The following is a 115343-nucleotide window of genomic DNA, read 5'->3' on the forward strand; positions in this document are numbered from 1 at the left end:
ACAACCAATCAACCAAACAAACCGGTTCATAAAAATCAACAAAACAATTCTCAACAAAACAATTCTCAGCAAAACAATAAAAACGCTAAGAATAGCCAAAATAGAGACAAAAACAACACCAATAGAAACAAAAGCAATAATAGATATAGAGACCCAGATTTTGAGTTTGATGGTATTATAGAAAGTGAAGGTGTATTAGAAATGATGCCAGATGGTTATGGTTTTTTACGTTCTTCAGATTACAATTACCTATCTTCTCCAGATGATATTTATGTTTCTCAATCTCAAATTAAATTATTTGGTTTAAAAACAGGAGATACTGTAAGAGGTAACGTAAGACCACCTAAAGAAGGTGAAAAATATTTCCCCTTAATTAGAGTTTCTAAAATTAATGGTTTAAACCCAAATATTGTAAGAGATAGAGTTTCTTTTGAACATTTAACACCGTTATTTCCTCAAGAAAAATTCAACTTAGCAGAAAAAGGAAGTTCTTTATCTACAAGAATAATCGATATATTTTCTCCTATAGGAAAAGGGCAACGTGGTATGATTGTAGCACAACCTAAAACAGGTAAAACCATGTTATTAAAAGATGTGGCCAAGGCCATAGCTTACAATCATCCAGAAGTTTACCAAATAGTACTTTTAATTGATGAAAGACCAGAAGAAGTTACAGACATGCAAAGAAGTGTGCGTGGAGAAGTTGTAGCCTCTACTTTTGATGAACCTGCAGACAAACATGTACGCGTTGCAAATATTGTTTTAGAAAAAGCAAAACGTTTGGTAGAGTGTGGGCATGATGTAGTAATACTTTTAGATTCTATTACACGTTTGGCTAGAGCTTACAATACAGTTGCACCAGCATCTGGTAAAATACTTTCTGGTGGTATAGATGCAAATGCATTACACAAACCAAAACGTTTCTTTGGTGCCGCAAGAAATATAGAAAATGGTGGTTCTTTAACCATTATTGCCACTGCACTTACAGAAACTGGCTCTAAAATGGACGAAGTAATTTTTGAAGAGTTTAAAGGAACTGGTAATATGGAACTTCAATTAGATAGAAACATTTCTAACAGAAGAATATACCCTGCTATAGATTTAATTAAATCTTCTACCAGAAGAGACGATTTATTGCTAGATGAAAAAACAGTACAAAGAATGTGGGTTTTACGCAAATATTTAGCAGACATGAACCCTATTGAAGCAATGGAATTTATTAATGAAAGAATTAAATTCTCTAAAAATAATGATGAATTTTTAATTTCTATGAACGGATAAAATTCTAATTATTTAAAACAATACACAAACCTTTTTGAGCAATCGAAAAGGTTTTTTATTTGGAGCTATTTCACGCTTTCCATTATATCTTTTTATACGGTTCCCTTAATTAAAATACTTCTTAAGAGAAACGCTAATTTAATTTTAAAAGAAGACAACGAAACAAATTTGGTATAAAAAGGATGCCATTGCAATCGTGGCTAAGCATATTTGCCATTTCTATTTTTTTACTAAGCACAAATTACACTTTTAAAAAAAATAAGCCAACAAAAAAACCGTTTAACAAAGTTAAACGGTTTTTTAATATTCTTAAACTTATAGTTTCTAATTAGAAACGTACATTATAGCTCTGTTATCTTCTATATCAGAAGCATTTTTAATAGCATCGTAAATCTTAAAAGTTTGACTTTTTCTAGATTGTGCTATCGTTTTTCTCTTGCTTTCATAATTTGGTAAAGCCGTTGGTAATTCTCTTTTATTTACTTTAAAAGAAAATACTCCTTTAGCACCTTCAACCTGTGTATATACCTTGTTTAAAGCTGCATTATACATAGCACCAACAATTTTTGGTTCTAAACCAACACCAGAAATAGAAGGACTTTTCAATTTAACTGCATTTGCACTTCTTACATTTGTATTGTTTGCCTTTGCAATTGTTGCCAAATCGCTACCTGCCAACTTATCTTTAATTAAAGCAGCCTTTTGTTTATTAACCAAAATAGGTCTCACCTTATTAATTGCTTTTTCTACTGGCATTAAACCTTTTTTCGTTTTATCTGTTACTACAGCAACTACATAACTTCCTTCTAAATCAAAACGTTTAAAGTCTCCTATTTCTATATCATTACCAAAAGCCCAAGAAACTATTTGTCTTTGGTTACCAACTCCTGGTACGTTTTCATCTAAAACCTTTAAACCTACTGCAGGTTGTAAATTATAATTATTCTCTTTTGCCACCGCTTTATAGTCTGATTCTTTAGATACTGCTAAAGCAAATTGTTCTGCTTTTTGAAAAACTGCATTTTCTGTAGCTTCAGATGGTGTAATTTTTCTTGCAAATGTTGCTAACTTTAAAACATTTTGCATGTTTTTTTGATCCTCTATTTTTATAATATGAAAACCAAACGGAGATTGTACAACATCTATATCTCCTTTTTTATTTGTAAAAGAATAATCTCTAAAAGCAGGCGTCATGGTTCTATAAGTAAACCAATCTAAATCGCCACCTTTTGCTCCTGAACCAGTATCTGAAGAAAATTCTTTTGCTAAATCTGCAAATTTACTTCGACTTCTTTTTACAACAGTTAACAAACTATCTGCTAGTTTTTTTGCTTCTGCTTCTGTTCTTGTAACTTCTGGAGCAACTCTCTGAGAACCTACAAACGGAATTAAGATATGGCTAGCTTTTACAGAATCTGGCATTTGCGTAATTGCTGTAATTTTAGATACCTTAAAAAATCCGTTATCTTTATAAGGTCCAAAAACATCACCTTCCTTTCCTGCAAAGATTTCTTTTGCCACAGTTTGGTTTATATCTGTACTAAATTTAAAATTTTCATCTAAATTTAAATCAGAACCATTACTGTTTAAAAATTCTTTATAATCTTGGGTATTTTTTAAACCTACAACCGTTTGTTTATTTCTATCTAAAGAATCTTCAATTAAGCTTGCAACTTCTTGCTTAATAGCAGCTTCATCTTCTTCAGTTGCTTTAATATCAAACTTTACGTAAGAAATATCTCTAGTTGCTTCTGTTTGAAACTCACTTGAATTCTCTTTAATATAAGCAGCAACATCAGATTTTTTAATTTTAACCAAACTATCTGCAACAGTAGAATAAGGTACATATACAAACTGGGCGTTTAACTTTGTATTTTCTACCATATACTCCATTTCGCCTTCTTTTAAAGAAGCGCCTAAACCAGCAGTAACCAATTTATTATATACATTAGTTTCTGTATTGTCTTTAATTTGGTTCATGTAATTGGTCCAAGCATCCCAAAGTTGCTTTTGGCTTTCATCTTCTTTAGTAGTTGCTAAAAAAGTTTTAAAGATCCCTTCATCAAATAAGCCTGCTTCATTTTGAAATTGAGGACTGTTTTGAACAGATGGTGCATTTACCAACTCGTTCCAAACATCATTTTCTCCAACAGAAATTCCAGCTTCATTTAATTGGTTTTGGTATATTTTTTTTCTAATTAAATTATCCCAAACTGTTTTAGCTGCTTGCATTTCAGAAACTCTACCACCTGTTTGTTGCTTATACGCCTCTAAAGCGTTTACAAACTCTTGTCTAGAAATAGATTCTCCATTTACCTCTCCCACTTCATTTACCTTACTAGAGTTAAAAAAATCTCCTAGTGTAGATGGGTCTAATACAAATGCAAAAAGTGCTAAACCAATTATTATAATTAAGAACAACGAGCGTTCTCTAATTTTTGATAAAATTGCCATACGTTTTATTTTTTATTCAGTGGGCGAATATACGATTTGGGTTTTAATATTGCAACCCATTTTTAGTAAATAATAAGAAGAATTCTAGCTTTTTAAACCAATTTGTTTTCATGCAAACAAGTTAGTCTTCTGACTGGGTAATTTTTAGACTTACATCATCTATTTTAGCTGTACTTGTTTTTAAAATTCTTATTTTAAAACCAGCTATATCTAGCAATTCATTCTCTTCAGGAATATTTTCTGTGTACTGTATTATAAAGCCTCCTAAAGTCTCATAAGCTTCAGATTTTGGTATATTTAAACCATATTCTTCGTTTAAATAATCTACTTCTAATCTTGCAGAAAAATGAAATGTAAATTCGTTTATTTTTTCTTCTAAAAATTCTTGAGAGTCGTGTTCGTCTTCAATTTCACCAAACAATTCCTCTACAATATCTTCTACAGTAATCATTCCAGAGGTTCCACCATACTCATCAACAACAATGGCAACACTTTTTCTTTTTTTCATAAGGATATTTAAAATATCATTAATCATCATAGATTCTGGCACAATTTCTATTGGCAAAAGTATAGATTTTATAGTTTTTGGTTTTTTAAACAACTCAAATGCGCTTACGTAACCCACAACATCATCTAAAGAAGTTTTGTATACCAACACTTTAGACAAACCAGTTTCTATAAAAATCTTTTTTAAAATGCTTACTTTTTCATGAATTTCAACAGCAATTATTTCTGTTCTAGGCACCATAACTTCCCTTGCTTTTACATTATGAAATTCTAATGCGTTTTGAAACATTTGAATTTCAGAATCTACTTCTTCATCTTCATTACCCGTTTCTAATTGCTCTGTAATGTAATTTCCCAATTCTTCTTTACTAAAAGCTACTTGTTGCTCATCTGAATTGGTTTTAAAAAAAACTCGTAGAAAAAAATCTGAAATTAACGTAATAAATTCTGAGAAAAAGTGAAATAATACATAAAAAACGTATGCTGGTAAAGCAAATATTTTTAAAACTTCATTTGCATAAATTCTAAAAATAGCTTTTGGTAAAAACTCTGCGGTTACTAAAATAAGCAGTGTAGAAATTAAAGTTTGCAGCAGCAATACAGAAAAGTCATTTAAATTTTCTAATGATAAAAAACGCAACAAAAATTTGCCCATATAGTAACTATAAACTACCAAAGCAATATTATTACCCACTAACATTGTGGTAATAAATTTTGAGGATTTTTGAGTGATTTTATTTAGAATTTTAGGAATAAAACCGTCTCTTTTTTTCTCTAATTCTATATGTAATTTATTAGAAGATACAAATGCAATTTCCATCCCTGAAAAAAAAGCAGAAAGGATAATTGAACCAATAATTATTGCAAATTCTAATTCCATGTTAAAAACATTGTTCTTATTGTTGTCTTTCTTGTATGCGTTTTCTAAAACGTCTTTTTACCAAAAACAAAATAATTACCAAAACAGCTGTACCTAACAAAATACTGCCGGTTACATAGTTTTTTTCTATCAATTTAATTACACCTTCTACGAGACATATAATGGCAATAATTAAATATCCGTATTGAAAAAATCTCCAAAGTTTGTTCATATTTTCTATTTTTTAACGTCTAGTTTTCCGGTTGTGTTTTTAGCAATATGCCTTGATAAATCTTCTTTACACTCAAAACCAACGCCTACTAAGGTGTCTTGTTGTTTAAATAATGTAAATGGTTTTTCTGATACAAAATATTTACTTTTCTGATCCCAAAAAAGTTGGGTTGTTTCTAATCTAGAGTTATTTACGTGATTAACCACAACTACATTTCCCTTAATTTCTGATATTTCTGTATTTGAATATGTAAGTGCATAATTACCTGTTATGGTAACTGAATCTCTTTGTTTATTGGAAAAATTAATAATTTTTATTCCCTCAGGAAATTCATTATAAGGGTGTTGTTTTCTGTTGGAAAAATCTAATAATACTGGCGTAATTAATTTAGATGTAATTCTACCAGAATCTTTATAAACGTGATAGGCATCTTTTGCTGTGCCAATTGGCAAGTTTTTTTCTTCTAGAAAATTACGCACTTCTTGAGAACTATTGGCACAAGAAAAAAGCATTACTGTAACACAAATTACAGTAATGCTTCTAATTAATATTTGTTTATGTTTTATCACAAATTATTTAGATGGTATGGTTACAGTTTCGCCTATCCAACATTTTATAGTATATCTACCTCCTGGTGTTGCACCAGCTGTAAAAATTACACTTTGGCTTGGAGCATTACCTTTGTAACTTCTAATGTATTTATTTGCTCTAGAAGAAATACTAGGATCTACTACTGCTGCTCTTCTTGCTTTATTTAAAGCAGCTACATACACCATTCTTTTCTCAAACTCATTAGTACCACAACTATTTACACTTGCTGCGTATAAACTCGCAATAAATAAGTAAGCTCTACCAGAGTTTGGGTTAAAGCTTAATGCTTCTCTTGCTAAACTTCTTGCTTTAGACAACTGCCCTCTATCTTTAGCGGCTTGTGCAAATTTTAATTTATACTTTGCTTTTTTAAGTGGATCTGTTTCCAAATCAAAAGATTTTTGTCTCATTTGATTTGCTCCTGCAGTGTCTCCATTATCTTCTAAAACATTTGCTAAGAAAGCATAAGCTTCTGGAGATGGTGATGCTTCTGCATAAGCTTTTGCTAATTTTGCATACAAAGGATCTGACTGACACCCTTTATTAAACATTCTAGAAACTGCTCTTTTTAACCAAACAGCATTAGAGTTATTTGCATCAAAATCTCTTGTGTATAAAGGTACAAGTCTTTCACATGTAGATAATTTTTCTACAATTCTATCTAAACCACCTTCTACTTGCCCTAAAGCTCTAGAATTTATAGAATAACTTTTAATTTTCTTTTTGTTGGCTACAGAATCTTTTTTAAGATCTACTAACCTTGCAGCATAACCTTCTAATTTTTTGTTTACATTTTCTAATACATCATCATAAGTATCAAAGACTTTTTGTGGGTTTGTATCTTTATTTCTATCGGTTACGCCCTGAAAGTATAAATACAAATTCTTTACGCCCATTCTTGTAGCATCTGTATTGTAACCTTTTTCTAAAATTAAAAAGATCTCATCTTCAGTAGCTAATTTATTTTTATACAAGTATGAAGCATAATCACTATGTGCTTTTGCAGGATCTACTTTTGGGAAATACTGTAATCTTTGCTCATAAACTCTTTTTGCTAAGGCAGGATCTTTTCTAACGTCTTCTGCAAGAGTAGCACCTAATTTATAAATATTTACAGATAAATCTTTACAATTATCCATTAAAAAGATCCAATTTGTGTAAGCATCATCGTACTTTTTAGATTGAAAATCTCCTTTAAATAAGTTGTACTTTATCGTACACTCTCTCTCCATATCCTGAGCATTTGTTTCTACCATTGTAAAAAACAACAATGCTGTAAATAAAAACGTAATTTTCTTCATTTTAAAAATTTTATGTGTTGTGTTAATCAATTTTTCTTTTTATAAACCATCTTTCACTTAAAGAGAGACTTAATCTAAAGTTGAAGTAATTTTCTTGAATTAGGTTGTTAGCTGTTGTACCTCTTTTACCATATTCTAAGCCCAAATTAACTGAAGAAAGACGTTTTAATGGTAATCCTAAACCAAAAGATATGCCAAAGTCTTCAATTGAAGTAAAATTTGTACCTAAACCTGTACCGTCTACAGCCAAACCTACGTTTTCATATTTTAAACCAGCTCTATAAGTTATTCTATTCCAATAACTTGAAATAGAATTTATTTTTGGTAAATAAAAACCTCCTAAAGATATTCTATTTGAACCTTCGTACCTGTATGCATTTATGCTATTGTTAATACCTATAGCTTCTATTGCATCTTGATTTTCATATTCTGCACCAACGTACCATTTATCATATTTTCCAATACCAATACCAAAAACAGACTTTATAGGAAATCTATATTTGCCGTTTAATGCAGTATTGCTTAATGTATCTCTAGATACTTCTCCCCCAGCATTTATGGTTAAAGAATATAGAAACTCATTTCCAGAGACATTTAGGTCGTTTCCTAGTTTTACACTTGCACCAGCATCTACGTGTAAATTATCTTTGATGTCCTTTTTATATTGCGCACCAAGTTTTATAGAATTACCTCTTAAATTATAATCTTCTTCATATCTAGTTGCTAAAGCCACATTGTCTCTTTGGTTGGTAATTAAGTTTTCTGAGTTACCAAAGCTAAAATCAGCCTCAAGACCTAAAGCAAATTCTTTAGTTAACTTTATACCAAAACTACCATATATTCTGCTAACGCCACCATTTCCATTATATGCAGTTACAGCTTCTAATTCTCCTGCGTTGTTAAAACTTTCGTTTAACAATACATAACCAATAGAAGAAATTGGTTGCAGACCAAAAGAAAAACCAGCGCTTTCACCTATTGGAAACCCCAATGCTAAATAATTTAAACTAGTAGATAAAGAACTTTGACTTGAATTTGCCGTTTTAACCGTTAAGTTTGTATTTAAAGCTCCTAAAGTGTAAGTGGTTTCTCTTAAAAAAGCATTTGCAGCAGGATTGGTAAAATTTAAATATTTATAATGATTGTAAGCTACACCAATACCTCCCATACTGTTTTGTTCTACTGTTCTAGGACTGTATCTTTCACCAATACCGAAAAAAGAATAGGGAGAAGAACTGTTTCTTTGCGCTACTAAAGCAGTAGAAGTTATTAATAAACAAACTACAAAAATCTTTCTTATCATTTGTGTGCGTTAAGTTTCAATATTTCATTTAATCCTTGCAGGACAAAATTTTGAGTGGCAAATATGCTACTTTTTAATTGTTTTGACAAGAAATTTGTGTCACCTCCTGTTAAAACAACTGTTAAATCCAAATATTTTTGTTTGTACCTAAAAATCAAACCATCTATCTCTGCAACAACTCCGTTTAAAACGCCAGAAACAATACTTTCATATGTGTTTTTACCTGTTAAATTTTCTAATTCTAAATTAGAAATTAATGGTAAATTGGCTGTAAATGCGTTTAATGATTTATACCTCAGTTTAATTCCTGGAGAAATTGCTCCACCTAAATATTCTTTTTTTGTATTTACAAAATCAAACGTAATACAAGTACCTGCATCTATAATTAAAACGTTTTTATTGGGATATTGTTTTACTGCAGCTGCTACTAATGCAATTCTATCAATTCCTAAAGTTTTTGGTGTTTTATATAAATTGATAAAAGGAATTTGAGATTCATGAGAAATCACATGAAAATTGATGATTTTTTTGAGTTGAATCATCTTTTTTTCTGAAACTGAAGCTACGTTAGAGATAATTCCGACTGAAATAATATATTTTTTTGCAATTTTTTTAATTTCTGAAATAATTATTTTTTTCTCAAAAACAACAAAATCAACTAACTTATCCTCCTTAAAAACAGCTACTTTAACTCTTGTATTCCCAATATCTACAGCTAGATTCATTTGTGTATTTTTTATAAAAAATAAAAATTAATTAGAATTTTTTTTAAATTTCTTTAGCAAATGTAAAAAAACATTTTATATTTGCATCCGCTAAGGCAATGGTACCTTAGCTCAGTTGGTAGAGCAAAGGACTGAAAATCCTTGTGTCCCTGGTTCGATTCCTGGAGGTACCACTTAAAAACCCGAGTTTTACTCGGGTTTTTTTTGCTTTAATCTAAAATAATCAGTTTACGATTAATTGAAATACCTGTTAACATACTTTTTTACATTTTTTCTTAATAAACGTATTACCCTTATTTTATTTCTTCCCTAAATCAGCTCTTAACAAAACTAAGGTAAACATTTATTTTCTTGTTTTATACTGATGATTTTTATAGATTCGAACTTTATATAAATTCAAAGAAAATGGAATTAGTAGTTGGTATAGATATTGGTGGCACAAAAACTAAGATAGGTTTAGTTAACAAGGATGGAGATAGTATTGTTCATGATTTTTTTAGAACCAAAGAATATCCAAATATTGATGACTTTATACTAAAAATAAAAGCTGTTGTAAATCAATTAATTGCCAAAACAACCACCAACGTTTCTTTACTTGGTGTTGGTATTGGAGCACCTAATGCCTCTAGTAAAAAAGGAACTATAGAAAATGCAGCCAATTTAGTATGGAAAGGAAGCACACCTATTGTTGCTAAATTAAAAGAGCATATGAACCTCCCAATAAAACTTATGAATGATGCCAGCGCTGCAACATTAGGAGAAATGCTTTTTGGACATGCAAAAGGTATGCAAGACTTTATATTAATTACACTAGGAACTGGTCTAGGAAGTGGAATTGTTGCAAACGGTAAGTTAATTGATGGTTTTAACGGATTTGCTGGAGAACTAGGTCATGTAGATATTGCTACAGATGGCATGCGTTTAACTGGTTTAGGTGTAAAAGGTGGTTTAGAAGCTTACGTTTCTGCTACAGGTCTTAAAAGAACAATAATGTACATGTTAAGCATATACATGGAAGATAGTATTTTTAGAAACATAGCCTATAATGATTTACATGGAGAGGATATTACAAAAGCTGCAGAAGAAGGAGATTTTATTGCCATAAAAGCATTTGATTATACTTGCAGAATTCTAGGAAAAGCATTGGCTAATTTTACTACTTTCTCTCAACCAGAAGCTTTTTTCTTGTTAGGTGGTTTAACCAGCAGCGATAAATGGATTTTTGAAGGAACAAAAAAATATATGGAAGAATATCTTCTAGAAATTTATAAAGGAGATGTAAAAATTTTACCTTCTGGTATGCATGGGAAAAACGCAGCTATATCTGGTGCAGCTGCATTAATTTGGCAAGATTTTAAAAATAAATAAAACCAAAAAAAACACCTTTAAACAAGAATTAAAGGTGTTTTTTTTTAAGACAAAAGCTATAATTTAAGACATTTTCTTCAAATTAGAAACCTCTAAATTAGTTAACTCTCTCCACCTACCTCTTGGTAAATTTTTCTTAGTTAATTCTGCAAAAATTACACGATCTAATTTATTTACTTTATAACCAACGTGTTCAAATATTTTACGAACAATTCTATTTCTACCAGAATGAATTTCGATACCAATTTCTGTTTTTGGTTCTCCATTTACATAAGAAACTGCATCTATAAAAACTTTTCTCCCTTCTATAATTACTTCACCACGCAGTTTTTCTAAATCTCTTAACTCTAACTTTCTATCTAAAGAAGCCTGATATAATTTACGTACATTATGCTTTGGATGAGTTAGCTTTTTTGCCAAATCTCCATCATTTGTAAACAACAACAAACCTGTTGTATTTCTATCTAAACGCCCAACAGGATATATTCTTTCTTTTGATGCATTTGCAATTAATTCCATTACCGTTTTTCTACCACGATCATCATCCATAGTAGTAATGTAATTTTTGGGTTTGTTTAAAAGCACATACTTTTTTTCCTCTGGCGTAATAGAAGTACCATCAAAACGAACAATATCATCTGGTTGCACTTTATAACCCATTTCTGTAACTAACTGCCCATTAACCTCTACACTACCATGCTCTATATACGTATCTGCTTCTCTTCTAGAGCAAATACCAGAATTGGCTATGTATTTGTTTAATCTTATACCAGATGAAGTATCTGCTTTTTTAGTTGCAGTTATTTTCGAAGTAGTTTTTTTAGATGTTTTTCTATCTAAAGGTTTTCTTTTTCTGCTTAGAGGTGTATTTTTTTTTCCTTCTTGTCGTCCTCTCGACGAGTTTCTATTTGAATTCATTATTAAAATTTTTGCAAAGGTAGCACTATTCTTTAAACTTAGTTTAATCTTAGAATTACTTTATCTAATAATAAAGAAGTATCTATAAAAATTAAACACAAAACACCTATTAAAAGTAGCAATTTAAGTACATTATGCAACATTCTATATTGATTTTTTGCAACCGACTTCCAAAGAAAGAAAGCAACAATTATTAATACAACAGCTGTAAAGTAAAAGTAGTAACACATATATCCTAAATCTGAATAAACTAACAATATATAAATAGGAAAAGCGGTAAATATCAATAAAAAAACTGCTAACTTTTTGGTTTTCTTTTCACCATAAACTACGGGGAATGTTTTGTAATTATTGGCAATTGCACCTTTTAAATTTTCTAAATCTTTAATTAATTCTCTTACCATAATTATTAAAAAAAGAAACCCTGCATGAACAAAAATAATTTTCGAAAAATTATCAAAGTAAATAAAAACTGCAAAAAAAGGTGTTATGGTTAATGATGTAGCCGTAAAAATACCTAAAAACGGATATTTCTTTAGCTTATGAGAATACAACCAGATAAAAAATATAAACGTAGCAAAAAATAAAGCTGCTCTCCAAGAAATAAGCATACCAAAACTAAAACCTATAAAATTCAACAAAAAATAGAGCCTTAGTTTTGTGGTTTGTCTAATGTAATTGTCTAAACCCGTTTTAACAGGTCTATTAATTCTATCTACTTTAATATCGTAAAAGTTATTAATAATGTAACCGCCTGCAATTACAAATACGCATGCCAGTACTAAAAATAATAAATGAACATCTAAAACAACGTCGTGCAAAGATTTGGTTGGAGAAAAAATAAAAATTGCTGCTAAATACTGTGCAACTACTAATACTAAAATGTTATAACCTCTAACGGCAGAAAATAAACTAAAAAATTTTAGAATTATTTGTTTCGCTTTTAAGGTTTTCATGTGGATTTTAGAATCTATAAACCAGTTCTAATTTATAATCTTTTAAGCTTTTTTGTGCTTTTTCATAATCTTCAGTAAAACCTAAAATGTAACCACCACCACCAGAGCCACAAAGTTTTAAGTAATAATCATTAGTAGCAATACCATTTTCCCAAATTTTATGAAAAGCGTTTGGTATCATTGGTTTAAAATTCTTTAAAACTATCTTAGATAAAGATTTTACATTTCCAAAAAGAGATTTTACATTTCCTTGTAAAAAATCTTCAATACAAGCATCTGTTGTAGTGGCAAATTCTTCACTAATCATTTTTCTGAAACCTTCATTTTTCATCTTATTCATAAAAAGGTTTACCATTGGTTCTGTTTCACCAATTTGTTCAGAATCTAATAGAAAAACGGCTCCTTTGCCTTCTTTTTGTGAAGGTATACCAGCAGGCTCTACATTGTCTTTAGAATTGATTAAAATTGGCAAGCTTAAATAACTATTTAGAGGATCTAAACCAGAGCTTTTTCCATGAAAAAAAGATTCCATTAAAGAGAATATCTGTTTTAATTTCAATAATTTATCTCTTGTTAAGTTTTCTAAAACGGTAATTTTTTCAGTTGCATACTTATCATAAATAGAAGCCACTAACGCACCAGAACTTCCTACGCCATAACCTTGTGGAATAGACGAATCAAAATACATTCCATTATCTAAATCCTTTTTAAAATCTACCAAATTAAATGTTACTAAATTCGTATTTAAACTTTTTAAGTAAACATATAATTTTTGCAGATGCCCGTTAGATTCTTTTGCTTTACCCATTAAATTTTCTTGAGATTTTAATGCGCCTCTATAAGCGTTAAATGGTATTGCTAAACCTTTAGAATCTTTAATAATTCCGTATTCTCCAAAAAGCAGAATTTTAGCATAAAATAAGGGTCCTTTCATTATTTCTTTATCTAGTAATACAAAAGTACAAAATTAATAACCAATGCATTAGAGTTTAACTAAACTTTATTCATTCTTATAAAAAATTTTCCAAACACCTACCTTTTCACCTTTACTATACTTTCCTTTTTGTTTAATTTTTCCGTTTTTATGATAGGTTTTAAAAACACCATCTTTTAAACCATCTTTATAAATACCAGCAACTTTAACTTCACCAGAAGGATAAAAGCTAAAAAAAAGACCCTCTTTTTTATTATTTCTAAAATGATAAGTTCTTGCTTTTTCACCAGAAATTAAATAATCTGTAGCCAACTGTTTTTTGTTATTTTTAATTACAAAAACACGATAAAAACTAGCATTTTCTTTAGCTACAATAGCTTCTTTTGCGTTTAACCAAATTTTTTCTTGTGCAGAAAAATTTAAGATTGAAAAACAACTAGCAACAAGAAATAGGAAAAATAATTTCATAATTTAAAATATTAAAGCTGTTTTGCACCTAAACCAACATTATCTAAAATGTATTGATTATTCTGGCAAAAAACAGCCAATTCTTTTGCTATAAATGCGTTAACGCTTTCTTTTTCATTTTCAGGATACAATACATGTACATTTGCGCCTGCATCTAAAGTAAAACAAATATTACTCTCATTTTCTACTCTATATTGCCAAATTTTATCAATAATCTTTAACGTATTTGGTTTCATTAAAATAAAATAAGGGTGGCTAGTCATCATCATTGCATGCAAGGTTAATGCTTCACTTTCTACTAAACTTACAAATGCTTTAACATCTCCGTTTTGAAGAATCATAGCCATGTTTTCCAAATTTTTATTGGCATCTTCAAAACGCACTTTAGCATATGCGTGGTTGTTCATTAAATTGTGTCCAACAGTGCTAGAAACTTGTTTTTCGCCTTTATCTACTAACAAAATTGCATCTTGATAATTGTTAAAAATAGCCGCTACTTTTTTATTGAATTTTACCCCAAATAAATCTGATGAATCTTCAACTGAACTATTTTTACCCCAAACTACTAATGGCCCTTCTATACTTCTACTTGCACTACCAGAGCCCAAACGTGCTAAAAAAGAAGCTTTTTTATTGATAAATTCGTTTTCTAAAGCTGGGTTTAGTTGTTTTTCTAAACTCATTAAACACATAGCAATTGCACTTAAACCACTCGCAGATGAAGCAATTCCGCTAGAATGTGGAAAAGAATTTTCTGAATTGATTGTCATTTTATAATCAAAAATATAAGGACAATATGCTTGCACACGTTTAAAAAATTCAGCAATTTTTGGTTTAAATTCCTCTTTCTTTTTTCCTTCAAAAAACAAATCAAAATCAATTTGAGTGTAAGATGTTGCATCAAGTTCCGATTTCGATTTTTTTTGAAAATCTACAGTAGTAATGGTATGGCAATTGTTTAACGTAAAACTTATAGATGCGTTTTTTGGTATTTGAGGGTTTGTTTTTCCCCAATATTTTACCAAAGCAATATTACTTGGTGTTTGCCATGTAAAACTTGTATTTTCTATTTCTTTTGTAATTTCCTGCGGAATAAATTCTGATATATTCAAACTTCTAATTTTAAATCAAAGATAAAACTAATTGTGTTAAAAATAGAGTTAAGATTTTTAAGTATTTTTGTTGCTATGCAAAACAAACTCGTTTTTTTATTATTGAATGGTGATGCACCTAAAAAAAAACCAAACACATCTAAATACGATTTAATTTGCGCAACAGATGGTGCTTATAATTACTTAAAAAAACACCATATTCAGCCTAATTTTATCAGTGGCGATTTTGATTCAATAATTAAAATACCTGCTAAAATTAATACTTTAGAAACACCAAACCAAGACTATACAGATTTTGATAAAATTTTAAAAATTCTTTTTGATAAAGGCTATTACAATATTGATGTTTTTGGCGCTAGTGGCAAAGAACAAGATCATTTTCTTGGAAATTTAAACACGGCCATTACTTGGAGAAAAAAATTAAAACTTACTTTTTTTGACGATTATGGCTCTTATTTTTTGGCAGACAAAACTACAAACATCTCAGATTGTATAGACAAAACGGTTTCCTTAATTCCGTTTCCTACAGCAAAAAACATTACTACAAAAGGTTTGCAATACGCTTTAAATGGAGAAGATTTAAAATTTGGAAAACGAATTGGCACAAGAAACAAAGCCGTAAAAAACCAGATAGAAATTACCTTTACAAAAGGGAATTTATTTATCTTCATTAACAAATAAAAACAACCAAATGCATAGAAAAATAAAACTTCTTTGGGATTTTAGAGGTCCTGATGCTAAAGAAACTGCCAAACACCACACCATACATTTAAAAGAATTTGCAGATTTAGAAAACCTCTCTTTTCATGAAATAGCTATTCAAGAAAAAAACGAAATGTTAGTTTCTGCTTTTATCACCGTAAATGAAACTGATTTAAAAATTTATAGAGATACTTTAAAACCACATCGTGGCACCGTTGCTTAACCTAAATAAGCAAGCACTTTGTTATAAAATTGTTTCGGATTTTCTGCATGTAGCCAATGGCCAGCTTTCTCAATGGTTACTATATTCGCTTTAGGAAAATGCGCTTCAATTATAGGTTTTTCATTTTCCGTAATATAATCAGACTTTTCTCCTTTTAAAAAGAGTGTTTCTTTCTCAAATACTGTAAAAGAAGGCAACGCCTCACCTACTTCAGGATTATTTTTTGTTAAAGAATCTAAATTAAAGCGGTAATCTAAAACACCTTTTTCTTTCCAATAAACATTCTTTAGTAAAAATTGCCTTACACCAAGCTCTGGTATTAAATCGCTTAATTTTTTATCTACCTTTCCTCTAGTATTTTCTATAGAAAAATCTACAGAATTTAGCGCTGCTAAAATTGCATTATGGTGTGGCGCATATTTTCTTGGAGAAATATCTGCAACAATTAATTTAGCTAATAATTCAGGATAAGTTACAGCAAATAACATGGCTGTTTTACCACCCATAGAATGCCCAATAATAAAAACATTCTCTAAATTATGAAACTGTATATAATTGTACAAATCTTCTACTAAAACTTCATAATTAAAAGTTGCTGCATGAAAACTTCTTCCATGATTTCTTTGATCTATTAAATGTACTTGATAGTTTTCTGAAAACTGATTTCCTAAAGTTTTCCAATTATCTGACATACCAAAATAACCGTGTAAAATTAACAATGGTTTTCCATTGCCTATAATTGTTGCGTTTAAAATAGGGTTTTTAGACATTTTAATTTTTTAGATGGTTAAATGGCGTTTTCAATAAATAAAATCACAAACAGATATACGTATAAACAAATTATAAACTTTAAAACTACTTTAGTTTATGCAAATACATATTTACTACATTTTCTAAACCTAAATACAAACTCTCTGCAATTAAAGCATGCCCAATAGAAACTTCTGCTAAATTGGGTATATTTTGCTTAAAAAACTGAATGTTATCTAAACTTAAATCGTGACCAGCGTTTATGCCCAAACCTAATTCATGCGCCAAAACAGCAGCATCTGTATAGGGTTTTACCGCCTGTTTATTTCCTTTTTCAAACTGCGATGCAAATTCTTCTGTATACAATTCAATTCTGTTTGTACCTGTTTTTGCTGCAGCTTCAATTAATTTTAAATCGGTATCTATAAATATTGATGTTCTAATGTGATTACTTTGAAATTCTTGAATTACTTCCTGTAAAAAAGATTGATGTTCAATAGTATTCCAACCTGCATTAGACGTTATTGCATCAACAGCATCTGGCACCAAAGTAACTTGCGTAGGTTTGGTTTCTAGTACTAAATCTATAAAAGATTGTATAGGATTACCTTCTACATTAAACTCTGTAGTAACCGTAGTTGCTAAATCTCTAGCGTCTTGGTATTTTATGTGTCTTTCATCTGGTCTTGGATGAATTGTAATGCCTTCTCCACCAAAACCCTCTATATCTTTGGCAACTTTTAATAAATTTGGTACATTTCCACCACGAGAATTCCTTAAAGTTGCTATTTTATTAATATTTACACTTAACTTTGTCATTGTATTTATTTAAAGCACAAAGATAATTCATTAAATCATTTTATCCTATCTTCGTAAGGCATGAACATTACAGATTATATTTTAAATGAAATTAAACCCTTAAACTTAAAAATTAAGGTAAATGATGCTAAAAAAATATTTGATAATTTTCCAATAACTCACTTCCCTGTTATAGAAAACGGAAAATTATTAGGTTCTTTTGCAGAAGATGATATTCATACAATTGAAAATAAAGGCACTGAGCTAGTTGCCTACAACCACCTTTTAAATACTTTTTTTGCAGACGAAAAAGCTACTATTTTAGAATTATTAAAAATTTTTGCAGACAACGACTCTAATATAATACCTGTTTTAGATAAAGAGAAAAATTATATGGGTTATTATGATTTGTGTGATGTTTTAGACGTCTTTTCTACAAGTCCTTTTATGATAGAGCATAGTGAAACTTTAATTATAGAAAAATATGAAAGTGATTATTCTATGAGCCAAATTTCGCAAATTGTAGAATCTAATGATGGCAAACTACTAGGGCTTTATCTTTCTCAACGAAAAGACAATAATGTACAAATTACCTTAAAAATAGTTGCAAAAGATATTAATGAAATTATGCACACGTTTAGAAGATATGATTATAAAATAATCTCTACGCATGAAAATGATATATATCTAGAAGATTTAAAAAACAGATCTGATTATTTGCAAAAGTATTTAGAAATGTAATAGTAATTGTTAGTAGTTTTAAAAACTAACCCTTTCTAAATAGTTAAAAGAAATTTATAAAATAAAACATTGTAAAAAATTGAAAAAAGTGGCAATTTACGGTCAGTCTTACTCCATTTCAGCAGAAAAAGAAATTAAAATTCTTTTAACTGTTTTAGAAGAAAACAACATTACATGTTACATAGAAACCGCTTTTTACAACCTACTGGTAAAAGGTGAAATTCTAGATAAAACATACCCTACATTTTCTCATTTTAACCAATTAGACAACTCGTTCGATTTTATGTTTACCCTTGGTGGAGATGGTACTATTTTAAGAGCTGTAACCTATATAAGAAGTTTAAATATTCCTATTTTAGGCATAAACACAGGTAGACTAGGTTTTTTAGCAACCATAAATAAGTATACAATTAAAGAAAGTATTGCCCTTATTTTAAAAGGAGATTATACCACACAAGAAAGAACATTACTATCTGTAAAAACTAGCCCAGAATCTAAAGATATAGGAGAGCTTAACTTTGCTTTAAACGAAATTACAATTGCCAGAAAAAACACCACTTCTATGATAGGTGTAACCACGAATTTAAACAACGAATATCTTACCAATTATTGGGCAGATGGCTTAATAATTGCAACACCCACAGGCTCTACAGGTTATTCATTAAGTTGCAATGGACCCGTAATTTCTCCAGATTCTAAAAATTTAGTAATTACACCCATTGCACCACATAATTTAAACGCAAGATCTATGGTAATTTCAGATGAAACCAGCATTCAGTTAGAGGTAGATTCTAGAGAAAAAGATTTTTTAATTTCTTTAGACTCTAGAATAGCAACTGTACCAGAAAATACAAAGGTTTTTTTAGAAAAAGCGCCATTTACCATTAAAAGTATCATTCCTAACAATCAATCTTTTTTACAAACCCTACGGAGTAAATTACTTTGGGGAGAAGATACCAGAAATGAAACCAACCTTTAACTTAAAAATTGCAATAAAACTCTAAAAAAGTAGTTATTCAAAAAAGTATAAATATTAACTTTACAAAGCAAATAGATTTTCCTATATTTGCTCGCTATTTTTTAAGATGAAAAACAGTATTTTATTTCTTGTATTAGTAAGTTTTTGCTCTATAGTTATGGGGCAAGTTTATGAAGTTGGGGTTACTCTAGGAGGCTCTAACTACATAGGAGATGTTGGTAGAACAAATTACATATACCCAAATCAAGTAGCAGGTAATGTGTTTTTTAAGTACAATTACAATCCTAGAGTTGCTCTAAAAGTAACCTATAGCCATTTACCAATTCAAGGAAATGATGCAGATGCAGATACTGATTTTAGACAAAATAGAAATTTTAATTTCAAAAATATAGTTAATGAATTAGCTGCAGGTATAGAGTTTAATTTTTATGAATATGATGTATATTCTCAAGATAAAAACTGGACTCCTTACATTAGCATAGAACTAGCTGCTTTTAATTATAACAAAGTACAAACAGAAGTGCAACCAGGAGAATATATTTTCGAAGATAAAACAGCATTTACTACACCTATTGGAGTTGGTTTTAAATCCCGATTATTTGGTAAGTTTGCGTTTTCTATAGAAACTAAATTTAGATACACTTTTCAAGACGATTTAGATTATTCTACAGAAAGAATAGCTTCCCTAAACTTTAGCGGCACAGGAAATGATTGGTATGTTTTTACTGGTTTTTCTTTAATTTATACTTTTGGAAGACAACCTTGCTACACAAAAGGCTTATAATATGGATAAAAAACTACACATTAACTTAGAAAGAGTACCCAAACACGTTGCCATTATTATGGATGGTAATGGGCGTTGGGCTAAAGGAAGAGGAATGAGTAGGATTTTTGGTCATAAAAATGCTTTAACTGCCGTTAGAGAATCTGTAAAAGCGGCTTCTAAAATTGGTGTAAACGCAATAACGTTATATGCTTTTTCTACTGAAAATTGGAAACGACCAAAACTAGAAGTAGATGCATTAATGAGTTTATTAATAAATTCTCTTAAAAAAGAATTGCCAGATTTTATGCAAAATGGCGTTAAAGTAAACTCCATTGGTTCTACAGATCAACTACCCAAAAACGCGCAAAAAGTTTTAAATGATGTTATTTCTGAAACTAAAAATAACACAGAAATTATACTAACTTTTGCTTTAAGCTATGGCGCTAGAGAAGAAATTGTTAATGCAATCAAAAACATATCTAAAAAAGTTGTTAATAAAGAACTTACTTTAGAAAAAATAGATGAAAACACTATTAATAACCATTTATATACGTTTAATTTGCCCGAAGTAGATTTAATGATAAGAACTAGTGGAGAACAGCGCATTAGTAACTTTTTACTTTGGCAAATGGCTTATGCCGAATTATATTTTACAGATGTACTTTGGCCAGATTTTAGAGAAGCACATTTTTACGACGCAATTATAGATTATCAGAATAGAGAACGAAGATTTGGAAAAACAAGCGAACAAATTACAGAATAGTTTTTTTATGAAATTATTATCTGCAACCCTAGTGTGTTTTACACTATTTTTTAGTTACAACACTAAAGCACAAGTTAAAAAAGATAGTTTAGCTGTTGTAACAAAAGACACCCTACAAACCAACACACCCATTACTTTTGAAAAAGGAAAAGAATACATATTAGGCGGTATTTCTGTTATTGGCTTACAAAAATTTAGTGAAGAAACCGTACGTGTTTTTACAGGTTTAAGATACGGGCAACCCTTAAAATTACCTGGGGACAAACTTACAAGTGCCATCAAAAAACTATATGAAAGTAAGCAATTTAGTGATGTAGATGTTTACTTGGCAAAAATAGATGGCAATACTATTTATTTACAGTTGGATGTACAAGAACTACCTCAACTAAATCAAGTAAAAATTACGGGTGTTAAAAAAGCAAAAATTAAAGAGCTTGTAAAAGAAACAGAATTAAGTCTGGGTAAAATGGTTACAGATAATTTATTGGTAACCACAAAAAACTACATTAAAAAGAAATACACAGACAAAGGTTTTTTAAAAACTAAAGTTTCTTTAGATACCCAAAAAGATACATCAGATATTAATATTGTAAACATGTCTATTTTTATTGATAAAGGCAAAAAAATAAAAATAAAAGACATTAATTTTGAAGGTAATGACGCTGTAAGTTCTAGTACTCTTAAAAAAGCCATGAAAAATACCAAAGAAAAGTTTTTTGGTCGTTTTTGGAAAGGTTCAAAATATATAGAAGAAGAATACCAAGAAGATTTAGAAAGTATTTTAGATAAATATAGCAGATTAGGTTATAGAGATGCACGTATTTTAGAAGAAAATATTTCTTGGAATAATGATAATACCATAGACGTAAATATAAAACTAGAGGAAGGAAGACAATACAGATTTGCAGAAATACTTTATGTTGGAAATAACGAATATACCGATGAGCAATTAGATAGAATTCTAAGAATAGAAAAAGGTGATGTTTACAACGGTGCTGTTTTAAAAGAGCGTGTAAATGGAGATGGCACACCAACCTCACAAGATTTATCTACACTATACCAAGATAATGGTTTCTTATTTTCTCAAGTAAACGCGGTAGAAACTAGAGTTAAAAACGATTCTATTACCGTAGAAATTAGAATAAGAGAAGACGAAAAAGCACGTATTAAAAGAGTAACTGTTTCTGGAAATGATAAAACCAACGATCATGTACTTTTTAGAGAAATTAGAGTAAAACCAGGAGATTTATTTAGCAGAAGTGCAATTATAAGGTCTATTAGAGAAATTGGGCAATTAGGGTTCTTTGATCAAAATGTAACACCAGATGTTATACCCAACTATGAAAATAAAACTACAGATATTAATTTTAATGTAGTAGAAAAAGGTGGTAGCCAAATAGAATTACAAGGTGGTTATGGTGGTGGTGCTTTTATAGGAACTTTAGGATTGTCTTTTAACAATTTTTCTATAAAAAACATACTCAATAAAGAAGCATATAAACCATTACCTATGGGAGATGGTCAAAGTTTATCTTTAAGATTACAAACAAGTAGAACGTTTAGTACCTACAGTTTTTCTTTTACAGAACCATGGTTTGGTGGTAGAAAACCAAAATCTTTATCATTCTCTGTATATCAATCTAACCAATTTCAAATAGACCCACAAACTTTTGATGTTGATAGAGGTAGAAGATTAGGCATTACAGGAGCATCTGTTGGTTTAGGGCAACGTTTAAATTGGCCAGATGACTTTTTTCAATTATCTCAAACCGTTTCTTACCAAAGCTTTCAGCTAAAAAACTATGGTTTTAGAGTAGGTGAAAACGTTTTAAATAGCGGTACTTTAAACAATTTATCGTACAATTTAAACTTATCAAGAAATTCAGCAGGACCTAGTTTAATTTTCCCAACATATGGATCAGAATTTTCTATTGGTGTTAAAGCTACTTTACCTTATTCTTTGTTTTCTGATAAAAATTTCGATCAACCAGCAGGTTTAAACGATGCAGAACAAAATGACTTTTTAGCAGATAAATTTAAATGGTTAGAATACTATAAATTAAACTTTAAAGGAAAATGGTATACTTCCTTTACAGACAAATTAGTATTAATGTCTAATGCAGAATTTGGTTACCTTGGCTTTTATAATAGCGATTTAGGACAAACACCTTTTGAACGTTTCTTTGTTGGTGGAGATGGTATTGCTGTTTTTCAATTAGATGGTAGAGAAGTTGTAGGTTTAAGAGGTTACGAAAACAATAGACTTTCTTCTATAGCAGGAGGTACAATTTATAATAAATTTCAATTAGAATTAAGATATTCTATTACAGATGCACCATCTGCATCTATTTATACCTTAGGATTTTTAGAAGCCGGTAATTCTTATGACAATTTTCAAGAATTTAATCCGTTTAATGTAAAAAGATCAGCTGGTGTTGGTGTAAGAATATTTATGCCTGCCTTTGGTTTATTAGGTATAGATTTTGCACATGGATTTGATCCTTTACCCGGACAAATAGAAAAATCTGGGTGGCAAACACATTTTATAATCGGAAGACAATTCTAGAAAAACTGCACATTTAAAAAGTCTTTAGTTTTTTTGGCACGGTTTTTTCTAAACATATAACAAATGAAAAATATTTATTTATCGCTAGTTCTTTTACTTACTGTTAGTAATACTTGGTCTCAAAGAGGACAAGTTATTGCATATATAGATATGGAATACATTCTAGAAAACGTTCCAGAATATCTAGAAGCACAAAACACCTTAGATGAAAAAGTAGTCAAGTGGAAAAAGCAATTAGATAAAGAAGCTAGGTTTATAGAAGTATTAAAAACAGACTTGGCAAATGAAAAGGCAATTTTAACAAAAGATTTAATTGAAGAAAAAGAAGAAGAAATTGCATTAAAACAAGACGAATTAAGAAGATTAGAGTCTTTATATTTTGGCCCTAGAGGAGATATGTTTAACCTAAGAAAGCAATTGGTTAAGCCAATACAAGACCAAGTATATAATGCAATTCAAAAAATTTCTGCTAGAAAAAAATATGATTTTGTTTTTGATAAATCTAGCGATTTAGTAATGCTATATTCCAATAAAAAATACGATATTAGCGAGCTCGTTTTATCTACCATAGACAGAACTAGATTGGTAGATGAAAAAAATGCTAAAAGGGACGCAAAAAAAGCACCCAAAGTATTAACAGAAAAGCAAAAAGAAATCATTGCTAAAAAAGAAGCTATCGTAGAAAAGAAGCTGTCTGAACAAGAAGCTAAGAAAAAAGCTTTGGCAGAAAGAAGAGCAGAACTTCTTAAAAAGAGAGAAGAAAAAAGAGAATTGCTTAGAAAGAAGAAAGAAGCATTAAAAAAACAAAAAGAAGAAGCTAAGCAAAAGAAAACTAAAAAAGAAGAGCAAAAATAAAATTAAGACAAGAATAATAATTAAATTAAAACAAGAATGAAAAATTTAAAAACTTTACTATTAATTGCTGTATTTACTTTAGGAGTGGCGGGTATTTCAAATGCACAAAAAATAGCACATATAAATTACCAAAGAGTAATAGATAATATGCCAGAAACAAGAGCACTTACTGCAACATTAGAAAAAATTGGTAAAACTTACCAAGGAGAAATAGAAGGTATGCAGAAAAAATTGCAAGCTAAGTTTCAAAAATATGGTGCAGAAGAAGCTACACAGACTCCAGAAAATAATAAAAAAAGAGCAGAAGAAATTCAACTAGAAAGAGTAAAATTAGAACAAGCTCAAAAAGCTGCTTACCAAGAAATGCAAGTAAAGCAAAATGAAGGTTTACAACCAATTGTAAAAAAAGCAGAAAAAGCTATACAAGATGTAGCTGCTGAAAAAGGTGTCTTATATGTCTTTGATGAAAAATCTTTAATTGTAAAGAAGGGCGAAGATTTATATAATGCCGTTAAAGCTAAATTAGGTTTACTTGCAGATAAGCCTTTACCACAACAAACTCGTTAGTAAATTCAAAAAATATTTTTTTTAAAACCTACTTTTTTAAAGTAGGTTTTTTTTATTTTTACAAGAATGGCTAATACAGAAAATGCAATAGGTTTTTTTGATTCAGGTGTTGGTGGTACTTCAATTTGGAAAGAGGTCTTGGCTTTGTTACCACAAGAAAACACCATTTATCTTGCAGATAGTAAAAATGCACCTTATGGCAATAAATCAACAAATAAAATTATAGATTTATGTGTTAAAAACACCAATTTCTTACTTCAAAAAAAATGTAAATTAATAGTAGTTGCCTGCAATACAGCCACTACAAATGCAATAGATTACCTTAGAGCAAATTACACAGTGCCATTTATAGGTATAGAACCTGCAATAAAACCGGCAGCATTACTAACCAAAACTAAAACCATTGGTATTTTAGCTACAAAAGGAACGTTAAATAGTAGTTTATTTGAAAAAACATCTAAAAGCCTTAAAAATGATATTACTATTATTGAAACGATAGGCAAAGGACTTGTAGAACTTATAGAGTCAGGAAAATTGAACTCTAAAGAAATGACTAATCTTTTAAACACTTATTTACAACCGATGTTAAAAAATAATATAGACTCTTTAGTTTTAGGTTGTACCCACTACCCTTATTTAATTCCTCAAATTAGAACTATTGTTGGCGATAAAATTAAAATAATAGATTCTGGTGAAGCTGTTGCCAAACAAACAAAAAATATTTTGACGGAAAATAATCTGTTAAATACTACCACAAAAATTGCAAAACATCAATTATATAGTAATATGAATACTGATGTACTTAAAGCTTTGGTAAACACTACCAAACTTAAAAATAGCAACATTATAGATCAAAATTTTTAAAAACTACCAAAAATAGAATTGATGTTAGGACAAGCAGCTGCTCTTGGCTTTTTTGTCCATAAATTAAATCCTAAAGTTAATTGATGAAAACCACTATCTGCAAATAAAATTTCATTTAACTGTTTTGTGTAGGTATAAGAAAACATAAAATTTTTGAGATTTAAACCTATAATTGGCGAAAAATAAGAAGCATTATCTATGGCATTCTCATCAAAATTTGCTCGGTAAGAAAGCGCTGCCCATACTTGTGCATTTTCTAAAGATTTGTAAACTTTTAAATTAAAATCTGCAAGCCTTTCTCTTGTTCCTTCTCTAAATTGCAGCATTATTGAAGGCTCTAACTGAACAAATTTATCTTCGCCAAAATAATAGCCCGCAGAAAAAATATAATTTCTAAGATCTAATGGTTCTAAAACATTAAGATTGTTTTTTGCCGTTAAAAACAAGTTTTTTACCGTAAAATAGGTAGACAAACCTCCTTTATGATATGCTAAACTAAAATCTGCATTATAATAACTTGTGCTTTCTATTATTTGACTAATTACACCTGGCCTATCTCCTGTAAAACTTCTTTGATCAGATTGGTTTTGTACAAAAGTAAATGCCAATCCAAAAGATAGTTGTTCAAAAAAATTACCATCTCTTAAAGGTAAATGATAAGTATATGCTGCCTGCAAACCTTGTTGAGAATGAAATCCGTTTTTATCATTGAACAAAACTAGGCCATAACCTGCTTTAGAATACTCACCAAACCTAGTATGAAAACTAAGCGTTTGTAAAGCAGGTGCATTAGGTACACCAATCCATTGTTGTCTTGCTGTTAACCTTAACTTACTAGAATTACCAATTCCTGCAGCAGAAGGATGCACTAAAAAAACATTATCCGACAGATAATCTTGATAAATTGGTAACGTTTCTTGTGCCTTATTATCTATAGAAAAGAAAATAATACACAAAAGACAAATTCTTAAATAAGCTAATTTCATTAACGCTAAAGTTTTATAAAGAAGTCAAATATATCATATTTTCAGCAATAATTTGTTTCTAACTGTATATTTAAATACTACTTAAAATAGTAAACGAAAAGGGTGATATTCTATTACATTTATTTCAAATTAATAAAAAAAATCACCTTTAAATACATATTTGTTAATATTTTTATTAACTTTAGTCAATATGATTTTATAATTACTGTAAATTTGCAGACTACATAAAATGAATACTTTTAATTAACCATATCTTAATCCCCCATAAGAAATGCAAAATTCCATAGAAAATACAAGTTAGTTCCAAAAGTTATTTGAAACCCTAAATCTCAGCATTACCTATCAAAATACAATTGGAGAAATCACTAAGATAAATACTGCCATCTTAAATTTATTCCGGTTAAAGCTAAACCAAGTATTAGGTAAAACATTATTTCGAAAAAACAAGAAAGTTATTTTTGAAAATAGGGTTGAGTATGCTGTAAATGACTACCCAAACATAATTACTATTAAAAGCGTTGAACAACTTTTAGGTGAAATAATAATCAAACTAAAAATATACTTGATTAACCCCTAATGCAATACCATTATAAAAAAAAGCATAAAATTAAAAATCTATATATCGTATCTTAAATGTTAAACTCTTCTAAAATAAAAGTTGTATTAATTGATGACCACGAACTAATTAGAGTTGGTTTAAAAAATATATTAGAACAAAAAACAAATATAAAGGTAATTGGTGAAGCTGCTAACGGAAGGGAAGGCGTAAAATTATGCAAAAAATTAGTGCCAGATATTGTACTTATAGCTATTGCAATGCCAGACTTAAATGGCATAGAAGCAACAAAGCAAATTTTAAAACAGAATAATAAAATTAAAATTATTTGTGTTTCTATACATTCTTGTGAACAGTTTGTGCTAAAAATGCTTAATGCAGGCGCTTATGCTTATCTGTTAAAAGATGGAGACTGCTCTGAATTAATTTTGGCCGTAAAAACAGTGCTGCAAAATAAAAAATATTTGGCAAAAGACTTAAATCAAAACTATTTAAAAACAATTAATAATGGTACCCCTATAATAACACATCCTTTAAGTTCTAGAGAAAGAGAGGTCTTACAATTAATTGCAGAAGGTAATTCATCTAAAGAAATAGCATCTGTATTATTTTTAAGTTCAAAAACAATAGATGTACATAGAACTCATATTATGAAAAAATTAGGTTTATTTAGTATTGCAGAATTAACAAAATATGCCATTAAAAACGGAATAACGAACTTGTAGTGTTTCTCTTAAATTTTTAAAAAATAAAGTACCAAAACTATTTGAAAGTATTAAAAACAAAAAGAGTAAATCTATTTATTAAATACTATATTTAAAACCCAAAAAACCACTTAGACGGTATGGATATTTCTTGGATTTATAAAATTTTCTTAAATCTGTTCTGCAAGTTAATTGTTGGGTGCAAACTAATTTAAGCCGTTTGCTTAGCTTATAATTTAACGCTGCACTTAAACCGTAACTTAAAAAACTTTGTCTTTTTCTATATATTTTACCAAAATCAGCATAAGCTGTTACAGAAAATTTACCAAAAAAATCTTCTAAACCATAGCCTATTCCTAGTGCATATCTTTGATAATTTTTAACAATTAAATCTGCATATTCTACTGATAGATAAGCTACCATTTTTTTTTAAAACAATATACAGGTACTTCTAATTTTGATAATAAATTTATTGTTAAAGGATTGTTCCCTTTATCATCTCCCAATACAAACAACTTAACATCTTGCTGCAAAGAAAACTCCACACTATTTTGTGCGGAAATTCTGCAAACAAAAAGAAAGAAAATAAGAGCTATTAGTCTCATAAAATGGGAAATGTTTTATTAAAACTTTTTAAAAAAGAAATATATAACCAATTTTTTTACTTAAAAATATCATTTTAAGTAAAATACATTTAACTTAAAATACAAATCTTATGATAGTAAACCTTTAAATAAAACCGTCTTAGTAGAAAGGTGTAAATATATTATTGGTGAAAAAAAAATAAGTAGCTCCAAACAAACAATAGAGCTACTTATTTTAACCTCCAACAGGGTATTTTATTCTGTTTTACCCATGGCAAACAATAAAGTTTACAATTGCTTCATTTTTCCTGTCCAGGTTCTTCCACCTAAAGTAGATTCGTAGTAGATTTTACCTTTTTTTATTTTTGTTATTTTAAACTTTAACTCTGTTCCTTCCTTAAAAGGAAAATTAGGTAAATTAGCATCTTTTAGCGTCATATAACACTCGTTATCTGAAACCCAGTCTATAGAAGATTTAATAAAATATTTTCCATCATTAAAATACTCTATGTGTTCATCTTCTGTAATAACCACTAAAACGTCTTTATCTTTATATTTGTAGGTGTACGTAGTTTCTTCTAATAAAGGGCTAATTTCACTTTTAAAACTTTTCTCTTTATTAAATTCAACGAGTTTAGTTGAGGTGTTCATTGCAACACTTTGTGCTTTTATTGAAATAGAACATAAAATAATTGCGAATAATAATTGTAATTTTTTCATTATAATAAATTTTTAAAAGTATACAAGTTAAAGAATTGTATACTGGGGGATTAATAAAAATATTAATATATATTAATTGTACAGCTGCAAGATATAGAATTTATAATTAAACTCTATAGGTAATTTTCTTATTTTTTTAAAAAAGGAGAAATAACTCCTTTTAAAATGACTATTTAAGAGTAAAAACACCTATTTTTAAGAATACCTTAAACGAAAGCTATAAGCTAAAATAACTAGACATTAATTACAAAAAGAATTTGCAGATACTAAATCTAAAACTGGAGCTGGAGAGATATAAGGTATACCTAAGCCTAAACCACGAAGAATAAACAACACTCCAATACAAACTACAAGAACTGGTATTGTTTTCTGTATTTTCTTTCGGAAAGCTCCTTTTGTAAAATTGCCTAAATAGACAACAGCGGTCATTAATGGGATGGTGCCTAAACCAAATAAAAACATATATAAGCTGCCAGAAAAAGCATTAGTAGTGGCTAAAGCTCCAAAAATTGCCATATAAACCAAACCACAAGGTAAAAACCCATTTAAAAAACCTATGGTAAAAAAAGTATCATTCCCTTTTTTCTTTAATTCTTTACCCAAAGTACTTTTAAGCTTACCTATTAGAAGGGTAATTTTTGAAGCAAAATTAATCTTTTTAAAAATTCTAGGAAAAAGTATAAAAGCAATCATTAAAACCCCAGCAATTATAGAAACTTGTTGTTGAAAGCCAAATAAGAAAAAACTTTTTCCTAAAAAACCAAATAGCAATCCTATAAGACTATAGGTTAATAATCTTCCTAAATGGTAACTTAATATTTGTAAAAAGCCCTTTTGTTTATTTTTTCTATCTATTGGCAACATAAAAGCAATAGGCCCGCACATTCCCACGCAGTGGAAACTGCCTAACAAACCAAATATGAGCGCTGATAAAAACATTAGTATACAATTTCTTTTTTTACAAGGTATTCCTTATTTTTATATTTGAAGCCTATATTAATGTTCCAACGACCATCTACTAAACGTTTCTCAGGCACGAGCAAATATGTATTAGCGTTTGAAATAGGTATTTCAAAATCTAATTGTTTATTAGATGGTCTATATAGGAACACTTTTCCTTTTATTTTGTTTGAAGTAAAATCTTTAGGGAATGCTATTTGCAAACCTTTTGTAGTTCTTTGAATTGTAATTTTTTCTTTTAAATTATTTGCATTTTTTTCTGCATTAATTTCGTTTTGAAAACCCAATTCTTTCTGGTAATATTTTTCTGTAACCAAATCATGACTATACGTATTGTCTGTACTCATTGTAATTACGAAATACATAATAAAGGCTATAAAACCTATAATGGCAATTACAATTCCTGTTCCCCAATTAAACTTCATAAGTTTTACTTTATTTATTGATTATAGTTGATTTTTTTCCTTTTATTAAGGTAAATTATTCACTTTTTTTACAACAGTTTACTTTCTAAAACTACTTATAACTTCTTGGTCCTAAAAAATTTGTAATGGTGGTTTCTATTAATTTATTGCCACTATATACACCTATTTCTACTTTATCTTTATCGGTTTTTAAAGCTGCATTGTTTAATTCTATAAAAAGAGTACCTTCTGCCAAACCTTGTTTTGGTACTATAAAATTCTTGTTTGAAACTAAATTTATTGTTCCTTTATGAGATAAAATTTTATAACTAACGTCTTTAATATCTTTAGATGTTTTATTAATTACTTTAAAAGTGTAAACATTGCTAATAATGTTGTTTTCTTTTTGTTGATACAATTGCCCTGGTAATCTTAAAATGGTAGCCTCTACATCATTTCTTAAGAATAACATTCCCACTAAAATACCCACTAAAATTAATAATACTGCAGAATATCCTTTCATTCTTGCCGTAAACTGAAAAGGTTTCTTTTTTGCAATATTGTCTTCGCTTGCATATCTAATTAAGCCTTTTGGCAAATTAATGCTTTCCATAATATGATCACATTCATCTATACAAGCCGTACAATTTACACACTCTAATTGTGTACCGTTTCTAATATCTATTCCTGTTGGGCAAACCACAACACATTGTTTACAATCTATACAATCTCCTTTTCCTAACGCTTCTCTATCTTCGTTTTTTCTAAATTTAGACCTACCTTCTTCTCTTTCTCCACGTTTGTAATCGTATGCAACATTTATAGTTTTGTTGTCTAACAAAACACCTTGCAATCTACCATAGGGACAAGCTATAATACAAACCTGCTCTCTAAACCAAGCAAATACAAAATAAAAAACACATGTAAAAATTGTTAAAGAAATTAAGGTACTAATATTGTCTAAAGGATTTCCTGTAATGTAGCTTATTAAGGTATCTCCACCAATTAAATAGGCCAAAAACACGTTTGCGATGATGAAAGAAATCACAAAGAAAATAGACCATTTTAAAAGTCGTTTTCTAATTTTTTCTGCATTCCAAGGTTGTTTATCTAATCTAATTTGTTTTCCTCTATCACCATCTATCCAATATTCTATTTTTCTGAAAACCATTTCTAAAAATATGGTTTGCGGACAAATCCATCCACAGAAAATACGCCCAAAAATAACCGTAAAAAGAATTACAAATACAACACCAACAATCATAGAAACCACTAACAAATAAAAATCTTGTGGCCAAAATGGAAAACTAAAAATAGTAAACTTACGCTCTAAAACATTAAATAATAAAAATTGATTCCCATTAATTTTAATAAAAGGAGCGGAAAGTAAAAATGCTAACAAAAAATAGCTAACTAAACTTCTGTACTTATAAAACTTTCCACTAGGCTTTTTAGGAAAAACCCAAGAACGATTTCCATCAGCAGTTATAGTACCAATAGTATCTCTAAATTGTTCGTTTTTGGGTGTTTCCATTTTTTAAAACTAAAAAATTATGTTTTCTTATTTTGCTATTTCTTCCCAGATTTCACCTTGTGGCGCTTTTGCTTTGGCAGGAGTTGTACCTTGTAAAGAAAGTACATAACTGGCTACTTTTGCCATATCAGCTGCTTTTAGTGTTTTATTCCAAGCAATCATACCTTTACCATCTCTACCGCCATTTGCAATGGTGTTAAAAACGTTTTTAATACCACCTCCTAATAACCAATATTTGTCTGTTAAGTTTGGTCCAATTTGTCCGCCACCATCTTTTAAGTGACAAGACGCACAATTTAAATTAAAAACAGCTTTACCTCTGCTTAAGTCTGAAGCTTCTGTTAATAAGGTTACATTTTCTGCGGTAATTAAATCTGTTGCAGTTGCTTTGTATTTACTTACTTCCCTTTTTGCTTGTGCAACAGCTTTGTCATATTCCATAATTTGATTGTCATCATTCAACACGTGAAATCTTACCAAATACACAACTGCAAAAACCATAGTTGCATAAAACATATACACCCACCAAGGTGGTAATGTATTGTCTAGCTCTCTAATACCATCGTAATTATGCTCTAAAATAATTTCTTCTTCTTGCTCAACTTCTTTAGCTTTAGTCCATTTTGCTAATAAATTTTTAATCCATAATTTTGGATCTTCAGCAACAATCCCATCTTTTTCATTTTGCAATTCAGTTGCTTTTTTTATAGCAATAACATTTACCATTTCTTTTAGTACAACTACTAAAATAAAACCAATTAAAGCTAACCAAACTAATGGATTCTCATAAATACTTAATGGGTTTTCGTACACCATAAACGATTTTGCAAGTGCTATAAACGTAACAATTACAAAAACTACATATATTGTAGATTGAAAAGATTTTTTCATTTTTTTAAAGCTTAATAATTAATCTAATGGCATTTGACTTACCTTATTGATGTATTCTTTTTTAGCGGTAAAAACCCACCAAAATAAGACTACAAAAAAGGTGAAAAATATAACTAATGATATTATTGGGTAAATTTCTATACCAGTAATACTCTCTAAATGTCCTTTTAAAAACTTAAACATAATTTTTATTTTTTACTGATTTGTTGCTCTTCCTTTACTTTAATATCTGTTCCTAAACGTTGTATGTATGCAATTAATGCTACAATTTCTCTATCTCGCATTTCTACAAAATCTTCCCCATTTGCTTTTGCGTACTTTTTATCTGCATCATAATTTTTTGCAAAATCTGGGTCTGCATATAAATTTGCTTCAATTTGCGCGCCTTGTGTTAACATATCTTTTTCTGCATTTGCAATTTCTTCTTCAGAATAAGGTACACCTAAAGAAACCATTACTTCCATTTTATCTGTTGTAGAAGATTTGTCTAGCTCGTTTGAAATTAACCATTTGTAGGATGGCATTATAGAACCTGGTGAGGTACTTTGCGGATCGTACATGTGGTTTAAGTGCCAACTATCATTGTATTTTGCACCTACTCTATGTAAGTCTGGCCCTGTACGTTTACTTCCCCATAAAAATGGATGATCGTATACAAATTCTCCTGCTTTAGAATATTCTCCATAACGCTCTACTTCACTTCTAAAAGGTCTTACCATTTGTGAGTGACACCCAACACAACCTTCTCTTATATATAAATCTCTTCCTTCTAACTCTAAAGGAGTGTAAGGTTTAACACTACTTATAGTTGGTATGTTAGATTTTACTAATAAAGTTGGTATAATTTGTACAGCACCACCAATTAAAATTGCTACAGTTGCATAAATGGTTAATTTTACTGGTTTTCTTTCTAACCAAGTGTGGTATGCTTCTCCTTTTGTTCTGTATTTTGGTACTTTTGATAAAGCTGCAGCTTCTGCCAATTCATCTGTAACTTTACTACCAGATCTTACAGTTCTTACAACGTTATATAACATTACTATTGCACCTAAAATATACATACTACCACCAATGGCACGCATCCAATACATTGGTATAATTTCGTTTACTGTTTCTAAAAAATTACCATAAGCTAAAGAACCATCTGGATTAAATTGTTTCCACATAGAGGCTTGTACGAAACCTGCTACATACATTGGCAAAGCGTATAATATAATACCTAAAGTACCTATCCAAAAATGTACGTTTGCTAACGCTTTAGAGTATAAAGTTGTTTTGAATAATCTTGGTATCATCCAGTATAACATACCAAATGCTAAGAAACCATTCCATGCTAAAGCACCAACATGCACGTGGGCAATAATCCAATCTGAAAAGTGGGCAATTGCGTTTACATTTTTAAGTGATAACATTGGCCCTTCAAAAGTTGCCATACCATAACCTGTAATGGCAACCACCATAAATTTTAAAACAGGATCTGTACGTACTTTATCCCAAGCACCTCTTAATGTTAACAAACCGTTTATCATACCACCCCAAGAAGGGGCAATTAACATTACAGAAAAAGCAACACCTAAGTTTTGCGCCCAATCTGGTAAAGCTGTGTATAATAAATGGTGAGGTCCTGCCCAAATATAAATGAAGATTAAAGACCAAAAGTGAACAATAGATAATTTATAAGAATATACAGGTCTATTTGCTGCTTTTGGCACAAAATAATACATTAACCCTAAAAATGGTGTTGTTAAGAAAAATGCAACTGCATTATGCCCATACCACCATTGTACTAATGCATCTTGCACACCCGCATAAACAGAATATGATTTTAGCATACCTACTGGTAAAGCTAAACTGTTAAAAATATGCAATACTGCCACTGTTACAAAAGTTCCTAAATAAAACCAAACTGCAACGTATAAGTGTCGCTGTCTTCTTTGTAAGATTGTCCAAATCATGTTTACACCAAAAGCCACCCAAACCAAAGCAATGGCAATATCTATTGGCCACTCTAACTCTGCGTATTCTTTAGATGATGTATATCCTAAAGGAAGTGTTATAGCTGCTGCAACAATAATTGCTTGCCAACCCCAAAAATTAAAGTTGCTTAAAAAGTTACTAGCCATTCTTGCTTTTAACAAACGTTGTAGCGAGTAATAAACACCTGCGTAAATTGCATTACCTACAAAGGCAAAAATTACTGCATTGGTGTGTAATGGTCTTAAACGACCAAAGCTTAACCAAGATATACCTTCTGTTAAGTTTGGGAATAAAAACATTAAAGCTAAAAGTAAACCTACAGACATACCAACTATTCCCCATAGTAAGGTTGCGTAAATAAACTTTTTTACGATTTTATTATCGTAATAAAATTGTTGCATTTCCATAATTTAAAATTTAATCTTTTGTTAGTTTTTTGGTTTTATTGATAACAAGTTCATCATCAAACAACATGCGGACAGAAGGTGTATACGAATCATCATATTGTCCTTTTTTTACTGAATAAATAAATGCAATAAAAAAAATTATTGCCACTAAAATACTTAGTGTTAGAAGTAGGTATATTACGCTCATATCTTGCCTGATAATTTGATACAACAAAGGTAGTTTTGATGTTTATTTTAAAATATGACAATTGTCATGTTACTTAAAATTGTCTTAAAAAAAAGAGTTTTAACTATTATTTAGATCAATGAAAAAAGTAATATCAAATGCATGAAAAGGCTCATGTAGAAAAGATAAAATTAGAATGTAGTGGATTTAAATGTTTAAAAAACTGGTAAACTGAAAACATTTGTTACTTTCATTTTAAAAGAAGTTTTATAAAGTAATCCATACAAATTTTACAATTTTAAAATGATAGCTAACTATTATAGAAACTAAATAAGAATTCTAAATCGTCATGGAAAAAAGTTGTGTTTTTGGCTTATTTTCTAATAAATGTATATCAAAAGCCATACAAATATTTCTTACGTAAGGTCTTGCTTTTTCTGGTATGGTTAACGTTTTTGCTTTTTTATCTATAAAAACCAAACCATCGTTTTGCATTTCTTCTAGTAATGTTAAATGTTTCTCTATATTATTAATTTCGGCCGATTTTTCATCCCACGTAGTGGAAAAATGACACATCATATTTAAAATGTGTTTTCTTATAATTCTATCTTCTTCAGATAACAAATGCCCTCTAAAAATTGGAATTTCACCTTGATTTACCAATTGCTGATATTCTTTTACCGTTTTTACATTTTGTGCAAATGCATACCAAGAATCGGAAATTGCAGACATGCCCAAACCAACCATTAATTGGGTTTTATTAGCTGTATAACCCATAAAATTTCTGTGTAAAGTTTTGTTGATGGTAGCTTTAAACAAACTATCGGTTTTTAAAGCAAAGTGATCCATACCAATTTCTTCATAGCCTAATGCTGCAAATAATTCTTTTCCAATTTCATACAACGCTCTTTTTTCTTCATCTTTTGGCAAATCTGCATCGTTGAAACCTCTTTGTCCAACGCCTTTTACCCAAGGCACGTGTGCGTAACTGTAAAATGAAATTCTATCGGGTTGTAATTCTTTGGTTTTATTGATGGTATAAATTACGTTTTCTTTGGTTTGGTGTGGTAAGCCAAAAATTAAATCGTGACTTACAGAAGTGTACCCAATTTCTCTAGACCATTTTGTTACTTGCTCCACAGCTTCAAAAGGTTGAATTCTATGAATTGCTGTTTGTACTTTTTCATTATAATCTTGTACACCAAAACTTACTCTTGTAAAACCACAATTATACAACGTTTGTAATTGCGATTTTGTGGTATTATTTGGATGCCCTTCAAAACTAAATTCTGAATTTGGATGTTTTTCTGCATTTTCAAAAATGCCATCCATTAAGTATTTTAGGTTTTCTTTAGAAAAAAAAGTAGGCGTGCCACCACCTAAATGTAACTCTTTAACAATAGGAGTTTCAGTAACCAAAGCAACATATAATTTCCATTCTTTTAAAACAGTTTCTATATACTCCTCTTCCACTTCGTGTCTTTTTGTAATGTGTTTATGACATGCACAAAACGTACACAAACTCTCACAAAATGGCAAATGAATGTATAAACTAATACCTTCTGTTGCATTACTTTCTTTAAAAGATTTTTGAAAGGATTGTATCCAATCTTGTTTCTCAATTCCGGCTTTGTTCCAATAAGGTACTGTTGGGTAACTGGTATATCTTGGTCCTGGAATGTTATATTTTTGTACGAGTGATTTTTGCATAATTATTTTATTTTTTTACCCAATAAATTAGTAGCAATTGTTGTAAAAACAACTACGCTAATAGAGCTTAAAGGCATTAAAATTGCAGCAATTACAGGCATTAACTGCCCTGAAACTGCAAAATATAAGCCCACAATATTGTAACATAAAGACAATACAAAACAGTATTTTATAATTTTGATTGCCTTTTTTGAAGCATTTAAATAAGTGGCTATTTGATGAAACTTTGTTGCATCTAAAATACCATCGCAAGCAGGAGAAAATACGTTTATGTTTTCTGACAAGGCAATACCAACATCACTTTGTGCTAAAGCACCAGCATCATTTAAACCATCGCCAATCATGGCAACCTTTTTACCTTGCTTTTGCAGTTTTGCTACTATATTTAATTTATCTTCTGGTTTTTGATTGAATAAAAACTGTGTTTCTTTGGGTAAAAACTCTTTTAAAAAAGTTTTTTCGCCTTCATTATCACCAGAAACTACCCATAAATTATTGGTGTTTTTTAATTGATTAAATATAGATTTTACTCCTTTTCTGTAAGAATTTTTAAAAGTATACTTTCCTTTATATTCATTATTAAAACTTACATGCACAGCAGTGTCTAAATTATTTTCTTCTGTAGTATTTTTTACAAAAGAAGCACTACCTAATTTTAAACTGTTGTGTTTGTAATTTGCTTGAATTCCTTGCCCAACAAGCTCTTTATAATCTGTAATTTCTAAAAAATCATATGCTTTAAAAGTATCATACAAAGTTCTACTTAATGGGTGATTAGATGCTCTTAACGCACTTTTTAAAAGTTTACATTCTTGCTTATTTAAGGCAATACCATTATAAGAAATACTGTTTTTTGCATTGGTGGTTAAGGTGCCAGTTTTATCAAAAATAAAGGTATCTATTTTTGCCAATTGTTCTATTACTGTCGCGTTTTTTAAATAGAATTTTTGTTTCCCTAGAATACGCAACATATTTCCTAAAGTAAAGGGAGCTGCTAGCGCAATTGCACAAGGACAAGCAATTATTAAAACTGCCGTAAATACGTTTAAGGCTTTACTTGTATCTTTAAATAACCAAAATGCAGTTGCTAAAAATGCAATTGTTAAAACCCCAACTGTAAAGTTTTTACTAATAGTATCTGTTATGGTTTTAAAAGGCGATTTGTTGTCTTTTTGAAAAACATCACTAGACCACAATTGGGTTAAGTAACTTTGAGAAACAGATGCTAAAACTTCTATTTCTAAAATTCCTGAAAGTTGTTTACCGCCAGCAAATAATTTATCTCCAGATTTTTTTGCTACGGGCTCTGCTTCACCGGTAACAAAACTATAATCTATTTGTGCATTTCCGTTTATTAAAATACCATCTACAGGTATTAATTCTTGATTTCTAATTAATAAACGGTCTCCTTTTTCTACATCATAAATTTGCACATTTTCTTCTGTATTATCTTTAATTCTGGTAACAGCAATGGGAAAATAAGATTTATAATCTCTTTCAAAAGACAAAAAATTGTAGGTTTTCTGCTGAAAGAATTTACCCAATAACAGAAAAAAAACCAAACCGGTTAAACTATCAAAAAAACCAGTACCTAAATCGAATATAATTTCTGTAACACTTCTAATAAATAATACAGAAATACCCAATGCAATAGGTACATCTATATTTAAAATTTTAGATTTTAAGCCTTTATAAGCAGATACAAAATAATGATTTCCCGCATAAAAAACTACAGGTAAAGAAAACGCAAACATTAACCATCTAAATACGTTTTTATATTTTTCTATCCAAAAACCATCTACCTCAAAATACTCTGGAAAAGACAAAAACATTACATTACCAAAGGCAAAACCTGCAACACCCAATTTATAGGTTAAACTTCTATCTACAGCTTTTTTTCCTCCTTCATAATCTTCTAAACTAATATAAGGTTCATAACCAATGCTACTTAATAACAACACAATTTCTTTTAAAGAAGTTGTTGCAGAATTGAAAGTAATGCGTACTTTTTTCTTTGGAAAATCTACCTGAGAACTAGATATTTGCGGTTGTAATTTGTGAAGATTTTCTAAAATCCAAATACAAGAACTACAATGTATATGTGGTATATATAATGTAGCTATTTGTGTATTACCATCAGAAAAATCTAATAATTTTTGTGCAATTTCTTCCTTTTCAAGAAAATCATATTTTCCTTGAATTTCAGTTGGAATTGCTCCTGGATTGTCTTGAAAATTGTAATAACTGGTTAAATCATTTTCAGAAAAAATCTCATAAACAGTCTTACAACCATTGCAACAGAAACTTTTTTCATCAAATTTAATGTGAATGTCATCACAAGAATCGCCACAGTGATAACATTGTGTCAATTTCATATTTACTCTTTTGCCTACTGCAAAACTCGAAAAAATAGTAATGTTAAAATATGATATATGTCAGCTTTTTTGATATATTTGAAGAAGATATTTTTATATTATGAGTAAGTGCGAGCAATGTATAATTAAACAGTTTAACTCTTTAAAACACCTTTCTAGAGAAGAGTTGGTTAGAGTATCTGCTTGTAAAACTTCTAAATTTATTAAAAAGGGAGAACCACTTTTTGAGGAAGGAGAAAGAATAAACGGTGTTTTTTGCATAAAAGATGGTGTTTGTAAAGTTTCTAAAATGAGCGAAAACGGTAGAAACCAAATTATAAGTCTTATTAAAAAAGGAGATCTTATTGGAGAAAGAAGTTTAATTTCTGACGAGCCTTCTAACTTAACAGCTGTTGCTTTAAATGATATGGAAGTTTGTTTTGTGCCCAAAGATGAAATTATGCGGGATTTAGAGAAAAACCCTAATTTTACCATGAGTGTTTTAAAAGACATGGCAAAAACTCTAAAAAAATCTGACAACGTTATTGTTGAAATGGCACAAAAAACCGTAAAACAACGTTTGGCAGAAACACTTATTCGCTTAAAAGAGAAGTTTGATGTTAATGATGATGGTATTATAAACTTACAACTTTCTAGAGAAGATTTTGCAAATATTGTAGGTACAGCAACAGAATCTGCCATTCGTTTACTGTCTGATTTTAAAAAGAAAGGTTTGGTAGAGTTTAAAGGAAAAGAAATTAAAATTTTAAACACCCAAGAATTAGAAAAAATTGCCCAAGGTTTTTAAGTATTAAAAACTTACTCTAAAATTTTAATAAAATCTTCAAAAGCCACATAATAAGGTTGGTTTTTAAATACAGGATTTTCTACACTTTCTGCATTTGCTATACCAACACCAGCAAACCATACTTTTGCATTTTGCTTTTTTGCATGGTTTTTAAAAGTCTCCATCCATAGAACATCGTAATCATTTGGGTTTTGCAAATTATTAGTTGCTTTTACCAAAACAAAAATAGTAGGTTCTCCTTTTTTGAATAATACATATTGTGGGTGTCTTTTCAATTGGCTGTTAATTGCCTGAAATTCATAACCCATTTTTTCTAATTTTTCTCCTACAATATTCATTGCCAAGTTGTGCAATTCTTGTTCGGTTAAAATCTGCATTTTTGTACTATTTATGAAAACTATTTAACTTTATTTTATTTCTACAATCAATTTTAAAAAACAAGCAATAAGAAGTTTAAAAATACGCTATTACTTTTTCTTATTTCTACGATTGTAATTTTTATCTCCTCTAGTTTTAGGCTTTTTATACTTTTTAGCAATTTCTCTCCGGTAAGAACCACCTAAATTTACTTTACTATTTTTCTCACTTTTTTCGTGAAAAGCGGGTCCAGGAACATATTCTAAACCAGTTCTGTTTCTAGATTGTTCCCTATCTTCTTTTGGGCGCTCATCTTCTGTAAGCATGGTAGCAATTTCTACCTCTTCTGGCAATGCTAAAACCGGAATTTCATAATCCATTAAACTCTCAATAGCTGCCTTTGGTTCTTGCTCTTTTGGTGTAGATAGTAAAATGGTTTTACCAGCTCTTTCTGCACGACCTGTTCTACCAATTCTGTGCATGTAATTTTCAGGAAAATCTGGTGTATCAAAATTAATTACATGAGAAACTCCATCAAAATCTAAACCACGTGCCATAACATCTGTAGCTAGTAAAATTCGGTTTTTACCTTCGTCAAACTGTTTTATAGAACGAATTCTATAATTTTGAGTTTTATTAGAATGAATTACGCACATTTCATCATTAAAAACATCTTGCAAATGTTTAAACAACAAATCTGCAGTTCTTTTAAACCCTACAAAAATTAATACTTTATGAAACGTTTGTTTCTCTTTTAAAAGATGATGCAACAAATTTACCTTGGTAAAAAAATTTGGAATATTGTAAGAAACCTGCTCTATATTGTCTAAGGGTGTACCAGATACAGCAATTGAAATTTTTTCTGGATTTTTAAAGAAATCGTAAATTAAATGGTCTACATCTTCTGTCATTGTTGCAGAAAATAATACGTTTTGCCTTCTTTCTGGTATAATTTCAAAAATATTCATCAGCTGAAAGCGAAAACCTAAATCTAGCATTACATCTACTTCATCAATTACCAATTTCTGAATAGATTTTAATTTTAAAGAATTACTTAAACCTAAATCATACAAACGCCCAGGAGTTGCCACAATAATATCTTGCCCTTGTAAAATAGCTTGTATTTGTGTATTAATGTTGGTGCCACCATAAACTCCTAAAACCCTAACATTTATATATTTTGCCAATTTCTCAATTTCGTCTACAACCTGAATTACCAATTCTCTGGTTGGTACCAAAACCAAAACTCTAGGATGCAACTGCTTCGAAAATTTTAAATCTCTAAGAATTGGCAACATGTATGCAAAGGTTTTACCTGTACCAGTTTGTGCAATTCCTACCACATCTTTACCAGACCTAACCACAGAAAATGCCTGCTCTTGTATAGGCGTGGGTGTTGTAAAACCCAAATCGTCTATGGCATATTGTAATTGGTTGGATAAGTCTAAATCTTCAAATGTCATTCCTTGTAATTTTATGCAAAGATACTATTATTGTTTTTGTGTTTCTAGTGTTCTTTGTGGCTTTCATAAAATAGGTTTTTTAATTATTTTCTTTTGATATTTCAGTATTTTTGTTGCGCTAAAAAAGCTTTAAAAATGATTACAGATACGCATACACATCTTTACGCAGAAGAATTTAAAGAAGACCAAGCAGCAATGATAAAACGTGCAAAAGACGCTGGTGTTTCTCGTTTTTTTGTACCTGCAATAGATAGTAGTTGTACAGCAAGTATGCTGCAATTAGAAAAAGATTTTCCAGAAAGTGTTTTTTTAATGATGGGCTTACACCCTACTTACGTAAAAGAAAACTATTTAGAAGAACTTGCACACGTAAAAGAATGGTTAGACAAAAAAGATTTTTATGCCGTTGGCGAAATTGGTATCGATTTGTATTGGGACAAAACCTTTTTAAAACAACAGCAAAAAGCGTTTAGAACACAAATTAAATGGGCTAAAGAAAAAAAACTACCTATTGTTATACATTGTAGAGATGCTTTTGATGAAATTTTTGAAATTTTAGAAGAAGAAAAAGGATCCGATTTATTTGGTATTTTTCACTGTTTTACGGGTACATTAGAACAAGCAAATCAAGCCATTTCTTACAATATGAAATTAGGAATTGGTGGTGTTGCTACCTTTAAAAATGGTAAAATTGATAAATTTTTAAACGAAATTGATCTAAAACATATTGTTTTAGAAACAGATGCACCGTATTTGGCTCCAAAACCTTTTCGTGGCAAAAGAAACGAAAGTGCCTATATTACCAATGTTGTTGATAAATTAGTTACCATTTATGGCGTTTCTTATGATGAAATTTCCAAAATAACCACAGCAAATTCTAAGGCCGTATTTGGCGTATGATTATTTTAGAGACTATAAAAACGCATAAAAAGTTTTTTAACTTTAAGCATCCTAAAATTTATATGTATTTGGGATTGTTTGCAGCTTTTATAGCGGTTATTGTAATTATAATTATAAGAGATGAAACTGACTTTGATGGTTTAATGAATACATTTTACACAATATCAACGGTTGCATTTATGTTTTTTAGTATTTCTGGCCTTTTAAATCGTTTTTTAAAAGATGATATTTTAATTACCAAAACGGGAACAATTAAAATAGGTACAACAGCATTTGTAATTGATGAATTAACCATACCTTTTAGTGAAGTAAACAAAATAGAACTTAACATTACAGATTACTCAGGAAAAACATCAAACCAAAATATTTTAACGAGTATGTATAGTGCAGGAACAGATAATTATTTTAGCATATCAACCTCTAAGACTATTATAAAAAAACAAGTTTTAATAAATTCAGAAAGAGAAATACCACTTCTATTTAATTTTTTGGCAAACCAAATTATTCAAGAAAAATTTACTGAAATAAATCCTAAACAAACAATCCATTTCTTTACTTCAGAATTTAGAAAAACTGACAAAGCAAGAGATTATATTGCAAAACAAATTAAAAACGGAACTTTAAAACCAACAGAAGGTTTGTTAATGATGAATTATACTTCTGATAAAGAGGTAAAAGAACTAAGAGAAAAATATACTTTATAATTTTGAAAACAGAAACTACTTATCAAAAAACACCAATTGGAATCGCAAAAATTATTGGCGATAAAAATGGAATTCAGTCTCTTTCCATTTTAGATGAAGAAGAAGTTTCTGTAGAAAATTTAAACCAATCTGTACCTTATTGCTTACAAGATTGCGTGGTGCAATTAGATGAATATTTCAACAAAAAAAGAGCGAGTTTCAATTTAACAGTAAACCCAAAAGGAACCCCATTCCAAATAAAAGCCTGGAGACAATTATTAAAAATTCCGTACGGAAAAACCACAACTTATTTAGCACAAAGTAAAGCCTTAGGAGACATAAAAGCTATAAGAGCTGTAGCAGCTGCAAATGGTAAAAACCCACTTTGTATAATTATTCCCTGCCATAGAGTTATGGGTTCAGATGGTTCTTTAACAGGTTACGTTGGTGGTATTTGGCGTAAAAAGTGGTTATTAGCTTTAGAAAACCCTGTAAAACAACAAACACTTTTTTAAAAACATACTCAGGTATATTAAAAATTCTATTTTTACGTTTTGTAGCTATAGTCTGTAGATGTTTAAAAATCAATTCCTTTTTTTGTACGTATTTCTTATTGCATTTTCTGTACAATCGCAAACAGGAAACTCAGATTTTAGAAGTACCAAATATCTAATTAAAAAAGACACATTACGTTTTGACTCTGTACCTATAAACCCAAATAAATTCAAAGTATTAAATGCGCTTTTAAAGCCAATAGACACCTCTGAATATAAAGTAGATTTTAATAAAGCCACTATTTTCATAGATGCTAAGCAACACTTAGAAATTACCATAAACTACTACAGGTTCCCAGACTTTTTAACCAAAACTTACACACCTTTTGATGAGCGCTTAATTGTACCCAACAACACCAATACAGGTAAATTATACAGTTTAACTACCAATAAAAAAGCATCAGAAATTAAATTATTTGATGGTTTAGAAACTAAAGGGTTTATCTCTAGAGGTGTAACTTCTGGTAACAACCAAAATGCAGTAACCAACGCCGCATTAGACTTACAAATTTCTGGTAAATTATCAGAAAAAGTTACCTTAAAAGCTAACATTTGGGACACCAATATTCCCATACAAGAAAACGGTTATTCACAAAACATTTCAGATTTTGATAGAATTTTTGTAGAAATGTTTCATGAGAATTGGCGGGTAAGAGCAGGAGATTTATCACTTAAAAATAACGAAAGTTTTTTTGCTCCTTTTGTAAAACAAGCTTCTGGTTTAGAAGTAGAAGCCAAAGTTACAGACCAATTAAATGTGAGTGCTTCTGGCGCTATTGTTAGAGGTAAATTTAGTAGATTTAATATTACTGGTGTAGAAGGCAATCAAGGACCTTACAAAATTGTGGGAGATAATAATGAACCCAATATTTTAATTATTGGCAATAGCGAAACCGTTTATATAAACGGCATAAAAATAGAAAAAGGAGCAGATAAAGATTATACCATAGATTATAATTTGGGCGAAATTAGATTTACTACAACCTACCCAATTACCAACGACATGCGTATTTGGGTAGAGTTTCAATATTCTGATAGAAATTACACGCGTTTTGTAACCTATGAATCTGCAAAATACAACTCAGAAAAGTTGAACATTAGTGGTTTCTTTTACAGCGAAAATGATGCTAAAAATCAACCTTTATTGCAAGTTTTAACAGATAACCAAAAAGAAATATTAGCAAATGCAGGTAATAATCCTGATTTAATGTTTGCAGAAAGTGCTTTTCTTGATACGTTTGATGAAAACAAAATTTTATACAAAAAAGTACAAAATGGCGCAGTAGAAATTTTTGAATATGCTACAACTAACACAGATGAACTCTTTTTTGTAAACTTTACCAATGTAGGCGCAAACAATGGCGATTATATTTTAGAAAGAAGTACAGCAATTGGCAATATTTACAGCTATGCAGGCGTAAATAGAGGAAACTTTGCACCACTAACCAGGTTGATTGCCCCAACAAAAAATCAGATTTTTATGGTGCAATCTAATTACGATTCACAAAACAAAACCAAACTTTCTACAGAAATCGCTGTAAGTAATAATGATGCCAATTTGTTTTCTACCATAGATGACCAAAACAACGCTGGTTTAGCAGGTAAAATTGGTTGGCAACAAATTTTAATAGACAAAAATTGGAAATTAAGTAGTGATATCAATCATGAATTTGCACACAAAAATTTTAGAACATTACAACGTTGGGAAACCGTAGAATTTAATAGAAATTGGAATTTACTAACCAATAACGCCACAAAAAACTATTTTCAATCTACTTTTAAATTAGAAAACAAACAACAAGATTTTATACTGTATAGCTACAATCATTTAAATTATGCAGATACCTATAATGGAAATAAACACGAATTAAATGCAAAAATTCAACTTAAAAATACGGCTATTTTTGCAGATGCTAGTTTCTTAACAAATACATCTACACTAGAAGACAATACATTTTTAGTTGCAAAAGCAACCGTAGAACATCAATTTAAAAAAAGTTGGTTGGGTGCTTTTACAAATTTAGAAACCAATAGCAGAAAAAATATAAGTACCAATAATTTTGTAAATACAAGTCATCGGTTTAAAGAGTTTGAAACCTATTTTGGTATGGGAGATACTACAAAAGTTTTTACTAAATTAGGTTTTAACTACAGAGATAATGATAGTATAAGAAATAATGCTTTTACAGAAATCAACAATAGAAAAACGTTGTATCTCAACAGCAAACTAATCCATACAAAAAAAACAAAACTAAGTGTTTTTGCAAATTATAGAGTTACCAAAAACAACTTTACAGCAAACGAACAATCTTTAAACTCTAAAATTACATTCAACAAACAGTTGTTAAACAATTTTGTTAATTTAAATACCTTTTACGAAACCTCTTCTGGCAACGTAGCAAGGCAAGAGTTTGTGTACATAAACACAGAACCCGGTTTAGGCTATTACACATGGTTAGATTATAATAATGATGGCGTGCAAGATTTTGATGAATTTGAAGTAGCAGAATTTCAAGACCAAGCCAATTACTTGCGTGTTCCTTTGCCAAATTTGCGCTTTTTAGCAACCCAAAGGGCAAAATTTAGACAAGCCATAAACTTAAATTTTACGGGTTGGAAAAACCGAAAAGGAATATTAAAAACCATTGCCTATTTTGCTAACGAAAGCTTCTTAAGCATTGAAAATGAACAGCATAGAATTGGAAACTCCTTTAATTTTAATCCATTTAAATTTAAAGAAGAAAATTTAGTTGGCTTAAACTTTAGCTTTAGAAACAGTTTGTATTTTAATAAAAATTTGCAAAAATTTAGTACTACCTATACCTACGGAAACCTAAGAAACAAGCAACAATTTTTAATTGGTGCACAAGAAAACAATGTTACCAGTCATCAAATAAATTTTGCGCATAAATTCGCCAACTTTTGGCTAGGAGAATTGCATACACAATTTTCTAAAAACAATTTACAAACTGAAAATTTTACGAATAGGAATTATTTAATTGAAACTAATGAGATACAGCCAAAAATTAGTTTTTTACATAGCGATAATAATAAACTATCTGTATTTTATCATTTTAAAAACAAAAAAAACACCTTACCAGATTTCGAAACCTTAAAACAGCAAAAAATTGGTTTAGAATACTTTTTCATTAAAGGAGCAAAAAACCAAATTACAGCAAATATAAATGCTTATTTAAATGATTTTAAGGGTGATGTTAATTCACCTGTTGGTTATCAAATGTTAGAAGGATTACAAAATGGACAAAATTACACTTGGAATTTGCTTTTTAACAGAAAACTAAATAGCTTCTTAAATCTTAATGTAAACTATTTGGGTAGAAAAAGTAAAAATTCAAAAACCATACATACAGGAAGTGTGCAATTAAGAGCTATATTTTAAAAAGTTTACCTCAAATTTTAATATGTTTGTGAAAACTTAAAAAAAATAAAAAATGAAGAAAATAGTATTATTATTCATGATGAGCTCTATTGGCTTTACTGCTGTGGCACAAGAAAAAGAAACTGTAAAATACCCACAAGACGCTAACAAAAACCACGAAATAAAATTAAATGCTTTTAGTTTAATTGCCTTTTCCTCTTTAGATGTTTCTTATGAAAAACTGTTAAACAAAGATTCTTCTTTTGGTATTAGTTTATTTTATAATTTCAATAATATTGACAATGATTTATATTTTCCAAAAAAATTCTCTTTAACACCATATTACAGATGGTTTTTTACAGAAACAAGATACGCAAGAGGTTTTTTTGTAGAAGGTTTTGGGATGCTAAATACATATCAAGATCGCGACTATTTTTTTGATAGTAATGAAGAGGTTTTTACTGAAACCGATTTTGCTTTAGGAATTTCTGTTGGTGGAAAATTTATTATAAAATCTGGCTTTACCGCAGAAATTTATTTAGGTGTTGGTAGAAATCTGTTTAATAACGATGATGATAGTTTTTTTGACAACTCTTTAATTACAAGAGGTGGTATCTCTTTAGGTTACAGGTTTTAAAATAAGTAATCTTATTTTAGTAAATTTGAAAAAACTTTAAAATGAAAAAATTAATAATTGTATTTGGTCTTTTAGTAAGTTCTTTAAGTTTTGCACAGCAAGAGCTTAAATTAGACATTGCAGATGCTTTAGCACTTAGAAGTTTAGAGTTCTCCTATGAAAATTATTTAAGTAATGAAAATTCTTTTGGTATTTCTGCACTTTTTAATTTAGCAGAGCAAGATGCATCTTTTAGATATAATGAAAACCTTTTAATTACTCCATATTTTAGACACTACTTTACCTATGAAGCAAAGTGGAATTTCTTTGCAGAAGGTTTTGTGGGTGTTAATAGTGGTAAAAAAGAATCTGTAAAAGACTCTAATAATTTCGATTTAAAATATACAGATGCTGCTTTAGGTATTGCCATAGGTACAAAATATGTTGCAACTGGTGGCTTATTAATAGACGCTTATCTTGGTGTTGGTAGAAATCTATTTGGTTCAGACTCTCCTATTTTAGTACCAAGAATAGGTTTAAATGTAGGTTGGAGGTTTTAAAAGCACTAGAAACTATAAAAATAAAAAAGCCAGCATTTGCTGGCTTTTTTTATGATACTATTTCCGCTTTTCTAACAGGAATATTTTGTATTAAATCAATGTATAAATTAATTTGTTTCTTTAAATTTTTACGCTCATAAATGGCATCTAAAAAACCATGTTCTAATAAAAATTCAGATTTTTGAAAACCTTCTGGCAATTCTTTACCTGTAGTATCTTTTACTACTCTTGGACCTGCAAACGCAATTAATGCATTTGGCTCTGCAATATTAATATCACCCAACATTGCATAAGAAGCTGTTGTACCACCCGTTGTTGGGTCTGTACAAAGAGAAATATAAGGTATTTTAGCTTCTGCTAACTGTGCTAATTTAGATGATGTTTTTACCAACTGCATTAAAGAGAGTGATGCTTCCATCATTCTTGCACCACCAGATTTAGAAACCATTAAAAACGGTGTATTGTTTTTAATAGCATAATCTATTGCTCTAGCAATTTTTTCACCAACTACAGAGCCCATAGAACCACCAATAAAAGCAAAATCCATAGCAGCAATTACCAAATCTTTACCAAAAGATTTACCAACAGCTGTTCTTACAGCATCATTTAATTTTGTTTTGTTTTGTGCTGCTTTTAAACGTTCTGGGTATTTCTTAGTATCTTCAAATTGTAACGGGTCTTTAGATGTTAACTTTTCATTTAACTCTGTAAACTCGTTATTATCAAAAAGTAATTCAAAATACTCTTTACTACCAATTCTTACATGATAACCATCTTCTGGACTTACATATAAGTTTCTCTTTAACTCTTCTGTATCTATAATTTTACCACTTGGGGTTTTATACCACAAGCCTTTAGGCGTGTCTTTTTTATCTTCTGTAGAAGTTTGTATACCTTTATCTGTTCTTTTAAACCAAGCCATGTAATGTGTTTGTTTTAATTATTTACTTTAAAACCCAAACTTTTTAAAGTAAATTATGAATTACAAATGTAACAGAAATTTTACAAAAACTACATCGTTATATTCGGATTCTGTCATAAAAATTTATGGAAACAAAAGATACACTTTCTTGTTTTAGAAGAGACACTAAAAAGTTATTTCATTTTATTGTTATAATTTATATACAAAAATGAAATGTTTCATCTATTTCAAATTAAATTTTTAGATGAAATTCAGCAAAAAAAAAGCATCTTGATTAAAATCAAAATGCTTTTTAAGTGTGATAATATTAATTTGTTACAAAGTATCTACATTATTTAAATCTGCAAATGCCTTTTTTAAACGTGTTGTAAAAGTAAGTTCTCCTTCACGCAACCATTTTCTTGGATCGTAATATTTTTTATTCGGTTGATCTGCACCATCAGGATTACCTATTTGAGTGGCTACATAATCTGCTTTTCCTTGCATATAATCTCTAATACCCTCAGTAAAAGCAAACTGTAAATCTGTATCTATATTCATTTTAATAACACCATACCCAATAGCTTCTTGAATTTCTTCCTCCGTTGAACCAGAACCACCATGAAATACAAAATCGATATGATTTTCTTCTACTCCGTACTTTTTTGTGATAAATTCTTGAGAATTTTTTAAGATTTTTGGTGTTAACTTTACATTTCCTGGTTTATAAACCCCATGTACATTACCAAATGCTGCTGCAATTGTAAATTGCGAAGATACTTTAGAAAGTTCTTCATAAGCATAAGCCACCTCTTCTGGCTGTGTGTATAGTTTAGATGCGTCTACATCAGAATTATCTACACCATCTTCTTCTCCACCTGTAATACCCAACTCTATTTCTAAAGTCATACCCATTTTGCTCATTCTAGCTAAATAGCTTTTACAAATTTCCATATTTTCTTCAATAGGTTCTTCAGATAAATCTATCATATGAGAACTATACAAAGGCTTGCCTGTTTCTGCAAAATGCTTTTCAGAGGCATCTAACAAACCGTCTATCCAAGGCAATAACTTTTTAGCACAATGATCTGTATGTAAAATTACAGGCACACCATATGCAATTGCCAATTCGTGCACATGCTTTGCTCCTGCAATACCACCTGCAATAGCTGCCTTTTGACCTTCATTAGACAAGCCTTTACCTGCCTGAAATTGTGCACCTCCATTAGAAAATTGAATTATTACAGGCGCATTTAAATCTCTAGCGGTTTCTAAAACACCGTTAATAGTATTAGAACCCACAACATTAACAGCTGGTAGTGCAAATCCTTTTTCTTTTGCAAGTTTAAAAATTTCTTGAACTTCTTTACCTGTTGCAACGCCAGGTTTAATATTGTAACTCATGTTGTTCTAATTTTATTGGTTGGTTTCGTTTTCTCAAAAATACAAAAAATAGAGGTTTATTAAAACTAAAGTAGTCACAAAATAACGAAAAAGTTATAAATTTAATTGTACTCTTAAAAAGGGTAATTGATACCTACATTATATACGGCATTAGAAAAATTGTAGTTTTTCAGCCATTTATTGCCCTGTAGATAGGGTTCATAGGTTTTAAAACCAACATCTAATCTAAGTACAAAAAAGCTTAAATCGTAACGAATACCAAAACCAGAACCCACAGCAATTTCTTGTAAGGAATTAATTCCAGAAAATTTAGAAGCTTCATCTATAAACTCAGACCCAGAAATATCCCAAATATTACCTGCATCTGCAAATAAAGCACCTTTTAGACTTCCAAAAAGCGGAAAACGATATTCTGCACTCGTTAAAAATTTTAAACTTCCTACATTAAACTCTAAACCACTACCTCTGCTTCCAGGACCTAACTCATAGGTTTGCCACGCTCTAATATCATTAGAACCACCGGCAAAATAACTTCTTGTAAAAGGAATATCTGAATTATCATAAGTAATAATACCACCTAAAAAAGTTCTAAAACCAAAAACTGAATTGTAGCCAACATCCCAAAAACGTTTATAATCTAAATCTATTTTAAAATATTGTGCTAGTGGTATTTTAAATAGTGTTTTCTTGTTATTTGCATTATAATTATCTGATAAAAAACCAAGTACATTACCTGAATTGGCAATTCTTGCTCTAAAATATGTAAAATTATTGTCTTTAAAATCTAATTGATTATTGTAAATGTAAGCGTAAGAAATTACAGGAACCAAAAAGTCTGACGTAACAATATTATATCTATTTTGAATGTTTAATACCGTATTAAACTCTTCTGGGTTTAAAGTTTGAAAACCATTGTTGTTTGCAATAACCTCTCTTATAAAACTTAAAGATTCTACTGTTTGTTCATTTAAATTAGATGATAATGGCTCAAAAGCGGTATTGTTAAAATCATCAAAAACTGCTTTTACTAAATTTAAGTTTGAAAATTCTGATCTGTAAATATCAAAAAAACGATTTACATTTAAATTTTGAATATATTGGGTATTAAAAATCTCTAACTGTATGGTTTTCTTTGGATTGTACTGCCATTTATAATCCGATAAAAGAGTAAAGGTTTGCCTGTCTAAACCTATATTTCTTTGAAAACTAGAACCTAAAGAAAATAAAGTTCTTGGATTCATACGTTTAGGTACTAGTTTACTTAAACCAAAAGGCGCTACAAACCTAGGTAATTCTATAGAAGCATCTGCACCAATCTCAAAACCAGGACCATTATTAGCAATAAAATAAGAACCTAAAAAAGATAGTTTTAACAATTCTGCACCTCTAAAAGCATTTCTATTAATGAAAGAAAATTTTGCTGAAGCCCCAATTTCTCTAATATTAGAGTGCGTTAATTCTGTTTCGAAACCAGAAGTATATTTTTCTATTGGCGCTAACAATAAATCTAAACGCAACTCGTCTTCTTTTCCGTTAATTTTATTGAAAGAAATATTGGTAGATTTAAAATTTTTTAAAGATTTTAAATGGGTTCTTGTTAAGTTTCTTAAAGTATCACTATACACATCACCTGGTTTAAAAAAAACAGATTGTGCTAAATACTTTGGGTTATATTTTAACTTTTTATGTGCTAAAAAATTAATACCATTATAGGTTACAGAGTCTTTATAAATTCCATTTTTTTGCGTGTAAGAATAATCTGTAACTACATTTATTTCACTTATTTTATGTACCTTAAAATCATCTTTTACATAGTCTCCATTTTCTTTTTCTATAAAACGATCTTTGGCTATTAAAAAATCTACATTTGTTTTATGGTCTGTTCTTGTAGAATCTACATAAAACCCTAATGCCGATTCAGAAAAATTATAAACACCGTTGTTTTTAAACAGTTTTACAACATTACTGGCTTCCCTCCTAAACGTTTTATCATTATATTGATCTCCGGTTTTTAATAGCGTTGTTATACCAGAATCTTTGTAAATAGAGTCTAAAGCAGGTGATGCTATTTTTATATGAATCGTATCTAAAAGCGTTGGTTTCCCTTTTGTTATAAAATAATCTACAGTTGCTTTTTTATCATCATATCTATTCACTTTACCCACAACTTTAGATTCAAAAAAACCTTGTGTTTTATAAAATGCAGATAAATTATCTACTGTTCTGTTTACCTTATTATTGCTAAGAATAACAGGTTCATCAAAATTTAAAAACCAATTATTGAGTTTTATAGCTGCTTTTGCATAGGCAATACTTTGTTTCTCTGAAAAAACATTTTTTAAAAATCTATATTTTTTAGGATTTTTAAGTCCCCATTTTGCTGGTGTTTTAGGTTTTTCGTGATTTCCTAAATTATGAAAGTATAAACCAAAAGGTAAGTTTAAAAATCTTGCATTGGGTTTCTGTAGAATATATTTCTCTAAATCTTCGCTTTTGTCTCGTATGCTATCTACGTAAATATAATTTTGTGTAAGCATGTGTTGATCTTCTACTACATGTTTGGTAGAATTACATGCAGAAAAAATTAAAATCAATAAAAAGTAAAAAGAAAGTTTTTTCATTACTTTAGCAACACAATCAGGTTCAAAAATAGTATTTTTAACCGGTTTATTTTCATTTATAAGCAATTAATGAGTATCTCAAAAAATCAGCTTAAACTTATTACAAGTTTATCGCAAAAAAAGTATCGGCAAAAACATCAATTATTTATTGCAGAAGGTGTAAAAGTAGTAGAAGAATTAATAGCTTCTTCCTTTACTGTTGAAACATTATTTTGCACAGAACCTATATTTAATGGTACTTCTGATGAAAAAATAATTTGGGTTTCTGAAATGGAATTAAAAAAAATAAGCACTTTAAAAACACCCAATAAAGTATTGGCTTTATTTAAAATTCCTAAACAAAAAGAAATTAAAAATACGGGGTTAACCATTGCTTTAGATGCTATAAATGATCCTGGGAATTTAGGTACTATTATTCGTTTATGTGATTGGTTTGGGGTTACACAATTAATTTGCTCTAAAGATACTGTAGATTGTTACAACCAAAAAGTAGTGCAAGCTTCTATGGGTTCTGTAACTAGAGTTTCTGTAATTTACACAGATTTAGAATCTTATTTAAAAAACGCTAAATTACCTACTTTTATTGCAGATATGGTTGGCGAAAATATATACACCGCAAATTTACCAGAAGAAGGAGTTTTAGTTATGGGTAATGAGGCGAATGGTGTTTCTGAAAACATAAAAAAAACAGTATCAAATAAGATTTCTATACCAAGGTTTGGCGCAATTCAAAAAACTGAAAGTTTAAATGTTGCCACTGCAACTGCTATTCTGTTGAGTGAGTTTAAACGCAGTTTTTCTTAATCAAGAAAAATGAAATATTTTTATTCCTTCTCGTAATCGTGTACAAATTTAATATGAGCACTACTTGCCATTAAATTTGGGTTTGTGCCCTTGATTCCTTCAGGTATGGGTATTTTTAATTTTTTATAATAAGTTACCCAATTGCTCATCGTTTTTCCACTGTTATCTTTAAACGTCATTAAATGAGTAAGAAATGGTATCTTTTCTTTAGGTAATTCTGGTTGAGACGCAAACATCTTGTAAACCAATTCAGAACAATAATAAGCGTCATCATTCCATAAAAAAACGGCATCGTAAGGTTGGTTTATTTTTTCTAATCCGTAAGCAATTGCTCTAGAAATATAAGGAATATAATAATCATCTAATCTGGCTACAGTAGTTTTAGACTTGTCTACTTCATTTTTATTTCTATTTAGAAAATCTAACAATGGTGTTTTACAAACTCCTTTTTTAGGAATTGCTTCCACAATATACCATTCTTTACCTTCTTGGGTTGCAATACCAACATGCGAATAGTTTTTAGCTAAATTGGTAGCCGTTACGTTTTTAATTGCGTTATCTATTTTTCCGTTTCCTGTATTTTGAAACAATAAATCTCCCTCTTTTAATTTAAAGGTAGTTTGCTGTTTGTTTGTGCAACTTAAAAAGAAAATACAAAATACAATAAAAACATTGGTTTGTTTTAACGTGTTAAACCTCATAGATTTTTAATTTATCAATTGTATTCCCAACTTTTAAGAAGGTGCATTAAGTTTAGTTAATTCTCGAAAGCAAAATTTAAAAACACACCTCTTGTTCCCATAAAATTAACAGGTGCTGTCCATCTGCTATTTGGGTCATCGTCATATTTTATTTCGTTATTTATGGCAAAAACTCCTCTTAAAGATGGCGAGAACTTAAAGAAATACAAATAAAAATCTACACCAATACCAACTTCATACATAAAATTATGGGTTTGCATTCTAAATTGTCCTGCAGAGTTATCATCTTGATTTTCTTCGTTACTAGAAAAATTATAATCGTAAGAAACACCGGCTAATAAATAAGGTCTAATGTTACTATACCTATCTGTACTAAACTTAAAAACTAGTGGTACATGTAAATAAGTAGAACCAATTTCTCTAATACTATCTTGTGGCGTGGGCGAATTGGTTAAATGATTGAAAATAATTCTCTTAGAATTACTTACCAAACCTGGTTCTAAACGCAAATTTAAATTTTTATGCAAACGCAAATCTGCTACTAAACCAACATTAAAACCTGCTGTTGGTTCTACAGTTATATTTGCATTTGGAATTACACTTTCTCTTAAGTTTAATTTAAAATCGTTTTGATTTATTCCTAAATAAAAACCATAATGTAGTTTTATATTATCTACAGTTGGCAAATATTCTACACGTTGTCTTTGAGAAAAAACACTACTACTTATCAAAAGGAAAAAACCAAAAATTATGTTACTTTTCATTCTTTTTAATTACGCTGTTTACTTGTGTGCTGTATAAATTGTAGCAACACCAAAAGTTACAGGATTGTCTTCTGTATGACTAAACCCGTTTTTTTGTAAAATATTGTTGAAAGCTTCACCAAAAGGAAAAGAGTTTGCAGATTCAGACAAATAAGAATAGGCTACTTTATCTTTAGAAAATAATTTACCCACCAAAGGTAAAAATAAATTGGTATATAATTTATAACCTTGTTTAAAAGGAAATTTAGTAGGGTTAGAGGTTTCTAAAATTACCAAAACACCTGTTGGCTTTAATACTCTAGCAATTTCTTTTATTCCTTTTGCTAAATTGGCAAAATTTCTAACACCAAAAGAGACCGTTATTGCGTCAAAAGTATTGTCTTCAAAAGGCATTGCTTCAGAGTCTCCAACAATCATTTCTATTTTTTTTGAAAGATTTGCCTTTGCAATTTTTTGTTTTCCCACTTCTAGCATGCCAGCAGAAATATCTAAACCTACAATTCTATCTGGATTTAAATTCGCCATCATTAGTGCTAAATCTCCAGTACCTGTTGCAATGTCTAAAATTTGCTTCGGATTGTTTTTACCAACAATTTCTACTACTTTCTTACGCCATTTCACATCAATTCCTAAAGAAATTACACGATTTAAACCGTCATAATTTCCAGAAATATTATCAAACATTTGTGCAACTTGTTCTTTTTTACCTAAAGTAGAATCTTTGTACGGATTTATTTTTTCTGCTGACATTTTTTTTAGCTTTTGGCGTTTTACTTTTTACAATTTGCCATGTTTATAATTTATTGCTCTTTTAAAAAAGTACAAAGAAACTATCCATTAATTGCAACTACTTCATTAATTTGATCTGGCAACATTTCTTTTAAAAGGTTTTCTATTCCGTTTTTTAAAGTTGCTGTAGAAGATGGGCAACCACTGCAAGCGCCTTGTAAAATTACGCTTACTACTTTATTTTGCTCATCATAAGATCTAAAGGCAATATTACCTCCATCTCCTGCAACTGCTGGCTTAATATATTCGTCTAAAATATCTACAATTTGTGCAGAGATACCTTCTAATTCTAATTTTTCTTGCACAGGCGCTTTTACTCCTTCTGCCACTAATTCTTCTTTAGGCAATTCTTTAATTATGGTTTTTCCTTCGGCTAAATATTCGCGAATAAATGTTCTTACTTCTCCGTAAACTTCATTCCATTCTACCATATCATATTTGGTTATAGACAAATAATTATCAGAAATAAAAACTTCTTTAACAAACGGAAAATTAAATAATGCTAAAGCTAATGGTGATGATTGACTTGCTTCATCTATGTTTTTAAACTCTACATCTGTTTGCGTTAATGCTTTATTTGTACCAAACTTCATTACCCCAGGGTTTGGTGTAACTTCTGCATACACTTCTATAGGCTCTTTTTTAGAAACTTTTTCTTCTTTTACAACAACATTACCATCATTTAAATAGGCTTCTATTTGCTCTTTTACTTCTTCTTGTACATCTTTCCATTCTACAATATCAAAACGTTGTATGGCAATAAAATTTGCGGTTACAAAGATTTTTTTTACAAATGGTAAATAAAATAATTGTTGAGCTAAAGGAGAGTTTTTAGCCTCATCTATATTATTAAACTCATAACTACCTCCATTAATTAAAATAGTATTGCTATTTAATTTTATAATAGTTTCGTTTGTAGTTTCTTGTATGGTAATTTTTGTATTTGACATCTTCTAAAAATTGAATTGCAAAATTAAGGGAAAAAAGGCAAAAAGCGGTGTTATTAATTTCATAAAAAAACTTCTTTAATTTTGATTAAAAAAACCAAAATTAAAGAAGTTAAATCTTGTTACTTATTGCTTTTACAAGCTTATGGAAACTGTTGCTGTAAAAACTCTATTGTCTATATTTAAATTTGCGGCATCTACATTAAAGCCAGCATAAAAATTATAAGGAGCAGTTCTATTGTTATTTGAGTACGCAAAATCTAATCTAAAATTACCAAAATTGTAACCACCTCCAAAAGAGTATTCGCTTAAATTATCAGACTCTAAAGCCAGCACATCTGGACTTTGCTCTGTTCTATAACCAGCTCTTACACTTAATCTATCAAAACGCCACTCGCCACCTACGTTAAAAGAATGGGTATTTCTTAGTTCATTTTGAAAAAAGTTATTTTCTTCTGAAAAATCTTGACCAGACAAACGTACGTTATTAAAATTTTTATACACATAATCTAAACTTAACAAACCATTTTTGCCAAACACAAAGGCTGTACTTGTTGTTAGTTTGCTAGGTGTTCTAAATCTATAAAATGCGTTATTAGAAAAAAAGTTTCCGCCTGATGTATTATCATAAACCAAATTACTTTCACTAACTGCTATTTCTACATCACCATTAAAACCATCATTATTTACGATATTAGATTCCTCTATAACTTCTGAATACCAAGTTGGTGTTTGATACGATAAACCAAATCTAAAAAATTGCGAAGCTTTATAAATAAAACCTGCGTTTAAAGAAACACCTGTTCCTGTTGTAAAATTTTCTTGATATAAACTTGCGTCTAATGTATTGCCATTACCATCATTATTAAACTCTGTTAAAGTGGCTTGTTGACTAAAGTTTAGATCATAAAAATTTAAACTAGCTCCTAAATGTAATTTATTATTATGAACTGCAGAAAATGCCAAATTAAATTCTGTAGTTTCTCCATTATAATCATTAAAAAAACGTTGTTCTTCAGCTACATTATAGTCTAAAGCAGGCACATTTCTATCTTCAGGAAAATCTCTAAATGTTGCTACATTACTATTTCCAGAAACTAAAAAGCTATCTCTAAAATCTTTTGAAAGTCTATAATTTACACCAAAGGCAAACTTGGTCCAATCTGATTTTTGGTTGCTACGAAACACTAATACTGCGCCAGCTTGAGAAAGATTAAAAAACTGATCTTGATTACTATTGGTTGTGCCAAAATAATTAGAATTAATAGCTGTATTTCTTACATTAAAAGAACCCGTAAAGCTACTGTTATTAAAAACCGCTAAACCAGCAGGATTTACGTTTATTGAAGAAATATCTCCGCCCAAGGCACCAAATGCGCCTCCCATTGCTTTAAATCTAGCCGTTCCATTTAAATCGTCTTGAGAGAAAAGTAACGCTAAATCTTGGTAACCTAAAGCTTGTGCATAAGATGTAAGGGTTACAACTAATAACAAAGCTAGAGTGATTATTTTTTTCATATTTTTTTATTTCTGATGAATATCTTTTTTAGTTTCTTCTTCTAGATGAAGAAGAACTTCTACCTGAACTTGATCTTGATGATCTAGAACTACTTCTTACAGACGAACTTCTTGATGATGAAGATCTAGAAGGCGTGTAAGAACTTCTTCTTGAAGAAGAGCTGCTTCTAGCAGAAGAATTACTTCTTCTAGATGTAGAACTTTGTCTTGCAGAAGAAGCACCTCTTCTAGATGATGAACCACTTCTTACAGACGTTCCTCTTCTTGTAGATGAACTCGTTCTGGCAGAAGAAGAATTTCTTCTTGTAGAATTCGTACTACGTGCACTTCTATTAGATGAATTATTCGTATTGCCTCTTCTAACGTTGCTAGAAGATCTTCCTAAAGGAGAAGTTCTTGTATTAAAACCTCTTCTAGTGGTATTAGAATTTCTAAGACCAGTTGATGCTCTTCTAGAAGTAACTGAATTGTTTCTGAAATTTACAGAATTTCTTCTGTTTGTATTATAAGCTAACCTTCTTCCAAAAGTTGTATTTCTATAATATCTATTGTTCCAACCAAAGTTATTAAAACCATTATTCCAACCCCAACCTTGGTTCCAACCCCATCTATTATTCCAGCCCCAACCGTTATTAAAGCCCCAATTATTCCAACCTAAACCTTGGTTCCAGCCCCATCCGTTATGAAATCCCCAGTTATTCCAACCCCAATTATTAAAGCCGTTATTCCAGCCCCAGCCATTGTTCCAGCCCCAGTTGTTAAAACCATTATTCCAAAACGGGTTTACAGGATTTATATTTATAACAACATCGTTATTAGAGTTATTACCCCAAGAAGGGTTTGTATTGTAGTTGATATCATCTTCTAGAAATAAAGAATCTGGTGAGTTGTATGCATCTACATCCGTAAAAATTTCATTAGCATTTAACGCCTCTAAACGCGCTAATTCTCTAGTAAAATAATTATTATCATAATCTCTGTTTTCACTTTGATTTACAACCACAACTCTAGTTTCTTGCTGTCTTGCAGGAGCATCACCGTAAATACCATCATCATTATATACACTTTGATAGGTACCGCAGGAAACTAACAACAAATTAGCGGCTATAAATAAAAATAGTCTGTTAAGGTTGGTGTTTTTTATTGATGCTTTCATACTGTTATATTTTAAATAAACATTTTTATTGATGAAATTTTGTAGAACAAAAATTTAAACTTTAGTTGGTCTCTAACCTTTTTATAGTAGTTTTGTAGCGTTTAGTAAAAATACAAATAAAGGTTCACAAAATTTACAATTTAAAGATAACAATATTTGTGCCAAACATTTAATTATGAGCAAACATTTAACAAAAAGAGCAGACGATTATTCTAAATGGTATAACGAACTAGTAGTAAAAGCAGATTTAGCAGAAAACTCTGCCGTAAGAGGTTGTATGGTAATTAAACCCTATGGGTTTGCCATTTGGGAAAAAATGCAAGCAGAATTAGATAAAATGTTTAAAGAAACTGGCCACGAAAACGCATATTTCCCATTATTTGTTCCTAAAAGTTTATTTGAAGCCGAAGAAAAAAATGCAGAAGGTTTTGCAAAAGAATGCGCGGTAGTTACGCATTATAGATTACAAAACGACCCTGATAATGAAGGAAAATTAAGAGTAGATCCAGAAGCTAAATTAGAAGAAGAGTTAGTAGTTAGACCAACATCTGAAGCTATTATTTGGAATACTTATAAAGGTTGGATACAATCATACAGAGATTTACCACTATTAATCAATCAATGGGCAAATGTAGTTCGTTGGGAAATGCGTACGCGTTTATTTTTAAGAACTGCAGAGTTTTTATGGCAAGAAGGCCACACTGCACATGCTACTAAAGCAGAAGCTATTACAGAAGCTAAACAAATGCAAGAAGTGTATGCAACTTTTGCCGAAAAATTTATGGCAATGCCAGTAATTAAAGGTTCTAAATCTGACAGCGAACGTTTTGCAGGTGCAGAAGACACATTAACTATAGAAGCTTTAATGCAAGATGGCAAAGCATTACAAGCAGGTACAAGTCATTTTTTAGGACAAAACTTCGCCAAAGCATTTGATGTTAAATTTACTTCTAAAGAAGGAAAAAAAGAGCATGTTTGGGCAACATCTTGGGGCGTTTCTACGCGTTTAATTGGCGGTTTAATAATGACACATTCTGATGACGCTGGCTTGGTATTGCCTCCAAAATTAGCACCCATACAAGTGGTAATTGTGCCAATTTATAAAAATGATGAGCAATTAGATGCTATTTCAGTTAAAGTAAATGAGATTGTAAAAGAATTACGCACTAAAGGAATTTCTGTTAAATTTGACACAAGAGACACATATAGACCTGGTGCTAAATTTGCAGAATATGAATTAAAAGGTGTACCTGTAAGAATTGCAATGGGTAATCGCGATTTAGAAAACGGTACCTTGGAAATTGCCAGAAGAGATACTTTTGAAAAACAAATAGTTGCACAAGATGATGCTGTAGCCTTTGTAAGTAATCTTCTAGAAGAAATACAAGAAAACCTATTTAAAAAAGCAATAGATTTTAGAACAGAACATACTACTGAAGTTAACGATTTTAAAGAATTTAAAAAAGTAATTAAAAACAAAGGTGGTTTTGTATCTGCTCATTGGGATGGCACAGAAGAAACTGAAGATAGAATTAAGGAATACACAAAAGCAACAATAAGATGTATTCCTAATAACGCAAAAGAAGAAGCTGGTGTTTGTGTTTTAACAGGAAAACCTTCTACCAAAAGGGTTTTATTTGCAAAAGCATACTAACTTATTACGGGTGTTAAAAACCGATTTTACATGCTATTTTATTTTTTTTGAAAAAAAAATGATTTTTTTTTCAAAAATTATTGCAGAAGTTAAAAAACGTTGTATATTTGCACCCGCAATTAGATAACAATAGTTGTTATGGTCCGTTCGTCTAGGGGTTAGGACGCATGGTTTTCATCCATGTAACACGGGTTCGATTCCCGTACGGACTACAAAAGTTTTAAATATAAAAACGAATTAAAGAATTATGGCAAATCATAAGTCAGCATTAAAGAGAATTAGAAGTAACGAATCTAAAAGATTACGTAACAAGTATCAGCACAAAACTACACGTAACGCTGTAAGAGATTTACGTGCTACAGAAGATAAAAAAGAAGCTGAAACTAATTTAACTAAAGTAATTTCTTTATTAGACAAATTAGCTAAGAATAATATTATTCATAAAAATAAAGCTGCCAATTTAAAGTCTAAGTTAACAAAGCATGTTGCTGCTTTGTAAGATTTTAATTTCTTATAAAATTTAAAACTCTGAATTTTTATTCAGAGTTTTTTTTTGCGCTATATTTTAATCTAATTTAAATTAGTTTATTTTTTAAAAATCGTAATTTTTATGAGCATCTAATCTTATAAAAATAAATAGTAAAATGGTAAATCCCCAAAGAGAAGAACCTCCATAACTAAAAAAAGGTAAAGGAATACCAACTGTAGGTAACAAACCAATTACCATTCCAATATTAATAACCACATGAAAAAACAAAATAGAAGCTACTCCATAGCCATATATTCTTCCAAATTTATTAGTATGTGTTTCTGCTAAGTAAATAATACGATACATTAAAGCCATAAACAAGATTATTACAAGAGAGCTCCCTATAAAACCCCATTCTTCTCCAATAACACTAAAAATATAATCTGTATGTTGCTCTGGCACAAAATCTCCTTGTGTTAAATCTCCTTTTAAAAAACCTTTTCCTGTAATGCTTCCAGAACTTATAGTTAATTCTGATTGATGCGAATTATAACCAATACCTTGATTATCTGTTTTAAGTCCTAATAAAACCTCAAAACGATCTCTATGATGTTGCTGTAATACATTATTGTACGCCACACCAATTCCTAAAACAAAAAGAGTAATAACTGCATAAACGCCTAATACTTTATACCAATTAAACCGTAAAAACCTTTTTCCTTCTTTATACATAAAATACAACGTAAACAAGGTAATTATGCCTAATAAGAAATATAAAATTGAATACGTATTAAATAATATGGTTAAAATAAATATAATCAAACTACCAATACCTAGCACCATATAGGCTTTTGTTAAACCTTCTCTTTGTAATACGAAAAAGAAAACAACATATGCCAATGCAGAACCAGCGTCTGGCTGTAACAGAATTAAACAGGCTGGTAAAAAAATAACAATAAATGCTTTAATCTGGTTTTTAACTAATTTAAGATTATACTGCCTATCACTTAACAATTTAGCCAAAGCTAAAGCTGTAAACGCCTTTACAAATTCTGAAGGCTGTAAACCCAAAGCACCAAAATTAAACCAAGACTTGGCACCATTTATTTCTTTACCAAAAGGCAATAATAAAAGTAGCCCAATTAAAGATAACACATAGAGTATACTTGCAAAACGCTCATAAAATTTAGTATTAAAAAATAGCACGAATACTATTAGTGGTATTGTTAGTACTATAAATATTAATTGTTTACCGTATTTGGTACCAAAACTTAAAAGAGCTAAATCTTCTTCTGCTTTAGAGGCCGAATAAATGTTTAACCAACCAAAACAAACCAGAATTGTAAATAGTATAACTAAAACCCAATCTATATTTGCAAAAATATTATTCTGTTCCTGACGCAATTTCTTCTGTTGGTTTAGGTATTAATTTATCATATTCAGTCTGCAAACTTAAATTCAACATTTTAGTTTCTCTGTATTTATTAGCCTTAGATATTTCTCCGTTTAAATATTTTTCAATCATTAAACTAGTAATTGGTGCTGCTATGGTAGAACCATATCCTCCATTCTCCACAAAAATAGCTAATGCAATTTTAGGATTTTTTTTGGGTGCAAACGCTACTAAAATAGAATGATCTGCTAACTGAACACGTTTTCCGTTAACGAAAGCAAAATTTTCTGAAGTTCCTGTTTTACCACAAATTTCAATGCCTTTTACTTGACTATATTTTCCTGTTCCTGTTTTAAAAACCTCATGCATTGCCTCTATCACAGGATTAAAATGTTCTTTAGCTATTGTTGTAATTTTCTTTTCGGTATAAATACTGTCTAAAATTGGTTTTTTATCCACTTTTTTTAAAATGTGTGGTGTGTAAAAGTATCCTCTATTTGCAATAGCTGCTGTAAAATTAGCTAACTGAATAGGCGTAGTTAAAATTTCTCCTTGACCAATGGCATTAGAAATAGTTGAAGAACCATTCCATCTATAATTTAAACGCGCATCATAATAATCTCCTGTTGGTATTAAACCAGGACTACCAGCAGGCAAATCGTACCCTAAATAATTACCCAAACCAAAACTTTTTACATGTTTTGCCCAGTTATTTAAACCTTGTGTTGGTTTATTATCTTTTTCTATGATTCTCTTATATGTGTTAGAAAAATAACTATTGCAAGATTTAGCTATGGCAGCATTTAAACGAACCTTTCTACCATAAATCTTACAATGACAACCCATATACTCCCTTTTTCTACTTCCATACCTAAATCCTCCACTACAAGAAAAACCCGTATTTACATTAATAACACCCTCTTGCAAACCAATAAGCCCATTCATCATCTTAAATGGAGATCCAGGAGCGTAAGCCGCCAAAAGTGCTCTATCATAAGAAGGCTTACTAATTTTATCATTAAATAAAATTGTAGAATTTTTAGATCTTTTTCTACCAACTAGCATATTAGGGTCATAAGATGGCGCAGTTACCAAAGCTAAAATTTCTCCTGTAGCCGGATCTAAAGCTACAATACCACCTCTTTTTCCTTTCATTAATTCCTGACCATATTGCTGTAAATGAATATCTAATGTTAAAGTTAAATCTTTTCCATTTTCAGCTAAAGTATCTTTTGCTCCATTTTGATATGAACCTGTTATTTTATTTAAATTATTTCTTTTAAATAATTTCTTACCTTTTCTGCCCCTCAAATATTCTTCATATTGTTTTTCTATGCCTTCTTTACCTATTAATTCTCCTGGTTGGTAATATTCATCTGTTTTTGCTAAAGCCTCATTTACTTCTCCTATATATCCTAAAACATTTGCTGCTGATTTTATGGGATATTCTCTAATAATTCTTTTCTGAATAAAAAAGCCCTGATATTTATGAAGTTTCTCTTGTAAAAACGCAAAATCTTCTTTGGCTAATTGTTTTAAAAAAACAGACGGCAACCAAGGTGCATAATTATCTGCTTTTTTAAACTTCTTTAGAAAATCTTGTTTTGTAATTTTAAGTAGTTTACAAAACTCTATAGTATCTAATGGTTTTACCTGATTAGGTTGCACCATAACATCATAAGATAATTGATTAGCAACCAAAAGGGTACCATTTCTATCATAAATATATCCTCTTTCAGGATAATCATACTTTACTTTTACAGCTGCGTTTCTAATAGGATCAAAATTTTCTCCACGTATTACTTGAAGTTGAAATAAACGCCCAATAAAAAAAATACCCATTAAAGCTATAAAGCTATTAAGTAATAGACCTTTTTGCATTATTGTTATTGCTTTTTAGTGAAAATAAAAATTGCCAAAAAATATAATATAACTGTAAAAACAGTAGCACAAATTGTATTCAAAAACACATGCCCTATATTTTGAAAACTAAAGTTAGCAAAAGAGAATAATATAAAATGATGAATTATTGTTAAAGTTACTACGTAATTAAAAACTTTACCAAAGGATTCTTTATGTAAGTTGAAAAAACCATAATCTGTTGCATATTTTTTAAAAAAAACTTTTACAAAAAACAGTCTGAAATACCCTATTGTTAATGTTGCAAAAGCATGTATACCACCAGAATCAGAAAAAAAATCGATACTTAAACCTAAAAGAAAACTTAAAATCAAAAAAAGAAATCGTTCTTTTCTTAAAGGATATAAAAATATAAAAGCAATATATAAATAAGGATTAATAAAGTCTAAAAACAAAATGTTATTAAATATAAAGCCTTGTAAAAGAACCAAACCTATAAAAAGAAATATAAAATAGACTGTTTTATTCATCTTTAGGAGTTTCTAAAGTTTCTATTTCAATTTTATGTAAATTTTTAACCACATAAACATAATTCAAATTGCTCATATCATTAAATAATTTTATGTCTATTGAATTATTTACAGTTTTAGACAGGTTCGTTTTAATTACTTTTCCAATTAAAATACCGCCAGGAAAAATGGCAGATTTACCACCAGTCTCTATAGTATCTCCGATTTTAATGGGCGCTTGCCTTGGTATATCAATTAGCTGAACCACATTATAGTCTTTTCCGTTCCATGATAAGGAACCAAAGTATTTACTATTTTTTAATCTAGCATTTAGCTTGCTATTTGTATTTAAAATAGACTGTACTCTTGTATAATTAGCACTTGTATTATCTGTTATACCAATAATACCTTTACCATTAACTACAGCCATATCTTTCTCTAATCCGTGATTTTCTCCTTTATTAAGCGTTAAAAAGTTAAACCGATTTGAGTAATTATTGTTGATGATTTTTGCACTAGTATAGGTGTATTTCTGTAAATATCTTGAAGAATCAACCACCAAAGAATCTACGTAAAGATTATGAAATTTATTTTGTAACAATTGTGTTCTTAGTAATCTATTCTCTTCTAAAAGTGCCTTATTTACACTCTTTAAATTAAAATAACCAGCAATATTAGCTCTTTGGTTATAAAAACCTCCTGTAACAGCATTTGCAGAATTTACAAACTTGCTCTTTTGAAAGTTTAAATTATTAAAAGTAAGCGCAAGCGCAATAAACTGCAACATCAAAAAAAATAAAAAATACTTAAACTTTTGAAAAAAGTATATGATTTGTTGCATTATAAAGAGGTTCTAAAAAAATTATTTCATTAACACATTCTTGTATTTATCTAATTCTTTTAAAGCAATTCCTGTACCTCTTACTACAGCTCTTAAAGGATCTTCTGCTACATAAACTGGTAAATCTGTTTTTCTAGAAAGACGTTTATCTAAACCTCTTAACATAGAACCTCCTCCTGCTAAATAAATACCTGTATTGTAGATATCTGCTGCTAATTCTGGTGGTGTTTTAGATAATGTTTCCATTACAGCATCTTCTATTCTTAAAATAGATTTATCTAAAGCTTTTGCAATTTCTCTATAAGAAATTTGCACCTGCTTAGGTTTACCACTTAGTAAGTCTCTACCTTGAACTCGCATATCTTCTGGCGGCGTTTCTAAATCTTCTGTAGCTGCACCAATTTGTATTTTAATTTTTTCAGCAGTAGTTTCTCCAACATGTAAATTGTGCTGTGTACGCATATAATACATAATATCATTGGTAAACAAATCTCCAGCAACTTTTACAGATTGATCGCAAACAATACCGGCTAAAGCAATTACTGCAATTTCTGTAGTTCCTCCACCAATATCAATTATCATATTACCTTTTGGCTCCATAATATCTATACCTACACCAATAGCTGCAGCCATAGGCTCATAAATTAGATAAATTTCTTTGGCGTTCATATGCTTTGCAGAATCACGCACCGCACGCTTTTCTACTTCTGTAATACCAGAAGGTATACAAATAACCATTCTAAGTGCTGGTGGAAATAATTTTTTCTTAATTGATGGAATTTGCTTTACAAACTCCTTAATCATTTCTTCAGAAGCCTGAAAATCTGCAATAACACCATCCTTTAAAGGACGAATTGTTTTAATATTTTCATGGGTTTTTCCTTGCATTAAATTGGCTTCTTTACCAATAGCAATAATTTTACCCGAAACTCTATTTCTTGCAACAATTGAAGGACTATCAATAACTACTTTACCATTGTGAATTATTAACGTGTTTGCGGTCCCTAAATCAATCGCAATGTCTTCGGTCATAAAATCAAAAAAACCCATAAAAATATATTTATTATACTGTAATAACGTGCTTATTACAAATTTACTATAAATTTAACAGAAAACACGTTACAAATTATTAATGTTTAAAATGTCTTGTACCTGTCATAACCATAGATAAACTGTTATCATTACAATAATCTATACTTAATTGGTCTTTTATAGAACCTCCTGGTTGAATAACACTTTTAATACCGGCTTTATCTGCAATTTCTACACAGTCTGGAAAAGGAAAAAATGCATCACTTGCCATAACGCTTCCCTTTAAATCAAATTTAAAAGAAGTTGCTTTTTCAATAGCTTGGTTTAAAGCATCTACCCTACTTGTTTGACCTGTACCACCTGCCAATAATTGTTTATTTTTAACTAGAATAATTGTATTTGATTTGGTGTTTTTGCATAATTTAGAAGCAAAAAGTAAATCTTCTATCTCTGCATCTGTAGGTTTTTTATTGGTAACATATTTTAAATCAGATAATTGATCTGTAATACTATCTTTATCTTGAACTAAATTACCATTTAAACAAGTTCTAATTGTTGTTGTTGGCAACGCTACAGGCTTCTGTACTAAAATAATTCTATTCTTTTTACCTTTTAAAATAGTTAGAGCTTCTTCAGAAAAACTTGGTGCAATTACCACCTCACAAAATAATTTATGAATTTCTTCTGCTGTTGGCGCATCAATTTCTGTATTCGCAATTAAAATACCTCCAAAAGCAGAAACAGGATCTCCTGCTAAAGCATCTATATAAGCTTGTTTAATAGTGCTTCTTTGTGCAAAACCGCATGCATTATTGTGTTTTAAAATAGCAAATGTTGGTGCTTCTCCTTTAAACTCTTCTATTAAATTTACAGCTGCATCTACATCTAATAAATTATTGTAACTTAATTCTTTACCGTGTAATTTATCAAAAATATCTTCTAAATCTCCAAAGAAATACCCTTTTTGATGTGGATTTTCTCCATAACGCAAGGTTTGCGCTTTTGTTTCGCTAACCTTTAAAACTGGCTCTTCATTATTATTAAAATAATTAAAAATAGCAGTATCATAATGAGAAGAAACATTAAAAGATTTTGCTGCAAATTGTTTTCTTTGTTCTATGGAAGTTTCTCCGTTGTTTTCTGACAATATCTCTAGAAACTCATTATATTGATCCATAGAAGAAACCGTAAAAGTATCTTTAAAGTTTTTAGCAGATGCTCTAATTAACGAAATACCACCAATATCTATTTTCTCTACAATATCTTGTTCTGGCGCACCAGAAGCTACTGTTTTTTCAAACGGATACAAATCTACAATTACCAAATCTATTTGCGGAATTTCATATTCTTTTAATTCTGCTATATCACCTTCGTGGTCTTGTCTATTTAATATTCCACCAAAAACTTTTGGATGCAAGGTTTTAACTCTACCTCCTAAAATAGAAGGATAAGAGGTTACCTCTTCTACAGGAATTACATTTATACCAAGTTCTTTGATAAACTTTTCTGTTCCTCCAGTTGAGTAAATAGTTACGTTTAGCTCATCTAATTTTTTTACAATTGGCGCTAAACCATCTTTGTGAAAGACTGAAATAAGTGCGGACTTTATTGTTTTTGAAGTGCTCATTTAATGTTGTGTTGTTAAGCACGCAAAAGTAATAAAATCAACTTATTGAGACAATAAAAGATAGTAACAAAAAATAGAAGTAATTAACAACTACTGCAATTGCACTTTTGTCTTAAAGTTTTCAACCAAATCTGCATAATTTCTTGCTTGTCTTTTGGTTTGCGATTTCTTGGAAAAGTTAAAAATCTTTGCTAAAAAATGTTGTTGTGTTTTTTTCATTTTAAGGGGTATTTAAATGTCTGGGGTAAAAACTTATTCTGCAGATTCTAAAAAATTATGAAACCAGGAAACAAAGAGTGCAGTCCATGATGGTTTTTTAATTGAAAAATCTGCCTCTTTGTTGCGCGTTGCAACTGTTGAAGTGTATTGTTCTTTTCTCATTGGTTAGGGGTAAATGATTATAGAAAAATTATAAATATTAAAAAAATTTTATCAAATATATATAAAAAACACGTATTTACAAAATAGTTGTCACTTTTGTGCAAATATACTCCAACAACTGCTCGTCTTTTTCTGTAAAAATGTTTGCAGTATGAGAATCAATATCTATTTGACCAATATTTTCTCCGTTTACAAAAATAGGAATTACAATTTCCGACTTCACCTTCCAACCGCATGAAATATAATTTTCTTGTTCACTAACATCTTGCACTACAAAATTCTTATTAGAAACAGCTACTTGCCCACAAATGCCTTTCCCAAAAGGGATAATAGTATGTTCTGTTTCCTCTCCTGTATATTGCGCTAGCTTTAATTCTTCTTTGTTACCATTTTTAAAATAAAAACCTACCCAATCATAATAAGAAATTTCACTTTCTAAATAATTACAAATTGCTTGTAATATTTGTTCTTTTGATTTCTCTGATGCAATTATTTTATCTATGTTTTTCTGTAATTTATCTATATTCATTTTTGTATATTCGTGTTAAATGTTTAGAATTGTAAATTTAAATGAATTTCTATTGTGAATAAACAAAAAAATGTAGTCATTTTTCTAGTAAAGTTTTTTGCAACTTATTTTGTAATATTCGCAATTTACGCAACCTACTTAAATAACTCTCAAGAAAAAACACCAAAATTTAAAACGGCATCAATTACCACTTTAGTTGCAGATCAAACTGTAAGTTTATTAGACTTTTTTGGTTACGATGCAGGTGCTTTTCAGCACAAAGAAGAACTTTCTGTAAAATTAATTATAGACAGTAGTTACACAGCTAGAGTAATTGAGGGCTGCAATGCAATAAGTATTATTATTTTATTTATTGCATTTATTGTTGCTTTTTCGGGCACTTTAAAAGCAACTTTAATTTATGTTATATTAGGTAGTATCTTTATTTATTTTATAAATATTGTACGTATTGCTTTTTTAGCTGTAATGATTTACAAACACCCTAATCAACAAGAGTTTTTGCATAATTTAGTTTTTCCGGCTATAATTTATGGTACTGTATTTTTACTTTGGGTATTTTGGGTTAACAAATTTTCGAATTATAAAAAATGAACAAATACCTAAAAATATTACTCATTTTAGCAGCTTTCTCTGCATTGGTTTTAGTTAGAGCTTTTGCAGCAGATTTATTTTATGACCCGTTAGTTACCTACTTTAAAAATGATTATTTATACAGCAATTTACCAACTATAGATATTTGGCGTTTAATAACAAATTTACTTTTTAGATATAGCATAAACGCTAGTATAACGCTGCTTCTCATTTGGTTATTCTTTGAAAAAAAAGATTTTTTAAAACTAACTGCTTTCTTTCTTATAACGGCATTTATAGTGTTAATTATACCTTTTATATTTTTATTAAAAAACGAATTTGAAACAGGTTATTTACTGCCGTTTTACATTCGTAGATTTATAATACATCCTTTATTTTTATTAATTTTATTACCTGCTTTTTATTTTCAAAAGTTAAATAAATAAGCAGACACTATTTCAAAAAACACACAAAAATTTTAAAATAGTAAAGAAATACATAAAATTGGTTTTCAATAATTTAACAAATACTTAAATTTAGTTATTGTAAATTTGCAACTAGCAATGAAAAAAAACCTCAACAAAATAACGAGTACTTTTTTAGCCTTTTTAGTGCTATGCTCTACCTTTTCTTTTACGGTAAAAAGCCATTATTGTGGTGCATTTTTAATGGATATTTCTTTTATTGGTGATGCAGATGGTTGTGGCATGGAAATGGAACAAAAAGCTACAGCTAAAAAGAAAAGTTGTTGCAAAGATGAAATACATACCATTGAAGGGCAAGATGAATTACAATCTGCTTCTGAACTAAAATTTGATTTTAAAAAGCAACAATTTTTAACTTCCTTTTTAATTTCTTACCAACTTTTACTTTCAAAACAAACTACACAACATACATACTACAAAGATTTTTCTCCTCCTGATACTCCCAAAGATTATCAAGTTTTATTTCAATCTTTTTTAATTTAATCTTTTTATCGAAAAGAGTTTATAGTGTTTTTAAGCTATAACTTCTTTTGAAATTGTTATTTCCATTCATAAGGGAAATGCTACACTACAATACTCAAAAATTTTTCAATAAAGATTAAACGCAATGAAAACATTTATAATAAGTAGTTTTTTACTACTATTATCCACATTTTTTTACGCACAAACTGAGCTAAAAGGAATGATTATGGACAAACAAAATCCTAAAGATAATTTAGGCGTACCAAGTGCAACTGTAAACTGGCTAAACACAAACATTGGCGCAATTACAAACAAAAAAGGCTGGTTTACAATTCCTTATAAAAAGGAATACAAGCAACTAATAATAAGTTATATTGGTTATAAAACAGATACGTTAACGATAACTAATTTAGAACCAATTCACCATTTTATTACTCCAGAAAGTAATTTCGATGAAATTACCATTAAAACAAAAAGAGATGCTGTGCAAAAATCTTTATTTGCAACTGCCAATACTTTTACCGTAAATAATGATGAACTTTTAAAGGCTGCTTGCTGTAATTTAGCAGAAAGTTTTGAAACAAACCCATCTATAGATGTTAGTTTTTCTGATGCATTAACAGGTACTCGCCAAATACAAATGTTAGGTTTAAAAAGCCCATATTTATTAATTACTCAAGAAAATGTACCTTCTATAAGAGGTGCTGCACAAGCTTTTGGATTAACTTTTACACCAGGCACTTGGGTAGAAAGTATACAAATCACAAAAGGTACTGGCTCTGTTGTAAATGGTTTTGAGAGTATTTCTGGACAAATAAATGCAGAATTGGTAAAACCTTTTTCGGACAATAAATTCTTTGTAAACGCCTATGGTTCTCAAATGGGACGGTTAGAATTAAATACCCATTTTAACGAGCGTATTTCAAATAAATGGCAAACGGGTTTATACTTACATGGCAATTATAGAGGTCAAAAATTTGATAATAATAATGATAATTTTTTGGATGCACCTTTAGCTAATCAAATTAACGTGATGAATCGCTGGCAATATACAGATGCCCAAAATGGTTGGATTGGTTTTATAAACGTTCGCTTTTTAAATGATGAAAAACAAACTGGAGAATTAAATTTCAATCCAGAAACAGATAGCGTTACTCCTACTTCAACATTAAACGGAAACGAAATCTGGGGAAGCGAAATTGATACCAAACGTTTTGAAACCTCTGCAAAAATTGGCTATGTTTTTCCAGAATTACCTTTTCAAAGTTTTGGATTACAAATTGCCTATAGCAACCACTTTCAAGATGCTTATTTTGGTGAAAATGTGTATGATATTCAGCATGAAAGTTTATATTCTAATCTCATATTTAACTCTATTATTGGAGACACTAGAAACAAATTTAAAACAGGTTTAAGTTTTACGTATGATAAGTATGATGAACTGGTAAATACCACTAACTTCAATAGAAAAGAAAACGCTTTAGGTGCTTTTTTTGAATATGCTTTTGATAATTTAGACAACTTTAGTTTAACTGCTGGTTTAAGAATAGATACACACAATTTATTAGGAACTTTTTTAACTCCAAGATTGCACCTTAGATATGCGCCTTGGCAAAAAGGTGTTTTTAGAGCATCTTTTGGTAGAGGAAAAAGAAGTGCCAATATTTTTGCAGAAAATCAACAATTATTTGCAAGTTCTAGACAAATAAATATTGATGATGTTGGTGGAAACATCTACGGACTTAACCCAGAAATTGCATTGAATTATGGAATTTCTTATATGCAAAAATTCAGTTTATTTCATAGAAAAGCAGATCTTACTTTTGATTTTTATAGAACAGATTTTACAAACCAAGTTGTAGTAGATTGGGAAAATCCGCAAGAAATTTCTTTTTATAATTTAGATGGAAAAAGCAATGCAGATAGTTTTCAAGTAGAGTTTAACTACAACATTGCAAAGGGTTTTAATTTAAGAACTGCTTATAAATATTTTAATGTTGTTACAGATTATAAAAGCGGACGTTTACAAAAACCTATACAGCCTAGAAATAGAATTTTTGCTAATTTTTCTTATGAAACGGAAGCCAAAGAAAATAATTCGCAATGGAAATTTGATGCCACCTACAACAATATTGGCGAACAACGTTTACCAAATACGAATACTAACCCTGTGCAATATCAATTAACAGAAACTACAGCAAGGTTTAGTTTGTTACATGCACAAATTACCAAGTTGTTTTCTCACAAATTTGAAGTATATTTAGGAGGAGAAAACTTAACAAACGTGCAACAAAACAATCCTGTTTTAGCAAGTGACAAGCCTTTTGGCGCAAATTTTGATACTACAATTGTGTTTCAGCCAATATTTGGACGTGCAATTTATGCAGGTTTACGATTTAAAATAAAATAAGCTACTTAGTAGCACAAAATAAGAACTAATTAAAAACAATAAAAATGAAGAAAATAATATTTGTACTTAGTCTATTTTTACTTGGATTTACCACACAAGCCCAAGAAGTTAAAAAAGAAAAAAAGAAAAAAAATGCTAAAATAACTATGGAAGTAGCTGGTATTTGTGGCATGTGTAAAACACGAATAGAAACCGCCGCTTTAAAAACAAAAGGTGTAAAATTTGCTGTTTGGGACGTAAAAAGCCATCAATTAAAACTTATTATGGACGAGCGCAAAACTGAAGTTGGCAAAGTTCAAAAAAATATTATGAATGTTGGCCATGACATTATTTTAGAAAAAGGTAAAAAACGTGTTGCAACAGAAGAAGCTTATAAAACAGTGCACCCTTGTTCTAAATATAGAGATAAAAAAATTGTTTTAGAACATGAAGGTGACCTGAAATAAGTAAAGAAAAGCTAGCATTAATTTTAATGTTAATCTCAAAAAAATCTATTATTTTTTAATGATAGATTTTTTTTGCTAATAATTAATATTTACGCTGATATATAAAGTTTGTTGCGTTGATTCAGCGTAAACTTGCTGCATATTTATTGAATTAAAAGTGTGCGAGAATTTTCAAAAACAAGCAATTAATAGCAATAAAATTTATACGGTGTTGCCAGCAGTACTTTTTTTAGTCGTAATGAAATTTACATTTCGCAATTAATATTTCTCCTTCTCTATATTGGTAAATCAATCTATGCTCGCTATCAATTCGTCTTGACCAAAATCCTGCATATTTATGTTTTAGCGGTTCAGGTTTACCAATTCCATCAAAAGGGTTTCGAGCGATGTCTTTTAGGAGTTCATTTATTTTTTTCAATTTTTTCTTGTCTGTTTTTTGCCAATACAAATAATCCTCCCAAGATTCGTCAACGAATGTATATTTCATTTTAATTTTCGATTAGATCTTTGTTGAAAGTTGTTCCGCTTTTTAACTTGTCAATTGCAGAATCTAATCTTAGTTCATTTTTTCGGGAAGAAAGTTCGTGATTTGTAGCTATTAAAGAATTGTATTCATCTAATGACATAACTACAATTCCAGATTTTTTTCCTCGGTTTATAATTAAAGTCTCAAAGTTGTTTGTTACTCTATCCAAGTACCTTTTAATATCCTTTCTAAAGTCAGAAACTGTCGTAATTTGCATAATATCACATTTTATAAAGTACAAATATATGTACAAAATTTGACATACATTTTTTTTCATGTATTACTGGCAACATCTGATAACTTCAAACATAATACTACACTAAAATATGTTTTATAATTTTTAAATGATGCGTTGTATGTATATTTAAAAAAGTTAGTACTCTTTGTTTATTTACATTACCAAATAAAGGATGTTTAAAAAAAGCGTTTTTATCTAATAGTTCTATTTGTTGCAGCTGCTTTTTAGCCAATGCTAATTGATGAATTAAATCTTCATTCAAAATAATTTCTGGCGGTTTTACATGTTTTGGAGCTTTAGCTTTTCCTCTTGGAAAAATTTGTAAAGCAAACAATAACTTACCTAAAAGCTTAAAATTATCTTCATACTCATCTGGATTAGATTTTTGCATAGTGCTTATAACTGCATTTATAACCTTTAGACTGTGGTCTATGTGCCAACCTACATTTACTTTAGAAATCTTTAAATTTATACTTTCTTTTTGTAGCAAATAAGTTTCTAACAGCACTATTTTAGCCTCTAAAGTTTCTGTTTTTAATTTACTCATTGCATTTTGTTTTGTCTTATAAAGTTTGGTAAACTATTAAAAACTCCAATTTTTATAAGCGTTAGATGCTTCTAGTTTGTTTTCAATTTGGTCATCTAATTCTGCAAAAAAATCTATACCAGTTAAAGCTTCTATTTTATCTACAGGCACTACAAATTTATACAATGGCAAATGAGATTCTTTGTGTGGCATTAAAAAAGCCAGTACTTTTATTTTCCCCTTTGTGTTGTCTAATATTATTTTGTAAAACTGATTTGGTACAGCAACGTTTTCGCTACCAATAGTTTTTAAATTATTTTCTAAAACGCCACCTGTAACTACAAAAACTCCGTTATTTTTCTTTGCCCAATACCGTACTTTTTGTTCTAAACGATTCCAAATACCTGCATTAAAACTGTGTTTTTGAGGACTGATGTTACTTGTTAAAAAAGTTTCGTCATGTGCAGTTTTTGTAAAACGCCTGTCTGCTGCAGGACATAAATGCCCTTTGTCGTAACCAGATTTTTTATAATTACGCCAATGTGCTGCCTTTGTTTTTACGGCATTATCAATCTCAAAATAAGGGCGTTTGTAATTTGTGCGGCTTAAATGATTTGCTTTTAACTCATAAGCTACCCATTCTGCTTGCTCGTGTTTTTCGCTATAAGAAAGCGAATAGTTTTGATGATGCACAACTTGATTGGTAGTACTTGTTGGTAAGAAATATTGGTTGGTAGTTTCTTTAACTAGCTTGCCATTTTCTATAGGTACCTTTTCTTCTTTTATTTCTAAAAAATGCTCATAACTGTACACTGCAATTAATAGAATAACTGCTAAAATGGACCAAAGTTGTTTCTTTTTCAAGATGATTTTTATTTTTAATAACTGCAAAGGTATGAAAGAAACAAACAGTAATTGATTAAAAGATTTTGATACAAATTTGATGAAAATTAAAGTGGATTTAGAAGTAAGTCTATTTTTTTTATTTGTTAGACAACTTCAAGTTCAGGATATTCATTCCATTCTTCTCCTTGTAACAACCTTCCATTTGCCTTTTTACTTCTCCTAACATTATCTGCACCCCAAGTCCCCCATTGTTTAAAGAAAAAAGCTACATTTTGTTTTTGACACTGGTTTTTTATATTTATGGCCCAAGTTGACTTCATTGGTCTTGCCTTGTTACCACTTTCTCCACCAACAATTGCCCAATGGATATTAGATAAATCTAATTCTCCTAAATCTTCTAGTAAAGGCTCTAATGAAAGGAAACGAATAGCTGCATCAATATTTCTTAAAACATCAATTCTATTTTTAGATTTTTGATTTTCTACAGTTACTCCTAACCAAACATTATTAGGAGATTTCTTATCTTTAAAATAATCTGCTAAAATATCTTCTCTTTTGGTAAGTATTTGATATTCGTGTCTTGGTGTTTGCTCCATAACCTTGAAAACTTTATCTAAATATTCGTAAGGCATTTCTTCGTGAAATAAATCACTCATAGAATTTACAAAAAAACGAGTTGGTTTTTTTATTTTATAAGGTTGATTTAATCTTTCTGGCATTAACGAAAATTCAAAACCATTATCATATCCAGGAGTTCCCATTGCTTTTAATCTAAAAGACATTGTTTCTGCATAACAATTTTTACATCCAGCAGAAACCTTTGTACAACCTGTGCTAGGATTCCAGGTTGCTTCTGTCCATTCTATTTTAGTTTTTTTCATAATTATTGATTTAATAAATAGAAAACTTTTTTCTTTGGTGGATTTTTATAATTTTCATATTTCAAATAATATCCATTTCCAGGTACTTTTTTACCATTTTCATTTAGAACTTGCAACCTACCAATATCTCTAAAAGGTTTTAAAACTTCTTTTGTATGTCTTGGCAAATATCCTTTTTTTAAACCAAACATATATATATCCCCATTAGTTTTGTTTCCTTCTTGGAGAAATTTATCCAAATCATAAGGGTATTTTGAAATCTCAACATTACTTTCAAAAAGCGACTTTTGACTTTCAATTCTTTTGCTAAAACCCCTTCCTTGTTCTGTATCTATTTTCCATTTAGCTTCTAACATTTTTTCAAAACCTAGTGCATTTGGAGTAAAGAAAAACAATCCGTAGTAATTACTCTTTTCTTTTTCCAATAAAAAAGTATCTACAAAGCATTTCGTTTTTATAATAAAAGCTTCTTTAAGTTTATTGGTAAAATCAAAAATAGAATTAAATTTTTTTTCTTTTCCATCAAAAGAATCATGTAAGAAAGAACGGAGTGCATTTCCTCCTTTAAACTCTTTATCATAACTCTTTCTTGCAAACCTATACATATCAAACAATGGTAGAAAAAGAATTACTTCTGCATTTCCTAAACTTAAAAGTGCTGTAATTTGATTAATACTAATTTCCTTATAACCATGTGGATCTATGAATATTAAATGTTTATGTCTTTTATAATTCTTTATATTTTTAAGAACTAATGGTCCAATATTTAAATAATTTTCATTTGAAAAGTGAATATTTACATTGTTTGGTGTAAATATTTCCTCTGATAAAGATTTAACTCTTTCAATTTTTAACTTATCAACTTCAATATCAGAATTGCCATTATCATTTAATATAACATCTATATCAGGACAAGAGTTTTTATTTGAAAAATAATGACTTTTTATTGTTCTCAAAATTACTAAAGGACTTCCCTCATTGTCATCATCGTACTTTCCTTCACCACAAAATAAATCATAAATATAAATACCCTCATAATAATCAACTCTTGATATTATATTGAGATAAGTTGATAAATAAGTTTTTAATAGTTCAACTTTTGCCCTTGAATGTTCTAATAAAACATCTTTCGTACTTGAAGATTTCTTTTTCATAAACTTTTTTTTGATTAAAAGTAAGAAAAAAAATTAAAACTATCTAACTCGCGTTAAGGATAGAAACGACATCCTTTTTTCTTTTTCAGAAAAAAGATATAGTGGATAGCCTGTTAAAACGCCCAAATAAAAAACCTTCCCAAATTAATGGAAAGGTTTTTAAGTTTTATGAGATTTCTCAATCGCCTAAAAAGGCTCATTTCGAAATGACATTTAGCTTTTAAATTTAAGTTGCTACTACTAACTAACAACAAAAACCAAAAGCTAAATTAATATCTATAATGTTCTGGCTTGTATGGGCCTTCTTGCGTTACACCAATGTATGCTGCTTGGTCTTGGCTTAATTCTGTTAATTCTACACCAATTTTTGCCAAGTGTAATTTTGCTACTTTTTCATCTAAATGTTTTGGTAACATATACACTTCATTTTTATAAGCATCTGCATTGTTCCAAAGTTCTATTTGTGCCAAAGTTTGGTTTGTAAATGAGTTAGACATCACAAAACTTGGGTGCCCTGTTGCACAACCTAAATTTACCAAACGGCCTTCTGCTAATAAAATAATATCTTTTCCGTTGATGTTATATTTATCTACTTGTGGCTTAATTTCTACTTTTTCGCTATTATTATTTAAGTAAGGTACATCTATTTCATTGTCAAAATGACCAATGTTTGCAACAATTACTTTGTCTTTCATTGCCTCAAAATGTTCTCCTCTAACAATACCTTTATTACCTGTTGTAGTAATTACAATATCTGCATTACCTACTACAGTTTCTAATTTCTTAACTTCAAAACCGTCCATTGCTGCTTGTAAGGCACAAATTGGGTCTATTTCTGTAACGGTTACAATAGAACCTGCTCCTTTAAAAGAAGCTGCTGTTCCTTTACCAACGTCTCCATAACCACAAACTACTACTCTTTTACCTGCTAACATAATATCTGTTGCTCTACGAATTGCATCTACTGCAGATTCTTTACAACCATATTTATTATCGAATTTAGATTTTGTAACAGAATCGTTAATGTTAATTGCTGGCATTGGTAATGTTCCGTTTTTTACTCTTTCGTATAATCTGTGAACACCTGTTGTAGTTTCTTCTGACAAACCATTGATTCCTGCTGCCAATTCTGGATATCTGTCTAAAACCATATTGGTTAAATCTCCACCATCATCTAAAATCATATTTAATGGTTTTTTGTCTTCACCAAAAAACAAGGTTTGCTCTATACACCAATCAAATTCTTCTTCGTTCATTCCTTTCCAAGCATAAACTGGTGTTCCTGTTGCAGCAATTGCAGCAGCAGCTTGGTCTTGTGTAGAAAAAATATTACAAGAACTCCAAGTAACCTCTGCACCTAAAGCTTGTAAAGTTTCTATTAAAACTGCTGTTTGAATAGTCATGTGCAAACAACCTGCAATTCTTGCACCTTTTAAAGGTTGGCTGTCTCCATACTCTTCTCTTAAACTCATTAATCCTGGCATTTCTGCTTCTGCCAATTCTATTTCTTTTCTACCCCAATCTGCTAAAGAAATATCTTTAACTTTAAACGGTACGTAAGCTGTTTTTGTGCTCATATTTTGTATATTTATCAACTATTTTTTGCGACTGCAAAGGTACAACATACATTTTAAATTCTATGGCTCTTTACAAAACATTAACGGTAAATAACACAACTAAAGTACTGATTTGGAAGATTGAAGAAACAATTATTGATTTACAGCAAGACACTGCTTTAACAGAAACGAGCACAGCACGTTTACAATCTATGAAATCTGAGTTACACCAGAAAGGTTTTTTAAGCATTAGACACTTGCTAAAAAAAATGGGTTATACAGATTCTGATTTGGTTTATGATGAGTTTGGTAAACCTCATTTAAAAGATGGTAAATTTATTTCCATTACCCACTCTTTTACATTTACTGCCATTATTATTTCTGACAATTTACCTGTTGGTATTGATATTGAAATGCAACGCGATAAAATTCTAAAAATAGCACACAAATTTACACCTATACAAGAGTACAACACTATTGCTAATGTAACTGCTAAAATTAGTAAATTAACTATTGTTTGGGGCGGAAAAGAGAGTTTGTATAAAATTTACGGCAAAAAGAAACTTCGTTTTTTAGAACATATTTTTATTGAAAATTTTAGGTTTGATGATGGTAAAACTACAGGCGAAATTCGTTTTGACGGAGAAACTTTTGCCTATAAAATTCAGTTTTTAGAGTTTGAAGGTTTTACTTGTGTTTTTGCTTATTAATATAAGTTGCAAAGTTTTGTCATTGCGAGGAACGAAGCAATCTCTTACTTTTTTTGATATTAAAAGAACAGATTACTTAGTAATTCTTCCTAGTAATAACCTAAAGCTTTTGTATTTTCGCAATTGTGAATATTTACCAAAACATTTTACAAGCAAAGCAAGAAGGCAAAAAACTATTAGCTGTTTTAATAGATCCAGAAAAAATAGATTTAAAAAATATTTCTTCTTTTTTTGATAAAGTACACAAATCTATTGCTACACATATTTTTGTTGGTGGCAGCACAGATAAAAATAACGCAACAGAAAATGTTGTAATTGCAATTAAAAAAGCTACAAAACTTCCTGTTATTTTATTTCCTGGTGATGTTTCTCAAATTACCCCAAAAGCAGATGGTATTTTATTTTTGAGTTTACTTTCTGGCAGAAATCCGGAATATTTAATTGAACAGCAAATAAAAAGTGTGCCTTTTTTAAAAAATACTGATTTAGAAATTATACCAACTGGTTATATTTTAGTTGATGGTAAAAAAGAAACTGCCACCCAAAAAGTTAGCAATACAAAACCAATTGCCCAAAATAATCTACAACTCATTTTAAACACTGCGTTAGCTGGCAAATTTTCTGGTAAAAAACTCATTTACTTAGAAGCTGGATCTGGAGCCACAGTGCCTGTGGAGGCAAGTATTATTACTCTTGTGCAAAAGGAATTATCAATTCCGTTGATTGTTGGTGGTGGAATTCGTTCTAAAAAACAATTAGAAAACGCATTTTCTGCTGGCGCAGATTTAGTAGTTATTGGCACTGCTTTTGAGAATGATGAGGATTTTTTTAATCAACTTAAAAAATAGAATTTATTTGTTCTGCGTAGGAAGGAATGACAGAACTGATCGAAAAAAAACGCTCTATAACTTTATAATCATTAATTTTAATTCTTAGTTTAGATTCTTGCTTTAGTAGGAATTACAGAAAAGACTACTTTTACAACTTTAAAATGAAACGTAATGTCAGCAATTTTTGATTTTCTATTTGCCCAATACAAAACCTACGAAACTTTAGATATTACACTAGAAATTATTGCTGTAATTTTTGGGTTTTTATCGGTTTGGTTTTCTAAACAAAATAAAATTTGGGTGTTTCCAACAGGCATGATTAGCACTTCTATTTTTGTGTATTTACTCTTAAAATGGGAACTTTTAGGAGATCTGATGATTAACGGATATTATTTTATAATGAGTGTTTATGGTTGGTATATTTGGACACGTAAAGTAAATGAAACACATGTTACGCCTATTTCTAAAACAACTTTAAAAGAGAAACAAACTGCTATATTTATATTTATTGCCACTTTAATTTTTGTTTATCTGGTGTATAATTATTTTAACAAATGGACTTCTTGGGTGGCGTATGTAGATACATTTACTACTGCAATTTTCTTTGTAGGTATGTGGTTAATGGCAAAAAGAAAAATAGAAAATTGGCTTTTTTGGATTGTTGGAGACCTAATTTCTGTACCTTTATATTTGTATAAAGGATTTACTTTTACAAGTTTTCAATATTTTGGATTTACATTTATTGCCGTTTTTGGCTACTTAGCATGGAAAAAACACTTACACAAGACCCAATTAACATCGTAAAAGTTGTTTTGTTTGGCCCAGAATCTACAGGAAAAACCACACTTTCTAGACATTTAGCACGTTATTACAATACGGTTTGGGCACCAGAATTTGCAAGAGAATATTTGCAAAACAAATGGAATAACGAACGTAAAACTTGCCAAAAAGAAGATTTATTACCTATTGCTATTGGACAAATGAAATTAGAAAATACGTTGGCTAAAAAAGCCGATAAAATTTTAATTTGCGATACAGATTTACTAGAAACCAAAGTATATTCAGAAGAATTTTACGGTGGTTTTGTTGATGAAAAATTAAACAAAGCTGCGCATACAAATGTGTACGATTTGTATTTACTTACTTATATAGACACACCTTGGGAAGAAGACGATTTACGTGACAGACCAGAGCAACGTTTAGAAATGTTTACAGCTTTTGAAAACGCATTAAAAGCACACAATAAAAATTATATTTTATTAAAAGGCGATAAAGAAACGCGTCTAAAAAACGCAACCAATGCTATTGATAAAATTATTGCCAAAAAAGAGAGGCTACATTCGTTTTCTGATACTTTAGAAGATTTAGACATGCATTTTATGCATCAAAATTCTGAGGGTTTTGGAAATTCTTATGAGTACTAAATAAAGTTTCTTCTCTTTAGGAAGGTTAGAATAGGAATATGAACACAGAAAACATCATAAAAGAACTACAATTTAAGGCCATAAGAAGCTCTGGTTCTGGCGGGCAACATGTAAACAAAACGTCTTCTAAAATAGAATTGACTTTTGATTTAGAAAACTCTTTTGCGCTTTCTGATGAAGAAAAACAGCGTTTAAAAACAAAGCTTTCTAGCAAATTAACCAAAGAAAATGTGCTGATTCTTTTTTGTGAAGAAACTAGAAGTCAGCATAAAAATAAAGAGTTGGCTATTAAACGTTTTTTGGGTTTATTAAAAACTAATTTAATACAACCAAAAAAACGCAGACCTACAAAACCGAGTAGAAGTGTTCTTAAAAAAAATGCAGAAAGTAAACTTAGAAATTCTGTAAAAAAAGCACTTAGAAAAAGACCAAGAATAGATGAATAGCTAAAAATTGGCAAACAGGTTTAGCCGTGGTTGAAACGGCATCCTTTTTTCTTTTTCAGAAAAAAGATATAGTGGAAAACACGAAATAGCTTCTAAAAAAAAATCACTTTTTTATTTCACAGTAAATTATAACCACTTAATTTTGCAGTGTTCTCATAAAGGGGTGCTAATTTTAGTTTTTGGTTTTTAGTTTTTAGTTTTTAGTCCTGTTAGACTTTTAAACTTTTAAACTTTTAACTTTTAAACTCTAAAAGGCTGAGATCATACCCAAGGAACCTAGAACAGGTAATGCTGTTTAGGGAAATTAGAACTTGACGAAATTAATAGTTGTTGTTTTAAGCGCAGTTAAGAGTTTGTATAAACTTTTAGTTGTACGTTTAAAGTATTAAAAACTAAAGGTTTTACAGTTCAAAAAACTAATTATTCAAATTATAATCACAAGAATAATTACCTCTTTTTATTCGTTTTAAAAATCATTTAAAATGAAGAAAATTACATTTCTTTTATTCTTGTTTGCAAACATTATTGCAAACGCCCAACAATTTACACTTTCTGGTAAAGTAGTAGATCAAAACAAAAAACCTTTGGCAGGAGCTACTATTGTAGTTAAAGAGCTAAAAAAAGGTACTTCTACAGACAAATCTGGTAATTTTAGTTTTAATTTAAAAAAAGGAACGTACACAGTAGAAGTTTCGTTTTTAGGATACAAAAAAGTATCTGAAAAAATTACAATTGCAAAAGATGAGTATTATTTAATTCAGCTTAATGCAACGTTTTCTGTTTTAGATGAAATTTTAGTTTCTGCGGTTCGTGTAAATGCAGATGTACCTGTAACGTTTTCTAATTTGTCTAAAAAGGAAATTGCAAAACGTAATTTAGGACAAGACATTCCTATTTTATTAAATTATTTACCAAACGTAGTTTCATCATCAGACGCTGGTGCAGGTGTTGGTTATACGTATTTAAATGTGCGTGGTTCTAACAGCGAAAGAATCAATGTTACCATTAATGGTATACCTTATAACGATGCTGAAAGTCAAGGTACTTTTTGGGTAAATTTAGGAGATTTTGCTTCTTCTACAGAAAACTTACAATTACAACGTGGTGTAGGAACATCAACCAACGGTTCTGGTGCTTTTGGTGCGAGTTTAAACATTTTAACAGATGCTATTTCTGAAGATGCTTTTGGAGAAATTTCTAATTCTTTTGGTTCTTTTAATACCAGAAAACATACGGTAAAGTTTAGTACAGGTAAAATTAACGATCATATAGAAATTGCAGGACGTTTGTCTAACATTTATTCTGATGGTTATGTAGACAGAGCTTTTGCAGATTTAAAATCTTACTTTTTACAGGGTAGTTATACAGATGAAAATACCTTAATTAAAGCAGTAACCTTTGGAGGAGAAGAGCAAACTTACCAAGCATGGTTTGGTTTAACTGCAGAACAATTGGCTGAAGATAGAAGACAAAACCCTTATACGTATGATAATGAAACAGATAATTATCAACAAGATCATTATCAATTGCATTGGAATGAAAAATGGAATGATGAATGGAGTACAAATTTAGGTTTAAACTACACCAAAGGTGCTGGTTTTTTTGAACAATTTAGAGATGATACAGATGAAATTGATTTATATAATGGAATTGTAGTTGCCACTGATATTAGAGTTGAAAATGATGGAACAGAAACTCCAATTACAGATGTTATTGTAAGACGTTGGTTAGATAATGATTTTTATGTTGCCAATTTTAATGCAAATTACAAGACAGACGAAATTAACTTTATAACAGGTGTTTCTTATTCTAATTATACAGGAGACCATTTTGGAGAAGTTATTTGGTCTAAAGAATTATCTGAAGATAGTTTTATTAGAGATCGTTATTATTTTTCTGATGCTACTAAAAATGATATTTCTGTATTTGCAAAAGCTACGTTTAGTATTTCAGAAAAACTGTCTGGTTATTTAGATTTACAAGGACGTTTTGTAAGTTACCAAACCAAAGGTTTAACTTCAGATAGAGTTCCTATTGATGTTGATACTAATTTTGATTTCTTTAACCCTAAGTTTGGTTTTACCTATAAAATTAACAGTCAGAATAATTTATATACTTCTTTTGCAGTTGCTAATAGAGAACCTAATAGAAACGATTTTGAAAACAGTATTATTACAAAAAAAGAAGTAGTCCCAGAAACACTTTATGATTATGAGCTAGGTTGGAGATTAAATTCTGAAAACATTAAATTAAACACTAATATTTATTATATGGTTTATGACAACCAATTAGTTTTAACAGGTGCTTTAAATGATGTTGGAGCTGCTATTAGAGAAAATTCTAAAGAAAGTTATAGATTAGGTTTAGAAATTGACGCAGATATTACACTTTCTGAAGAATTTTCTATTAAACCTAATATTGCAATAAGCTCAAATAAAAATTTAAACTTTACAAGAAACTTAAATGGTAGTGAGCAAAATCTTGGAACTACAAATCTTTCTTTTTCGCCAAATATAGTTGCTGGTAACATATTTACATATAAACCTAAAAAAAATATACAAATATCACTTTTATCTAAATATGTTGGTAAGCAATATTTAAGTAATTTAAATAGTGCTGTCTCTAATAACGATATTTTAGATGGCTTTTTTACTAGCGATTTAAATTTTATTTATCAAATAAATCCTAAAAATATTTTTAAATCGATTACCATTACTGCATTAGTAAATAACGTTTTTAGTAAAGAATATGTTGATAGAGGTTATTATGGAACTTTTGATTTTGAAGATAGGGCTGGAAACACAATTACTGGTGACTTTACAGGCTTTTATCCGCAAGCAACCAGAAACTTTTTAGTCGGTGCAACGTTACGTTTTTAATAAGTTACATTTTAATAATTTATAAAGATGAAAACACTAAAACTAGCCTTAGATTGGACGCCCAATATAAATCATATTGGTTTCTTTATTGCCAAAGAAAAAGGATTTTATGCTGCTGAAAATATTTCTTTAGACATAATAAATCCTTTAGAAGACAATTATACAGTTACACCAGGTAAAAAGCTAGAATTAGATATGGCAGATTTTGCCATTGCTCCTTTTGAAACTGTTATTAGCTTAAACAACAAGTCTAATAAGGTAGATGCTATTGCAATTTATGCCATTTTACAAGAAGATTTAAGTAGTATTGCTTCTTTAAAATCTAACAATTTAACAAATCCAAAAATGTTAGATGGTAAAATTTATGCTTCTTACAAAGCGCGTTATGAAGATAAAATAATTGAAGAACTTGTAAGAAACAATGGTGGTAAAGGTAAATTTGAAATTACCTATCCAGATAAATTAGGTATTTGGAATAGATTAATTGAAGGAAAAGCAGACGCCACTTGGATTTTTGATAATTGGGAAGGTGTAGAAGCTGCAGGAAAAAATATTGCTTTAAACACATGGTCTTTAAAAGATTCTGATATTCCTTATGGCTATTCTCCTATTGTAATTGCTAAAAATGCGAATTTAAAAAAGCATAAACAAGTGTATGAAAACTTTATTAAAGCAACTCAAAAAGGGTTTCTATTTGCAACAAATAATGCCTTAGAATCTATTGCTATTTTAGAGAAATATGTAACCAATTACGATAAGGAAAACATCAACCTAGAACAAACATTAGCAGTAACAAAACAGTATTTTGGTACAAACGCTACTTGTGGTTTTATGGATAAACAAAAAGTAGATTTATTTTTAAATTGGTTGGTAGAAAAAGGTTTGGAAACTAATAAGATTTTAGCGCAAGAATTATTTAAAAATCTACTTTAAAATAAGATCTAAAAAATCTTATTTTTATCAAAAAAAAGTAATTTTAATCCTAAAAAAGGTTAAAAAATACACAAAAAGAGTCGTTTTTAGTTAAAAACGGCTCTTTTTTCGTATATTACAAATTCATGAAAAACCAAACTATTTACCATCAAAAAAAAGCAACTATTTATCCCTTCATCTGTACTACAACTCTTGTAGCTTTAGATAAATTTATTCCTCCTGCTTTTTAAGTAAACTTCCTTTTTGTTTTTCATTTCTATAAAAAAGAACCTCGTTTCTTTTACATCCTAACTATTATCATTTTTTAAAATAACAAAACCCACATGAGACAACTTAAAATTGTAAAGCAAGTAACCAACAGAGATGCAAAATCTTTAGAAAAATATTTTCAAGAAATTAGTAAAATTGGTTTAATTACTGCTGATGAAGAAGTAGAATTGGCTTTAAAAATTAAAAAAGGAAATACCAAAGCTTTAAATACTTTGGTACGTGCAAATTTAAGATTTGTAGTTTCTGTGGCCAAACAGTATCAAGGCCAAGGTTTAAAACTGTCTGATTTGATAAATGAAGGAAATGTAGGTTTGGTAAAAGCCGCAAAACGTTTTGATGAAACTAGAGGTTTTAAGTTTATTTCTTACGCTGTTTGGTGGATTCGTCAGTCTATTATGCAAGCTTTAGCGGAACAATCTAGAATTGTACGTTTGCCCTTAAATAAAATTGGAAGTATTAGTAAAATAAAGAAAATTTATGCCAGTTTAGAGCAAAATGGAGAAAGAGAACCAACTCATAAAGAAATTGCGCAAAAATTAGATATGTCCGAGCATGAAGTAGCACAAGCCATGAAAAATTCTGGCAGACATATTTCTATGGATGCACCTTTTAAAGAAGGCGAAGACAGTAATCTTTACAACGTTTTACAGTCTGATGAATCTCCAAAACCAGATAAAAATTTAATGAAACAATCTTTAAATATAGAGATAGATAGGGCTTTAAATACACTTACTTTTAAGGAAGCCAAAGTAATTAAAATGTTCTACGGAATTGGCAACGAAACGGCTACAAGTTTAGCAGAAATTGGCGAAAAATTTGATTTATCTAGAGAACGAGTTAGACAGGTAAAGCAAAGAGCAATTAAACGTTTACAGTCTGCTTCTAAAACACAAATGTTAAGAACCTATTTAGGGTAAGAAATATAAATTTGAATAAAATTAGAAATAGAAATCTCCAGTTGAAAAACTTGAGGTTTTTTTGTTGTAAAACAAGGGTTTTCACTGTTTGCTTTTTGAATAAAAAACACGAACTTCGCTTTAAGTCTATGTAACATTAAAAAATGAAATAACCCTTTATTGCGCATTATACAAAAACTCATTAAAATTTAAAATTAAAAAGCCAACGCTCGAAACCAAAGAAATGAACACCTTCAATGACATAAAAGAATTAGTAACCGCTTTGAAAAGAGAGGAAAAACTCATATCTGAAATGTTCAGCAAAAGGAAATCCATTGACTACAAATTAAATGATGCTCTAGAACTTGTTGATTATGAAGAGAGTCGTATTGACTTATTAATTCAAAAAGCTGTAATTAGACAAAATGGAGATTTTTTGGAACTTGATGGCCAATTTCTGGAGTTTTTTGAGCAAGTTCTGTATGTGAGTGAAGAAATAAACCTTTCATATATTGATGAAAATATAAAAAACATAAAAGAAAACATTGTTTACTTTTTAAATGAGTCAAGCGAAAACAGAAGATACGCTTACTTACGATTTATTAAAAAAACTTTTCGAAATATGGGACTTATCACACTTAGAAGTGTGGTGGATTTGAGACGAAATATTGAGAACACTTTTAAGAATGAATCGAATTACAAAAACAAACAATTAAAACTAGAAAATCTTGATGAGAAAAGAACAGTAGTAACAAAATTGATACAACAAACACTTTCACTCATTAATGAGGAAGAACTTACCTTTTTTAATAGAGCTCTAGATGAAGAATTGGGTAGAATCATTATTGAACTAAAAAATCAGTTAGGAGAATGCTCACACAACCTAATTGAAATAGAAAAACAAATAATTGATTATCTAAACCAAATAAAACAACAAGGAAGGTTTTTAGAAAAGCTAAGAAAACTGAAATACTTAAAAGACAATTTTATTATAGAAGCAGAAACTAACATCAAACAGATAGTTTCAAACAAAAATGAAGTCATTTTTGAAACAAAACTTAATGAATCTATAAACTTATCTATTGACTTTCTTAGAGAAGACGAACGAGCTTTTAATGCAATTAAGAGAATTGCTAAAAATCATAGAGACAGACTACTTTTTAAACCAGAAATGGCAGAGCGTATTTCTAATGACTATCTTGACAATAATATTGAAGAAGAGATAATGGTAAATCTAGAAGAAGTAAGAAACCGTTTCATTGCAACAAGCGATAATTTATTCAATTTTATTTTAAACTATGACTTTTTGAAAGAGGTAGAATTTAATGAAAGAGTCACTATTTTTTGTCAAATTATTTCTCAGTATGAAGAAGAATTACAAATACAAGATAATTACCAAACCACCAATGGCGTTGAATATGCTATGGTATTTTCAAGATAACTTTTAATGATTACAAAATATACATCAGAAATTTTTAACATGCTTCGCAAGGGACAATTTATATGTTCAAATAGTCCTGATGATGACATTAAAAAACTTTACAAAGTTTTAGAAGATGAGGAAACTTTTGAAGACTTACACGAATTTTTTTATCAAATTAATTACATATTAGAGCAAGGTAACGAATATTATTATTTCAGTCGAAAAGAAAATAATGCAGACTTAGATAGAAAACTAGAAAAAGCCTTTAATTGGATTGATATTCTGGACTTTTTTAAAACTTTCGATACCTCTTTTGATGTCGGCTTAAGGTTTTCGCCATCAGACATTGTAAATCAATTAAAAAATAATGCTGATTTAAAAACGAAATTGGAAAAGCTTAAAAAAGTAAGTGGAGATAAAAAAACTAATTCTGAACGCATAAAAAAAATAATTGAAAAACTAGAAAAAGATAATTTCATATCCTTAGAAAATGAGATAACTGAAACTTACAAAGTGCTTACATCTTTTAATTATTTGAAAGACATTATAACTACTATTAATATTCCAGAAGAAATAGAAAATGAGATACCTGAATAAAATAGTTTTTATAAATAGTGCATCTGTAAAATATGCTGAAATCGAACTAGATGGAAATGTTCACTTAATTGGAACGCAAGGCGTAGGAAAAAGCACACTACTTCGTGCTATATTATTTTTTTACAATGCTAATAAAACCAAGCTTGGAATTCCGAAACAAAAGAAAGGATTTGATGATTATTACTTTCAGTATCAGAACTCTTACATCGTTTATCAAATACTAAAAGACAACATCCCTTTTTGTGTTTTAGCCTATAAAGTAAATGGTAAAGTTGCATTCCGATTTTTTAATTCTGCCTATAACAGAGAATTATTTATTGACAATAACAATAAAGCTTTTGAAAGTTGGGACAGTATCAGAAATGCATTTGGTAAAGAAATTTATTATACCAAACTCATAAAGAGTTACGACGAATATCGCAGAATCATTTATGGGGACAATAGCGCTTTAAAACCTGAATTTAAAAAGTATGCTCTAGCAGAAAGTAAGCAGTACCAAAATATACCAAGAACTATTCAAAATGTGCTTCTAAACACCAATCTTGAAGCAAAATTTATTAAAGATACCATCATAAATTCTTTAAATGACGAGGAGTTTATAATAGATATTGAGAATTATGCAAAAAATCATTTGCGTGACTTTGAAACTCAAATTAATGATATTAAAATTTGGTTTAAAGAAAACAGAAAAGGACTGATAGTTGTTAGAAAGCAAGCTGATAAAATAGTTGACCGATATAGAGCTTACAATTTTCTCAAAAGAGAAACAAAGGAATTAGCTTATCAGTTAGCTAATAGAATGAATTTTATAGAAAACGAAAAACCTATTTTAAATTCTAATTATTCCAAAGAAAATAATGAATTAAATGTTATAACAAAAAAAAGAGAAAACTTAGTAAAAACACATCGTAGAAGAGAACAAGATATTGTTTCTGATTTAAAACTAATTACAACAGAATTAGCAAAAGCTAAACGGAAACTAACAGAATACCAAAATCAAAACATTAAAGAAATTATTTCAAAAGTTTCAAAAAAAGAAACGCTAACTATTGAGCAAAGGACTTTAGAAGAGGAAAAAAATCTACTCACCTCAAAATTTGCAGAAATTAGTCAAAAATTTGAGGCTCTTATAAAACAAATTCAAAACCAACAGCAGGAGTTTACAAACAAACAGAACTCAGATATCATTAAAATAAAAAGTGATTATGGAGAACATAAATCCTTAGTATTTGAAAGGTATCAAAAAATGATAATTCAAATCAATGATGAAAACAAAGACGAAATAGATTCCGTAAATAAAGATTTAGAGAATATAAAAGAGAATGAAAATAGGGTAAAGAGACAAAAATCGGAATTAAAATATAAAACCTTTTTCTCGACTGAGATTGAAAAATGTAAAGCGAATAAAAAAACACTTGACGATAAAGTTTCAAGCTCAAAAAACAAGATTGTAAATGCACAGAACGAAACAAAAACAATTCGTAAAGAATGGGAATTAGAAACAAAAGAAGTAGAAAGAAACTTTAATTCTTCCGTTGAGAAAGAAAACGAAGCGAGTAAAAAACTAGCTTTAAAAATTGGGGAAATTGAAAACAAAATTCGGCAAAACAAATCTTCACTTTATGGCTGGTTAAACGATAACATTAACAATTGGCAAAATACAATAGGAAAAGTAATTGACGAAGAAAATGTACTTTTCAACACAGAGCTAAATCCAAAACTAATTGATAGTAATTCGGCTACTCTATTTGGTGTAGAGTTAAACTTAAACACTTTAAAAAACAGAATTAAATCAGTAAAAGAATACCAACGCGACATTGAAGAGCACAAATTTAAGATTAATGAAATCCAAAATAGTATTCAACAGCTAAATACTAATAAAGAAAATAGTTTACAAAAACTGAAGACAAAATTTGGTAAAAAACTAAAGGACTTTAAAGACCTTGTAGCAGAAAATGAATATACCATTTCTCAAAGCCAAGAGAAATTAAAAAGCAATAAAATTGATTTAGAAGAATGGATTCTAAAAGCTAAATCAGAAAAGGAAACTGTTCTACAAAAACTAAAGGATGATTTAAATAAAATTGCATCAAAGAAATTAAAAGCCGAAGAAGTTTTAGACAACATTAATAAAGGAATAAAGCGAAAAATAAGCCTAAAGGAAAAAGAGCGACTTACAGAAATTAAGGTTTTAGAAGAAACTAAGAATAAGAAAATTTCCGTAATAAATAATTCTATATCAAATAATAATTCAGCATCTGATAAACGAATTCACGAATTAAAGAAAGAGCAAAGTTCTGAATTAGAAAACAAAGGGGCTGATACAAAAAGGCTTAGCCATATAGAAAGTAGATTAAGCCAAATTAAGTCGAACCTAGAGTACATAAAAGAGAACGAAACACTTGTTATAGAATATAATAAAGACAAAAGAGAACTCTTTGACAATGTACCTCAATTAAAAGTTGATAAATCTAGTTTAGAGAAAAAACAAAGTACAATAATCAATGAACATAAAATTGAGCTGAATAAAGTCAACACAAAATGGACTAAACAAGAAGAATTTGTTAAATCAATACAAATCCAAATTAATGAATTTGATAATGACTTAAAGGATTTTGAAAGTTTTAAGCTCTCAGATGCATTTCTAAATATTAAAAGCTATTACGAAATTCCTGAACCTATTGCTGATTTTGATGAACAGAAGAAAGCCTCAACAATAATCAAAGAAATTATTGATAAGCATTCAAAAAGTCTAAGCACATATGAAGAACTAAGACAAGCTGTTAACTTATTTAATGGGAACTTTAATGAAACTAATCTTTTTAGCTTCAAAACAAAATTAATTACAAAAGACGATTTTCTAAACTTTGCATTCGAGCTAAAAGAGTTTATTGAAGAAGATAAAATTAAAGAATATGAAAAACGTGTAAATAATAGGTTTGCACACATTATTCATTTAATTGGCAGAGAAACAACAGAGCTGAACTCTAAACAAGGCGAAATTGAAAAAATAATCAAAAAAATAAATGATGATTTCCTAGGCAAAAACTTTATAGAAGCTATCAAGACAATGGAAATAAGAACGTTAGAAAGTTCAAATCCCATCGTAAAATTATTGATTAAGATAAAAGAGTTTAATGATGAAAATAGTTTAGTTTTAGGAGAATCAAATCTTTTTACCTCTTCAGAAAGTAACACAAAAAATCAAAAAGCAGTTGACCTACTGAAGCAACTTGTTAAAGAGTTAGAGAAATCAAAAAACACGAATTTAACGCTATCCGAATCTTTTGACCTACAATTTAGAATCATAGAAAACGATAACGACTCTGGTTGGGTGGAGAAGCTTTCTAATGTAGGAAGTAATGGTACAGATATTTTAGTTAAAGCAATGATTAATATTTCGTTATTGAATGTTTTTAAAATTGATGCTTCAAAGAAATTTAAAGATTTTAAGCTTCATTGTATGATGGACGAAATAGGAACACTTCATCCTACAAATCAAAAAGGAATTTTGAGATTTGCCAATGAAAGAAATATTTTACTCATCAATGGTTCGCCAACAAGTCAAAATGCAACAGATTATAAATACACTTATAAATTAGCCAAAGAACAGTCTAAAACTAATTCTAAAAAATACATTACTAAAATTAACAGATTGATTAAAAAAGTAAACACTAAAGTTCTTAATTAATGAAGTTAAGCTTAAAAATAGCAAAAGTTTTAGTACAGCTAATCAATGGCGAATCAATACCAAATAGTTTGGCTAAAAGTAGTCTAATAGATGCTTTAGTTGCTGAAAATATTATTCACCGAAAAGGAAAGCATAAAAAGTCTCTAGAGTTAATCAATGAAAAAGAACTGCATACATATCTTGCAAATCAATTACAGATTAAAGATATATATGGCTATATTTCATTAAAAGAGAATCCAAATGCTACGCGTGCAGAATCAACCAAAATAACAACAAATTCTAAGGTTTCAAAGGAGAGAGCTTTTAAAGGGTTTTTAGTAAATAGTTATAATTCTATAACGGCTGAGCTAAACAACAATGCTATAATCATTAATCCTCAAAAAGGAAGTTTTATTTTTATTTATGATTATGAATCTTTTAAAATCCCTAAAGAGGTAACAGTAGTTGGCGTTGAAAATACAAAAAATTTTAGTCAGATTCACAAACAGAAATACTTGTTTAAAAACATTAATCCATTATTTATATCACGTTATCCACAAAACCAAAGTAAAGACTTTATAAAATGGATGAAATCTATTCCAAATAATTATATACATTTTGGAGATTTCGATATTGCAGGAATTGGAATTTATATAAATGAATATAAGAAACATTTATCGGAAAAAGCGTCCTTGTTTATTCCTAAAAATATTAAAATTGATTTGAAAAAAGGAAATAGAGAACGATATGATAAACAAAGAATAAATTTTAAGATAGATGATATACAAGAGCTAAAAGTGTTAGATTTAATTGAATTAATTAGAAAAGAAAAAAAAGGTTTAGACCAAGAATATTATATTGAAACAAATAGCCAACGCTAAATGCCATAAACATTTATAGTGGCATCATGCAAGTATTAAAAAAATTGCAGGTAGCGTATGTTTTTTTTGCCAACGCTTTATCTAAAGTAAGTAACAAAATTTGGAAAAGAAACATTTAAAAATAAAAATTCGACTCATGTATATTCCAAAAAATCAGCACCTTTCTATACGCTTAATTTCATTTAGTAGACGTTATCAAATAAACCTATTTAAGACTCTACCCTACCTACAGCACAACTTACAAAAGATTTTGCTTTGTGTAAAACTGTATTTTCGTCGCCTTCTTCTGGGTAGCCTAATTTAGAAAGTTTTGTTTTTACCTTTACTAAATCTATATTTTCTGAAGTTACAGTAACCATAGATTTCTCAACATCAATATGTACTTCATGTATATTTTCTAAACCTAATAAGCCTTTTTTAATGGTAGCAGCACAACCACCACATTTTAAATTTTCTATTTGAATAGTTGTTGTCATAATTGCTAATTTTCTTTTTTCCATTGATTAAATCCTCCTAAAACATTGTAGACTTCAAAGCCTTTTTCTTTTAAAAGCTTACAGGCTTTTACACTTCTATTTCCGCTTCTACACACTAAATAGACTGGTTTTGTTTTATCTAATTTTTTAGTTACTTTTTCGGTAAAATCGGTGTCAAAATAATTAACAAAAAGTGCTGTTTTTATGGCTCCTTGTTTTATTTCTTTAGGTGTTCTAACATCCATAAGCTGAATAGTATCTTCATTTAAAAGTACTTTTAATTCTTTTGTAGTAATTGTTTTTATATTTTCTTGTGTACTGCAGCTCATAAAAAATAAACTACAAATAACTATTTTAAAAAAATATTTCATTTTTTTATTATTTTAAAGTGGAAGGACAAACAAACGCTGTTGTTTTAATTGCTGTTTTTTTTATTGCTGCATAACCACCAGCAACATCAATTACATTATGAAAACCTCTTGCTTTTAAAATAGAAGCAGCAATTACCGAGCGATAACCACCAGCACAATGCACATAAAAAGGAGCTTTTTGTGGAAATGCTGTAATGTGATTATTTAAGAAATCTAAAGGTGTATTGGTTACGTTTTCTATATGTTCACTTGAGTATTCACCAGGCTTTCTAACATCAAAAACTAAATCGTTTTCCTTTATTTTTTCTTCTAGCGCTAAAGCTGATACAGATTGTAAAACATCAATTTCCTTTTCGGCATTTTTCCAAGCATTAAAACTTCCTTCTAAATAACCCAAAACATTATCAAAACCAACACGAGATAATCTGGTAATTGTATCCTCTTCTTTGCCTATTGGAGCTACCAATAAAATAGGTTGTGCAATATCTTTAATTAAAGCCCCAACCCAAGGCGCAAAACCTCCATTAATTCCTATAAAAATAGATTGTGGTATAAAACCTTGTATAAAATCTTCTTGATGTCTTACGTCTAAAATTAAAGCATTTGTTGAATTTGCTATGTGTTCAAAATCTTTAACAGATAAAGGTTTTGCACTATTTTTAAGAACATCGTCTATAGATTTATAACCTTGTTTATTTAACTGTACATTTAAAGGAAAATAAGCGGGTGGTGGTAATAAACCGTCTGTAACTTCTTTTATAAATTCTTCTTTAGACATATCTGCTCTTAGAGCATAATTGGTCTTTTTCTGATTGCCAATTGTGCCTACAGTTTCTTTACTTAGGTTTTTACCACAAGCAGAACCAGCACCATGAGCAGGATATACAATTACATCATCTGCCAAAGGCATTATTTTATTTCTTAAACTGTCATATAAAAAACCGGCTAAATCTTTTTCTGTAACATCAGATTTTTGAGCTAAATCTGGTCTCCCAACATCACCTAAAAACAAAGTGTCTCCGCTAAAAAGTGCATGATTTTTTCCGTTTTTATCTTTTAATAAATAGCAAGAACTTTCTAAAGTGTGTCCTGGAGTGTGTAAAACTGTAATAGTAATATCTCCTACTTTAAAAACCTGATTATCTTCTGCAATTATTGCATCAAAATCTGTTTTTGCAGTAGGTCCAAATACTATTTTTGCTCCTGTTTTTTCAGCTAAAGTTACGTGTCCGCTTACAAAATCTGCATGAAAATGCGTTTCGAAAATATATTTAATAGTAGCTTTATCTTTAGCTGCTTTGTCTATATAATCTTGCACTTCTCTTAATGGATCTATAATGGCTACTTCTCCATTACTTTCTATATAATAAGCACCTTGTGCTAAACAACCTGTATAAATTTGTTCTATAGTCATAGATATTGTATTATTCTTAATTTATATTACAAATCTACAAACGATCTTTAATCTTTTCAGTGACCTTTGTTACCAAGTATTATTAATAGGATTGATGTATGTATTTTGAATATTTTTCTTGATTGCTCCTATCGCCAGTTTTATAAAACTTTACAGCTTGATTTGCACGCATAAAAAAATGATTGATATTTATGATATCTAAAATTCCACTTTTAAATAAATCATCTCTTACTGGACCTTTTACTCCGGCAAAATAGAACACAATATCTCTTTTTTGGAAGTATTTTATGCGTTCTTTTAACATTTCTACACCTGTACTATCTACTCTATTTATACTTTCTGCATCTAAAACAATTAATTTTAGTTTGTTTTCTTTCTTGTAGATCATTTCTTCTAACTTATCTCTAAAATAACTAGAATTTGCATAAAAAAGTTGTGCATCAAATCGAAATACCAAAATATCACTTTCTATTTCTACTTCGTTAAAACGTTCTTTATTTCTGTAAAAATTAGAATTGGGTACTTTACCTAATTCTGCCACATGTGGTCTAGAGGTTCTGTAAATTAGCACGATTAAAGATAAACCTACACCAACTATTATACCATATTTAATACCTAAAAATAAGGTTGCCAAAAGAGTAGCTAACATTAAATAAAAATCTAGTTTATTGGCTTTCCATAAAAAACGAGCTTCTTTTACATTTATCAACCCAAAAACGGCCACAATAATTATTGCCGCTAAAACTGTTTTTGGTAAATGATAAAATAAAGGAGTTAAAAATAGCAATGTAATTACTACCATAAGTACAGCAATTAAAGCAGCCATACCTGTTTTTGCACCACTTTCTTGATTAATGGCAGATCTAGAAAAACTAGATGTTGTTGGATATGCTTTAAACATAGATCCTATTAAATTTGCAAAACCTAGAGCTATTAACTCTTGATTTGGTCTTACTCTATACTCATCTTGTTTGGCTTCTAAAGATTTACCTATAGAAATTGTTTCTAAATAACCTACCATTACCAAGGTTAGGGCAATTGGCAACAGTTCTTTAACCTGAGAAAAATCTAAATCTGGCACACTAAATTTTGGTAATCCAGAAGGAATGTCTTTTACAATAGAAACCTCTATAAACGTTGTTTTAAAGAATTTCATTAGTACTATTCCTAAAACAACAACAATTAATGCATTGGGTATTTTTTTATGAATTTTTCTAAAAAACACGATAATTGCCATACTTGCAAAACCAATTGCGGTTGTGTGGTAATTAAAATCTGAAATTTGCAAATAAATATCTTTTAAGATGATATGGAATTGATCACTTTGAACAAAATCTACTCCAAAAAGATTTCTAAATTGATTGATACCAATGGTAAAAGCCACGGCAGATGTAAAACCTGTAATTACCGGTTTTGATAAAAAATTTACAATAAAACCTAAGCTAAAAAAGCCCATTATTAGTTGAATTGCACCAACCATAAATGCTAACAAAATAGCTATTGAAATATAACTTTCTGAACCCGCTAAAGCCAGTGTAGAAACACCTGTTGCAACTATAAGAGAATCCATAGCTACAGGACCAATAGCTACCTGACGAGAAGATCCAAAAATAGCATACATAACTTGCGGTACTAAAGCACAATACAAACCATAAATTGGTGGTAAACCTGCAATTAGTGCATAAGCAATGCCTTGTGGAATTAAAATAATACCAACAGTTATACCTGCAACCAAATCTCCTTTAAACAAGGCAGTGTTGTAATTAGGTAACCATTCTAAAATAGGTATAATTTTTTTGATATTCATAAGCCCATCCTAACCTTCCCTAGAGGAAGAGATTCTTACTCTTGTATTCTTGTTTTAACTTTACTTTTCGACTTTCAGACTTTAGACTTTAGACTTTAGACTTTAGACTTTAGACTAATCAAAACAACTCTCCTTGATTTCTTCCTTTAGTTTTTCCTAAATGTTTATACGCTAAATCTGTAACCTCTCTACCTCTAGGAGTTCGCATAATAAAACCTTGTTGTATTAAAAAAGGTTCGTAAACTTCTTCTATGGTCTCTGTATTTTCGCTTACGGCAGTTGCTATAGTAGAAATTCCTACAGGGCCTCCCTTAAATTTATCTATAATAGTTGCTAAAATCTTATTATCCATTTCATCTAAACCATGTGCATCTACATTTAAAGCTTTTAATGCATATTTAGCAATTTCTATGTTGATACTTCCATTCCCTTTAATTTGTGCAAAATCTCTTACTCTTCTTAATAAAGCATTGGCAATTCTAGGTGTTCCTCTACTTCTACCTGCAATTTCTATTGCGCCTTCCATAGAAATTGGTACCCCTAAAATATGTGCACTTCTCTGAATAATTGTGGTAAGTAATTCTGTTTTATAATAATGTAACCTGCTACTTATACCAAATCTTGCGCGCATTGGCGCTGTTAACAAACCAGATCTAGTTGTTGCACCAATTAAGGTAAAGGGTTCTAAATGTATTTGAACAGTTCTTGCATTTGGGCCAGACTCAATCATAATATCGATTTTATAGTCTTCCATAGCAGAATATAAATACTCTTCTACAATAGGGCTTAAACGATGTATCTCATCAATAAAAAGTACGTCTCGCTCATCTAAATTAGTTAATAAACCTGCTAAATCTCCTGGTTTATCTAAAACAGGGCCAGAAGTAACTTTTATACCAACTTGTAATTCATTTGCTAAAATATGGGCTAAAGTAGTTTTTCCCAATCCTGGAGGTCCGTGAAAAAGCGTATGATCTAAAGCTTCATTTCTTTGATTTGCTGCTTCAACAAAAATCTTTAAATTTTCTATTGCCTGATCTTGACCCGTAAAATCATCAAAGGAAAGTGGACGCAATTTTACTTCTACATCTAACTCTTCATTTGATAAGTTATCATTTTCAGGATTTAAGTTTTCGTTCATAAAAACAAAGATAATTTATTTTACCCTAAACTATTGTAACTTTTATTACTCAAAAAGAGCTCTTTTTAATTATAAATACCGGCTTCTATAAATGCTTTCTTAGAAGATTCTGTTACATCACCTTCAAATAATTTTTCATAACGCGCATCTAACACATATGCTTTTACTACCACTTTTGTTGCTGCATGATCATCAAAATGATCAAAAAATAAAATGGTAATAGGCCTATCTATGTTTAAATAACGAGAAGTAATTGCAGCTTCTTCTACAATTTTTCTAATTTCAGTAACATCAACATTAATTGGCAACCAAAGGTTAATAACCACCATACAATCTAATGCTCCTGAATTGGCATTTGAAATACTGTCAGAAATTATGGCCGAATTTGGTATTGTTACTGTATTATCATCTAAAGTATTTACAATTGTATTTCTTAAACCAATATTTACAACTTCACCATAATTGCCCTTTATATTGATACGATCTCCTATTTGAAATGGTCTATCTAAGATAATTAATAATCCTCCAAAAATATTTTTAACAATATCTTGCAAAGCAAAACCTAATGCTAAGGCAGACGACCCCATTAATGCGTAAATAGCTTCTGCAGAAGGATTAAAAAGTGTAATAATTAATGTATAAACCGCTAAAGTCCATACCAAGATCTTAACAATAGGTTGTAACCTTAATATTTTTAAACGATGCCTATTGAAGTTTTTAACTAGATTCTTAAAAAACCAGTCTAATAATTTCATTAATCCCCAAGTAAGAATAATAACTACCAAAATGGTTAATACTTTAGTGATGGAAATAACCTCAGTAGCTGTAGAAATTGTGTTACCTACATTATTTTTAACAGCACTAACCGTTTTTTCTTGAGCAAAACTAAAAAGAGAAAACGTATATAAAAGAATGGTGAAAGCAGTTTTCATATTATCTAAAATTTCTATTTAAACGTTCTCTTAACAACTCCTTTAAACTGTCTAAATACATTAAATTAATTCTATATTCTATTCTTTTATTTAAATTAGATGTAAGTCGAATTAATTGTTTTTCTAACAATTTTTCTATACTTAATCTGCTTTGCCTGTCAGAATTTCTTAAAACAATATTCAATTCTTTAATAGATAATGATCTATGTTGAAAAATAGCTTCTAAAATAAATAAGTCATTTAAAGATAAATCATCAAAAACTCTAATTTTAATAGGCTTAATAAAAACCGTTTTTTCTTTTACATTGTATGCAGAATTTCTAGCATATAAGATAGCTTTAGAAATATTTCCTTTTGAAAAGTTTGCTAATTTTTTAAAAAATATGTTTTCTAATATAACCTGTCGCTCTTCCTTTGTGGCCTTTTTTAATTGTTTCTCTAACTTTTTAGAAAGGTTGTTAGGTTTTAAAAATACTGTTTGATATCCATCATTTCTATTTACAATTTCAGCCTTTAGTTGTTCTTCTAAAATAGGTTTTAAATGAATAATAGATGAAAAGTGAGAAGAAAAATATTTGACTCTATTTAAGTAGTAAAAAGAATATTTGTTAATTGAAATAATCCAATAAATTTTAGATTTGGTTGCATGTAAAAAAAGTAAAAAATCTTCTAATAAATCAAAACCTCGAATTCTTCTTATAAAAAGTCGTTCAATATTTTCGAGAATAATTATATGGTTATCTTCTGAAGTATTTATGTATTTTTCTAGATCTTTTAAAGATTTAAATTCAATATCAATACGCAAAACAGTAGTTAATAAAACTAATAATTTTTTGTAAGAATCTACAGCATGATTTGTTTCTAAAATTTTAGCTGTTGGATAAATATATGTACTTGCATGCAGTAAAGATGTTCCTCCTTCACCAGGATCATTTACAACCAAAAGCGGAGCATTTGTAATTTTCCAATTTTCAAAAGCAAGCTCTAAACTTTTTAATTCTGACTCTCTATTTTTTAAGAAATCTTTATTTTGTAATGGATATAAAGTAAAACGCTCTAAATATTCTTCTGGTAACTGAACTTTCTCCTCAGCTTCTGCAATTACAGAAACCTCGTTTTTCTTGTCTATATCAAAAAGTTTATAAAGAAAACTAATACCGTTTTCTAATTTATCTAAAAAAATCATTTTTACAATTGTTAAGCTTAGCTAAGATACAGAAACTATCATAAAGTTATAAAAAACAAAAAACCTTTCCGTAAACGAAAAGGTTTCTATTAAAAAATTTACCATTAATTTAAGATGGCTCTTCGCCTTCTAATAAAGGTGTAGTTTGTAAAACATAATCTTGACCATGTAAGTAATCACTATCATCATCTTCAGCATCTACACGCTTACTGTAATCATACGCCCATCTATGAACCTCAGGTAATTTCCCAGGCCAATTACCATGCACATGTTCAACAGGTGTAGTCCATTCTAACGTATTAGACTTCCAAGGGTTTTGTGTTGCTTTTTCACCTCTATACATAGAAATAAAGAAATTTGCAATAAAGAAAATTTGTGCAACTCCTCCAACTAAAGCAAATATTGTAATTACAACATTGATATCTGCTAAATCATCAAACATAGGAAAGTTTGTATTTGTATAATATCTTCTTGGTAAACCTGCTAACCCTATGAAATGCATTGGCCAAAATACTCCATAAGCACAAATTATTGTTATCCAAAAATGCCAATATCCTAAAGTTTTATTCATCATTCTACCATACATTTTAGGAAACCAGTGATAAACACCAGCATACATTCCGAAAATTGCAGAAACACCCATTACCAAGTGAAAGTGAGCCACAACGAAATAAGTATCATGAATGTTAATATCTAATGCAGAATCTCCTAATACCAACCCTGTTAAACCTCCTGTAACGAAAGTAGAAACCAATCCGATTGAGAATAACATGGCTGGATTTAATTGCAGATTACCTTTCCATAATGTAGTAACATAATTGAATGCTTTTACTGCTGATGGTATTGCAATTAATAAAGTTGTAAATGTAAATACAGAACCTAAAAATGGATTCATACCCGAAATAAACATGTGGTGACCCCAAACAATTGTAGATAAAAATGCAATCGCCATAATAGAACCAATCATTGCTCTATATCCAAAAATTGGTTTTCTAGCATTTGTAGAAATAATTTCTGACGTAATACCTAAAGCTGGTAATAAAACAATATACACCTCAGGGTGCCCTAAGAACCAGAATAAATGTTCAAATAATACGGGTGAACCACCTTGATAATGAAGAACCTCTCCTGAAATAAAAATATCTGATAAATAAAATGATGTACCAAAACTTCTATCGAAAACTAGCAGTAATGCAGCTGACAATAATACTGGGAAAGAAACTACACCAATAATCGCAGTAATAAAGAAAGCCCAAATTGTTAATGGCAATCTTGTCATTTTCATTCCTTTTGTACGTAAATTCAAAACAGTAACAATATAATTAAGCGCTCCAATTAAAGAAGAAGCTATAAATATTGCCATAGATACCAACCAAAGCGTCATCCCTGTACCAGAACCTGGTATAGCTTGAGGTAGCGCACTTAAAGGAGGATAAATTGTCCAACCTGCCGCCGCTGGTCCTGCTTCGACAAATAACGAAATAACCATTACAACACTAGATAAAAAGAACAACCAATAAGACACCATATTAAGGAATCCTGAGGCCATATCTCTTGCACCAATTTGCAAAGGAATTAATAGATTACTAAACGTTCCACTTAAACCAGCAGTTAATACAAAAAATACCATAATAGTACCATGTATTGTTACCAGTGCTAAATAAATATCAGGATCCATGATTCCATCTGTTTGATGTGAACCTAAAAAAGCTTCTACAACAGAGAATGATGTGTCTGGCCACGCTAATTGCAAACGAAAAAGCATTGACATTAATACTGCAATGATTCCCATAAACATACCAGTTACCAAGAACTGCTTAGAAATCATTTTATGATCGTGACTAAAAATGTATTTTGTTACAAATGTTTCTTTATGATGATGATCTGACATAACCTTAATTTTATTTGTATTTTATTTTTTTTAAATTTATTGAATTACCTCTGATAAAGTTGGTTGTTCTGACAACCACTTATTATACTCATCTTCTTCTACAACAGTAATTTTCATTTGCATATTGTAGTGAGAAGCACCACAAATCTTATTACATAACAATAAATAATCAAAAATATAAGGATCCTCTCCTTTTGCTTTTCTTATTTTATTGATACCAATAGATTTCTCTATCACCTCTGGTTGATTTCTCATTTCTTCTGTAGTGTATTTTGGCGTAAATCCAAACTCTGTAACCATACCTGGCACACAATTCATTTGTGCTCTAAAGTGTGGCATATATGCAGAATGTAAAACGTCTTGAGATCTAAATTTAAAATGCACCTTTCTACCTTTAGGTAAATACAACTCTGTAACTTGTTTATCATCTATACTGTTTTTATCAGACATATCTACACCCATAGTGTTGATACCTTTGATAAAATTAACATTTCCAAGACCTAATGTATTGTCTGCACCTGCGTATCTCGCATCCCATCTAAATTGTTGAGAATAAACCTCTATAACAATAGCATCTTCTTCGCTAGACAGATCCATTACATTGTTCCATTGCCATAAACCATAACCAATTAATCCTACTAAAACAATAGCTGGTGTAACTGTCCATATGAATTCTAACTTATGACTATCTGCATAAAACTTTGCTTTTTTATCTTTACTCCCTCTATATTTAAAAGTGAAGTAAAAAATTAAAAACTGCATGATAAACTGCACAATACCAATCAGCCAAAAAGTAATGTCAAATAAATTATCATCATGTTCTCCTTCATAAGAAGCAGATTCTGGTAGCATAATAACATTCATAAAGATTAAGCAATAAATCATCATTGCATAAAAGAACGCCATAAAATACATGGCATATTTACCTTGAGCAGCATTGTCTTTATCTGTGGCAATAGATTCTCTAAGATTTAAAATCCTAGTGATTTGCCAAACACTTACACCAATTGCAACACCTATAAAAATATAAAATAGAGCTAGCATATATCTTTTCTTAATTTATTATTTAAATTCAATTATTTCTTAATGATGATCGTTTGATCCTTCTCCCGTATGTTCAATATTGTAGTAATGAAAATGTTCACTTTCCTTCAAAAATGGATTCGCAACTGGAATTGGATTTGCCTTCGAAAATGCATTTAATGTAGTGTAGATTATCAAACCAATAAAAAACAAAACAGCGCCTATTTCCGGTATTCCAAAGAACCATTGTCCACCAACTGTTCCAGGCATTACCATTACAAATACATCAATGTAATGACCTGCTAAAATTACTACACCTCCAATAAAAACAAACCATGGTCTACTTTTAAAATCGCTATTTAGTAATAACAAAACAGGGAAAACAAAATTCATTACAACCATTGCTAAAAAAGGTAATTTATATTCTGTAAATCTAGCTACAAAATATGTAGTTTCTTCAGGAATATCTGCATACCAAATCAACATAAATTGAGCGAACCATAAGTACGTCCAAAAAACAGAAAAACCGAACATAAATTTTGCCAAGTCATGTATATGACTATCATTTATTTCTGGCAATGCACCTTTAGATCTTAAATAGATTGTAAAAAATGCAATTACTGTTAACGCACTTACTAATAAAGTAGCCAAAACATACCAAGCAAATAAGGTAGAGAACCAGTGAGGATCAAATCCCATTATCCAATCCCAAGACATCAACGTTTCTGTAATCATAAATAAAAACAAAAATATAACTGATGCATTATAGTTCTTCTTATACGTTTTTAGTCCGTCGTTAGCCGTATCTTCTTTAATAGAACTTTTTCTGATGAAAAATCTGTATAAATTCCATACCACTAAATAAATAATACTTCTAACAATGAATCCAGTTGAATTAATCCACCAAGATTTTCCTGCCACAATAGCGTCATAATTTTCACTTGTAGGATCAAAAGTCCCCTCTTTCATCCAAGGAAATAAATGATTATAATGCATTACAGACAGAATCAAAACAATCGCCATCAAGATAGATACAGGTAAAAGATTTGCTGTAATTGCCTCCATAACCCTTAATAGAACTACGGACCAACCTACCTGTGCAACTCGCTGTATTGCGTAAAATACCAAAACTAAAAGTGTCAGACCTAGAGAGAAAAACAACGCAACATAAAATGCCGACCAAGGTCTATTTTTCATTTGATGCAAAACGTGCTCTTCATGTTTGGCGATTTCACTAGCAGAGTGTCCTTGTTTAGGAACAGAATCATCATGAGCCGTTTCAGCGTGACTGGTATCACCATGAGCTCCATGAGAAGATTCAATAGCATGTTTAGCATCATTTATAGTAATTTTAGAACCACTATAAAAACCTAATGCTATACCTATAGCACCTAAAATGATAAGTACTAATGAGAATGTTTTTAATTTACCTGAGAATTGATACATATCTTTAATATTCTACCTTTATTACTCTACTTTAACAAATCTGCACGCAATACTTCAACATATTGTGCTATTTGCCAACGTTCTTTATAAGTTAATTGTCCTGAATGAGATCCCATCAAGTTTTTTCCATGCATTAAAACATGATAAATACTACCCTCTGTTATATCTCTATCTTTATAATTTGGAATACCTGCAAACTTTTCTGAAGTTGCTAAATAACCTTGACCAGCTCCTTTTTTACCATGACAAGAAATACAGTAAATGGTATACATTTTCTTACCATTATCTAAATTCTTTTCATTTTTCTCTAAAGGAGATTTTAAAGTGGTTTTAGCCAATTCATAACCTTCAATTGTATCAGGAATATCGTAAGATGGCGTTCCTCCTCTTGGAATTGTACCTGCTACTGGTCTACTATTTACCGGATTTCCGCCTAAACCATTCTCTGCATCTACATCATAAGGTATAGACTCATACATATCTGGCATGTACTGGTATTGTCTTGTCTTTTTATCGTTACAAGCAATTAAACTTGTAAGAACTACTATAGCAATAATTAATTTAAAATTCTTCATCGTCTCTATATTAGTGCTTCTCTACTACGTTAATTTCAACAGCACCTGTTTTTGCTAACAAATCAGTTAATTCTTCCTCGTTATTGTTTACAGGAATTTCCATTAAAAAATGATCATCCGTTGTTCTTGGATCTGGATTTTCTGCTTCTTTAAAAGGCCATATTCTACTTCTCATGTAAAAAGTAATCACCATTAAGTGCGCCGCAAAAAAGACAGTCAATTCAAACATAATTGGCACGAATGCTGGCATGTTTTCCATCCATGAAAAACTTGGTTTACCTCCAATATCTTGAGGCCAATCTTCTATCATCATATAATTCGTCATCCAAATAGCTACAGATAAACCTGTAATACCATAAAAGAATGCCGTAATAGCTAATTTTGTAGGTGCTAAACCCATAGCTTTGTCTAGACCATGAACAGGAAAAGGACAAAACACTTCTTCTATATGATGATGCTCTGCTTTTACAGTATGAACTGCATCTAACAAAACTTCGTCATCATTATAAAACGCATGTATAACTTTTGATGATTCCATAATTATCCGTTTAATAAGTTTTTAGCTTGTTCTGCCCAATTGTCTCTTTCTGCTCTACCAGGAAAAGAACCCGTAATTGAATCTAACAAATCATATTCCTCTTTCGTCATTTTACTTACTTGTTCAAAAGTAAATAAGCCAATTCCATTTAATACACCTTCTAATTTAGGGCCTACTCCGCTGATTTTCTTTAAATCATCAGCAGTTTGCGTATTGGGATCAAATTTTCCTAATTTATCAAAAAGCACATTAATTTTGTCTTCATTATCGTTTACTGCAACAACAGGTTCTGTAACAACAGTATTGATTGCAGGTTTACTAGGAATACCTTGTTCTCTTCTCTTCTTATAAAATTCACCTGAAGACTTTAAAATTGTTTTAACTTCTGCTTGGGCAATTACTGGAAAAGTTCTTGCATAAAGTAAAAATAAAACAAAGAAGAAACCAATTGTACCAATAAATATACCTACATCAACAAAAGTTGGCTCAAATCTCCACCAAGTAGAAGGTAAATGACCTTTACTTAATACGATTGCGATAATATCAAAACGCTCAAACCACATACCTATGTTAATAAATATTGAGATGATAAAAGACCAAATAAAACTTCTTCTAATTTTCTTTATCCACAAGAACTGAGGTGTTAATATGTTAAAGAATAAAAGCGAATAAAATGCCCATGCATATGGTCCAGTTGCTGCACCTACAGATAAATAAGTGTAATTTTCATATGGTGAACCCGTGTACCATGCAATAAAAAATTCAGTTGCATACGCTACAGCCACAATACCTCCAGTTAAAATAATTACAATATTCATGTACTCTACATGTAAACGTGTAATGTAGTCTTCCATATTTGTAACCTTACGCATTATCCCTAATAAGGTTTGTACCATTGCAAATCCTGAGAAAATTGCACCAGCTACAAAGTAAGGAGGAAATATTGTTGAGTGCCATCCTGGGTTAATTGAAGTAGCAAAGTCCATAGATACAATAGTATGTACAGAAAGTACTAAAGGTGTAGCCAAACCTGCAAGTACCAAAGATACCTCTTCAAAACGTTGCCAATCTTTAGCTCTACCTGACCAACCAAAACTTAATAATGCATATATTTTCTTTTGAAAAGGCTTTACAGCTCTATCTCTAATCATTGCAAAATCTGGTAATAAACCTGTCCACCAGAAAACTAATGAAACCGATAAATAAGTAGAAATTGCAAATACATCCCACAATAAAGGTGAATTAAAGTTTACCCAAAGTGAACCAAATTGATTTGGAATAGGTAATACCCAAAATGCATTCCATGGACGTCCCATGTGTATAATTGGAAACAATCCTGCCTGAAATACGGCAAAAATTGTCATTGCTTCCGCTGAACGGTTTATGGCCATTCTCCATTTCTGGCGAAATAATAATAGTACTGCAGAAATTAATGTTCCTGCGTGACCAATACCTACCCACCATACAAAGTTTGTGATATCCCAAGCCCAACCAATGTTTTTGCTTAATCCCCAAACTCCAATACCTGTTCCTACTGTATAAAAAATACAGCCAAAACCCCATAGCATTGCTGCTAAAGATATTGCAAATGCGATGTACCAATGTTTATTTGCTTTACCTTCTATAGGTTTCGCAATATCTTCAGTAATATCATGGTAACTTTTATCACCTAAAACTAAAGGTTCCCTTATGGGTGCTTCGTAATGAGACATATTTTTATATCTTAAATTTAATTACGCTTCGTTTGTGTTTCTTACTTTTACTTGATATATTACATTAGGCTTCGTTTGAAGGTAATCTAATACATTGTATGCTCTCTTATCTACTGCTAACGCAGCAACTTTATCTTCTTTGTTATTTACGTCTCCAAAAACTAAAGAACCAGTAGTACAAGCAGATGAACACGCTGTTGAAAATTCATCTTTATTTACTTTTCTACCTTCTTTTTTAGCTTTCAAAATAGTAGCTTGCGTCATTTGAATACACATAGAACATTTCTCCATAACTCCTCTTCCACGAACAACTACGTCTGGATTTAAAACCATTTTACCGTATTCATTATTCATATTGAAATCAAACTCATTGTTGTTTGCATATTCAAACCAATTGAATCTACGTACTCTATAAGGACAGTTGTTTGCACAGTATCTTGTACCAACACATCTATTATATGTCATTTGATTTTGACCCTGACGACCATGAGTTGTTGCTGCCACTGGACAAACAGTTTCACAAGGAGCGTGATTACAGTGCTGACACATCATAGGCTGAAAGGTAACCTCTGGATTTTCTGCTTCTGTTTCTAGAGCTTCATAAGTAGCTCCTCTACTTAAACCTAACTCCTTTGCCTCCTCTCGAGTTTCCACAGTTGAAGAATAATATCTATCAATACGCAACCAATGCATATCTCTACCAACTCTAACTTCATTTTTACCAACAACTGGTACATTGTTTTCTGCATGACATGCAACTACACAAGCACCACAACCGGTACAAGAAGTTAAATCTATAGATAGATTGAAATGATGACCAACTTCTCTATTATGTTCGTCCCAAAGATCTATTGTATTCGCTTCTACTTCTTGATGATCATAAGACACATATGCTGGTTTATTCCAACCATGATGATGATCTTTAGGATCTACAGTTTTAAACTCTTTTAGTGAAGCTACCTTTAAGATGTCATGACGACCAGCAATTGTTTTCTGTACTTGTGTACAAGCAAACTTATGAGTGCCCGATACTTTCTCTATACTAACATTATACTGAATATTATTACCATCTTTATAAAAAGGGTAGGCATTTACACCTACTTTCATTTCCTCTTTTAAACCAAAAGTTTTACCAAAACCTAAAGATAAACCTACAGAACCTTTGGCCTGACCAGGTTGTATCATTACAGGAACTACAACTTCAGCTCCATTAACTTTAACTTTGGCATAATCTCCATTTATAGCACCATTATCTTTCACTGGATTAGAGAAACCTAAGACCTTAGCATCTGCTATAGACATTGTTAAGTAGTTATCCCAAGAAGTTCTTGTAATTGGATCCGGAAACTCTTGTAACCAAGGATTATTCGCTTGTCTGCCGTCTCCTAAACCGGTTTTAATATATAAATTCAACTCCATGCCTGAAGAAGAAATACTTTTCTTTAATTGATTAGCTACATCAGAAATAACAACTTCAGACACATAATCAGATGTATTTGACGTTACATTAGCTGAATAATAACCATTATGCAAAGCTTTATTCCAAGAAGCAGCATTCAATACTTCTGTAGTCCAATAATTTTTTAAAAAATCGTAATATGAAGTAGTACTACCCGACCATTTTAACAAAACATCTTGTACTTGTTTTGTTTGAAATAAAGGTTGTATTGTTGGTTGCATTAAACCATAATTACCTTCTGAAAAATTAGTATCGCCCCATGATTCAAGAAAATGCGATGTTGGCAATGCATAATCCATTGCATCTACAGTTGCATTATTTTCTGTTGACAAACCAACCTTTAAAGAAACTTTACCTAAAGCTTCAATAAATTCAGTTGCATTTGGCAGCGTATATGCTGGATCAATATTGTAGGTTAATAAACCACCAATCTTTCCAGATTTCATATCAGTTATAACACCTTGAACTTCTTCAAAATTTCCTTGACGAATGTTTAACGTATTTTGTGTATCTAAAATATCACTATTTAATGCTTGGTTTATTGCTAAAGATATAAGCTGCGCATTAACATCGTTAATACCAGTCATCACTACACCTTTAGAACCAGCCTTCTTAAGCACTTTAGCTAATTTCTTTATTTCTCCATCAATTGGCGTTGCTTTTGATGATACTCCATTACCAGTGATTTCCTTGTATAAGTTTAACAAAGCAAATACAACGTCAGATGGTTTTGCAACCACACGTTTATCAGCATTTGCGCCAGTTAAAGACATATTGCTTTCTACCTGCACATGAAAAGACATTGCGCCTGTTTCAGGTTTTCTACCAGCAACATAGGCTTTTTCAAATCCACCATGAAAATCTCCTAAAAAATCAGCTCCAAAAGAAACTATTGCTTTAGCGTTCTCTAATTTATAGTTAGGTAATATTCTTTTACCGTACATTGCCTTAAAAGCATCTACTGCAGCAGATTCTGAAATCGCATCATATACTACATGACGAATATTAGGATATGCTGTTATAAAATCTGATATTACTTTTGATGTTGAAGGACTAGCTAACGTACCAGTTAAAAGAATAACAGGCTTTTCTGCTTCTTTTAATTTCAACAATGCATCACCAATTTCTTTATCTGCACTTGCCCAAGTAATTGCTTTACCTCCTTTGGTTGGTTCTTTTAAACGCAAAGTTTCATCATACAATGACAAAACAGAAGCTTGAACTCTAGCACTAGTAGAACCATTCGCCTCTTTGTTTGGCATAATTTGAATTGGTCTACCTTCTCTAGTTTTCACTAAAACGTTTGCATAATCAAAACCATCTGCAATAGAAGTTGCATACCAATCTGCAACACCAGCAATAATATCGTCTGGTTTTACTACATAAGGAATAGATTTTACAACTGGTCCTTCACAAGCTGCCAATGAAGCCGCTGCCGTAGTAAAACCAACGTACTTTAAAAAATCTCTACGCGAAGTAGAAGAATTCTCTAACGTTTCTTTATCACCTAAAAAGTCATCTGTAGGAATATTTTCTACAAATTCATTTTTCGCCAACGTTTCAACAACAGAACTACCTTGCAGTTCCTCAACACTTTTCCAGTATTTTTTGTTTGAAGCCATTTATATCTAGTTATTAGTTTATAGTTACCTATTTAAATTAATTATTTAAACGCAACCATCTTTCTTCTTTAATTAATAATGACACTTACCACATTCCAATCCACCTAACTGAGAGATTGTAACTTTATCTACTCCGTATTTATCAGCAAGCTGCTCATGAATTTTCTCATAATACTCGTTGCCTTTCAAATCAACATTTGTTTCTCTGTGACAATTAATACACCAACCCATTGTTAAGGGTGAATATTGATACATCTCATCCATTTCCTCTACAGGTCCGTGACATTTCTGACATGCAATACCTGCCACTGTTACGTGCTGAGCATGATTGTAATAAGCAAAATCTGGTAAATTATGAATACGAATCCATTTTACAGGCTTTTCTTCACCCGTATAAACTAACTCATCTTTATCCCAACCAACAGCTTCATACAATTTATCAATTTCCAAATCTAACTGCTGCTTACCATATGTTTGACCGTTCCACTGAATCTCAGTAGTTTCAGCAACTTCTGCAATTGCTTTATGACAGTTCATACACACGTTTAGTGACGGAATACCTGAATGCTTACTATGTTTTGCAGAAGAGTGACAATATTGACAATCCACTTTATTTTCTCCTGCATGTATTTTATGCGAGAAAGCAATTGGCTGAATTGGCTGATAACCCTGATCTACACCAACTTTAAATAAAGTTCCAAAAGTTACATAAGCCCCAATCAACAACAAAAATATAGTAGATAGCACTTTTAAGAAAGTATTGTTTTTAGCACCAATCCAAAGTTCTTGTAAATCTCTTCTTAAATTAGACTCAACACCAGGCTTACTACCCCCTTTTAACTCACTCACCTGCTTTAACAAACTAGAAATCATTAAAAAAGCAACAACTATAGCAGCAGCCAATAAATAAATTAACCACTCTGGCGCGCCAGATTTTTGAAGAACTTGACCACCAACAGTAACATCACCTGAGTCAACGACTTTCTTAATTTCACCTACAGTTGTATAATACAAAATATCATCAATCTGAACATCTGTTAACTGAGGAAAAGCAGTCATTGCAGTAGCGCTATACTGAGCAGCTTGAGCAGCCTCTGTATTTACTTTCTGAAATTCTGCATTATTCTTAATCCATGATTTTAACCAAGCATTTTCTCTACGCTCTTCAACACCACCTAAAGCAGGCCCAACTAACTTTTTATCTAATTTATGACATGAAGCACACTGAGATTTAAAAAGCTTTTTTCCTGCTTTTTGACGAGCCTCATCTACATCTTGCGCATAAGTCGAAATACTGAATGCAAAAACCAAAAGTAATGCAAAACTCTTGTGAAGTACTGAAAACAATTTATTGTATAAACCCACGCTTTTCATATTTACAAACTATAATTTTAATGTCTTATAAATGATCTAAAAATTGTATTTTAGATAGTGAGGCAAAAGTACTACATATTGCTAAATTTTGGAAAAAGAATACCTTCTTAAATACCAATTTATAATAATTCTAAATAGTAAAATTCACCAATTTATTCTGAACTAAGTCGTTATTTTTGTGGTATATTTTATAACGATGAAAAACAAATTAATTTTAGGAATTTTCTTATCGACATGTGGTGTTTTAAGCGCTCAAAACTCAACAAAAATAAGTAAAGAAATAAAGACATTTTTAGAAAAAAAACGAGATTATAACAGAGCTATAGGATTTGGATATTCTATTCAAATCTATAATGGGAAAGAAGTTACTGCCAAAAGTAGGTTGGCTAAATTTAAAGTGCTATACCCTACAGTAAAAACTAAATTAGTCTATAACGCTCCTGAATGGAAAGTGCAAGTAGGTACTTATAAAACTAAACTTGATGCAGATAGAGCAATGCTAATTTTTAAGAAAGAATATACTGGCTTAATAGCTGTTCCTTTGGGGAAATAAAATATAGC

At 30.0% G+C, this 115343-nt stretch carries 109 protein-coding genes and 2 tRNA genes (1 of these 111 only partly in view); 43 read left to right on the top strand and 68 right to left on the bottom strand.

Annotated features, from left to right (window positions below; all coding sequences use genetic code 11):
* Nucleotides 1-1281: the 3' portion of a transcription termination factor Rho gene (gene rho / locus Q0762_RS02410; protein WP_298763240.1), read on the top strand. 414 nt of this gene lie to the left of the window's left edge; 1281 of the gene's 1695 nt are visible here — the last part of the coding sequence; the start codon falls outside the window, past its left edge; its stop codon occupies nt 1279-1281.
* A gap of 324 nt (nt 1282-1605) precedes the next feature.
* On the opposite strand, the gene Q0762_RS02415 is transcribed toward rho, so the two are convergent.
* The 7 genes from Q0762_RS02415 to Q0762_RS02445 all read right to left on the bottom strand — a co-directional run bounded on the left by Q0762_RS02415 (nt 1606) and on the right by Q0762_RS02445 (nt 9253).
* Nucleotides 1606-3735, bottom strand: coding sequence for a peptidylprolyl isomerase (locus Q0762_RS02415; RefSeq protein WP_298763241.1), 2130 nt, complete (start codon nt 3733-3735; stop codon nt 1606-1608).
* Between the two features lie 121 nt (nt 3736-3856).
* On the bottom strand, nt 3857-5122 hold the full coding sequence (locus Q0762_RS02420; RefSeq protein ID WP_298763243.1) for a hemolysin family protein: 1266 nt from the start codon (nt 5120-5122) through the stop codon (nt 3857-3859).
* A gap of 16 nt (nt 5123-5138) precedes the next feature.
* A complete protein-coding gene (locus tag Q0762_RS02425; protein WP_298763244.1) occupies nt 5139-5333 on the bottom strand; it encodes a hypothetical protein in 195 nt (64 codons plus the stop codon).
* A 5-nt stretch (nt 5334-5338) separates the two neighbouring features.
* Nucleotides 5339-5902: an LPS export ABC transporter periplasmic protein LptC gene (lptC, locus tag Q0762_RS02430; RefSeq protein ID WP_298763245.1), complete on the bottom strand. Its 564-nt coding sequence runs from the start codon at nt 5900-5902 to the stop codon at nt 5339-5341.
* A gap of 3 nt (nt 5903-5905) precedes the next feature.
* On the bottom strand, nt 5906-7225 hold the full coding sequence (locus Q0762_RS02435) for a hypothetical protein (protein WP_298763248.1): 1320 nt from the start codon (nt 7223-7225) through the stop codon (nt 5906-5908).
* 22 nt (nt 7226-7247) lie between these two features.
* Complete coding sequence (locus Q0762_RS02440; RefSeq protein ID WP_298763250.1) at nt 7248-8528, bottom strand: hypothetical protein; 1281 nt, start codon at nt 8526-8528, stop codon at nt 7248-7250.
* Nucleotides 8525-9253, bottom strand: a complete 729-nt coding sequence (locus Q0762_RS02445; protein WP_298763252.1) for a type III pantothenate kinase — start codon at nt 9251-9253, stop codon at nt 8525-8527. The genes Q0762_RS02440 and Q0762_RS02445 overlap by 4 nt, the downstream gene beginning before the upstream one ends.
* Nucleotides 9254-9353: 100 nt before the next feature.
* On the opposite strand from Q0762_RS02445, the gene Q0762_RS02450 reads away from it, so the two are divergent.
* Together Q0762_RS02450 and Q0762_RS02455 are read left to right on the top strand one after the other, a co-directional pair.
* Nucleotides 9354-9426, top strand: a tRNA-Phe gene (locus tag Q0762_RS02450).
* A 232-nt stretch (nt 9427-9658) separates the two neighbouring features.
* A complete protein-coding gene (locus tag Q0762_RS02455) occupies nt 9659-10621 on the top strand; it encodes an ROK family protein (protein ID WP_298763254.1) in 963 nt (320 codons plus the stop codon).
* A gap of 63 nt (nt 10622-10684) precedes the next feature.
* Here Q0762_RS02455 and Q0762_RS02460 read toward each other — a convergent pair whose 3' ends face one another.
* From Q0762_RS02460 to Q0762_RS02480, 5 genes are all read right to left on the bottom strand, one after another.
* Nucleotides 10685-11539 carry a pseudouridine synthase gene (locus tag Q0762_RS02460; RefSeq protein ID WP_298763256.1) on the bottom strand — a complete coding sequence of 285 codons (855 nt, stop codon included), beginning with the start codon at nt 11537-11539 and terminating at the stop codon, nt 10685-10687.
* Nucleotides 11540-11577: 38 nt separating this feature from the next.
* The gene (locus Q0762_RS02465; RefSeq protein ID WP_298763257.1) at nt 11578-12495 is read right to left on the bottom strand and encodes a geranylgeranylglycerol-phosphate geranylgeranyltransferase; all 918 of its coding nucleotides are present in this window, start codon (nt 12493-12495) and stop codon (nt 11578-11580) included.
* 7 nt (nt 12496-12502) lie between these two features.
* On the bottom strand, nt 12503-13429 hold the full coding sequence (locus tag Q0762_RS02470; protein ID WP_298763259.1) for a mevalonate kinase: 927 nt from the start codon (nt 13427-13429) through the stop codon (nt 12503-12505).
* Between the two features lie 66 nt (nt 13430-13495).
* On the bottom strand, nt 13496-13897 hold the full coding sequence (locus Q0762_RS02475) for a hypothetical protein (RefSeq protein WP_298763261.1): 402 nt from the start codon (nt 13895-13897) through the stop codon (nt 13496-13498).
* An 11-nt stretch (nt 13898-13908) separates the two neighbouring features.
* On the bottom strand, nt 13909-15009 hold the full coding sequence (locus Q0762_RS02480) for a diphosphomevalonate decarboxylase (protein ID WP_298763262.1): 1101 nt from the start codon (nt 15007-15009) through the stop codon (nt 13909-13911).
* A gap of 75 nt (nt 15010-15084) precedes the next feature.
* Between Q0762_RS02480 and Q0762_RS02485 the strand changes: the two genes are divergently transcribed.
* The gene (locus Q0762_RS02485) at nt 15085-15690 is read left to right on the top strand and encodes a thiamine diphosphokinase (protein ID WP_298763264.1); all 606 of its coding nucleotides are present in this window, start codon (nt 15085-15087) and stop codon (nt 15688-15690) included.
* A 10-nt stretch (nt 15691-15700) separates the two neighbouring features.
* Nucleotides 15701-15934, top strand: coding sequence for a hypothetical protein (locus Q0762_RS02490; protein ID WP_298763266.1), 234 nt, complete (start codon nt 15701-15703; stop codon nt 15932-15934).
* Here the strand turns inward: Q0762_RS02490 and Q0762_RS02495 are convergent.
* Nucleotides 15931-16704: an alpha/beta fold hydrolase gene (locus Q0762_RS02495; protein WP_298763267.1), complete on the bottom strand. Its 774-nt coding sequence runs from the start codon at nt 16702-16704 to the stop codon at nt 15931-15933. The two genes, Q0762_RS02490 and Q0762_RS02495, sit on opposite strands and share 4 nt — an antisense overlap.
* Nucleotides 16705-16789: 85 nt before the next feature.
* Entirely contained in the window at nt 16790-17503 is a 714-nt protein-coding gene (locus tag Q0762_RS02500) for a pyridoxine 5'-phosphate synthase (protein WP_298763268.1), read from the bottom strand.
* A 60-nt stretch (nt 17504-17563) separates the two neighbouring features.
* Between Q0762_RS02500 and Q0762_RS02505 the strand changes: the two genes are divergently transcribed.
* From Q0762_RS02505 to murI, 8 genes are all read left to right on the top strand, one after another.
* Nucleotides 17564-18223, top strand: a complete 660-nt coding sequence (locus Q0762_RS02505; RefSeq protein WP_298763269.1) for a CBS domain-containing protein — start codon at nt 17564-17566, stop codon at nt 18221-18223.
* Nucleotides 18224-18302: 79 nt separating this feature from the next.
* Nucleotides 18303-19202 (top strand): NAD kinase, encoded by a 900-nt coding sequence (locus Q0762_RS02510; protein ID WP_298763271.1) that lies wholly within the window; start codon nt 18303-18305, stop codon nt 19200-19202.
* A 106-nt stretch (nt 19203-19308) separates the two neighbouring features.
* Nucleotides 19309-19986, top strand: coding sequence for a DUF6089 family protein (locus Q0762_RS02515; RefSeq protein ID WP_298763272.1), 678 nt, complete (start codon nt 19309-19311; stop codon nt 19984-19986).
* Nucleotide 19987: 1 nt separating this feature from the next.
* On the top strand, nt 19988-20731 hold the full coding sequence (locus Q0762_RS02520; protein ID WP_298763273.1) for an isoprenyl transferase: 744 nt from the start codon (nt 19988-19990) through the stop codon (nt 20729-20731).
* A 7-nt stretch (nt 20732-20738) separates the two neighbouring features.
* Nucleotides 20739-23297, top strand: a complete 2559-nt coding sequence (gene bamA, locus Q0762_RS02525; RefSeq protein ID WP_298763274.1) for an outer membrane protein assembly factor BamA — start codon at nt 20739-20741, stop codon at nt 23295-23297.
* Nucleotides 23298-23360: 63 nt separating this feature from the next.
* Nucleotides 23361-24152 carry an OmpH family outer membrane protein gene (locus Q0762_RS02530; RefSeq protein ID WP_298763275.1) on the top strand — a complete coding sequence of 264 codons (792 nt, stop codon included), beginning with the start codon at nt 23361-23363 and terminating at the stop codon, nt 24150-24152.
* Between the two features lie 36 nt (nt 24153-24188).
* Entirely contained in the window at nt 24189-24719 is a 531-nt protein-coding gene (locus tag Q0762_RS02535; RefSeq protein WP_298763277.1) for an OmpH family outer membrane protein, read from the top strand.
* Between the two features lie 66 nt (nt 24720-24785).
* Nucleotides 24786-25583, top strand: coding sequence for a glutamate racemase (murI, locus tag Q0762_RS02540; RefSeq protein ID WP_298763279.1), 798 nt, complete (start codon nt 24786-24788; stop codon nt 25581-25583).
* On the opposite strand, the gene Q0762_RS02545 is transcribed toward murI, so the two are convergent.
* On the bottom strand, nt 25580-26569 hold the full coding sequence (locus tag Q0762_RS02545) for a type IX secretion system membrane protein PorP/SprF (protein ID WP_298763280.1): 990 nt from the start codon (nt 26567-26569) through the stop codon (nt 25580-25582). The genes murI and Q0762_RS02545 overlap by 4 nt on opposite strands.
* Before the next feature lie 633 nt (nt 26570-27202).
* On the opposite strand from Q0762_RS02545, the gene Q0762_RS02550 reads away from it, so the two are divergent.
* Complete coding sequence (locus Q0762_RS02550; RefSeq protein ID WP_298763281.1) at nt 27203-27850, top strand: response regulator transcription factor; 648 nt, start codon at nt 27203-27205, stop codon at nt 27848-27850.
* A 78-nt stretch (nt 27851-27928) separates the two neighbouring features.
* Here Q0762_RS02550 and Q0762_RS02555 read toward each other — a convergent pair whose 3' ends face one another.
* The 11 genes from Q0762_RS02555 to Q0762_RS02605 all read right to left on the bottom strand — a co-directional run bounded on the left by Q0762_RS02555 (nt 27929) and on the right by Q0762_RS02605 (nt 39557).
* A complete protein-coding gene (locus Q0762_RS02555; protein ID WP_298763282.1) occupies nt 27929-28252 on the bottom strand; it encodes a hypothetical protein in 324 nt (107 codons plus the stop codon).
* Nucleotides 28253-28701: 449 nt separating this feature from the next.
* A complete protein-coding gene (locus Q0762_RS02560) occupies nt 28702-29133 on the bottom strand; it encodes a hypothetical protein (protein WP_298763284.1) in 432 nt (143 codons plus the stop codon).
* Between the two features lie 240 nt (nt 29134-29373).
* Nucleotides 29374-30072: a sulfite exporter TauE/SafE family protein gene (locus tag Q0762_RS02565; RefSeq protein WP_298763286.1), complete on the bottom strand. Its 699-nt coding sequence runs from the start codon at nt 30070-30072 to the stop codon at nt 29374-29376.
* Nucleotides 30072-30518 (bottom strand): FixH family protein, encoded by a 447-nt coding sequence (locus Q0762_RS02570; RefSeq protein WP_298763287.1) that lies wholly within the window; start codon nt 30516-30518, stop codon nt 30072-30074. Before Q0762_RS02570 ends, Q0762_RS02565 begins: the two co-directional genes overlap by 1 nt.
* A gap of 91 nt (nt 30519-30609) precedes the next feature.
* A complete protein-coding gene (gene ccoG / locus Q0762_RS02575; RefSeq protein ID WP_298763289.1) occupies nt 30610-32031 on the bottom strand; it encodes a cytochrome c oxidase accessory protein CcoG in 1422 nt (473 codons plus the stop codon).
* Between the two features lie 27 nt (nt 32032-32058).
* Nucleotides 32059-32922: a cbb3-type cytochrome c oxidase N-terminal domain-containing protein gene (locus tag Q0762_RS02580; protein ID WP_298763291.1), complete on the bottom strand. Its 864-nt coding sequence runs from the start codon at nt 32920-32922 to the stop codon at nt 32059-32061.
* 18 nt (nt 32923-32940) lie between these two features.
* A complete protein-coding gene (locus tag Q0762_RS02585) occupies nt 32941-33105 on the bottom strand; it encodes a CcoQ/FixQ family Cbb3-type cytochrome c oxidase assembly chaperone (protein ID WP_298763292.1) in 165 nt (54 codons plus the stop codon).
* A gap of 5 nt (nt 33106-33110) precedes the next feature.
* On the bottom strand, nt 33111-35306 hold the full coding sequence (gene ccoN, locus Q0762_RS02590; RefSeq protein WP_298763294.1) for a cytochrome-c oxidase, cbb3-type subunit I: 2196 nt from the start codon (nt 35304-35306) through the stop codon (nt 33111-33113).
* A 10-nt stretch (nt 35307-35316) separates the two neighbouring features.
* Nucleotides 35317-35493 (bottom strand): cbb3-type cytochrome oxidase assembly protein CcoS, encoded by a 177-nt coding sequence (ccoS, locus tag Q0762_RS02595; RefSeq protein ID WP_298763295.1) that lies wholly within the window; start codon nt 35491-35493, stop codon nt 35317-35319.
* A gap of 318 nt (nt 35494-35811) precedes the next feature.
* Complete coding sequence (gene hemN, locus Q0762_RS02600) at nt 35812-37182, bottom strand: oxygen-independent coproporphyrinogen III oxidase (protein ID WP_298763297.1); 1371 nt, start codon at nt 37180-37182, stop codon at nt 35812-35814.
* A gap of 2 nt (nt 37183-37184) precedes the next feature.
* The gene (locus tag Q0762_RS02605; RefSeq protein WP_298763298.1) at nt 37185-39557 is read right to left on the bottom strand and encodes a heavy metal translocating P-type ATPase metal-binding domain-containing protein; all 2373 of its coding nucleotides are present in this window, start codon (nt 39555-39557) and stop codon (nt 37185-37187) included.
* A 100-nt stretch (nt 39558-39657) separates the two neighbouring features.
* Between Q0762_RS02605 and Q0762_RS02610 the strand changes: the two genes are divergently transcribed.
* A complete protein-coding gene (locus Q0762_RS02610) occupies nt 39658-40344 on the top strand; it encodes a Crp/Fnr family transcriptional regulator (RefSeq protein WP_298763299.1) in 687 nt (228 codons plus the stop codon).
* An 11-nt stretch (nt 40345-40355) separates the two neighbouring features.
* Here Q0762_RS02610 and Q0762_RS02615 read toward each other — a convergent pair whose 3' ends face one another.
* Both Q0762_RS02615 and Q0762_RS02620 read right to left on the bottom strand, forming a co-directional pair.
* Nucleotides 40356-40721, bottom strand: coding sequence for a Na(+)-translocating NADH-quinone reductase subunit F (locus Q0762_RS02615; RefSeq protein WP_298763301.1), 366 nt, complete (start codon nt 40719-40721; stop codon nt 40356-40358).
* Nucleotides 40722-40811: 90 nt separating this feature from the next.
* Complete coding sequence (locus Q0762_RS02620; protein ID WP_298763303.1) at nt 40812-42164, bottom strand: DEAD/DEAH box helicase; 1353 nt, start codon at nt 42162-42164, stop codon at nt 40812-40814.
* 135 nt (nt 42165-42299) lie between these two features.
* Here Q0762_RS02620 and Q0762_RS02625 point away from each other — a divergent pair, with 135 nt between their 5' ends.
* The 6 genes from Q0762_RS02625 (at nt 42300) to Q0762_RS02650 (ending at nt 48856) form a co-directional block, all read left to right on the top strand.
* Nucleotides 42300-43064: a TatD family hydrolase gene (locus Q0762_RS02625; RefSeq protein WP_298763305.1), complete on the top strand. Its 765-nt coding sequence runs from the start codon at nt 42300-42302 to the stop codon at nt 43062-43064.
* On the top strand, nt 43061-43768 hold the full coding sequence (locus Q0762_RS02630; protein WP_298763307.1) for a hypothetical protein: 708 nt from the start codon (nt 43061-43063) through the stop codon (nt 43766-43768). The genes Q0762_RS02625 and Q0762_RS02630 overlap by 4 nt, the downstream gene beginning before the upstream one ends.
* Nucleotides 43769-43770: 2 nt before the next feature.
* A complete protein-coding gene (locus Q0762_RS02635) occupies nt 43771-44262 on the top strand; it encodes a methylated-DNA--[protein]-cysteine S-methyltransferase (RefSeq protein WP_298763309.1) in 492 nt (163 codons plus the stop codon).
* A gap of 82 nt (nt 44263-44344) precedes the next feature.
* Nucleotides 44345-47701, top strand: a complete 3357-nt coding sequence (locus tag Q0762_RS02640; RefSeq protein ID WP_298763311.1) for a hypothetical protein — start codon at nt 44345-44347, stop codon at nt 47699-47701.
* A gap of 52 nt (nt 47702-47753) precedes the next feature.
* Nucleotides 47754-48317, top strand: coding sequence for a DUF3575 domain-containing protein (locus tag Q0762_RS02645; protein ID WP_298763313.1), 564 nt, complete (start codon nt 47754-47756; stop codon nt 48315-48317).
* Between the two features lie 41 nt (nt 48318-48358).
* On the top strand, nt 48359-48856 hold the full coding sequence (locus Q0762_RS02650) for a hypothetical protein (RefSeq protein WP_298763315.1): 498 nt from the start codon (nt 48359-48361) through the stop codon (nt 48854-48856).
* A 49-nt stretch (nt 48857-48905) separates the two neighbouring features.
* On the opposite strand, the gene accD is transcribed toward Q0762_RS02650, so the two are convergent.
* The 3 genes from accD to Q0762_RS02665 all read right to left on the bottom strand — a co-directional run bounded on the left by accD (nt 48906) and on the right by Q0762_RS02665 (nt 53782).
* Entirely contained in the window at nt 48906-49778 is an 873-nt protein-coding gene (accD, locus tag Q0762_RS02655; RefSeq protein WP_298763316.1) for an acetyl-CoA carboxylase, carboxyltransferase subunit beta, read from the bottom strand.
* Between the two features lie 315 nt (nt 49779-50093).
* On the bottom strand, nt 50094-51161 hold the full coding sequence (fbaA, locus tag Q0762_RS02660) for a class II fructose-bisphosphate aldolase (protein ID WP_298763317.1): 1068 nt from the start codon (nt 51159-51161) through the stop codon (nt 50094-50096).
* 113 nt (nt 51162-51274) lie between these two features.
* Nucleotides 51275-53782: a BamA/TamA family outer membrane protein gene (locus Q0762_RS02665; protein WP_298763318.1), complete on the bottom strand. Its 2508-nt coding sequence runs from the start codon at nt 53780-53782 to the stop codon at nt 51275-51277.
* Between the two features lie 69 nt (nt 53783-53851).
* On the opposite strand from Q0762_RS02665, the gene Q0762_RS02670 reads away from it, so the two are divergent.
* Nucleotides 53852-54586, top strand: coding sequence for an RNA methyltransferase (locus Q0762_RS02670; RefSeq protein ID WP_298763319.1), 735 nt, complete (start codon nt 53852-53854; stop codon nt 54584-54586).
* A gap of 20 nt (nt 54587-54606) precedes the next feature.
* Here Q0762_RS02670 and Q0762_RS02675 read toward each other — a convergent pair whose 3' ends face one another.
* The 6 genes from Q0762_RS02675 to Q0762_RS02700 form a co-directional block, all read right to left on the bottom strand.
* Nucleotides 54607-55287 (bottom strand): YiiX/YebB-like N1pC/P60 family cysteine hydrolase, encoded by a 681-nt coding sequence (locus tag Q0762_RS02675; protein ID WP_298763320.1) that lies wholly within the window; start codon nt 55285-55287, stop codon nt 54607-54609.
* A 56-nt stretch (nt 55288-55343) separates the two neighbouring features.
* Nucleotides 55344-56051: a porin family protein gene (locus tag Q0762_RS02680; RefSeq protein WP_298763321.1), complete on the bottom strand. Its 708-nt coding sequence runs from the start codon at nt 56049-56051 to the stop codon at nt 55344-55346.
* Between the two features lie 18 nt (nt 56052-56069).
* Entirely contained in the window at nt 56070-56801 is a 732-nt protein-coding gene (ubiE, locus tag Q0762_RS02685) for a bifunctional demethylmenaquinone methyltransferase/2-methoxy-6-polyprenyl-1,4-benzoquinol methylase UbiE (protein WP_298763322.1), read from the bottom strand.
* Between the two features lie 80 nt (nt 56802-56881).
* Nucleotides 56882-57790 carry a NifU family protein gene (locus tag Q0762_RS02690; RefSeq protein ID WP_298763323.1) on the bottom strand — a complete coding sequence of 303 codons (909 nt, stop codon included), beginning with the start codon at nt 57788-57790 and terminating at the stop codon, nt 56882-56884.
* A gap of 132 nt (nt 57791-57922) precedes the next feature.
* Entirely contained in the window at nt 57923-59305 is a 1383-nt protein-coding gene (locus tag Q0762_RS02695) for a hemin receptor (protein WP_298763324.1), read from the bottom strand.
* Between the two features lie 28 nt (nt 59306-59333).
* On the bottom strand, nt 59334-60461 hold the full coding sequence (locus tag Q0762_RS02700) for a hypothetical protein (RefSeq protein WP_298763325.1): 1128 nt from the start codon (nt 60459-60461) through the stop codon (nt 59334-59336).
* 175 nt (nt 60462-60636) lie between these two features.
* Between Q0762_RS02700 and proS the strand changes: the two genes are divergently transcribed.
* The 3 genes from proS to rpsT all read left to right on the top strand — a co-directional run bounded on the left by proS (nt 60637) and on the right by rpsT (nt 62614).
* Nucleotides 60637-62115: a proline--tRNA ligase gene (gene proS, locus Q0762_RS02705; protein ID WP_298763326.1), complete on the top strand. Its 1479-nt coding sequence runs from the start codon at nt 60637-60639 to the stop codon at nt 62113-62115.
* Between the two features lie 140 nt (nt 62116-62255).
* Nucleotides 62256-62327: transfer RNA gene (locus Q0762_RS02710), tRNA-Glu, on the top strand.
* Between the two features lie 35 nt (nt 62328-62362).
* Entirely contained in the window at nt 62363-62614 is a 252-nt protein-coding gene (gene rpsT, locus Q0762_RS02715; protein WP_298763328.1) for a 30S ribosomal protein S20, read from the top strand.
* 93 nt (nt 62615-62707) lie between these two features.
* On the opposite strand, the gene rodA is transcribed toward rpsT, so the two are convergent.
* The 9 genes from rodA to Q0762_RS02760 form a co-directional block, all read right to left on the bottom strand.
* Nucleotides 62708-63988, bottom strand: coding sequence for a rod shape-determining protein RodA (gene rodA / locus Q0762_RS02720; RefSeq protein ID WP_298763329.1), 1281 nt, complete (start codon nt 63986-63988; stop codon nt 62708-62710).
* A complete protein-coding gene (gene mrdA, locus Q0762_RS02725; protein ID WP_298763330.1) occupies nt 63969-65858 on the bottom strand; it encodes a penicillin-binding protein 2 in 1890 nt (629 codons plus the stop codon). Before mrdA ends, rodA begins: the two co-directional genes overlap by 20 nt.
* Before the next feature lie 5 nt (nt 65859-65863).
* Nucleotides 65864-66367, bottom strand: coding sequence for a hypothetical protein (locus tag Q0762_RS02730; protein ID WP_298763331.1), 504 nt, complete (start codon nt 66365-66367; stop codon nt 65864-65866).
* A complete protein-coding gene (gene mreC, locus Q0762_RS02735) occupies nt 66360-67187 on the bottom strand; it encodes a rod shape-determining protein MreC (RefSeq protein ID WP_298763332.1) in 828 nt (275 codons plus the stop codon). The genes Q0762_RS02730 and mreC overlap by 8 nt, the downstream gene beginning before the upstream one ends.
* 21 nt (nt 67188-67208) lie before the next feature.
* Nucleotides 67209-68237, bottom strand: coding sequence for a rod shape-determining protein (locus Q0762_RS02740; RefSeq protein ID WP_298763333.1), 1029 nt, complete (start codon nt 68235-68237; stop codon nt 67209-67211).
* Between the two features lie 79 nt (nt 68238-68316).
* Entirely contained in the window at nt 68317-69846 is a 1530-nt protein-coding gene (purH, locus tag Q0762_RS02745) for a bifunctional phosphoribosylaminoimidazolecarboxamide formyltransferase/IMP cyclohydrolase (RefSeq protein WP_298763334.1), read from the bottom strand.
* A gap of 90 nt (nt 69847-69936) precedes the next feature.
* Nucleotides 69937-70065, bottom strand: coding sequence for a hypothetical protein (locus Q0762_RS02750; protein ID WP_298763336.1), 129 nt, complete (start codon nt 70063-70065; stop codon nt 69937-69939).
* 33 nt (nt 70066-70098) lie between these two features.
* Complete coding sequence (locus tag Q0762_RS02755; protein WP_298763337.1) at nt 70099-70227, bottom strand: hypothetical protein; 129 nt, start codon at nt 70225-70227, stop codon at nt 70099-70101.
* Nucleotides 70228-70303: 76 nt separating this feature from the next.
* A complete protein-coding gene (locus Q0762_RS02760) occupies nt 70304-70756 on the bottom strand; it encodes a GAF domain-containing protein (protein WP_298763338.1) in 453 nt (150 codons plus the stop codon).
* 54 nt (nt 70757-70810) lie between these two features.
* On the opposite strand from Q0762_RS02760, the gene xrtF reads away from it, so the two are divergent.
* The 5 genes from xrtF to Q0762_RS02785 all read left to right on the top strand — a co-directional run bounded on the left by xrtF (nt 70811) and on the right by Q0762_RS02785 (nt 75129).
* A complete protein-coding gene (gene xrtF, locus Q0762_RS02765) occupies nt 70811-71347 on the top strand; it encodes an exosortase family protein XrtF (protein WP_298763339.1) in 537 nt (178 codons plus the stop codon).
* A complete protein-coding gene (locus Q0762_RS02770) occupies nt 71344-71772 on the top strand; it encodes an exosortase F system-associated protein (protein ID WP_298763341.1) in 429 nt (142 codons plus the stop codon). Before xrtF ends, Q0762_RS02770 begins: the two co-directional genes overlap by 4 nt.
* A gap of 117 nt (nt 71773-71889) precedes the next feature.
* Complete coding sequence (locus Q0762_RS02775) at nt 71890-72294, top strand: hypothetical protein (protein ID WP_298763342.1); 405 nt, start codon at nt 71890-71892, stop codon at nt 72292-72294.
* Nucleotides 72295-72418: 124 nt separating this feature from the next.
* Nucleotides 72419-74683 carry a carboxypeptidase-like regulatory domain-containing protein gene (locus Q0762_RS02780; protein ID WP_298763344.1) on the top strand — a complete coding sequence of 755 codons (2265 nt, stop codon included), beginning with the start codon at nt 72419-72421 and terminating at the stop codon, nt 74681-74683.
* Between the two features lie 44 nt (nt 74684-74727).
* The gene (locus tag Q0762_RS02785; RefSeq protein ID WP_298763345.1) at nt 74728-75129 is read left to right on the top strand and encodes a cation transporter; all 402 of its coding nucleotides are present in this window, start codon (nt 74728-74730) and stop codon (nt 75127-75129) included.
* Between the two features lie 229 nt (nt 75130-75358).
* On the opposite strand, the gene Q0762_RS02790 is transcribed toward Q0762_RS02785, so the two are convergent.
* From Q0762_RS02790 to ahcY, 7 genes are all read right to left on the bottom strand, one after another.
* Nucleotides 75359-75616, bottom strand: coding sequence for a Txe/YoeB family addiction module toxin (locus tag Q0762_RS02790; protein ID WP_298763347.1), 258 nt, complete (start codon nt 75614-75616; stop codon nt 75359-75361).
* A 1-nt stretch (nt 75617) separates the two neighbouring features.
* Nucleotides 75618-75872: a type II toxin-antitoxin system Phd/YefM family antitoxin gene (locus Q0762_RS02795; RefSeq protein ID WP_298763349.1), complete on the bottom strand. Its 255-nt coding sequence runs from the start codon at nt 75870-75872 to the stop codon at nt 75618-75620.
* Nucleotides 75873-75969: 97 nt separating this feature from the next.
* On the bottom strand, nt 75970-76440 hold the full coding sequence (locus tag Q0762_RS02800) for a DUF1569 domain-containing protein (RefSeq protein WP_298763350.1): 471 nt from the start codon (nt 76438-76440) through the stop codon (nt 75970-75972).
* Between the two features lie 36 nt (nt 76441-76476).
* Nucleotides 76477-77283: a DNA/RNA non-specific endonuclease gene (locus Q0762_RS02805; protein WP_298763352.1), complete on the bottom strand. Its 807-nt coding sequence runs from the start codon at nt 77281-77283 to the stop codon at nt 76477-76479.
* A 125-nt stretch (nt 77284-77408) separates the two neighbouring features.
* Nucleotides 77409-78146, bottom strand: a complete 738-nt coding sequence (locus tag Q0762_RS02810; protein WP_298763353.1) for a DUF5131 family protein — start codon at nt 78144-78146, stop codon at nt 77409-77411.
* A 2-nt stretch (nt 78147-78148) separates the two neighbouring features.
* Nucleotides 78149-79300, bottom strand: coding sequence for a three-Cys-motif partner protein TcmP (gene tcmP / locus Q0762_RS02815; RefSeq protein ID WP_298763355.1), 1152 nt, complete (start codon nt 79298-79300; stop codon nt 78149-78151).
* 269 nt (nt 79301-79569) lie between these two features.
* On the bottom strand, nt 79570-80877 hold the full coding sequence (gene ahcY / locus Q0762_RS02820; RefSeq protein WP_298763357.1) for an adenosylhomocysteinase: 1308 nt from the start codon (nt 80875-80877) through the stop codon (nt 79570-79572).
* 62 nt (nt 80878-80939) lie between these two features.
* Here ahcY and Q0762_RS02825 point away from each other — a divergent pair, with 62 nt between their 5' ends.
* The 12 genes from Q0762_RS02825 to Q0762_RS02880 all read left to right on the top strand — a co-directional run bounded on the left by Q0762_RS02825 (nt 80940) and on the right by Q0762_RS02880 (nt 95815).
* A complete protein-coding gene (locus Q0762_RS02825; protein ID WP_298763359.1) occupies nt 80940-81566 on the top strand; it encodes a 4'-phosphopantetheinyl transferase superfamily protein in 627 nt (208 codons plus the stop codon).
* A 122-nt stretch (nt 81567-81688) separates the two neighbouring features.
* On the top strand, nt 81689-82414 hold the full coding sequence (locus Q0762_RS02830; RefSeq protein WP_298763533.1) for a geranylgeranylglyceryl/heptaprenylglyceryl phosphate synthase: 726 nt from the start codon (nt 81689-81691) through the stop codon (nt 82412-82414).
* Between the two features lie 153 nt (nt 82415-82567).
* A complete protein-coding gene (gene pnuC / locus Q0762_RS02835; protein ID WP_298763361.1) occupies nt 82568-83200 on the top strand; it encodes a nicotinamide riboside transporter PnuC in 633 nt (210 codons plus the stop codon).
* Complete coding sequence (locus tag Q0762_RS02840) at nt 83161-83820, top strand: ATP-binding protein (RefSeq protein ID WP_298763362.1); 660 nt, start codon at nt 83161-83163, stop codon at nt 83818-83820. Before pnuC ends, Q0762_RS02840 begins: the two co-directional genes overlap by 40 nt.
* A gap of 38 nt (nt 83821-83858) precedes the next feature.
* Complete coding sequence (arfB, locus tag Q0762_RS02845; RefSeq protein WP_298763364.1) at nt 83859-84266, top strand: alternative ribosome rescue aminoacyl-tRNA hydrolase ArfB; 408 nt, start codon at nt 83859-83861, stop codon at nt 84264-84266.
* Between the two features lie 482 nt (nt 84267-84748).
* On the top strand, nt 84749-87145 hold the full coding sequence (locus Q0762_RS02850; RefSeq protein WP_298763365.1) for a TonB-dependent receptor: 2397 nt from the start codon (nt 84749-84751) through the stop codon (nt 87143-87145).
* Between the two features lie 27 nt (nt 87146-87172).
* Nucleotides 87173-88078, top strand: a complete 906-nt coding sequence (locus Q0762_RS02855; protein WP_298763367.1) for an ABC transporter substrate-binding protein — start codon at nt 87173-87175, stop codon at nt 88076-88078.
* Nucleotides 88079-88401: 323 nt separating this feature from the next.
* Nucleotides 88402-89265, top strand: coding sequence for an RNA polymerase sigma factor RpoD/SigA (locus Q0762_RS02860; RefSeq protein ID WP_298763369.1), 864 nt, complete (start codon nt 88402-88404; stop codon nt 89263-89265).
* Nucleotides 89266-89488: 223 nt separating this feature from the next.
* Entirely contained in the window at nt 89489-90685 is a 1197-nt protein-coding gene (locus tag Q0762_RS02865; RefSeq protein WP_298763371.1) for a hypothetical protein, read from the top strand.
* A 6-nt stretch (nt 90686-90691) separates the two neighbouring features.
* Nucleotides 90692-91264 carry a hypothetical protein gene (locus Q0762_RS02870; protein ID WP_298763373.1) on the top strand — a complete coding sequence of 191 codons (573 nt, stop codon included), beginning with the start codon at nt 90692-90694 and terminating at the stop codon, nt 91262-91264.
* On the top strand, nt 91248-94955 hold the full coding sequence (locus tag Q0762_RS02875; RefSeq protein WP_298763374.1) for an ATP-binding protein: 3708 nt from the start codon (nt 91248-91250) through the stop codon (nt 94953-94955). Before Q0762_RS02870 ends, Q0762_RS02875 begins: the two co-directional genes overlap by 17 nt.
* Nucleotides 94955-95815 carry a hypothetical protein gene (locus tag Q0762_RS02880; RefSeq protein WP_298763376.1) on the top strand — a complete coding sequence of 287 codons (861 nt, stop codon included), beginning with the start codon at nt 94955-94957 and terminating at the stop codon, nt 95813-95815. Before Q0762_RS02875 ends, Q0762_RS02880 begins: the two co-directional genes overlap by 1 nt.
* 209 nt (nt 95816-96024) lie before the next feature.
* On the opposite strand, the gene Q0762_RS02885 is transcribed toward Q0762_RS02880, so the two are convergent.
* From Q0762_RS02885 to Q0762_RS02955, 15 genes are all read right to left on the bottom strand, one after another.
* A complete protein-coding gene (locus Q0762_RS02885; RefSeq protein ID WP_298763377.1) occupies nt 96025-96315 on the bottom strand; it encodes a heavy-metal-associated domain-containing protein in 291 nt (96 codons plus the stop codon).
* Nucleotides 96297-96662: a rhodanese-like domain-containing protein gene (locus Q0762_RS02890; protein ID WP_298763379.1), complete on the bottom strand. Its 366-nt coding sequence runs from the start codon at nt 96660-96662 to the stop codon at nt 96297-96299. Before Q0762_RS02890 ends, Q0762_RS02885 begins: the two co-directional genes overlap by 19 nt.
* Nucleotides 96663-96669: 7 nt before the next feature.
* Nucleotides 96670-98076 (bottom strand): rhodanese-like domain-containing protein, encoded by a 1407-nt coding sequence (locus tag Q0762_RS02895; protein ID WP_298763381.1) that lies wholly within the window; start codon nt 98074-98076, stop codon nt 96670-96672.
* A gap of 82 nt (nt 98077-98158) precedes the next feature.
* The gene (locus tag Q0762_RS02900; RefSeq protein WP_298763382.1) at nt 98159-99883 is read right to left on the bottom strand and encodes a SulP family inorganic anion transporter; all 1725 of its coding nucleotides are present in this window, start codon (nt 99881-99883) and stop codon (nt 98159-98161) included.
* Nucleotides 99884-100001: 118 nt separating this feature from the next.
* Nucleotides 100002-101024, bottom strand: coding sequence for a Holliday junction branch migration DNA helicase RuvB (gene ruvB / locus Q0762_RS02905; RefSeq protein WP_298763384.1), 1023 nt, complete (start codon nt 101022-101024; stop codon nt 100002-100004).
* Between the two features lie 65 nt (nt 101025-101089).
* On the bottom strand, nt 101090-101956 hold the full coding sequence (locus Q0762_RS02910; RefSeq protein ID WP_298763386.1) for a mechanosensitive ion channel domain-containing protein: 867 nt from the start codon (nt 101954-101956) through the stop codon (nt 101090-101092).
* Between the two features lies 1 nt (nt 101957).
* Nucleotides 101958-103142, bottom strand: coding sequence for a hypothetical protein (locus tag Q0762_RS02915; protein ID WP_298763388.1), 1185 nt, complete (start codon nt 103140-103142; stop codon nt 101958-101960).
* A 109-nt stretch (nt 103143-103251) separates the two neighbouring features.
* Nucleotides 103252-105033, bottom strand: coding sequence for a cbb3-type cytochrome c oxidase subunit I (locus Q0762_RS02920; protein ID WP_298763390.1), 1782 nt, complete (start codon nt 105031-105033; stop codon nt 103252-103254).
* Nucleotides 105034-105069: 36 nt separating this feature from the next.
* Nucleotides 105070-106077, bottom strand: coding sequence for a cytochrome c oxidase subunit II (locus Q0762_RS02925; RefSeq protein WP_298763392.1), 1008 nt, complete (start codon nt 106075-106077; stop codon nt 105070-105072).
* Nucleotides 106078-106116: 39 nt separating this feature from the next.
* Complete coding sequence (locus Q0762_RS02930; protein WP_298763393.1) at nt 106117-107502, bottom strand: quinol:cytochrome C oxidoreductase; 1386 nt, start codon at nt 107500-107502, stop codon at nt 106117-106119.
* A 26-nt stretch (nt 107503-107528) separates the two neighbouring features.
* A complete protein-coding gene (locus tag Q0762_RS02935) occupies nt 107529-108077 on the bottom strand; it encodes a cytochrome c (protein ID WP_298763395.1) in 549 nt (182 codons plus the stop codon).
* A gap of 10 nt (nt 108078-108087) precedes the next feature.
* Nucleotides 108088-108615: a DUF3341 domain-containing protein gene (locus tag Q0762_RS02940; protein WP_298763397.1), complete on the bottom strand. Its 528-nt coding sequence runs from the start codon at nt 108613-108615 to the stop codon at nt 108088-108090.
* 2 nt (nt 108616-108617) lie between these two features.
* The gene (nrfD, locus tag Q0762_RS02945) at nt 108618-110327 is read right to left on the bottom strand and encodes an NrfD/PsrC family molybdoenzyme membrane anchor subunit (RefSeq protein WP_298763398.1); all 1710 of its coding nucleotides are present in this window, start codon (nt 110325-110327) and stop codon (nt 108618-108620) included.
* Between the two features lie 21 nt (nt 110328-110348).
* Nucleotides 110349-113408 (bottom strand): TAT-variant-translocated molybdopterin oxidoreductase, encoded by a 3060-nt coding sequence (locus Q0762_RS02950; protein WP_298763399.1) that lies wholly within the window; start codon nt 113406-113408, stop codon nt 110349-110351.
* 72 nt (nt 113409-113480) lie between these two features.
* Nucleotides 113481-114782: a c-type cytochrome gene (locus tag Q0762_RS02955; RefSeq protein WP_298763400.1), complete on the bottom strand. Its 1302-nt coding sequence runs from the start codon at nt 114780-114782 to the stop codon at nt 113481-113483.
* 196 nt (nt 114783-114978) lie between these two features.
* On the opposite strand from Q0762_RS02955, the gene Q0762_RS02960 reads away from it, so the two are divergent.
* Nucleotides 114979-115335, top strand: coding sequence for an SPOR domain-containing protein (locus Q0762_RS02960; RefSeq protein ID WP_298763402.1), 357 nt, complete (start codon nt 114979-114981; stop codon nt 115333-115335).
* The last annotated feature ends 8 nt before the right edge of the window (nt 115336-115343 follow it).

This window comes from uncultured Polaribacter sp. (assembly GCF_947495205.1).
Classification (GTDB): domain Bacteria; phylum Bacteroidota; class Bacteroidia; order Flavobacteriales; family Flavobacteriaceae; genus Polaribacter.

Excerpts from the sequence above, each read along its gene's own strand:
- Q0762_RS02625 (WP_298763305.1), top strand. The coding sequence starts at position 42,300 with ATGATTACAGATACGCATACACATCTTTACGCAGAAGAATTTAAAGAA.
- Q0762_RS02615 (WP_298763301.1), bottom strand. The coding sequence starts at position 40,721 with ATGCAGATTTTAACCGAACAAGAATTGCACAACTTGGCAATGAATATT.
- Q0762_RS02470 (WP_298763259.1), bottom strand. The coding sequence starts at position 13,429 with ATGAAAGGACCCTTATTTTATGCTAAAATTCTGCTTTTTGGAGAATAC.
- Q0762_RS02545 (WP_298763280.1), bottom strand. The coding sequence starts at position 26,569 with ATGAAATTAGCTTATTTAAGAATTTGTCTTTTGTGTATTATTTTCTTT.
- Q0762_RS02785 (WP_298763345.1), top strand. The coding sequence starts at position 74,728 with ATGAAGAAAATAATATTTGTACTTAGTCTATTTTTACTTGGATTTACC.
- Q0762_RS02515 (WP_298763272.1), top strand. The coding sequence starts at position 19,309 with ATGAAAAACAGTATTTTATTTCTTGTATTAGTAAGTTTTTGCTCTATA.
- Q0762_RS02670 (WP_298763319.1), top strand. The coding sequence starts at position 53,852 with ATGAGTATCTCAAAAAATCAGCTTAAACTTATTACAAGTTTATCGCAA.
- Q0762_RS02910 (WP_298763386.1), bottom strand. The coding sequence starts at position 101,956 with ATGAAAACTGCTTTCACCATTCTTTTATATACGTTTTCTCTTTTTAGT.
- murI (WP_298763279.1), top strand. The coding sequence starts at position 24,786 with ATGGCTAATACAGAAAATGCAATAGGTTTTTTTGATTCAGGTGTTGGT.
- mrdA (WP_298763330.1), bottom strand. The coding sequence starts at position 65,858 with ATGCAAAAAGGTCTATTACTTAATAGCTTTATAGCTTTAATGGGTATT.
- Q0762_RS02570 (WP_298763287.1), bottom strand. The coding sequence starts at position 30,518 with ATGAAGTTTAATTGGGGAACAGGAATTGTAATTGCCATTATAGGTTTT.
- Q0762_RS02925 (WP_298763392.1), bottom strand. The coding sequence starts at position 106,077 with ATGCTAGCTCTATTTTATATTTTTATAGGTGTTGCAATTGGTGTAAGT.
- proS (WP_298763326.1), top strand. The coding sequence starts at position 60,637 with ATGAGCAAACATTTAACAAAAAGAGCAGACGATTATTCTAAATGGTAT.
- Q0762_RS02445 (WP_298763252.1), bottom strand. The coding sequence starts at position 9,253 with ATGAATCTAGCTGTAGATATTGGGAATACAAGAGTTAAAGTAGCTGTT.
- rpsT (WP_298763328.1), top strand. The coding sequence starts at position 62,363 with ATGGCAAATCATAAGTCAGCATTAAAGAGAATTAGAAGTAACGAATCT.
- Q0762_RS02800 (WP_298763350.1), bottom strand. The coding sequence starts at position 76,440 with ATGAGTAAATTAAAAACAGAAACTTTAGAGGCTAAAATAGTGCTGTTA.
- Q0762_RS02425 (WP_298763244.1), bottom strand. The coding sequence starts at position 5,333 with ATGAACAAACTTTGGAGATTTTTTCAATACGGATATTTAATTATTGCC.
- nrfD (WP_298763398.1), bottom strand. The coding sequence starts at position 110,327 with ATGTCTCATTACGAAGCACCCATAAGGGAACCTTTAGTTTTAGGTGAT.
- Q0762_RS02560 (WP_298763284.1), bottom strand. The coding sequence starts at position 29,133 with ATGAAAAAATTACAATTATTATTCGCAATTATTTTATGTTCTATTTCA.
- ruvB (WP_298763384.1), bottom strand. The coding sequence starts at position 101,024 with ATGAACGAAAACTTAAATCCTGAAAATGATAACTTATCAAATGAAGAG.
- Q0762_RS02810 (WP_298763353.1), bottom strand. The coding sequence starts at position 78,146 with ATGAAAAAAACTAAAATAGAATGGACAGAAGCAACCTGGAATCCTAGC.
- purH (WP_298763334.1), bottom strand. The coding sequence starts at position 69,846 with ATGAGCACTTCAAAAACAATAAAGTCCGCACTTATTTCAGTCTTTCAC.
- Q0762_RS02940 (WP_298763397.1), bottom strand. The coding sequence starts at position 108,615 with ATGGAATCATCAAAAGTTATACATGCGTTTTATAATGATGACGAAGTT.
- Q0762_RS02565 (WP_298763286.1), bottom strand. The coding sequence starts at position 30,072 with ATGTTTTTATCAGCGCTCATATTTGGTTTGTTAGGCAGTTTCCACTGC.
- Q0762_RS02930 (WP_298763393.1), bottom strand. The coding sequence starts at position 107,502 with ATGTATCAATTCTCAGGTAAATTAAAAACATTCTCATTAGTACTTATC.
- Q0762_RS02535 (WP_298763277.1), top strand. The coding sequence starts at position 24,189 with ATGAAAAATTTAAAAACTTTACTATTAATTGCTGTATTTACTTTAGGA.
- Q0762_RS02860 (WP_298763369.1), top strand. The coding sequence starts at position 88,402 with ATGAGACAACTTAAAATTGTAAAGCAAGTAACCAACAGAGATGCAAAA.
- Q0762_RS02680 (WP_298763321.1), bottom strand. The coding sequence starts at position 56,051 with ATGAAAAGTAACATAATTTTTGGTTTTTTCCTTTTGATAAGTAGTAGT.
- ccoN (WP_298763294.1), bottom strand. The coding sequence starts at position 35,306 with ATGGAAATGCAACAATTTTATTACGATAATAAAATCGTAAAAAAGTTT.
- Q0762_RS02855 (WP_298763367.1), top strand. The coding sequence starts at position 87,173 with ATGAAAACACTAAAACTAGCCTTAGATTGGACGCCCAATATAAATCAT.
- tcmP (WP_298763355.1), bottom strand. The coding sequence starts at position 79,300 with ATGAAAAAGAAATCTTCAAGTACGAAAGATGTTTTATTAGAACATTCA.
- Q0762_RS02960 (WP_298763402.1), top strand. The coding sequence starts at position 114,979 with ATGAAAAACAAATTAATTTTAGGAATTTTCTTATCGACATGTGGTGTT.
- Q0762_RS02490 (WP_298763266.1), top strand. The coding sequence starts at position 15,701 with ATGCATAGAAAAATAAAACTTCTTTGGGATTTTAGAGGTCCTGATGCT.
- hemN (WP_298763297.1), bottom strand. The coding sequence starts at position 37,182 with ATGCAAAAATCACTCGTACAAAAATATAACATTCCAGGACCAAGATAT.
- Q0762_RS02585 (WP_298763292.1), bottom strand. The coding sequence starts at position 33,105 with ATGTTTAAGTTTTTAAAAGGACATTTAGAGAGTATTACTGGTATAGAA.
- Q0762_RS02885 (WP_298763377.1), bottom strand. The coding sequence starts at position 96,315 with ATGGAAAAAAGAAAATTAGCAATTATGACAACAACTATTCAAATAGAA.
- Q0762_RS02790 (WP_298763347.1), bottom strand. The coding sequence starts at position 75,616 with ATGAAATATACATTCGTTGACGAATCTTGGGAGGATTATTTGTATTGG.
- Q0762_RS02880 (WP_298763376.1), top strand. The coding sequence starts at position 94,955 with ATGAAGTTAAGCTTAAAAATAGCAAAAGTTTTAGTACAGCTAATCAAT.
- Q0762_RS02890 (WP_298763379.1), bottom strand. The coding sequence starts at position 96,662 with ATGAAATATTTTTTTAAAATAGTTATTTGTAGTTTATTTTTTATGAGC.
- Q0762_RS02455 (WP_298763254.1), top strand. The coding sequence starts at position 9,659 with ATGGAATTAGTAGTTGGTATAGATATTGGTGGCACAAAAACTAAGATA.
- Q0762_RS02750 (WP_298763336.1), bottom strand. The coding sequence starts at position 70,065 with ATGAAAAAAACACAACAACATTTTTTAGCAAAGATTTTTAACTTTTCC.
- Q0762_RS02955 (WP_298763400.1), bottom strand. The coding sequence starts at position 114,782 with ATGAAAAGCGTGGGTTTATACAATAAATTGTTTTCAGTACTTCACAAG.
- pnuC (WP_298763361.1), top strand. The coding sequence starts at position 82,568 with ATGTCAGCAATTTTTGATTTTCTATTTGCCCAATACAAAACCTACGAA.
- Q0762_RS02650 (WP_298763315.1), top strand. The coding sequence starts at position 48,359 with ATGAAAAAATTAATAATTGTATTTGGTCTTTTAGTAAGTTCTTTAAGT.
- Q0762_RS02550 (WP_298763281.1), top strand. The coding sequence starts at position 27,203 with ATGTTAAACTCTTCTAAAATAAAAGTTGTATTAATTGATGACCACGAA.
- Q0762_RS02415 (WP_298763241.1), bottom strand. The coding sequence starts at position 3,735 with ATGGCAATTTTATCAAAAATTAGAGAACGCTCGTTGTTCTTAATTATA.
- Q0762_RS02440 (WP_298763250.1), bottom strand. The coding sequence starts at position 8,528 with ATGATAAGAAAGATTTTTGTAGTTTGTTTATTAATAACTTCTACTGCT.
- Q0762_RS02900 (WP_298763382.1), bottom strand. The coding sequence starts at position 99,883 with ATGAATATCAAAAAAATTATACCTATTTTAGAATGGTTACCTAATTAC.
- Q0762_RS02950 (WP_298763399.1), bottom strand. The coding sequence starts at position 113,408 with ATGGCTTCAAACAAAAAATACTGGAAAAGTGTTGAGGAACTGCAAGGT.
- accD (WP_298763316.1), bottom strand. The coding sequence starts at position 49,778 with ATGGCTTGGTTTAAAAGAACAGATAAAGGTATACAAACTTCTACAGAA.
- mreC (WP_298763332.1), bottom strand. The coding sequence starts at position 67,187 with ATGCAACAAATCATATACTTTTTTCAAAAGTTTAAGTATTTTTTATTT.
- ahcY (WP_298763357.1), bottom strand. The coding sequence starts at position 80,877 with ATGAGCACAAAAACAGCTTACGTACCGTTTAAAGTTAAAGATATTTCT.
- Q0762_RS02895 (WP_298763381.1), bottom strand. The coding sequence starts at position 98,076 with ATGACTATAGAACAAATTTATACAGGTTGTTTAGCACAAGGTGCTTAT.
- Q0762_RS02775 (WP_298763342.1), top strand. The coding sequence starts at position 71,890 with ATGAAAAAAAACCTCAACAAAATAACGAGTACTTTTTTAGCCTTTTTA.
- Q0762_RS02780 (WP_298763344.1), top strand. The coding sequence starts at position 72,419 with ATGAAAACATTTATAATAAGTAGTTTTTTACTACTATTATCCACATTT.
- Q0762_RS02505 (WP_298763269.1), top strand. The coding sequence starts at position 17,564 with ATGAACATTACAGATTATATTTTAAATGAAATTAAACCCTTAAACTTA.
- Q0762_RS02935 (WP_298763395.1), bottom strand. The coding sequence starts at position 108,077 with ATGAAGAATTTTAAATTAATTATTGCTATAGTAGTTCTTACAAGTTTA.
- ccoG (WP_298763289.1), bottom strand. The coding sequence starts at position 32,031 with ATGGAAACACCCAAAAACGAACAATTTAGAGATACTATTGGTACTATA.
- Q0762_RS02495 (WP_298763267.1), bottom strand. The coding sequence starts at position 16,704 with ATGTCTAAAAACCCTATTTTAAACGCAACAATTATAGGCAATGGAAAA.
- Q0762_RS02740 (WP_298763333.1), bottom strand. The coding sequence starts at position 68,237 with ATGGGTTTTTTTGATTTTATGACCGAAGACATTGCGATTGATTTAGGG.
- bamA (WP_298763274.1), top strand. The coding sequence starts at position 20,739 with ATGAAATTATTATCTGCAACCCTAGTGTGTTTTACACTATTTTTTAGT.
- Q0762_RS02645 (WP_298763313.1), top strand. The coding sequence starts at position 47,754 with ATGAAGAAAATAGTATTATTATTCATGATGAGCTCTATTGGCTTTACT.
- arfB (WP_298763364.1), top strand. The coding sequence starts at position 83,859 with ATGAACACAGAAAACATCATAAAAGAACTACAATTTAAGGCCATAAGA.
- Q0762_RS02865 (WP_298763371.1), top strand. The coding sequence starts at position 89,489 with ATGAACACCTTCAATGACATAAAAGAATTAGTAACCGCTTTGAAAAGA.
- ccoS (WP_298763295.1), bottom strand. The coding sequence starts at position 35,493 with ATGAGCGTAATATACCTACTTCTAACACTAAGTATTTTAGTGGCAATA.
- Q0762_RS02695 (WP_298763324.1), bottom strand. The coding sequence starts at position 59,305 with ATGAAAAAAATAATCACTCTAGCTTTGTTATTAGTTGTAACCCTTACA.
- Q0762_RS02675 (WP_298763320.1), bottom strand. The coding sequence starts at position 55,287 with ATGAGGTTTAACACGTTAAAACAAACCAATGTTTTTATTGTATTTTGT.
- Q0762_RS02435 (WP_298763248.1), bottom strand. The coding sequence starts at position 7,225 with ATGAAGAAAATTACGTTTTTATTTACAGCATTGTTGTTTTTTACAATG.
- Q0762_RS02605 (WP_298763298.1), bottom strand. The coding sequence starts at position 39,557 with ATGAAATTGACACAATGTTATCACTGTGGCGATTCTTGTGATGACATT.
- Q0762_RS02755 (WP_298763337.1), bottom strand. The coding sequence starts at position 70,227 with ATGAGAAAAGAACAATACACTTCAACAGTTGCAACGCGCAACAAAGAG.
- Q0762_RS02580 (WP_298763291.1), bottom strand. The coding sequence starts at position 32,922 with ATGAAAAAATCTTTTCAATCTACAATATATGTAGTTTTTGTAATTGTT.
- Q0762_RS02465 (WP_298763257.1), bottom strand. The coding sequence starts at position 12,495 with ATGAAAACCTTAAAAGCGAAACAAATAATTCTAAAATTTTTTAGTTTA.
- Q0762_RS02730 (WP_298763331.1), bottom strand. The coding sequence starts at position 66,367 with ATGAATAAAACAGTCTATTTTATATTTCTTTTTATAGGTTTGGTTCTT.
- Q0762_RS02760 (WP_298763338.1), bottom strand. The coding sequence starts at position 70,756 with ATGAATATAGATAAATTACAGAAAAACATAGATAAAATAATTGCATCA.
- Q0762_RS02475 (WP_298763261.1), bottom strand. The coding sequence starts at position 13,897 with ATGAAATTATTTTTCCTATTTCTTGTTGCTAGTTGTTTTTCAATCTTA.
- Q0762_RS02520 (WP_298763273.1), top strand. The coding sequence starts at position 19,988 with ATGGATAAAAAACTACACATTAACTTAGAAAGAGTACCCAAACACGTT.
- fbaA (WP_298763317.1), bottom strand. The coding sequence starts at position 51,161 with ATGAGTTACAATATTAAACCTGGCGTTGCAACAGGTAAAGAAGTTCAA.
- Q0762_RS02620 (WP_298763303.1), bottom strand. The coding sequence starts at position 42,164 with ATGACATTTGAAGATTTAGACTTATCCAACCAATTACAATATGCCATA.
- Q0762_RS02665 (WP_298763318.1), bottom strand. The coding sequence starts at position 53,782 with ATGAAAAAACTTTCTTTTTACTTTTTATTGATTTTAATTTTTTCTGCA.
- Q0762_RS02840 (WP_298763362.1), top strand. The coding sequence starts at position 83,161 with ATGGAAAAAACACTTACACAAGACCCAATTAACATCGTAAAAGTTGTT.
- Q0762_RS02630 (WP_298763307.1), top strand. The coding sequence starts at position 43,061 with ATGATTATTTTAGAGACTATAAAAACGCATAAAAAGTTTTTTAACTTT.
- ubiE (WP_298763322.1), bottom strand. The coding sequence starts at position 56,801 with ATGTCAGCAGAAAAAATAAATCCGTACAAAGATTCTACTTTAGGTAAA.
- Q0762_RS02530 (WP_298763275.1), top strand. The coding sequence starts at position 23,361 with ATGAAAAATATTTATTTATCGCTAGTTCTTTTACTTACTGTTAGTAAT.
- Q0762_RS02610 (WP_298763299.1), top strand. The coding sequence starts at position 39,658 with ATGAGTAAGTGCGAGCAATGTATAATTAAACAGTTTAACTCTTTAAAA.
- Q0762_RS02555 (WP_298763282.1), bottom strand. The coding sequence starts at position 28,252 with ATGGTAGCTTATCTATCAGTAGAATATGCAGATTTAATTGTTAAAAAT.
- Q0762_RS02690 (WP_298763323.1), bottom strand. The coding sequence starts at position 57,790 with ATGTCAAATACAAAAATTACCATACAAGAAACTACAAACGAAACTATT.
- Q0762_RS02920 (WP_298763390.1), bottom strand. The coding sequence starts at position 105,033 with ATGTCAGATCATCATCATAAAGAAACATTTGTAACAAAATACATTTTT.
- Q0762_RS02485 (WP_298763264.1), top strand. The coding sequence starts at position 15,085 with ATGCAAAACAAACTCGTTTTTTTATTATTGAATGGTGATGCACCTAAA.
- Q0762_RS02870 (WP_298763373.1), top strand. The coding sequence starts at position 90,692 with ATGATTACAAAATATACATCAGAAATTTTTAACATGCTTCGCAAGGGA.
- Q0762_RS02850 (WP_298763365.1), top strand. The coding sequence starts at position 84,749 with ATGAAGAAAATTACATTTCTTTTATTCTTGTTTGCAAACATTATTGCA.
- Q0762_RS02915 (WP_298763388.1), bottom strand. The coding sequence starts at position 103,142 with ATGATTTTTTTAGATAAATTAGAAAACGGTATTAGTTTTCTTTATAAA.
- Q0762_RS02460 (WP_298763256.1), bottom strand. The coding sequence starts at position 11,539 with ATGAATTCAAATAGAAACTCGTCGAGAGGACGACAAGAAGGAAAAAAA.
- Q0762_RS02825 (WP_298763359.1), top strand. The coding sequence starts at position 80,940 with ATGGCTCTTTACAAAACATTAACGGTAAATAACACAACTAAAGTACTG.
- Q0762_RS02420 (WP_298763243.1), bottom strand. The coding sequence starts at position 5,122 with ATGGAATTAGAATTTGCAATAATTATTGGTTCAATTATCCTTTCTGCT.
- Q0762_RS02700 (WP_298763325.1), bottom strand. The coding sequence starts at position 60,461 with ATGAAAGCATCAATAAAAAACACCAACCTTAACAGACTATTTTTATTT.
- Q0762_RS02500 (WP_298763268.1), bottom strand. The coding sequence starts at position 17,503 with ATGACAAAGTTAAGTGTAAATATTAATAAAATAGCAACTTTAAGGAAT.
- Q0762_RS02795 (WP_298763349.1), bottom strand. The coding sequence starts at position 75,872 with ATGCAAATTACGACAGTTTCTGACTTTAGAAAGGATATTAAAAGGTAC.
- Q0762_RS02770 (WP_298763341.1), top strand. The coding sequence starts at position 71,344 with ATGAACAAATACCTAAAAATATTACTCATTTTAGCAGCTTTCTCTGCA.
- Q0762_RS02875 (WP_298763374.1), top strand. The coding sequence starts at position 91,248 with ATGAGATACCTGAATAAAATAGTTTTTATAAATAGTGCATCTGTAAAA.